This is a genomic window from Anoxybacillus sp. CHMUD, assembly GCF_013096965.1.
GTDB lineage: Bacteria > Bacillota > Bacilli > Bacillales > Anoxybacillaceae > Anoxybacillus > Anoxybacillus kestanbolensis_A.
In genome coordinates this window covers 1-115,343 of the sequence record NZ_SDLG01000005.1, presented here as the reverse complement: position 1 = coordinate 115,343, position 115,343 = coordinate 1, and the positions used below count along the sequence as shown (strand labels likewise).

Below are 115,343 nucleotides of genomic sequence, written 5' to 3'. Positions count from 1 at the left end.
AAAAGAAATAAACCTAGCACTAATCGAGGCGCTAGGCATTGTTACTCAAATTAATTGTTCATACACTTCATTTAAATGATAAACACGAATATTGTCTTGTTCTTCCTTTGCATACTTCATTTCTTGACGTAGCATGCGATCTAAAAAGGCGACTTCTTTTGGTGATAAGTCGCGGACGAATTGTTCTTCACTTTTGTATGGTTTACTTATTAGTTTTTTATATAAATGCATGGCTACCGTGTGATGACGGTCAGCGTAGTTTGCTAACGCTTCGCGTAAATAAGCTAACGTTTGATTCAACTCGCCCACCTCCTTAACAGTAGGGTGGGCGATTTTGTCATGAAATATGTGTCGCTATGCGAAAATCTCTTGTAAAATAGGGTCTTCATCAAGCAGTTGAACGGCTCGTTTTCGATATGTTTCGTCGTGAATGTACGTATAGCGGTTTGGTTTTATGGTTGGTGCCATGTGGATTGCTTGACGATATTCCTCTTTGTTCAACTGTAATGTTTTGACGTAATCGAAAAATCCAGTACGTGTAAACACTTTTGTGATACGTTCAGCCCGATGTTGTTGAACATGTGCCATGATATATGTGGCGATTCCTACTTGAATGCCATGCATATGTGGCGACGGGCTGATTTTGTCAAGTGCATGGGAGATTAGGTGTTCAGATCCGCTAATCGGTGCACTATTTCCGCTAATCACAGTAGAAATGCCGCCCATTGTTAACGAACTAATTAATTCTTTTAGAAAAATAGGATGTTTAATATTTTGCATTGGTGTACGGATAAAGCTGTTGACTGTTTTTTTGCTAATCATCGCTGCAAAAGCGTTTACCCGACTGACGCCGTGATTTTGTTCAAATTCCCAGTCATATAACGCTGTAATGTTCGACATTAAATCGCCTACTCCTGCTAAAATAAAACGATCAGGAGCTTGCTGAATGATATGTAAATCAGCCAAAATGCCGAACGGTACTTTAGCGGGAACGGTTGTTTTTTACCATTGACAAGTAACGAGCAGTTTGTGCTTGCAAAACCGTCATTTGACGCAGATGTTGGTATGCTAAGAAACGGCACTTGTCGTAAAAATGCCATATATTTGCCGCAGTCAATGACTGCCCCGCCGCCCATTGCTATCATCACATCGCAGTGGGGGAGTTCAAACGCCCTTTTCATAATGTCTACGATATCAAGCTGTGGTGGTAAGCAAACGGTATGAACAACAGCAGATGAAATGGCTCGTTTCATCTCTTGCTCGTACGTTTGATAAGTGAAATCATCAAATAAGATAACAGCTTTGGAAAAACGATACGTTTTTATCAGTTCGTCTATGCGCCAAATGACACCTTCGCCAATTTCAAGAATAGATGGAATTGGGATGTTCATGTCAATACCCCTTTTTCTTGTAAATAACGTTCAACATCCGCAAATGTGTCCACAGGAACAAATGGAATTTGTTTTTCACGCAACAATGATTGTAAAGCTCCTTTGGCAAATGTCACGTCGGCTACTTTCGCTGCATGAACGTCTGGTTCACTATCGCCAATAAAGTAAACGGTTTTATACGTTTGTTTCAATGTACGAATGACGCTAGATTTATCGATGCCATACCGTTCGGAATAATGAATATGATTTGGATTAATGCGCATATGAATATTTTTATCATGATAATATCCTTCGTTAGAAAAAATATCGACGCCACGTATATCATATTTTTTGAAAATGTGTCGGATATAGTAATCAGTTCCGGCGCTTAATACATAAAAATCGCCTTCGCTCTGTTGAACGTGTTTAATAAAAGGTAAAACTGTTTCATCAATCGGGATGTGATGAATATCTTCAATGATTTTTTCTTCATCTTGATGAATGGATGTAAAAATAGTGTTTAAAAAGTCGATATCTTTTATTTTTCCAGCACGCCATTGTTCGAATAATCGTTTCCCTTCAGGAAAATATTTTTCAATAACAATCCAGTAAAAGTCTTTATGCGAAATCGTTCCGTCAAAATCAGAAACAAAAGCCCATTTGTTCATGAGATAACCTTCGTTTTTTTTTTGTATATGCATTCATCAAAGAAATTGAATCGCTTGGGCAACATCGTAGTCGCTTTGTTGTAATGAAGTAGGCTGCCCAAGAATCATTTTCGCAAGCTCTGCTCCAACATACGGTCCTGCAGTCAGGCCGGATGCGCCAAGCCCATTCGCCACGTAAAGGCCTTCGATTTGTGGGACGGCACCAAATATAGGTAAAAAGTTCGGTGCGTGGGGACGGAAGCCAACACGTGTTTCCACATGGGTCCAATCCGCTAAGTGAGGGGCAATAGTTAATGCTTTATGTAACACTTCGTATAATCCACCAGCAGTCACACGGCAGTCAATGCCAACACCGTCTTCATGCGTCGCGCCAACAACTATTTTCCCGTTTGGAAAGGCAAGTAAATATTGATTGTTTGGAGGCATGACGACAGGCCAATGATCCGTATGTTGTTCAAGATGTTGTAGATGCACGATCTGTGCTCGCTGTGGCGTGATGAGAAATTCAATACCTAGTGGCAAAAGTAACGATTTTGCCCAAACACCTGCTGTGACAACGACCGCATCCGCCTCGTAACGTTCATTCGCTACTGAGGCACCAATGACTCGGCCATTTTCATGCAAAAGTGTTGCATCACCTTTTATATATGTTGCCCCTAAGTGAGTGGCAGCATGAATGAGAGCGCGTCTCAAGGCACGTCCGTCTACACGGGCAGCTCCACTGACATATAGCGCTTCGTATTCATCACGTAACACAGGAAATCGAGTTTTTACTTCTTTTGAAGACAGCCGAGTGACTTCTCCTATTTCAGGAGCTTCCTCACGCCGCTTGAGTACGCGTTCTTCCATACTTCTCAATTTATCGAGATCATGATGTAAACAAATCGCTCCGACACGTTCATATCCCGTTTCGTAACCGTATGTTTGCAATTGTTCAATGAGGCAAGGGTAAAATGCGGCACCACCTTTCGCAAGTGCGTACCATTTTTTATTTCGCCGTTGTGACGTCCACGGGCAAATGATTCCTGCTGCTGCATTGGTTGCTTGTCCGTGATCTTCACGGTCGATAATCACAACCTCTACCTTTTCTTTTGCGAGATGAAAAGCAACAGAAGCGCCAACAATTCCAGCGCCAATGACGATATAACGATTCATTGTTCACACCTTTTCTTTTGTTGTTTTGTACCATTACAATAACATAAGACGATAAAAAAGCAAGGGAGCCCCTTGCTTTTTTAATAGAACCACTTCGCCATTTCATAATATAGCGGCATGCCGATTGTTAAGTTGAACGGAAATGTAAGCCCGAGCGCCATGCCAAGATAGATAGCCGGATTCGCTTCTGGCACCGATGCGCGCATCGCAGCTGGAGCTGCAATATATGAGGCGCTTGCGGCGAGTACGCTAAGTAAAATCGTTCCCCCGAAAGATAATCCTGAATAATAACCGATTACCACTCCTAAAAAGCCGTATACAGGAGGTAAAAGAATCCCTAATGCGAGCAGTTTGACCCCATATTTGCGTACAGCTGCAAGTTGTTTTCCTGCTGTTAGGCCCATGCCGAGTAGAAAGAGGACAAGAACGCTTGGATATAAATCAATGAACAACGGTTTCACAACCGTAAGCGCACGATCTCCACCGATTAGCCCAACAAGAAGGCTACCGACCATTAAAAAGACGCTTTTTCCGAATAGCCCTTCTTTAATGATCGGTCCGTATACCGATGTAGCTGAGAAGCGATATACCATTTCTTGTTTATATGAGCGACTTTCTAACAATTTCAATATGACAAGCGATACGATAATTGCCGGGCTCTCTAACAGAACGACAAATGCACTCATGTAACTTTCGTACGCAATATTTGCTTGTTCGACAAAAGCGAGTGCAGCACCGAATGTAACGATGCTAACTGAACCATATGTTGCGGCAATACCTGTTGCGTTTTTACGATCAATGCCAAGACGACGACAAACAGCAAACGTAATAATTGGGATGATGATACCAAGTGATAATGTTCCAACTAACGGGCGAACGAGTTCATGAAAAGAATGTTCCGCAAGTTCAATGCCACCTTTCATTCCGATTGCGATTAACAAATAGATGCTTAACGATTCATTTAATCCTGTTGGCAATTTTAAATCTGATTTGACGAGAGCAGCAATAATGCCGAGAATAAAAAATAAAATGGCGGGCGATGTTAAATTGTTGATAACCATTTCTTGCATCGTAATCCTCTCCTTTATGTTTCTTTTTTATATTCAACAAAAAAGCCGGAAACATTTTTCGATCGGATCGAAAAATATTTCCGGCTTATCTTTTACTGACCATAAGGGCCTTTAAAAGATCAACCTTGTATGTCAATTGGTTCTTGTAGTAAAAAGACAATCATTCGTTCTCCTGTTTTTGTGCTAATGTCTGTATGCATGCTTGTTACTTGCTTACCTGTTAGTGTATAGATCATTTCTTTTAGTTGCTCGCTACCTGATTCAATTAAATCTGCGCGAATGCGTTTAATCGACAACATCCCTTCTTTTGTTTCGCACAATACTTTTTCGGCAGGAGTTAAAATGCCTCTTAATTGCACGATCACCATATTTCGTAAAATATCTGTTTTCACAGAGAGTGGACCGCGGCCTAAATATTCTTTTTCCCATTGGGTGAGCGCGCGACTAATTTGATCTTCTAGTTCTCCTTTTGTTTTCACGTTGATCCCCCTTTAGAAACAAAAAACGGCATGCCTCACGTATAGATGAAGTGAAACATACCGATGTATTTTTAGCTTAACTCGCCTCAATGTTAACCCTTTCGTTTTCGCCATGTGGCCATGTCGAAAACGCTAAGGCAAAACAATAAAACGAGCTTGCTATCAATCGTTCGGTGCAACAATTTGTTTTTTATTTTATAAAGGTTTGAAAGTTATGTCAAGGGAAAAGATAGAAGTACATACGTTTCGAGGGAAATATATTCATATTTGCAGCAACACGTCTCTTCCTCTCCATGCAGACGGCGAGCAAATTGGGGAAGGTGAGATTACGATTTCAGCAAACAAACAAATACGTGTACTGAAGTAGCCCGCATAAGAAAAAAATAGTGAAAGGCTCTTGTTGTCGCTAAGAGCCTTTAATACTTGTTTTGTATATGCCGCAATATTTCATAGGCGTGATCGCCAAACAGTGCAAGTAGTTGCTCGAATATTGCATCTCGCTGCAGATCAAGCTCAATAATTTGTTTTGCTAAATCTATAGCTTTCTTTTCCATCGGCAATCTCCTTTCGAAGTTGTTCATATTTTTTTCGCAGTTCTGTTAGTGTCCAATGATGTATTTCTCCTTCTTCATGCAGTTTGTCGATATAAAATTGTTTTTGTTTCATCGTTATTTGCAGAAGGGTTCCCATTTCCTTTCCTCCTTCCGTCATTTATTTGATAATCATTATATCGCTTCTCTATGTTGTAAACAGCACTTTTGTTACTTTTCATAACATAAATAATAAGTTTTGTTACTTTTTATAACAAAATTCATTTCAATATTCATAAAATACAGTATATTAATGTTATAAAATATAACGTGCATGAGGGGGATGAGGATGGAGTCGTATAAACATAAAAAAGTTATTTCAATTGGTATTGTTAGTGAGTTAACAGGTTTGTCACCGAGACAAATTCGGTATTATGAGGAGCGCCAACTTATTTTTCCTGATCGGTCAAAAGGGACGAGAAAGTATTCTTTCGCAGATGTTGAATGGCTCGTTGAGATTGCAAACAAACGAGAGGAAGGAGTGCAAACACGGGAAATTCGCTATGAAATGATGAAAGAAATTCGTGAAACGATGAGAAAAGGACAAATCAACGCTCATTTTCGTTCTCGCATGTAATTTTCTCTTTTCCATGTTATAATTGATGGTGGAAGGGGAATGGTCATGTTTATGGAGTTTTCATTCGATGTATTTACGTATGTATCGCTCTTCAGTATGTTCGTTGTGGCGATGACGTGCTATGTGAAGCGACAAGCGAATTACCCCGTCACTATTCAACGCTTCGTCACATACGATATGAACGGTTGCAAAAAGATGAGCGATGCATACACATATACGCCATTACACATACTTAACGACATTTATTTCAATGCGTTTATCTCCATCTGCCACAACAACAGAAGTAGCGACACAAATGAAAATCATGTCATATATTATGCCTGTGATGATTTTTATGGGGGCAAGTTCTGTCCCTTCCGCTTTATCGCTATATTGGGTCGTTGGTGGATGTTTTTCGATTATTCAGTCGCTTGTGATGCGTGCGCAATGGAAGAAGCATCAAGTAGAAACTGCCAAATAACCTGCTCGCTAGCTGAGCAGGTTTCTTTTCGTCAAGGGGTGAAAAAATGAAAGTTATTATTGCTGAAAAACCTGATCAAGGGAAGACGCTTGCATCGATTTTTCAAACAAAAAAACGAGAAGGATATATTGAAATTTTACCGAATGAGATGTTTCCGAAAGGTGCTTATATGACATGGGCAGTTGGACATTTATTTGAATTAGCTCCTCCGGAAACGTATGAAGCAAGTTGGAAGCGGTGGACACTTGATACGTTACCAATCATTCCAGATCGTTTTCAGTACGAGATTGATCGAAAAAAGGCGAAACAGTTTGCGATCATTAAACAATTGCTTCGTAAGCCAGAAGTGATTGAGATTATTCATGCTGGTGATGCAGGGAGAGAAGGAGAATTAATCATTCGAAACATTATTTACATGAGTGGTGTAAAAAAACCGATCAAACGGCTTTGGATCTCATCTTTAACACCGAAAGCTATTGAACAAGGATTTCGTCAGTTGTTGGATGAAAAACAGACACGTCCTTTATACGAGGAAGCGTATGCGCGAACATGTGCAGATTGGCTTGTCGGTATAAACGCCTCGAGGGTGTATACGATTTTATTGAAACAAAAGGGAATGAACGATGTCTTTTCCGTTGGACGTGTACAAACGCCAACGCTTGCTCTAATTGTGAGAAGAGAAAAAGAAATTGAACAGTTTCGCTCGGAGCCGTTTTGGGAAGTTGTTGCTACATTTGATGTGGACGGAAAACGATACGAAGGAAAGTGGTGGCACGAAAATGAGACGCGCACATACGATCGAGAGCTTGCTGAGAAAGTGAGCGCGTTTTGCAGACAAAAACAAGTAGAGGTAGCAGAAGTTACATGTGAGCGAAAAACATTTTTACCACCGCTTTTGTTTAATTTATCAACATTGCAGGCAGCGGCAAACAAGCGGTTTAAATATTCGCCGCAAAAAACATTAGATATACTACAAAAACTATATCAAAAGGGGTATGTATCGTATCCACGCTCCGATTCACAATATGTAACTAAAGGAGAAGCGGAAACATTTCCACATATCTTAAAACAACTTTCACAAAAGGAAGAGTATGCTCCTTATTTTCCACTCGTTCACGAATCGATTTTACATAATAAACGTTATGTAAACGAAAAGAAGGTAACAGATCATTATGCCATTATTCCAACTGAACAAGTGCCGAATTTGACAAAGTTAAGTCAGGATGAGCGAAATATTTACGACCTTGTCGTTCGGAGATTAATTGCTGCTCATAGTGAAGAAGCTATATTTGATTATACAACGATTGTAACCGTTGTCGATGGACGTGCTCGCTTTATTTCAAAAGGAAAGAAACAAATACAAGCAGGATGGCGGGACGTCCTTATGTCACAAGATGATGATGTACAACTTTTACCGAATGTACAAAGTGGAGAAAAAGGAATGGTATATGATGTGTATGTGAAAGAAGGAAAAACACAGCCGCCAAAGCGATATACAGAAGGCGAACTGATCACGTTAATGAAGACAGCAGGGAAGTTTTTAGATGACGAACAACTGGAGAAAGTATTAGCGAAAACAGAAGGACTTGGGACGGAAGCTACCCGCGCCTCCATTATTACAACGCTAAAACAGAGAAATTATATTGAGATAAAAAATAATCAAGTATATGTAACTGATAAAGGAAAAGTATTGATTGACGCAATCGGCCCGCACCTTTTGGCGTCTCCTGAAATGACAGCAAAATGGGAACAACGATTAAGTGAAATTGGCGAAGAAAAAGCATCGGCCACAGCATTTATGGAACAAGTGAAAAAATTGGCAGCGAAAATTGTGGCCGATGCGGTACAAGTGGCAAATCATTGGTCATTTGAAGGACTAGATACCACTTCGATTCAGCAGAAGAAAAAAACAACGATCGGAAAACATGTCGGGGTTTGCAAGCTTTGTGGGGGCTCGGTCATTGATAATGGTTCGTTTTACGGTTGTGTCAACTATGCAAAAACAAAGTGCTCATTTACTATTTCAAAAACGATATTGGGCAAATCGATCTCACAAGCAAACGTCAAAAAATTATTAGCAGAAGGAAAAACGAGTGTTATCAAAGGGTTTAAAAAGGGAGAAAACACATTTAATGCTGCGGTTATATGGGATGAAAAAGAAAAACGTATATCGTTTTCGTTTGAAAAATAGGAGGCTTCCCTCCTATTTTTCAACTTCGCCTTTCCACTCATTCATACCGCCGGTCATATTATATATACTTGAGAAGCCTTCTTTTACTAGCAATTCGCTTGCTTGCGCTGAGCGATTACCGGAACGACAAACGACAATATACGTCTTGTTTTTGTTCAGTTCATCTACACGATCTGGAAGATGTTGTAAAGGTAATAAAATAGCTCCAGGAATATGACCGGAAGCATATTCCTCTTCTGTACGGACATCGAGCACAACAACGTCCTCTTTTTGCATCATTTGTGCAGCTTCATCGACAGAAATGTTTGTATAACGGTTTTGTGCACATCCGCTTATGATGAAAAGAAATGTAAATAAAAAAGAAAACCATTTTTGCATGAAATTATCGCCTCCGCATATAATCAAATACCCATATGTGTATTCTAGCTTATTTTTTCGATTTCTTCAAACGTTTCGACACCATTGTTATGTCTATATGTAGTACAATAGGAAGAAAGGTTTACATGGAAAGAAGGAGAGAGCATGTGCGGATCTATCATCGACTTGATTGGAAATACGCCCGTTGTTAAGCTCAATCGGGTTGTTTTTCGGGAGGGAGCAAGTGTATATATAAAGCTTGAGTCGTTCAATCCAGGTGGAAGTGTAAAAGATCGTGCAGCTAAACGAATGATTGAGCAGGCCGAGCGAGAGGGAAAAATTGTCCCTTTTCGAAGCACGATTATTGAACCAACATCAGGGAATACAGGAATTGGGTTAGCGATGGTATGCGCAGCGAAAGGTTATCGTTGCATCATCACGATGCCAGATAATGCGACAAAGGAACGGGTGAATTTATTAAAAGCATATGGTGCGGAAGTTCACTTAACCCCTGCAGCTTTGCGCATGCAAGGGGCGATTGATGAAGCATATCGGCTTGCGGAGAGTATTCCAAACAGCTTTATACCCATGCAGTTTGAAAATAAAGCAAATCCAGATGCTCACCGAATAAGTACAGCAGTTGAAATTGTAGAGGCATTTCCAGAAGGAATTGACGCGTTCGTGCTTACAGCAGGAACAGGGGGGACGGTAACAGGAACAGGGGAGGAGTTGAAGAAAACATTCCCTCATTTACGCATTTATGTTGTGGAACCATATGGGTCTCCCGTCCTTTCGGGTGGGCAACCGGGGCCGCATAAAATTCCAGGTACTGGACCAGGTTTTATTCCGCCTATTTTAAATCGCAAGGTGTATGATGATATTTTGCTTGTCAAAGATGAAGAAGCACAGATGATGGCGCGGCGATTAGCTGCAGAAGAGGGGATTTTAGTGGGGGCTTCAGCTGGGGCAGCTGCCTTTTGTGCGGTTCAAGTGGCGCGAACTCTCCCGAAAGACGCACGTGTGCTTTGTATGGCACCAGATACAGGAGAGCGATATTTGTCCTCCGATTTATTTAACGGATAAGAGAGAGAAAAATTGTCGAGGCTATGAAATAAAAAGGAGTGATTGTATGTTTCGAGAAGAAGTAAAAACAATAGGAGGCCTTCGTCTTCATGTCATTCCGACGAAAAAATATAAGACGAATACGCTCGTATTAAAGATGAAAGCACCGTTATGTGAACGAGATGTAACGATGCGAGCTCTTATTCCGTATGTGTTACAAAACGCTACCGAGCGACATCCGTCGATGAAAGCGTTACGTACATATTTAGACGAACTATATGGTGCTACGTTACAAGTCGATTTAGCGAAAAAAGGAGAAAATCATATTATTACGATTCGAATGGATGTGGCAAACGAAAAATTTTTAGGCACCACATCTCCACTATTACGGGAAGCGTTGACCCTCTTTAGCGACATACTATTTCGCCCACTTACTGAACAAGGTGGATTTTCTGTTGCGATTGTTGAGCAAGAAAAACGGGCATTGAAACAAAAAATACAATCGTTGTTTGATGATAAAATGCGATATGCTCAACATCGACTCATCGAAGAGATGTATAAAGGTTCGCCTTATGCACTCGATGTTCACGGTAAACTGAGCGATATTGATACAATTGATGCTAAACGTTTATATAAACATTACGAACACATGCTGAAACACGATGAAATAGACTTATACATTGTCGGAGATGTGGCGTTAACGGACGTAGAACATGATGTTGTGGAACGTTTTCCGTTAGAAGCTCGTTCTTTACGTTCAACTGAAACGACAACGTTACCAAAACGAACAAGCGTGCAAGAAGTTATAGAAAAACAACATGTGAAACAAGGAAAGCTACATCTTGGTTATCGAACAAATACGACATACAACGATGCAGATTACGATGCGTTACAAGTATGGAATGGGATCTTCGGTGGGTTTGCACATTCAAAATTGTTTATGAATGTGCGCGAAAAGGCAAGTTTAGCTTATTATGCAGCTTCGCGTATCGAAAGTCACCAAGGAATGATGATGGTCATGGCAGGAATTGAACCGAGCAATTATGAGCGTGCACTTGAAATTATTCATGCTCAGGCAGAGGCGATGCGTAACGGGCAATTTAGCGATGAGGAAATTATTCAAACAAAAGCAGTCATTCGTAATCAATTATTAGAAACGGTTGATACAGCGCGTGGAATGATTGAAATTTCTTATCATAACGTCATCGCGACGCGGCAACGTCCATTAGATGAGTGGTTAGAAGCGATTGAAAAAGTGACGTATGAGGATATTGTTCGTATAGGTGAAAAAATTGAATTAGATACAATTTATTTTTTAACAGAGAAGGAAGGTGAGAAAAAATGAAGATTATTCGCTACGATCAGTTGCAAGAACAATTATTTTATGAGCGATTAAACAACGGATTAGATGTTTACATTTTACCGAAAAAAGAATTCAATAAAACATATGCAACGTTTACGACAAAATACGGTTCGGTGGATAACTATTTTACTCCATATGGAAAAACGAGTATGAAAAAAGTGCCGGATGGCATCGCTCATTTTTTAGAGCATAAATTGTTCGAAAAAGAAGATGGCGATGTATTTCAAATATTTAGTAAGCAAGGGGCATCAGCGAACGCTTTTACATCTTTCACACGCACCGCCTATTTATTTTCGAGTACGACAAATGTAGAAAAAAACTTAGAAACTTTACTTGATTTTGTTCAAGAACCATACTTTACAGAGCAAACAGTCGAAAAGGAAAAAGGGATTATCGCTCAAGAAATTCGTATGTATGACGATAACCCGGATTGGCGTCTATATTTCGGAACAATTGAAAGCATGTATCACAATCATCCTGTAAAAATTGATATTGCAGGAACAGTGGAGTCGATTTCACATATTACGAAAGACTTATTGTATGAATGCTATGCAACGTTTTATCACCCGAGTAATATGTTGTTGTTTGTTACCGGTCCAGTTGATCCATTGACTATACTCGAACAAATTCGCACAAATCAAGCAAAAAAAACGTTCCGTTCGCCAACAGACATTGAGCGATTTCACTATGAAGAACCATCCCATGTCGCCCGTGAAAAACATGTCATTGAAATGAATGTACAGACATCTAAATGTCTCGTTGGTATAAAGGCGAAAAATGTATATACAAAAGGAAAAGAAAAATTAAAGCATGAATGCGCGATGGGATTATTGCTTGATCATTTGTTTGGAAAAAGTTCATCGCACTATGAGCGGCTATATCAACAAGGATTAATTGATGAAACATTTATGGTTGATTATACAGAAGAAAGTGATTTTGGGTTTGGTTTAATTGGTGGCGACACATTATACCCTGATCAATTAGCAGAAGAAATTCAACGCATTCTTGTGCAGTTTTCCGATATTGGTGATGAACAAGTGGAGCGGATGAAAAGAAAAAAAATCGGCTCGTTTTTACGATCGTTGAATTCGCTTGAGTATATTGCGAATCAATTTACTCGTTACGCATTCGACCAAATGAGTTTATTCGATGTTGTAGAGGCGTTACAATCATTGACATCGGATGATATAAAAGCGGTAGCCCGTGAATGTTTTGTACCCGAACAGTTTACGGTATGCCAAGTTGTTCCGAAAAGGTGAAATGTGATGAAATATGCTTTAGTTACAGGAGCGAGTGGAGGAATTGGACAGGAAATTGCCAGACAGCTCGCAAAAGATGGGTATGGATTGTATTTACATTACTACAAAAATGAACAATCTGTTCAATCTTTAATGAAGCAATTATCAACAGACATATATGCCATTCAGGCCGATTTATCTCATCCTTCTGGGGTCGATACGTTAGTGTCGTCTCTTTTTCATCCAATTGACGTGCTCGTTCATAATAGTGGAATGAGTACATATGGGCTGGTGACGGACATGACTGACGAACAAGTCGAGCGCATGGTACAGTTGCATGTGACAAGTCCGTTTTTATTGACGAAACGGTTGTTGCCCTCTATGATTCAGCGACGTCGCGGACAAATTGTTGTCATTTCATCGATCTGGGGACTCACAGGGGCGTCATGCGAAGTATTGTATTCGATGGTGAAGGGCGCGCAAAATACGTTCGTCAAAGCGTTAGCGAAAGAAGTTGCGCCAAGCCACATACGAGTAAATGCCATTGCTCCAGGAGCCATTGATACACCGATGCTTCAGGAGTTTACTGCAGAGGAGTTAGAAGCGTTAGCGAACGAGATTCCACTCGGGAGAATCGGGAAACCAGAAGATGTAGCTAAAGCGGTATCGTTTTTAATTTCTGACGATGCATCGTATATTACAGGACAAATTTTATCCGTCAATGGCGGTTGGTATTGTTAAGCAAGCATAATTTTTTGTTTCATAAGGCAAACTGTTCTTGAAACGAATTTCAAGGAGGTTTGCATATGTCTGTTCTTGATAATTTTGAGCAATGGAAAAGCTTTTTAGCTGATCGTCTTCATCAAGCGGAAGCGCAAGGGATGAACCAACAAGTCATTTCGGATATCGCTTATCAGATTGGCGACTACTTGGCAAAACAAGTCGATCCGAAAAACCCGGAAGAGCGTGTACTTGCTGATTTGTGGCACGTAGCAAATGAGCAAGAGCAACATGCAATAGCCAACATGATGATTAAACTTGTACAAAATAAGTAAGTAATATGGGCAAGCTGGTGACATTCGCCAGCTTGTTTTACTATGTTTATCTGTTCACAAAAAACGGTTGTCTGTCCTTTTCATTCTCGCATTCAGATGGTAAAATAAACATACATGCGTGTTTCGACAAAGCGTTCCTTTAGGATCGTATCGTGTAACGTAAAGGGGAGAAGGGGTATATGGAAAAAAAAGAATGGTATTTAGAATATGAAATACATATCAATCGTCCGGGATTGTTAGGGGATATTGCATCGCTACTTGGTATGTTGTCCATTAACATCGTCACAATTAACGGGGTGGACGATTCACGTCGAGGGATGCTTTTGTTGTGCAAAAGCCATGAGCAAATTGAACGGCTACAATCCATTTTGGCAACGATGGAAGATATCACGGTGACGAAGTTGCGCGAACCGAAGCTACGCGACCGTCTCGCCGTTCGGCATGGACGTTATATTCAGCGTGATGCCGACGATAAAAAAACGTTTCGGTTCGTTCGTGACGAATTAGGATTGCTTGTCGATTTTATGGCTGAGTTATTTAAGCAAGAAGGCCACAAGTTAATTGGCATTCGTGGTATGCCGCGTGTTGGAAAAACGGAATCCATCGTAGCTGCGAGCGTATGTGCGAATAAACGTTGGCTATTTGTCTCATCTACGTTAATTAAGCAAACAGTCCGTAGCCAATTAATTGAAGATGAGTATAACGAAAATAATGTATTTATTGTTGATGGGATTGTATCAACACGTCGCTCAAATGAGCGGCATTGGCAACTGATTCGTGAGTTGATGCGATTACCAGCAACAAAAGTGATTGAACATCCCGATATTTTTGTAAGGCATACGGAATATAAACTTGATGATTTTGATTATATTATTGAATTGCGTCATGATGCAGATGAGGAAATTACGTACGATCTTGTTGCCCAATCTTCTTTCTTCGGCAACGACGGTTTTTCGAATATCGACTTTTAAAGATGGAAGGTGTTTCCGTTGACAGAGTTAGGGAAGCGTTTAAAAGAAGCGAGAGAACAGCGCAATATGAGTTTAGATGATTTACAAGAAATCACTAAAATTCAAAAGCGATATTTGATCGCAATTGAACAAGGAAATTATGTGATTATGCCTGGGAAGTTTTATGTTCGCGCATTTATTCGTCAGTATGCTGAAGCGGTCGGCCTTGATCCCGAAGAGCTGTTTGAACAATACGCAAACGAAATTCCAAATGCCCAGCAAGAAGAACTTCCTGGCGAATTATCGCGTGTTAAATCGCGACAATTATCAGAACAAGGTGAAAAAGTACTGAATATCCTCCCCAAAATTTTAATCGGTATGTTAGCTGTTGGAGTAGCAGTTGTTCTATGGTTTTTCTTTCAAAACCGAACGATGGATGAACAACCGCAAGAGCAAGTGATAAATGAGGAGACAGAATTTGAGCAATCTGAGCAGGTGAACGAACAACAGCCTGAAAAACAAAATGAACAACAATCTGAAAAACAAAATGAACAACAATCTGAAAAACAGAACGAACAACAACTAGAAAAAGAGCAAGAGCAACCATCGACAGCAATGATTAAAGTAGTAGACACGAATGGTCGAAAATCGACACTTGAAGTCACAGGGGAACAGTTGATCATTGACATTGCAACAAAGGGTGATGCGTGGATTGAAGTGAAAAACGGGAAGGGAAAAGCATTCACGCGCAAAATGATGTATGCTAATCAAGCTGAAACGTTCGATTTGACGAACGAAACAGAAGTTTTATTAGTCATCGGTCAAACATTAAATACAGAAGTGAAAATAAATGGACAAACACTTCAATACCCTGTTAATCCAAGTGATCACGTGCGTCAAGATATTACGATTGTTTATAAAAAACAATGATGTTGTATGACGTGTTGGAGGTTAGTACTGTGAATATACCGAATCAAATTACAATTGCCCGAATGCTACTTATTCCTTTTTTCCTAATTTTCCTCTTGGCACCGATTGACTTAGGTATGATTCAAATCGGAACAGAGCAATTGCCGATGACACACGCTGTTGCTGCGCTTATTTTTATTATTGCATCAACAACAGACTGGATTGATGGATACTATGCACGAAAATATGGGTTAGTAACGAATTTAGGAAAATTTCTTGACCCGCTTGCAGATAAATTGCTTGTATCGGCTGCGCTCATTGCGCTCGTTCAATTGGATTTGGCGCCAGCGTGGATGGTCATTGTTATTATTAGTCGTGAATTTGCGGTAACCGGATTGAGGCTTGTGTTAGCAGGGGAAGGGGAAGTGGTGGCAGCGAACATGCTTGGAAAAATTAAAACGTGGACGCAAATTGTAGCGATCGCCGCCCTTCTTTTGCACAATCTTCCTTTCTCCCTGCTGTCGTTTCCGTTTGCGGACATTTCTTTATGGATTGCACTCATTTTCACAATCTGGTCAGGATGGGATTACTTTGTTAAAAATAAACACGCATTTCGTCATTCGAAGTAAATAAAAAGGGGATGGGAGAAGGATGAAAGCAGAAATTATCGCCGTTGGCTCGGAGCTTTTACTTGGCCAAATTGCAAATACAAATGCTCAATTTTTATCTCGACAATTAGCTGAAATAGGGATAGATGTATATTACCATACGGTTGTTGGAGATAATCCTCAAAGGCTTACACATGCGATTGAAGTAGCAAAGCAACGCTCGAATTTGATTATTTTTACGGGGGGACTTGGACCGACGAAAGATGATTTAACAAAAGAAACGATTGCAAAGATGTTAAATAAATCGCTCGTTTTAGACGAAGAAGCATGGCAATCCATTTGTGATTATTTTTCAAAAACAAATCGTCCGATGTCCCCAAACAATCGAAAACAGGCGCTTGTATTAGAAGGAAGTCACGTGTTAAAAAATGAACATGGGATGGCTCCTGGAATGGCACTTGTTGTTGATCATGTGACGTATATGCTTCTTCCGGGGCCGCCAAAAGAAATGCAACCGATGTTCATGAAATATGGACGTCCTTTTTTATTGCAAAAGCGTCACGTTCGCGAAAAAATTGTTTCACGTGTTCTTCGCTTCTTTCATATCGGGGAATCACAGCTAGAAACAGAAATTGAAGATTTGATCGATGCGCAAACGAATCCGACGATTGCTCCACTTGCGTCTGACGGTGAAGTGACTCTCCGCTTGACAGCAAAGCATGAACGTGAAGAAGAAGCGAAGCGGCTGATTGACGAGGTAGAGGAAAATATTTTAGCGCGTGTTCGCCCTTATTTTTACGGTTACAATGATGAAACGTTGTTTAGCAAACTGTTAGCTACGTTAAAAGAAAAGGATAAGACACTTGCTGTTGCTGAAAGCTTAACGGGGGGGTTGTTTTTAAAGGAAATGACTGCTCTTCCGACAGCTTCTTCTGTCATAGCAGGAGGGGTTGTATGTTATACAAATGAAATAAAGGAAAATGTGCTTCATGTGCCGAAAGAAATATTACAAACAGAGGGGGCAGTGAGCGGGCGATGTGCACAATCGTTGGCGGAAAATGTTCGAAAACTTTGTCGAAGTGATATCGGTATAAGCTTTACAGGCGTCGCAGGACCGGACGATTTGGAAGGGAAGCCAGTAGGAACAGTATGGATAGGGATTGCCACAGAACGAGGGACAAAAACGTTTGCACTTACATTATCCGGTGATCGTCAAGCCGTTCGGATGCGTACTGCAAAATATGGTTGTTATTATTTACTACAATTGTTGCATTGATTTACGAACATCTATTCGTTTTTTTCTTGGCAAATAAACAGAAAACATGTATAGTAATAAGTAGCAGTCACTGCTTTATTTTTTGTAAGTATAAAGGAGGAGTTTCTTTGAACGATCGTCAAGCAGCATTAGAACAGGCGTTAAAGCAAATTGAGAAACAGTTTGGAAAAGGTTCTATTATGAAGCTAGGAGAGCAAACAGATCGTCAAATTTCGACTGTATCAAGCGGCTCTCTTGCACTTGATATTGCGCTTGGAGTAGGAGGATATCCGCGCGGGCGTATTATTGAAATTTATGGTCCAGAATCTTCGGGTAAAACGACAGTTGCCCTTCATGCGATTGCTGAAGTACAAAAGCAAGGTGGTCAAGCGGCGTTCATTGATGCAGAACACGCTTTAGATCCTGTTTACGCTGAAAAGTTAGGTGTTAATATTGATGAATTGTTGCTTTCACAGCCTGATACAGGAGAGCAAGCGTTAGAAATTGCTGAAGCGCTTGTGCGCAGTGGAGCGGTTGACATTATTGTTATTGACTCCGTTGCAGCCCTTGTTCCGAAAGCAGAAATTGAAGGGGAAATGGGCGATGCTCACGTTGGACTACAAGCACGGCTCATGTCCCAAGCGCTACGTAAATTATCAGGCGCTATCAACAAATCGAAAACGATCGCTATCTTTATTAACCAAATAAGGGAAAAAGTGGGGGTTATGTTCGGGAACCCCGAGACAACTCCTGGTGGTCGCGCATTGAAGTTTTATGCGTCTGTTCGTTTAGAAGTGCGTCGTGCTGAGCAAATTAAACAAGGCAATGATATGGTTGGAAATAAAACGAAAATTAAAGTCGTTAAAAATAAAGTGGCGCCACCATTTAAAACTGCAGATGTAGATATTATGTATGGGGAAGGGATTTCAAAAGAAGGCGAAATTATTGATATGGGTGCTGAACTCGATATCATCCAAAAAAGCGGTGCTTGGTATTCATACAAAGATGAGAGACTGGGACAAGGACGAGAAAACGCGAAACAATTTTTAAAAGAAAATCCACATATCATGGAAGAAATTGCACGTGAAATTCGCCAACATTATGGCATTACGACAGGTGCATCAGCGACACCTGTACGTGAAGATGATTTAGACTTCTTAGAGTAAAAAGAGGCACGTTGTGTCTCTTTTTTCTTTATTTTAGAAGATTCAACCATATGAAGCGCTTTCCCGCAATGACAAGCCTTGACAATATGGAAGGTCACCTTTAAAATGTACATGTATATTTGACAATTTTGAAGTGTATGTTGAATGGGTGCAATGTACATGCCGACATTGATGAAGTAACGAATTTATAGCAAGAGGAGGTGAGGATAATGGGTGAAACGATCATCTCCGCTTTGCTTGCCCTAGTCGTCGGTGCAGTTGTTGGCTTTTTTGTTCGTAAATCCATTGCCGAGGCAAAAATTGGCGGTGCACAAGCAGCTGCCAAGCAAATGATTGAAGAAGCGAAAAGAGAAGCAGACGCATTGAAAAAAGAGGCGCTCCTTGAAGCAAAGGATGAGATTCACAAACTTCGCGTGGAAGCAGAACGAGAAATTCGCGAACGAAGAAGTGAATTACAAAAACAGGAAAACCGCTTGTTACAAAAGGAGGAGAATCTCGATCGAAAGGACGAATCTTTAAACAAACGGGAAGCGTTGCTTGAGAAAAAAGAGAATTCTCTCAATGAAAGACAACAGCATATTGAAGAGATGGAAAGCAAAGTGGAAGAACTCGTTCGAAAGGAACAAGCAGAGCTTGAGCGTATTTCTAGCTTGACTCGTGAAGAAGCACGACAAATCATTTTAGATCGTGTAGAAAAAGAGCTTTCTCATGAAATCGCGCTCATGGTTAAAGAAGCAGAAACGAAAGTGAAGGAAGAAGCCGATAAAAAAGCAAAAGAAATTTTATCGCTTGCCATTCAACGCTGTGCTGCTGATCATGTTGCCGAAACGACCGTATCTGTTGTAAACTTGCCGAATGACGAAATGAAAGGTCGGATTATTGGACGCGAAGGACGTAACATTCGCACGTTGGAAACGTTAACAGGTATTGATCTCATCATTGACGACACGCCGGAAGCAGTCATTTTATCAGGCTTTGATCCGATCCGTCGTGAAACGGCACGAATTGCGTTAGATAAACTTGTTCAAGACGGGCGTATTCATCCGGCGCGAATTGAAGAGATGGTTGAAAAAGCGCGAAGAGAAGTGGATGAACACATTCGTGAAGTGGGAGAACAAACAACGTTCGAAGTGGGTGTTCACGGGTTGCACCCGGATTTAATTAAAATTTTAGGCCGATTGAAATTCCGTACAAGCTATGGACAAAATGTTCTTAAACATTCGATGGAAGTTGCGTACTTAGCTGGTTTGATGGCAGCTGAGTTAGGGGAAGATGAAATGCTTGCAAGACGAGCAGGTCTTCTTCACGACATCGGAAAAGCTGTTGACCATGAAGTAGAAGGAAGCCATGTTGAAATTGGTGTAGAGCTCGCAACGAAATATAAAGAACACCCGGTCGTTATCAATAGCATTGCTTCCCATCATGGTGATACGGAGCCGACGTCTATTATCGCTGTGCTTGTTGCTGCTGCAGACGCATTATCTGCTGCTCGGCCAGGTGCCCGTAGCGAAACGTTAGAAAACTATATTCGTCGACTTGAAAAACTTGAAGAAATCGCTGAATCATATGAAGGTGTTGAAAAGTCGTATGCGATTCAGGCTGGACGCGAAATTCGCATTATGGTAAAGCCAGATATGATCGATGACTTGGAAGCGCATCGTTTGGCGCGTGACATTCGCAAGCGCATTGAAGAAGAGCTTGATTATCCAGGTCATATTAAAGTTACAGTAATCCGCGAAACGCGAGCTGTTGAATATGCAAAATAAAGCTACTCCTCGTTTGGAGTAGCTTTTCGTATTGATAAACGCTTCGTTTTGTGCGAAACTGAAAAATAGAAATCATGGGTATAGAAAGGGTAATATGATGAAACTATTATTTATCGGTGATGTCGTAGGACAACCGGGAAGAAAAATGGTTGATGAATACGTACCGAAGCTAAAAGCAAAATATAAGCCGCATGTGATTGTTGTCAACGGTGAAAATGCTGCTGGTGGGAAAGGGATAACAGAAAAAATATATCGGCGCTTTTTAGAGATAGGGGTGCATGCAGTAACCCTTGGGAATCATGCATGGGATAATCGTGAAATATTTGAGTTTATTGATCAAGCGAAAGTACTTGTTCGTCCAGGGAATTTTCCAGCAGGTACACCTGGAAAAGGAATTGTATTTATTCAAGTAGAGGGATATGAGGTTGCGGTCATCAGTTTGCAAGGAAGAACGTTTTTGCCAGCGATTGATTGCCCGTTTAAAAAAGCAGATGAATTAGTAGAGATGGCGGTCTCACGAACCCCTGTCATTCTTGTAGATTTTCATGCGGAAGCAACGAGTGAAAAACAAGCGATGGGATGGTATTTAGATGGGCGAGTAAGCGCTGTCGTTGGTACGCATACACACGTTCAAACAGCGGACTCTCGTATTTTGCCAAACGGCACCGGTTATATTACTGATGTCGGTATGACAGGTCCTTACGATGGCATTTTGGGTGTGGATCGTGAGGCAGTATTACGTAAATTTTTAACGGGCTTGCCGGTTCGTTTCGAAGTGACGACGGGGCGCGCGCAGTTGAATGCTGTGCTTATCGATATAGATGAAAAAAGCGGGAGAACGAAATCAATTCAACGAATTATGATTAATGATGACCACCCATATTTCGACTAGTCTCTCTTTTTAGATTTTTCTAAAAAATACATATAAATAGCAGGAATACGAGTGAACAGAGGTGAATATATAGTAAACAGTACGAATTTTTTACAAGCAATTGTTAGAAACAAGGAGGAGCTAGAAATGGAAATATTAAAAGTTTCAGCAAAGTCTAATCCTAATTCTGTAGCTGGTGCACTTGCTGGCGTGCTAAGAGAACGCGGTGCAGCTGAAATTCAGGCGATCGGTGCAGGTGCATTAAATCAAGCCGTGAAGGCAGTAGCGATCGCGCGAGGATTCGTAGCACCGAGCGGAGTCGATCTCATTTGTATTCCTGCGTTTACAGACATTCAAATTGATGGAGAAGAGCGGACAGCAATCAAACTTATTGTTGAACCGCGTTAATGCACATAAACCTGTTTGCTTGTATAGCAAACAGGTTATTTTTATCATATGCTACAGAGCGAATTTTCGTATGGAGGGGTCGTTGTGCGTATATTTGACGCTCATTGTGACGTTTTATATCAACTATTTTGTGACCAAGATGTATCGTTTGAGCGAAGCTCATCGCTACATGTCACGTACGATGGATTGCAGCAGGCGGGTGTAACAGTACAAGGATTTGCTATTTACATCCCAAAACACGTAAGGCCAGAATCGCGCTTTTTTGTAGCTTTAGAGATGATTGATTATTTTTATGAGAAAGTTGTGTCACAGCCAAATATGAAAGTGGTTCGTTCAAAAAAAGAAATCGATCAACTACAACCGAGTGAAATTGGAGCGATGCTTACGTTAGAAGGGTGTGAAGCCATTGGCGAAAGTTTAACGCAACTGCGCACACTTCTTCGCCTTGGTGTTCGTTCTGTTGGTTTAACATGGAATGACGCCAATATGGTAGCGGATGGAGCACTAGAGCAACGAGGAGGAGGTTTAACGAAATTCGGGAAAGAAGTTGTCCACTTATTGAACGAACAACAATGTTGGACAGACGTGTCACATTTAAGTGAACGAGCGTTTTGGGATGTCATTGAATTGGCTCATTATCCGATTGCTTCACATTCAAATGCGTATACGCTTTGCCCGCACCCACGCAATTTGCGCGATGACCAGATTCAAGCTTTGATTAAGAAAAATGGGGTGATCGGTGTGACATTCGTTCCGCAGTTTTTACGTCATGATACGCAAACGACAACAGTGACAGATGTGTTGCGTCATGTCGACTATATTTGCTCGTTAGGCGGGGAAAACCATATCGGGTTTGGATCTGACTTCGATGGCATTTTTGAAACGGTTGACCAATTAGCTAATGTTTCGCATTATACCCATTTCATTAATGAATTGCTGAAGCATTTTAAAGAGGAACAAGTGAGAAAATTTTTGTTTTGTAATTTTTATGAGCGAATCCCGCAATAAAAAATTCGGAAGAAAAATTCACATTTTTGTAACAAATATGTTGCAATTTTTTTTCAATAGGGCTAGAATGAAAGCGTTTAGTAAATGAAATTTTTCAAAAAATTTATTAAGCGAAATGGTAGAGCTTTTTCTGGAAAAGTGCTACACTTATAATCGTACAATGTTACGTTACAATTGATGGAACTTTAAAGGGGTGTAAGACATGATTAGTCAACTTTCATGGAAAGTTGGAGGACAACAAGGGGAAGGTATTGAAAGTACGGGAGAAATATTCTCCATTGCGCTCAACCGACTAGGCTACTACTTATACGGTTATCGCCACTTTTCATCTCGTATTAAAGGTGGTCATACGAACAATAAAATTCGTGTTAGCACAACGCAAGTTCGTTCGATTGCCGATGATCTTGATATATTAGTAGCTTTTGACCAAGAAACAATTGATTTTAACTTTCACGAGTTACGTCAAGGTGGGATCGTCATTGCCGATGCAAAGTTTAATCCGACGATTCCGGATGAGTCAAGAGCTACGCTGTATGCGGTTCCATTTACAGATATTGCAACAGAATTAGGAACAGCATTAATGAAAAACATGGTGGCAGTCGGAGCTTCTAGCGCTGTACTCGGTCTCGATATTAGCGTATATGAAGGGGTCGTTCAGGAGATTTTCGGTCGCAAAGGCGAGCAGGTTGTTGCCAAAAACATGGAAGCGATCAGAGCGGGCGCTCAGTTTATGCGTGAACAACTTGGTGACAACATTCAACTCATGCAACTTGAGAAGGCGGACGGCAAAAAGAGAATGTTTATGATTGGAAACGATGCGATTGCGCTTGGTGCACTTGCGGGTGGCGCTCGTTTTATGGCAGCGTATCCAATTACCCCAGCGTCAGAGATCATGGAATACTTAATTAAGAAGCTTCCGCAATTTGGTGGTACAGTCATTCAAACAGAAGACGAAATTGCAGCTTGTACAATGGCTATTGGTGCGAACTATGCGGGTGTTCGCACGTTGACAGCTTCGGCCGGACCAGGTCTTTCGCTTATGATGGAAGCGATCGGATTAGCTGGAATTACAGAAACGCCAATTGTCATTGTTGATACGCAACGTGGTGGTCCGAGTACAGGTCTTCCGACGAAACAAGAACAGTCCGATTTGATGGCAATGATTTATGGAACACATGGAGAAATTCCGAAAGTAGTCATGGCGCCAAGTACTGTACAAGAAGCGTTTTACGATATGGTTGAAGCGTTTAACATTGCAGAAGAGTATCAATGTCCAGTCATCGTTTTAACAGACTTGCAACTTTCGTTAGGTAAACAAACAGTTGAGCCGCTAGAATACGATAAAATTGAAATTCGTCGTGGCAAACTTGTTACGGGAGAACTCCCTGAAATTCCAGACAAAGGTTGTTTTAAACGATATGAAGTGACGGAAGATGGCGTGTCACCGCGTGTATTACCAGGAATGAAAAACGGTATTCACCATGTGACGGGCGTTGAGCACGATGAAACAGGCCGTCCTTCTGAAGTAGCAGCGAACCGTATTGCACAAATGGATAAGCGTCTGCGCAAGTTGAAACATATTCAATTCCCGACACCAGTTCATAAACATGTGAAGCATGAAGAAGCCGATGTGTTAATCGTTGGGTTTAACTCAACGCGTGGAGCGATTGAGGAAGCGATGGAACGTCTAGAGCGAGATGGCATCAAGGTGAATCATGCTCACGTTCGTCTCATTCATCCGTTCCCAACGGAAGAAATGTTGCCACTTGTGCAATCAGCAAAAAAAGTTGTTGTTGTTGAAAATAATGCAACAGGACAACTTGCCAACATTTTAAAAATGAACGTTGGACATGCTGAGAAAGTATTTAACGTGTTGAAATATGATGGCAACCCGTTCTTACCGCACGAAGTTTATACAAAATGCAAGGAGTTGTTTTAAACATGGCGACATTTAAAGATTTCCGAAATAACATTAAACCGAACTGGTGTCCAGGTTGTGGTGACTTTTCTGTGCAAGCAGCTATTCAACGTGCGGCTGCCAACGTTGGACTTGAACCACATGAGCTTGTTGTTGTCTCTGGAATTGGTTGTTCTGGACGTATTTCTGGTTACATTAATTCGTATGGTTTTCATGGTGTTCACGGTCGGGCACTTCCAATTGCTCAAGGGGTAAAAATGGCCAATCGTGACTTGACTGTCATTGCTGCTGGTGGTGACGGAGATGGATTCGCGATCGGAATGGGGCACACGATCCATGCGATTCGTCGTAACATCGACATTACGTACATCGTTATGGATAACCAAATTTACGGTTTAACAAAAGGGCAAACATCGCCACGTAGTGAAGTCGGATTTAAGACGAAAAGTACACCACAAGGATCGGTTGAGCCAGCGTTGTCGATTATGGAGATGGCGTTAACAGCAGGGGCTACATTCGTCGCCCAAAGCTTTTCTAGTGATTTAAAAGAGTTGACGCAATTAATCGAAGAAGGCATAAAACATAAAGGATTCTCGCTCATTAACGTATTCAGCCCGTGCGTCACGTACAATAAAGTAAACACATATGATTGGTTTAAAGACAATTTAACGAGCTTGAGCTCCATTGAAGGATATGATCCATCTAACCGCGAAATGGCGATGCAAACGTTGATGAAACATAAAGGGCTTGTTACAGGGCTCATTTATCAAAATAAAGAGCGCAAATCATATCAAGATCTTGTGCCTGGTTATAGCGAAAAACCATTGGCAGAAGCAGATTTAGCAATGAGCAAGGAAAAATTTGATCAGCTTGTGGCTGAGTTTATGTAAGAAAAAAGAGGGTGGTGAAAGCCATCCTCTTTTTCATGGAAAAAACATTGTTTAAAAGTCCAGAAAATAATATACTATGTTAGTGTGCGTCTATGAACAAAAGAAAGGAGAATTATGATGAACGAAAAACAACGTTTACAGTACACAGCACAAATTGAAACAGATCATCCAACGGACAAAAAATCCGCTTTGGATGAAAATTTGCAACGTCTCAAGCAAAAAACGAGTCAAGACTATGAAAAATATTTTTCAACTGTATTTGTTCCTCCATCTTTAAAAGAAGCGAAAAAACGTGGAAAAGAGGAAGTGAAATATCATAAAGATTTCTCCATTCCAGAAGAGTTTCGTGGCATGGGGAACGGTCGTAAATTTTACATTCGTACGTACGGCTGTCAAATGAATGAACATGACACAGAAGTGATGGCTGGAATTTTTATGGCGCTCGGCTATGAACCAACGGATCGCCCAGAGGATGCCAACGTCATTTTGTTAAATACGTGTGCCATTCGTGAAAATGCAGAGAATAAAGTATTCGGAGAAATTGGACATTTAAAGCCACTCAAACAAAATAACCCGGATTTATTGCTTGGGGTATGCGGCTGTATGTCGCAAGAAGAATCAGTCGTCAATAAAATTTTGAAGCAATTCCAATACGTTGATATGATCTTTGGCACGCACAATATTCATCGTCTTCCGTATATTTTGAAAGAAGCCTATATGTCAAAAGAAATGGTTGTTGAAGTATGGTCAAAAGAAGGCGATGTCATCGAAAACTTGCCGAAAGTGCGCAAAGGAAATATTAAAGCGTGGGTTAATATTATGTACGGTTGCGATAAGTTTTGTACGTACTGTATCGTTCCGTATACACGCGGTAAAGAGCGTAGCCGTCGTCCAGAAGATATTATTCAAGAGGTACGTCACTTAGCTGCACAAGGGTATAAAGAAATTACGCTTTTAGGACAAAACGTGAATGCGTATGGAAAAGATTTTACTGATATGAAATATGGTCTTGGGGATTTAATGGACGAACTGCGCAAAATTGATATTCCGCGCATTCGCTTTACAACAAGCCATCCACGTGATTTTGATGATCGTTTAATCGAAGTGTTAGCAAAAGGTGGAAATTTAGTTGAGCACATTCACTTGCCTGTACAGTCGGGAAGTAGTGAAGTGTTAAAAATGATGGCGCGTAAATATACACGTGAACAATATTTAGAGCTTGTTCGTAAAATTAAAGAAGCCATTCCAGGTGTGGCGCTTACAACAGACATTATTGTCGGATTCCCGAATGAAACAGATGAGCAATTTGAAGAAACGTTGTCGCTCTATCGCGAAGTCGAATTTGATTCTGCATTTACGTTTATTTACTCGCCACGTGAGGGAACACCGGCAGCAAAAATGGTTGATAACGTGCCAATGGAAGTGAAAAAAGAACGTTTACAACGCTTAAACGCATTAGTAAACGAAATTTCTGCGAAAAAAATGAAGGAATATGAGGGACAAGTTGTCGAAGTATTAGTAGAAGGGGAAAGTAAAAATAACCCAGACGTTCTCGCTGGATACACACGTAAAAACAAGCTTGTGAACTTCGTTGGACCTAAGTCTGCGATCGGTCAACTTGTAAACGTGCGCATTACAGAAGCAAAAACATGGACATTAAATGGAGAAATGGTAGAAGAAACGATCGAGGTGAAATAACGTGGCGAAATATACAAAGGATGACATCGTCCAAAAAGCAAAAGAATTAGCTAAAATGATTGCTGAAACGGAAGAAGTAGAGATTTTTAAACAAGCAGAAGCCAAAATTCATGAAAATGAAAAAGTACGCACGATGATTGCTAAAATTAAATCGTTACAAAAACAAGCCGTAAACTTGCAACATTACGGAAAAGTTGAAGCGTTAAAAAAAGTAGAAGCAGAAATTGATGAGATTTACGAACAGCTATCAGACATTCCGATTGTAGAACAATTTAAACAATCGCAAGTAGAAATTAATGATTTGTTGCAGCTTGTTGCGTCCACGATTTCAAAGACGGTGACAGATGAAATTATTACATCGACAGGTGGCGATGTGTTACGAGGAGAAACGGGTGCCCAAGTGAAACATAGCCATTGCGGCCATTGCCATTAAAGAGTCCATTTCACATGGGCTCTTTTTTTATTTTTGTCACATATTTCGAACAAGTTGCATACAATGAACTATACGGAATGATTGTTTTTTTATGTACACTTTTAGTTTTTTCGTGCATAGGATAAAATGAACAATGCATTTTTGAGGAGGGTTTGTTTCATGTCCCAATACAGAGAAATTATTACAAAGGCAGTTGTTGGAAAAGGGAGAAAGTTTACGCAATCGACGCATACCGTTTCCGCGCAACATCGTCCAACGAGCGTGCTCGGTTGTTGGATTATTAATCATCGGTACGAAGCGAAAAAAGTGGATCGTAGTGTTGAAATTCATGGAAAGTATGATGTGAATGTTTGGTATTCGTACAACGATAATACAAAAACGGAAGTGCTCACAGAAACGGTATCTTATACCGATGTCATTCCGTTGAAGTATCGTAACGAAGAACTCATTAGCGAAGAACAAGAAGTGATTGCACGTGTTGTTCAGCAACCAAATTGTTTAGAATGTACGATTGCTTCAACTGGAAATAAGGTAACTGTGGAAGTAGAGCGAGAGTTCATCGCTGAGGTCATCGGGGAAACAAAAGTACGGATTGCGGTCGTTGATACATCATCTGAAGAAGTCGATGAGGATATTGAAGCTGAATTAGAACAGTTAGATGAAGAGCTTCTTCAAGAAGGAAGCAATAAAAACTAGGAAGTTTGTTCTTCCTAGTTTTTATTTTTTGTTATAATAATTGAAGTCAAGATTTCGGACGTTGGAGGAAAGGTCATGGCTTATACACCAATGATTCAGCAATATTTAGCAATTAAATCACAATATAAAGATGCCTTTTTATTTTTTCGTCTCGGTGATTTTTATGAGATGTTTTTTGAAGATGCGATTAAAGCATCACAAGAGCTAGAAATTACGCTTACTAGTCGTGACGGGGGCGGAGAAGAACGCGTGCCAATGTGCGGTGTACCTTATCATTCAGCCGCGATGTATATTGAACGTTTGATTGAGAAAGGATATAAAGTTGCGATTTGTGAACAAGTTGAAGACCCGAAAACTGCCAAAGGGGTTGTGCGACGCGAAGTCGTTCAACTCATTACCCCTGGAACAGTTATGGAAGGGAAGCAACTGGAAGACAAAGCAAATAACTATTTAGCTTCATTGACATCATTTGAGGATGGTACGTATGGATTTGCATATGCAGATTTAACGACTGGAGAAAGTCGTATGACGATGCTCCATGCATTTGAAGATGTGCTCAATGAAATTTATTCTATTGGCGCGAAAGAAATAGTCGTTCCAACAGCGTATCAAGAAAAATGGGAATTATTGCGAGAAAGATATGCTCTTACCATTTCGTATGAAGATGAAACAACCATTCCGCTTGATTGTACATCTATTGTTTCACATTTGAAACAAGAAAAATTACTCGTGACGTTTGGGAGATTATTAAATTATTTAGTAAAAACACAGAAGCGACATTTAGATCATTTACAGCCGGTCGAGCTGTACGAAGTCGATGCACATATGAAAATCGACATGTACTCTAAACGTAATTTAGAGTTGACGGAAACGATTCGGAGTAAAGGAAAAACAGGTTCTCTTTTTTGGCTTCTGGACGAAACGATGACTGCGATGGGTGGACGTCTACTTAAGCAATGGATTGATCGTCCGTTATTAGATCGTGAAAAAATTGAACAGCGATGGCATTTTGTTGAACAACTGTTGATCCATTATTTCGAGCGTCAAGAATTACGCGAATATCTTCGCAGTGTATATGATTTGGAGCGATTAGCTGGGCGTGTGGCGTTTGGAAATGTGAACGCGCGTGATTTAATTCAATTGAAAAAGTCGTTAAAACAAGTACCTTTCATTTCCTCACTTCTTATGCAAATTCAAGATGATCACGTTCAATCATTTGCAAAACATTTAGATGCATGTGAAGAACTTGTTCAATTGTTGGAAGAAGCAATTGAGGAAAACCCACCGCTTTCCGTGAGAGAGGGTGGCATCATTAAAGATGGTTATAACGAAACGTTAGATCGCTTCCGGGATGCTAGTCGTAATGGAAAGACATGGATTGCGCAATTGGAAGCAAAAGAGAGAGAAGTAACAGGAATTAAATCATTAAAGATTGGTTACAATCGCGTATTTGGATACTATATCGAAGTAACAAAAGCGAATCTACATTTATTGCCAGAGGGTCGATATGAACGTAAACAAACGTTAGCGAATGCTGAACGTTTTGTGACGAAAGAACTAAAAGAAAAAGAGGCACTAATTTTGGAAGCAGAAGAAAAAAGCATGGAACTTGAATACGAACTGTTTGTTTCTATACGTGAACAAGTGAAACAATATATTGTTCGTTTACAAAAATTAGCGAAATACATGAGCCAATTAGATGTTTTACAATGTTTTGCTACGGTTAGTGAAAAATATAATTATTGTAAACCGCAGTTTTCTTATGATCGCCGTCTTGTCGTTCGACAAGGACGACACCCCGTTGTAGAGAAAGTGTTAGGAGCAAATGTTTATGTTCCAAACGATTGTTATATGGATGCTGAACGAGAAATGTTGCTTATTACAGGTCCGAATATGTCTGGAAAAAGCACATATATGCGTCAAATCGCATTAACGGCGATCATGGCACAAATTGGTTGTTTTGTCCCGGCGGAGGAAGCGGTATTACCGATCTTTGATCAAGTATTTACGCGCATTGGAGCGGCTGACGATTTAGTTGCCGGGCAAAGTACGTTTATGGTAGAAATGCTTGAGGCGCGTCATGCAATCGTTCACGCAACACAAAACAGCCTCATCTTGTTTGATGAAATTGGTCGCGGAACATCCACATACGATGGGATGGCGCTTGCACAAGCGATGATTGAATATATTCATGATCGTATCGGCGCTAAAACGCTATTTAGTACCCACTATCATGAATTAACAGCACTTGAACAACAATTGCCGCGTTTAAAAAATGTGCATGTGAGTGCAGTTGAAGAAAATGGTAACGTTATCTTTTTGCATCAAATTAAAGAAGGTCCGGCGGATAAAAGTTACGGCATTCATGTCGCGCAATTAGCGAAGCTGCCGTTAGACTTAATTCAGCGGGCGGAGCAAATTTTGCGGGAATTTGAGACAAATGCAACACCGATCGTTAAAGAAAATAGAAAGCAGTTTGAGCAGTTAAGCATGTTTGAAGAACAACACGACGAAGGGCGCTCAAGTGCATCGAAAAAAGAAAAAGAAGTGATCAAGCGTATCCAATCTCTTAATTTGCTTGATATGACACCGTTAGAAGCAATGAATAAATTATACGAAATTCAAAAATTATTAAAGTGAAAGGAGGGAAAACGTGGGGAAAATTCGTAAGCTTGATGATGCGTTAGCGAATAAAATTGCGGCAGGGGAAGTTGTGGAGCGCCCGGCTTCTGTCGTGAAAGAACTTATTGAAAATGCGATTGATGCTCATAGCACGATTATTGAAGTGGAATTAGAAGAAGCGGGATTAGCGAAAATTCGTGTTGTTGACAATGGAGATGGTTTTGAGGAGGAAGATTGTTTTTTAGCGTTTGAACGACATGCAACAAGCAAAATTAAAGATGAGGCAGATTTGTTTCGCATTCGTACGCTCGGCTTTCGAGGAGAGGCGTTGCCTAGCATTGCTTCCGTTTCACATTTAGAATTGAAGACGAGTACCGGTGAAGGACCAGGGACGTGGCTCGTTTTAAAAGGCGGAGAACTTGTGCAGCATGGTCGGACAAGCAGTCGAAAAGGAACAGATATTACCGTTTCTCATTTATTTTTCAATACGCCAGCGCGTCTAAAATATATGAAAACCATTCATACGGAACTTGGTCATGTTGTTGATGTGATAAATCGTCTAGCGCTTGCACATCCGCATATTTCATTTCGGTTAACACATAACGGAAAACAACTGTTTTATACGAACGGAAATGGGGATGTAAGGCAAGTATTGGCAGCGATTTACGGATTGGATGTCGCCAAAAAAATGATTGCGATTCATGCGGAGACGCTCGATTTTACAATTGACGGTTACGTTGCTTTACCTGAGGTGACGCGTGCGTCTCGGAATTATATGACGACGATCGTAAATGGACGGTATATTAAAAACTATTCGTTATATAAAGCGATTGAAGAAGGATATCATACGCTTCTCCCAATTGGACGGCATCCGATTACCTTTTTAAATATTATGATGGATCCGCTTCTTATAGATGTGAATGTTCATCCAGCAAAATTGGAAGTGCGTTTTAGTAAAGAAGCCGAGTTAAACGAGCTTGTTCAACAAACGATTCGCCAATCATTTCAAAAAAAGACGTTAATTCCTGAGGTAACGGCACCGCGAGTAGAAAAAACGAAAGCAGAACAACAAACGTTTTCGTTTGAACATATCGTGAAAGAATCAAATACGATGTCACCACGTGTAACGGAGATATATCGTGATCAAGAAAAGAAAACAGAAGAGCGAATCGTGTTGGAGAAAAGTGACGAACGTGTTCGTGATCAAGATGTCAAGCCGCTTGATGTAGAATCCGTTGTTCCAAGCGAACATGTAACAGGAGAGATGGATCAAGAACGCATTCCGCCATTATATCCGATTGGCCAAATGCACGGGACGTATATCTTAGCTCAAAATGAAAACGGGCTATATATTATTGATCAACATGCTGCCCAAGAACGAATTAAATACGAATACTTTCGTGAAAAACTAGCAACCGTTACAAATGAATTACAGCCGTTGCTTATCCCATTGACGCTTACTTATTCATCAAGTGAGTATGTACTTATTGAAAGTTACCGTGATCAATTAGCTGCTTGTGGTGTGTTTTTAGAGCCGTTTGGTCATAACAGTTTTATTGTTCGTTCTCATCCCCAATGGTTTCCGAAAGGGGAAGAAGTAGCAATTATCGAGGAAATGATCAAGCAAGTATTAGAGATGAAAAAAGTGGATATGAAGCAACTAAGGGAAAAAGCTGCCATCATGATGAGTTGCAAACAGTCGATTAAAGCGAATCAATTTTTGCGTAACGATGAAATATTTGCGTTGCTCGAATCGTTGCGAAAAACGAGCGATCCGTTTACATGTCCGCACGGTCGCCCAATTATTATTCATTTTTCTACGTATGAATTAGAAAAAATGTTTAAACGCGTCATGTGAAAATGGATGTTTTTTCACATTTTTTCAAAATGAAATGATAAAATGCATATTGTTTGTCTATAATAGATGAATGTGAATTAGAATGGAAAGTAGTGGTATTTTATGGGAGAGAAAGTCGTTGTGTTAATCGGTCCAACGGCTGTAGGGAAAACGAAAATGAGTATACAATTGGCGAAACGCTTAAACGGGGAAATTATTAATGGCGATTCGATGCAAGTATATAAAGGATTGGATATTGGAACAGCTAAAATTCGTCAAGAAGAAACGGAAGGTATTCCACATCATTTATTAGATATAAAGGAGCCGCATGAATCTTTTTCTGTGGCAGAGTTTCAGACGCTTGCCCGTTCACTTATTAAAGATATAACGAAACGAGGAAAACTTCCGATCATCGTTGGTGGTACAGGGCTATATATCCAATCTGTTATTTACGATTATCAATTTTCAGACGCCCCTTCTAACGACTTGTATCGCCAGTCACTTGAACGTTGTTCACCTGATGAGTTGTATGAACAACTGAAACAAATTGATCCCTTAAGTGCAGAACGCATTCATCCGAATAACGTTCGTCGTGTCATTCGTGCGTTAGAAATTTATCATTGTACAGGAAAAACAATGACAGAATGGCTGAAAGAGCAAAAACGTCAGCTGGTATATAACGTAGCACTTATTGGATTGACAATGGAACGAGAGAAGCTATATGCACGTATTAATCAACGAGTAGATCAAATGATTGATCAAGGGTTGATTGAAGAAGTGAAACGATTATATAAACAAGGTTTACGTGACTGTCAAGCAATTCAGGCAATCGGCTATAAAGAGTTATATGCGTATTTTGACGGGATGCTTACGCTGAAAGAGGCAATCGAACAATTGAAACAAAACTCTCGTCGCTACGCAAAGCGTCAGTTCACATGGTTCCGAAATCAAATGCCTGTTCAATGGTTTGACATGACCGATGATACAATATTTGAAAGACGAGTGAGTGAAATTTTGCATTACATAGAAGGAAAGTTTCACTTTCAGTCGAATATGTAAACGTAATGTAGAGAGAAAAAGAGGAGGACGAAGCAATGAAAAACACGATAAACATTCAAGATCAGTTTTTAAACCAATTGCGGAAGGAAGAAACAACGGTTACTGTATTTTTGCTAAATGGATTTCAATTGCGTGGGTTAGTGAAAGGATTTGACAATTTCACAGTATTGTTAGAAGTGGATGGAAAACAACAATTAATTTATAAACATGCCATTTCCACATTTGCACCACAAAAAAACGTAAAAATTGAGATTGAGTAAGATATATCGCTCACCTATATCGGTGGGCGATTTTTTCGTTAGGCATTTGTCACGAAATGGGCGATGGTAGCGTATATTGATAAAAGAAGCAACGATGAAGGAGAGGTGACGTTGCCTTGTCAGAGTTGACGATGAAGCAAACAAAAAGTCAAATTAATATCGTGCTTAATGCGAAAAACGTTAATTATTTACCGAAAGAAGAAACACCGAATCGCATTGATTATCATCAACATGCAGTATTGAAAGAGATTCAGAAGGAACTAGATGAGTTAGTTGGACTAAGTGAAGTGAAAAAATTAATTAAAGAAATTTACGCATGGTTATACATTAATAAAGCACGTCAAGCAAATGGATTAAAGGGAAATAAACAGTCTCTTCACATGATTTTTAAAGGGAATCCCGGGACTGGGAAAACGACAGTTGCTCGTATTCTTGGTAAGTTATTTTTAGAAATGAATGTGTTATCTAAAGGACATTTTATTGAAGCAGAACGTGCGGATTTAGTTGGCGAATATATCGGTCATACCGCCAATAAAACACGTGACTTAATTAAGAAAGCACGTGGAGGTATTTTATTTATTGACGAAGCATACTCCCTTGCGCGTGGAGGGGAGAAAGATTTTGGAAAAGAAGCGATTGATACGTTAGTAAAAGGAATTGAAGATTTTTCTGATGACTTAGTCGTTATTTTAGCAGGATATCCAGCCGAAATGGACTATTTTTTATCTTTAAATCCAGGATTGCCGTCACGCTTTCCGTTAATACTTGAATTTCCTGACTATACAGCAGAGGAACTTGTACAAATTGCAAAACAAATGCTTCATACAAGAGAATACGAGCTTACTAATGAAGCAGAACGAAAGCTACGTGAACATATTGAGCAACTATTAGCCGACGGATATCAAAGAAAATTTAGCAACGGCCGTTACATTCGAAATTTGATTGAAAAAGCAATTCGAAAACAAGCGGTACGTCTGTTGCACGAAGGGCGTTACGATAAAAAAGAATTAATGATTATACGTGAACGTGACCTAGTTGTTGAATGAATAGGAAAGGGAGCCTTTCCTATTTTTTTATGTGAGTAAAGAAGGGTTTCTTTTTTATTTGTAGAATATAATCTGAAAATAAAAAATATTATTTATATCGATATAAAAATATAAGGGAGGGATTGTTTTGTATTTAACGATTGGTGAAGTGTTCACACAGACGGTAAGAAAGTTCCCGAAAAAAGAAGCGCTCGTTGATGTTCGTACAGACCTTCGCTACACGTACGAACAATGGGCAAAAGAAGTGGACAAACTTGCAAACGCTTTCTTAAAAGCGGGTGTGCGAAAAGGAGACCGTGTATCGACTGTGCTATTTAATACGGCAGAACTGGCGACTGCTTTTTTTGCGTGCGCCAAAATCGGCGCTGTCTTCAATCCGATTAATTTTCGTTTGCGACCAAAAGAAATCGCTTACATTTTAGCGGATGCTACCCCAAAAATCGTGCTATTTGAACAAGCAGTCGAACCACAAATCACAGCCATTCATCACGAATTTCCACACATTTCTTTTTGGATCATTGACGGACAGGTGCCAGCGTACGCTGCTTCTTATCACGAACAAATCCAATGCGCAAGCAACGAACTTCCAGCCATCGACGTTTCCGAAAATGATTTGTATGCGATTATGTATACAAGCGGAACGACAGGGCGGCCAAAAGGAGTGATGCATCGCCACCGCGATATGATCGAACAAAGTTTAATTTGCAATTCGGTCATGCGCATTCGCGAAACAGAGCGAGGGCTTGTCACCGCACCAATGTTCCATTGCGCAGAATTGCATTGTTGCTTCCTTCCACGCGTCCATGCTGGCGCAACAAACGTAATTGTTCATCATTTCGACCCGAAACAAGTATTAACGGTCATCGAACAAGAACAAATTACCGTCTTATTTGCCGCACCGACGATGTGGAATATGCTCTTGCAAGAAAAATTATCCGATTATGATTTATCGTCGCTTCGCATCGGTCTATACGGAGCCGCTCCGATGGCGCCAGTGCTTGTGAAAGAATGCAAAGAGCGGTTAGGCATTGATTTAATCCAAGCGTACGGCATGACGGAAATGGGACCAGCTGTGACGTTCTTGTACGAAGATGAGCAGTTAACGAAAGCTGGATCTGCTGGGCGTGCGTGCTTAAACCATGAAATTCGCATCGTCAAACCGCGCGAAGACGGTCCATCCGACCCAGACGACATCTTGCCACCGGGACAAGTTGGCGAAATTATCGTTAAAGGTCCATGCATGATGGTTGGCTACTACAACCGTGAAGATGCGACCGAAAAAGCGATGTATAAAGGCTGGTATCATTCTGGCGATTTAGGCTATATGGATGAAGACGGTTATTTATACGTGGCCGACCGCGTCGATGACATGATTATTAGCGGCGGCGAAAATGTCTATCCGCGCGAAGTAGAAGACGTGCTTTACGAACATGAGGGCGTGCTTGATGTCGCAGTGCTTGGCGAGCCAGATGCGCTATGGGGAGAAAAAGTCGTTGCTTTCGTCGTCAAAAAAGATCTACAGCTTACCGCCGAACAATTAGAGGAGTTTTGTAAACAAAGCGACAAGCTCGCTCCGTACAAACGACCGCGCGCGTACTATTTTGTCGAGGCACTGCCACGCAATGCGAGCGGAAAAATTCAAAAGTTTTTATTGCGTGAACAAATGAAAAAAATGGCGCAATCATAAGGTGGGGACAACATGGCAACATATTTGCATGAAGAACATCACATTTTTCGGGAGGCGTTCCGAAAGTTTTTGCAAAAAGAAGCGTACCCGTTTTATGCGGAATGGGAAAAACAAGGAATCATTCCACGGGAGTTTTGGCGGAAAATGGGGGAGAACGGATTTCTTTGTCCGTGGGTAGATGAAGCGTACGGTGGATTTGGTGCCGATTTCGGCTATTCAGTCGTTATCAATGAAGAGTTAGAAAAAGTAGGGTCTAGCCTTGTCGGCATCGGCTTGCATAACGATATCGTCGTTCCGTATATCGCCTCGTACGGCACAGAAGAACAAAAGAAGAAATGGCTACCGAGGTGTGTATCTGGAGAACTCATCACCGCCATTGCGATGACCGAACCAGGCGCAGGTTCTGATTTAGCAGGTATCCAAACAACGGCGGTGAAACAAGGTGACCATTATATCGTCAACGGGCAAAAAACGTTCATTACAAATGGCATTCATGCGGATTTAGTCCTCGTCGTTTGCAAAACGAACCCGAGTGCGAACCCGCCGCATAAAGGAATTAGTTTGCTTGTGGTAGAGCGAGAAACACCGGGGTTTACACGCGGTCGGAAGCTCGAAAAAGTCGGATTGCATGCCCAAGATACAGCGGAGTTATTTTTTAGCGACGCGAAAGTTCCGGTGGAAAACTTACTTGGAGAAGAAGGAAAAGGATTTTACTATTTAATGGAAAAATTGCAACAAGAGCGGCTCATTGTTGCGATTGCTGCACAAACAGCAGCAGAAGTGATGTTTGACTTAACGAAGCGGTATGTGAAAGAACGTACGGCGTTTGGGAAAACGATTAGCCAATTTCAAACCGTCCAATTTCGGCTTGCGGAAATGGCGACGGAAATTGCGTTAGGGCGCGCGTTTCTTGATGATGTCATCGAACAGCATATCGCAGGCAAAGACGTCGTAGCAAACGTATCGATGGCGAAATGGTGGATGACAGAAATGGCAAAGCGTGTTGCTTCGGAAGGGATGCAGCTTCATGGCGGCTATGGCTATATGGAAGAATACGAGATTGCCAGACGTTACCGCGATATTCCGGTGAGCGCCATTTATGCCGGAACGAATGAAGTGATGAAAATGATCATTGCGAAACATCTTGGGCTTTAGGGGGGATTTTGTTGCTTGCTGGAATAAAAGTGATTGATTTTTCCCATTATCTCCCCGGTCCGTTTGCGAGTCTTCGCTTAGCGGATTTAGGGGCGGAAGTAATCAAAATCGAGCCGAAAACAGGCGATCGAATGCGGGAGTTAGCCGATGATTACCTTTTTGACGCGAACAATAAAAATAAAAAAAGCATCGCGCTCGATTTGAAGGACGAGCAAGATGTTCAAATCGCGCAACAGCTTATCCGCGAAGCAGACGTCGTTATCGAAAGTTTCCGCCCCGGTGTCATGAAAAAGTTTGGGCTTGGCTATGAAGATGTATCCGCCCTCAACCGATCGATCGTATATTGTTCGATTAGTGGCTACGGTCAACATAGCCGGTATGCGTCGTTTGGGAGTCATGACTTAAATTATATGGCGCTGACCGGTGTCTTAGCACAACTCAAAGACGACAACGGCCGTCCGATTCACCCGACGATCACGCTTGCCGATCTCATTACGAGCATGCATGTCGTCGAACAAGTTGCCGCTGCTTTGTATGCCCGGGAGCGGACGGGAGAAGGGCGTTATATAGACGTTGCCCTTGTCGACGGCTTACTTTCAATGATGACAAACCATTTTGTAGTAGAACACTATACGGGGCAAAAAAACGGGATTCCTGTATTAGCTGGAACGGTTGTGTCGTATCATTTGTACGAAACGAAAGACGGGCGCTATATGGCGCTTGCCGCGCTGGAAGCACACTTTTGGCGCAATTTTTGTGGCGCAGTCGAAAAGCCAGAATGGTATGAAGGACATTTATCGGCAGCTTGTGACGACAATCCTCTCTTTCTAGAAATAAAGCAGTTGTTTCGCACAAAAACGTTCCAACAATGGATTGCGTTTGCCGAGCAAGTCGATTGTTGCTTAACGCCGGTATTCGAAACGAATGAAGCGAAAACGTGGTTTGCAAATAACGCGTACCGAAAAATGATTCATATCGACAATGACCAAATTGAAGTGGCGACTCGTTATGACGAACATTTTTTTACAAAACGTACAAAAGCACCAAAGCTAAACGAACATGGAGGAGTGCATGCATATGATGAACGTTCCATTAAATATTGCGACAATGCTTGAACGGGCAGAAATGTTTTTTCCGAAAAAACAAGTCATTTCGCGGATGAAGAACGGGCTTGTCCGCCACACGTATCAAGAAATTGGCGAACGGACGAGAAAGCTTGCGAGCGCATTACGAACACTTGGCGTCCATACAGGAGACCGCGTCGGTACGTTTGCATGGAACCATCATCGCCATTTAGAAGCGTATTTTGCCATTCCAGGCATCGGGGCGGTGTTGCATACGATTAACATTCGCCTGTCGCCGCAACATATCGCCTATATTATTAATCACGCCAACGACCGTGTGCTATTGATTGACGACGATTTACTGCCGCTCATTGAACGGGTGAAAGACGAAATAAATGTCGAAGCGTTTATCATTATGACCGATGACCCCACGCTTCCCGAGACGACGCTGTCGCCTGTTTATCATTATGAGGAATTGTTACAACAAGCCGAGCCGATTTCGTTTGTCAAAGATATCGATGAGCATCATCCTGCTGGGATGTGCTATACGTCCGCGACAACTGGAAATCCAAAGGGCGTGTTATACTCCCATCGCGGCATCGTTCTCCATAGCATGGCGTTAGGTCTTGCTGATAGTGCGGCGCTGTCGGAATCGGATGTGGCGCTGCCAGTCGTGCCGATGTTTCATGCGAATGCGTGGGGCTTGCCGTTTGCATCGGTTTGGTTTGGGACGACGCTCGTTATGCCGGGGGCGGCATTTACACCGAAAATATTGGCAGAACTAATGGAACAAGAAAAAGTGACGCTTGCCGCTGGTGTGCCGACCGTTTGGCTTGGCTTATTGAATGAGTTGGAAAAAGGCACGTACGATTTACGCAGTGTGACGCGCATTTTATGCGGTGGTTCAGCAGCTCCAAAAGGAATGATTCGAGCCTTTGAAGAAAAATACGGCATCCCGTTCGTGCACGCCTACGGCATGACGGAAACGAGTCCGCTTGTCGTTTTATCGCGTCTAAAAAGCTACCAGCAGCACGTATCGAACGAAGAAAAATTGGATATTCGCGCAAAGCAAGGATTTCTTGTCCCTGGGGTAGAAATGAAAGTGATTGGCAAAGACGGCGAAGTAGCGTGGAACGGAACAGAAATGGGCGAACTATGCTTGCGCGGTCCGTGGATTGCCGACGAATACTACAACGATGAGCGAAGCAAAGACGCATTTCGCGATGGTTGGCTATATACAGGTGATGTCGTCACTGTCGATGAGGAAGGGTTTATTAAAATCGTCGATCGGACGAAAGATGTCATTAAAAGCGGTGGGGAGTGGATTTCGTCTGTCGATTTAGAAAATGCCTTGATGGCGCACGAAGCGGTGTTTGAAGCTGCCGTTGTGGCGGTGCCACACCCGCAATGGCAAGAGCGACCGATCGCTTGCGTGGTAGTGAAAGAAGGAAAACATGTGACAAAAGAGGAACTATACGACTTTTTACGTCCGCAATTTGCGAAATGGTGGCTGCCGGATGAGATTATTTTTATGAACGAAATTCCGAAAACAAGTGTCGGAAAATTTTTAAAAATGAAATTACGCGAACAATTGCACGATTATTTCACGAATGTTCAATAGGGGGAGTAGCGATGCAAACAATTGCAGTCATCGGTGCTGGCTTAATGGGAAGCGGCATTGCCCAGTCGCTAGCGATGGGCGGAAAAACGGTTTATTTATACGATATTTCCGAAGCAGCGCTTGAAAAAGGAATGCAGTCGATTCAAAAAAGCCTTGCTCGCTTTGTAAAGGCTGGTAAACTACAAGAACAAGAAGCAACGGCTATTCTTGCCCGCATCCAAACCGAAACGAATTTGCAAGAAGCAGTAAAAGAAGCGGACGTTGTCATCGAAGCGGTGCCAGAACATTTGTCGCTCAAAAAACAAGTATTTGAACAGCTTGACCGCTATGCGAAACAAGAAGCAATTTTGGCGACAAATACGTCAGAATTAAGCGTCACGGCGATTGCTGCAGCGACTAAACGTCCGAGCCAAATCGTCGGCATGCATTGGTTTAACCCAGCGCCAGTCATGAAGCTCATTGAGACCGTCAAAGGCGTGGCAACATCCGAACAAACGATCGAAGTGATTCAACAACTGTCCGAAGAAATCGGCAAAGAAACAGTCGTTGTCAAAGATATGCAAGGATTTGTGACAACAAGAGCGCTTGCGGCGCATATGATTGAATGCATTCGCATGTACGAAGAAGGAGTTGCTTCCGCCGAGCATATCGACAAAGCGATTCGCCTCGGGCTGAATTACCCGATGGGACCATTAGAACTTGCCGATTTAGTCGGATTAGATACGATGTTGTTTGTGAGTGAAAATATGACAGAAGCGTATGGCGACCGATTCCGTCCACCACAAACGCTTCGCAAACTTGTCGAAGCGGGGCATCTCGGTCGAAAAACAGGCAAAGGATTTTACACATACGAATGAAAGAAGGGAAAGATATGCGCGAAGTCGTGATTGTCGAAGCGGTACGCACTCCTGTTGGCAAGCGAAACGGGGTGTTCCGTGACAAACATCCTGTTCACTTAGCAGCTGTGGTGCTCGATGAAGTCGTGAGACGAGCGGGGATTGAAAAACAGCTGATCGAAGATATCGTGATGGGATGCGTAACGCCGATTGGCGAACAAGGCTACAATATCGGGAGGCTAGCAGCATTAGAGGCAGGCTTTCCGGTGGAAGTACCGGCGGTGCAAATCAACCGGATGTGCGGGTCGGGACAGCAAGCGATTCATTTCGCTGCGCAAGAAATTAAATCAGGTGATATGAATATTACGATTGCGGCTGGCGTCGAAAGCATGACGAAAGTGCCGATTTTAAGCGACGGAAACGAGCGAACGATTCCAGCATCGCTTCATGAAAAATACGAGTTTGTGCACCAAGGCGTTTCTGCGGAACTAATTGCCGAAAAATACGGATTGACAAGAGAACAGTTGGACGAATATGCATATGAAAGTCACCAACGGGCGCTTCGGGCACAAGCGGAAGGTCGTTTCACCGAAGAAATCATACCCATCCACGGGCTTGATAAAGATGGAAACGACATCATCGTAACAGCCGACGAAGGACCGCGCCAAGATACATCGCTTGAAGCGTTGGCGACATTGAAGCCGGTCTTTAAACCAAACGGAAAAATTACGGCTGGAAACGCAAGTCAAATGAGCGACGGTGCTGCGGCGACGCTACTGATGGAGCGCGAAACAGCGCTTCGCCTCGGCTTGAAGCCGAAAGCAAAAATCGTCGCGCAAACGGTCGTTGGCTCCGACCCGACATATATGCTTGACGGTGTCATTCCAGCGACGAAAAAAGTGTTGCAAAAAGCAAACCTCACCATTGATGATATTGACCTTGTCGAAATTAACGAAGCGTTTGCGCCTGTCGTCCTCGCTTGGCAAAAAGAAATCGGTGCTCCCCTTTCGAAAGTGAACGTTAACGGTGGTGCTATCGCTTTAGGCCATCCGCTCGGCGCAACGGGCGTGAAACTGATGACATCGCTCGTTCACGAACTCGAACGACGAAAGGGGCGCTACGGCTTATTAACGATTTGCATCGGGCACGGCATGTCCACTGCGACCATCATCGAACGGTGGGAAGAATAAAAAGAAACCGGATGTTTCCATCGAGACATCCGATTTCAGTTTCCTGCCTTCAACGATTTATTTGGCAATTTCCAGTTATATGTATACGATAAAATGCGCAATGTTGCAACAATAACAAACAATACATACAAACTAATTGAAGAATGTGCGATTCCGGTTCCGACTGCAATGCCAGCGACAATGGCCCACACAGCATAAATTTCATCCCGTAATACGAGCGGTTTTCTTCCGGCCAATACATCGCGGATCATTCCCCCACCGCTCCCGGTCAATACAGCAGCGACGATGACTGCACTCAACGGACGATTCATTTGAACAGCATATAGCGCTCCTTGAATAGCGAACGCTGAAAGACCGAGGGCATCAAAAAAATTCCCCCACCGCTGCCAATGTGGTAGCATTTTTTGCGGAAACAAATAGACAATCGTCATCGCAATAAACGCAATCAAAAAAAGAGTTTGTTGCTGCCAAAGGATCGATACAGGTACACCAATTAATACGTTGCGTACAGCACCGCCGCCGAATGCGGTTACAATTCCGAGAATATACACTCCTAAAACATCGTATTCTTCTTCCATAGCAACAATGGCTCCGCTAATCGCAAAGGCAATGGTGCCAATCATACTTAATACTTCCCAAGTCATCGTCGCATTCCTTTCTGTCGTGTAACATCACGTTAAAATTTTATGTGTAAAATATAAAAAAATCAATGCTCATTTTTCAGTCATAGCACTTTTACATAAGATTTGTTATGATGAGAACAGACGTTCAACAGGAAAGAGGGAAAATATGCAAAAAGAAAGAGTGATTATTGTTGGGTGTCAGTTGCCACATGTTGATGATGAACGGTTTTCGTATTCGATGGAAGAGCTTTCCTCGCTCGTTCATACGGCAAATGGTGAGGTAGTCATAAGTCTCACACAAAGACGGGACACGATCCATCCGGCTACATATATTGGTAAAGGAAAAGTGGAAGAGCTTGTTCGACTTATTGAACAGTTTGAACCAGATGTTGTTATTTTTAATGATGAATTGTCACCAAGCCAAAACCGCAACTTAACGAAGGTATTAAACGTGCGTGTCATTGATCGGACGCAGCTTATTTTAGACATTTTCGCAAGCCGAGCCCGTTCAAAAGAAGGGAAATTGCAAGTTGAGCTTGCTCAGTTACAATACATCTTGCCTCGGTTAAGCGGGCAAGGTGTAGAACTCTCTCGTTTAGGTGGTGGAATTGGAACGAGGGGACCGGGGGAAACGAAACTAGAAACGGATCGTCGTCATATTCGCCGTCGCATCGATGAAATTAAAGCGCAGCTAAAAGCGGTCGTCGAACATCGTGAACGGTATCGTGAGCGACGGAAAAAAAATGCTGTGTTTCAAATTGCGCTCGTCGGCTATACAAACGCTGGAAAATCCACGCTTTTTAACCGCCTAACGAACGCAGATGCGTTGGAAGAAAATTTATTGTTCGCTACGTTGGATCCGCTCACTAGAAAACTTGTGCTGCCAAGCGGCTACACCGCGCTGTTGACGGACACGGTCGGCTTTATTCAAGACTTGCCGACAACGCTTGTTGCAGCGTTTCGTTCGACGTTAGAAGAAGTGAAAGAAGCTGATTTGATTTTACATATTGTCGATTCGTCCAATCCGAACTATATTCAACATGAACAAACTGTTTACCGCTTGCTTGAGGAGTTGGAGGCGACATCTATTCCAATTGCTACCGTGTATAATAAACGCGACATCGTCCTTCCGAGCTTCGTGCCAAGCCCGAAAACGGACTATTTGTTAGTGAGTGCCTTTCATGAACAAGACGTCCAAACCTTGCGCCATTTTATTGAACAAAAAATGATAGAGGCGATGGAACATTATAATGTAGCGATTCCGTCGTTTGCAGGAAAATTGCTTGCACAACTAAAAGCAGAAACGATTGTGCAACACATGTATTTCAATGAACAAAGTGGTATGTACGAGTGTAGCGGCTATTTATTGCCAGAACATCCACTTTTAGCACAACTAAGAACATATCAAAAATAGAAAGGGTTGTTTTATGTTTCAACATTTAACTCATGGAGAAAAAATTGAAGCGCTCGTCAAAGAAATTGAAGCACAAATTGCGCCAGTTCATCGGGCAATTGACGAGCGGATCGACTATAACCAATATCGTGTTTTGCAGAGTTTTCGTCACCATCAAGTGAGCGATGCTCATTTTATTCCATCAACGGGATATGGTTATGATGACATCGGACGTGATACGCTTGAAAAAGTGTATGCGGACGTATTCGGTGGGGAAGCGGCGCTCGTTCGTCCGCAAATCATTTCCGGTACGCACGCCATTACGATTGCCTTATTTGGCATTTTGCGCCCCGGCGATGAGCTTTTATACATCACTGGCAAACCGTACGATACACTCGAAGAAATTGTCGGCATTCGTGGCAAAGGTATCGGCTCGTTAAAAGAGTTTCATATCGGCTATCAAAGTGTACCGCTCACTCCAGAAGGAAAAGTTGACTTCGTAGCGGTCAAACAGGCGATCAACGAACGGACAAAGATGATTGGTATTCAACGCTCGAAAGGGTACGATCCTCGACCATCGTTCACTATCGCCGAAATAAAAGAGATGATTGATTTTGTCAAAGCAATCAAACAAGACGTTATTGTGTTTGTTGATAACTGTTACGGAGAATTTGTGGAAAACCAAGAGCCGTGCCATGTTGGTGCCGATTTAATGGCGGGTTCACTTATTAAAAATCCAGGTGGCGGATTAGCAAAAACGGGAGGATATCTCGTTGGTAAACGCGAATGTATCGAGATGTGTGCGTACCGCATGACATCTCCGGGAATCGGGGGAGAGGCAGGCGCCTCTTTATATAGTTTGCAAGAAATGTATCAAGGTTTTTTCTTAGCTCCGCATGTTGTTGGACAAGCGTTAAAAGGGGCGGTTTTCACATCAGCGATGCTCGAACGGATTGGAATGAATACGTATCCAACGTGGGATGCAGTACGTACAGATTTAATTCAATCGGTGCAATTTGATGATGCAGAACAAATGATTGCATTTTGTCAGGCGATTCAATTTGCATCACCAGTCAATGCCCATTTCACCCCATACCCGAACTATATGCCAGGCTATGAGGATGACGTCATTATGGCGGCAGGGACATTTGTACAAGGTGCAAGCATTGAGCTATCCGCCGATGGCCCGATTCGGCCTCCATATGTTGCATACGTCCAAGGGGGACTAACGTACTCACATGTCAAAATCGCTGTTTGCATGGCAATTGATCAGTTGCTTGAGAAACAGTTAATTCGATTATAAAATTTTCAGAAAAAAATATGTGATAAAATGTAACGTGTCATTGACATATAAACTAACATATAATAAAATAAAAATACGTATTACGTAAGGAGGGGTCGACATGAATAGTCACATTCGTCGCTCCATGCCGTTATTTCCTATCGGTATCGTTATGCAGTTAACAGACTTATCAGCGCGACAAATTCGCTATTATGAAGAACACGGTCTTATTTCACCTGCACGGACAGAAGGTAATCGGCGGTTGTTCTCGTTTAATGACGTGGATCGGTTGCTTGAAATTAAAGATCTAATCGAGCAAGGGGTTAATTTGGCGGGAATTAAACAAATTTTTGCTTCACGTCAGCAACAACACGCTGAAGCAACGCCACCTGTTGCGCCGAAAGTCATGAAGCAAGATTTGTCGGAAGCGGAGTTGCGCAAACTTTTGCGTGCCGAGCTGATGCAAGCAGGTCGCTTTAATCGCGCTTCACTTCGTCAAGGCGATATCGCTCGTTTTTTTCATTAAAGAATTTATGTTTTTAACATAAATGATCTTTTCATTTTTGGGGGAGGAATATGTATGACTAAGTACACAAAAGAAGACATTTTTCGTATTGTAAAGGAAGAGAATGTAAAGTATATTCGCTTGCAATTTACTGACATTCTCGGCACGATTAAAAACGTAGAAATTCCAGTGAGCCAGCTACAAAAAGCGCTCGATAATAAGATGATGTTTGATGGATCATCGATCGAGGGATTTGTTCGCATCGAAGAATCAGATATGTACTTGTACCCAGATTTAGATACATTCGTTATTTTCCCATGGACAGCTGAAAAAGGGAAAGTGGCACGTTTTATTTGTGATATTTATAATCCGGATGGTACACCGTTTGAGGGGTGTCCGCGTTACAACTTAAAACGTGTACTAAAAGAAATGGAGGAGCTCGGATTTACAGAGTTCAACCTAGGGCCAGAGCCAGAGTTCTTCTTGTTTAAGTTAGATGAAAAAGGAGAGCCTACATTAGAGTTAAACGATAATGGCGGTTACTTTGACTTAGCACCAACCGATTTAGGAGAAAACTGCCGACGGGATATTGTATTAGAATTAGAAGAGATGGGATTCGAAATTGAAGCGTCTCACCATGAAGTTGCGCCAGGGCAACATGAAATTGACTTCAAGTATGCAAATGCGGTAAAAGCGTGTGATGACATTCAAACATTTAAGCTTGTGGTCAAGACTGTTGCACGTAAACACGGTTTGCACGCGACATTTATGCCAAAACCACTTTTTGGTGTAAACGGATCTGGTATGCATTGTAACTTATCGCTCTTTAAAAATGGTGAAAATGCTTTCTTTGATCCAAATGGTCAATTACAACTGAGCGAAACAGCATTACAGTTCATCGCAGGTGTGTTAAAACACGCGCCAAACTTTACAGCGGTAACGAACCCAACAGTAAACTCATATAAACGTCTCGTTCCAGGATATGAGGCACCTTGTTACGTTGCATGGTCGGCACGTAATCGTAGCCCACTTATTCGTATCCCAGCGTCACGTGGCATGAGCACACGAATTGAAGTGCGTAGTGTAGATCCTGCAGCTAATCCATATTTGGCCATGGCTGTATTGTTGGCAGCCGGACTAGATGGAATTAAAAACAAATTGACGCCACCTGCGCCAGTCGATCGCAACATTTATGTGATGACAAAAGAGGAGCGTTTAGAGGAAGGTATTGTTGACTTACCTGCAACATTAGCAGAAGCGCTCCAAAACTTAAAATCGGATGAAGTAATTGTTAATGCGCTCGGTAAACATTTATTCGAACACTTTGTCGAAGCGAAAGAAATTGAATGGGATATGTTCCGCACGGCTGTGCATCCGTGGGAACGTGAACAATATATGAGCCTTTACTAAAAAAGCTAACGGTTTTTCCGTTAGCTTTTTTCCGTTTCTTTTTCTTAATGAATAGTTCGATATACACCGATGACTTTCCCTAAAATTGTAGCGTTTTGGACAATGATCGGCTCCATTGAAGAGTTCTCAGGCTGCAAACGGATATGATCTTTTTCTTTAAAAAACCGTTTTACTGTCGCTTCATGATCTTCCGTCATCGCTACAACGATATCCCCGTTATTTGCTGTTTGTTGTTGACGGACGATTACGTAGTCTCCGTCTAAAATACCGGCTTCAATCATGCTTTCTCCGACAATTTGCAACATAAATACTTGATCATCTGGTGAGACGAACCGTTCTGGGAGGGGGAAGTATTCTTCAATATTTTCAATTGCAGTAATTGGTTGTCCGGCTGTGACTTTTCCAACGATTGGGACATTGATGACATTTGTTCTCGGGATGGATTCATGTTCGTCCAAAATCTCAATGGCGCGAGGTTTTGTTGGATCACGTCTAATGAACCCTTTGCTTTCTAAACGAGCTAAATGTCCGTGAACGGTAGAACTTGAAGCTAAACCAACTGCCTCGCCAATTTCCCTTACTGATGGTGGATACCCTTTCGTGCGCACTTCTTGTTTAATAAAGTCCAAAATTTGTTGTTGTCGTTTTGATAATTTCGCCATCTTTATACACCTCTTCCTTTTCAATCTTTGCCCACATTATAACATATATTCGTACATGGATACAAACATAAGTTCGAAAAAAAGGTTGACACGAACAAAAGTTCTCGTTATGATAAATACAAACAAACGTTCTGTATTAAGGGGGTAGATGATATGGGAAAAATACATTACGTGATGATGATCTTATTTAGTGCATTGTTCGTGTGGGCGTTTTTACATGTAACACAATCTGTTGATAAAGAAAAGTATGTTGAAATTACTGTGTCAGCTGGTGATACATTATGGGAACTAGCGGATAAGTATAAACATGAACATCGATTGTCCCGTCAACAATTTATTGAATGGGTGATGGAAGTCAATCGACGTTCAGACGACCGATTAATTGTTGGTGAAAAAATCGTGATCCCTGTGTTAAAATCAAATGGCGAGAACCAGCTTGTCGCTAACAAACAATAGTCAGTAGAAAGGGATGGCGAATGAACGCAATTATTTATTGTCGTGTAAGTACGACGAAGCAAGCGCAAGAAACATCTTTACAAAGACAAAGAGAGGAACTTAAACAACTTGCAACGGAATATGGCATGAATGTTGTCAAAATCATTGAAGAGCAAGCAAGCGGTTATGATATCGAGCGCGCAGGAATTATGGAGCTGCTCGATGCAATCAAACAACATCATATTGACGTCGTTCTTGTTCAAGATGAAACAAGACTTGGACGAGGAAATGCAAAAATTGCGCTTCTTCGTTGTTTACAAAAAGAAGGTATTCGCGTCTATACAGTAAGCCATCGCGGGGAGCTTCAGTTATCGGAGGCTGACTCAATGGTTTTAGAAATCATTAGCATTGTAGAGGAGTATCAAAGAAAAATACATAACTTAAAAATTAAACGTGGGATGCAAAGAGCTGTCCAAAACGGATATCGTCCAGAAAACAATTTGCGCAACATTGGTGAACACGCTGGACGCGATCGGAAAGATGTGCCGATTGAAGATATTGTTCGTTTACGCCAAAATGGCTTAACGTTTACAGAAATTGCGGCTACGCTTCGTTCATTTGGTTATGATGTATCTAAAGCGACTGTTCATCGGCGATACAAAGAACACGAACAACTTGTCAACAAAGAAAAGTTTTTGTATGATGATACGAGCAAAAAAATCAATACAAAGGAATGAGGTTGAATGTTATCTTCTGAAAAAATTGCACGAATTAATGCATTAGCTAAAAAAGCAAAAATGGAAGGTCTTACGGACGAAGAAAAACAAGAGCAACTCCAACTTCGTACAGAGTATATTGCGGCGTTTCGTGCGTCAATGATCGAAACGTTGCATGCCGTGAAAGTCATTGATCCGAACGGAAACGATGTCACTCCCCAAAAATTAAAGGATAGTAAGAAAAAACGCCTGCATTAATACGCCTATCATGGAGAACATACGAGTATAGATGTTCTCTTTTTTCGTCAGTTTGTCAAAAAAAATGTTGTGAAGCATTGTACATTTTACGCACTTTTCTATATCATAAAAGATGAACATGTTTGCAAATGAAAGGATGAAGACGATGACACACTCTATTGAACAATTATCGATTGCGGCGATTCGTACGTTGTCCATTGATGCTATCGAAAAAGCTAATTCCGGTCATCCGGGTATGCCGATGGGCGCAGCACCGATGGCGTACACACTATGGACGAAGTTTATGAATCATAACCCACGCAATCCAAAGTGGTTTAATCGCGATCGCTTTGTGCTGTCAGCAGGGCACGGTTCAATGCTATTGTATAGCTTGCTCCATTTAAGTGGTTACGACGTCACGATGGAAGATATTAAGCAGTTTCGTCAATGGGGAAGTAAAACACCGGGACATCCGGAGTACGGTCATACACCAGGGGTAGAAGCGACGACTGGACCGCTTGGTCAAGGGATTGCGATGGCTGTCGGAATGGCAATGGCAGAGCGTCATTTAGCAGCTACATACAACAAGGACAAATTCGAAATCATTAATCATTTTACATACGCCATTTGTGGCGACGGTGACTTAATGGAAGGTGTTTCTGCAGAAGCTGCTTCACTAGCAGGGCATTTAAAGCTTGGCCGTCTCATTGTGCTTTATGATTCAAATGATATTTCATTAGATGGGGAATTAAATCTTTCGTTTTCGGAAAGCGTAGAGCAACGCTTTAAAGCGTATGGATGGCAGTACATTCGCGTAGAAGACGGCAACAATATTGAAGAAGTTGCTCAAGCCATCGCTGAAGCTCAAAAAGATTTAGAACGTCCAACGTTAATTGAGGTAAAGACAACGATTGGCTACGGTTCACCAAACAAAGCCGGAACAGCGGATGTACACGGTGCGCCGCTCGGTAAAGATGAAATTAAACTAACGAAAGAAGCGTATAACTGGACGTTTGAAGAAGATTTTTACGTTCCAAATGAAGTGTATGCCCATTTTGAAAAAGTCGTAAAAGAGGCTGGCGAGAAAAAAGAAGCAGAGTGGAATGCGCTGTTTGCTGAATATGAGAAGGAGTATCCGGATTTAGCAAAACAATTGCGCATGGCGATTGAAGGTAAACTTCCTGAAGGTTGGGAAAAAGCGTTGCCTGTATATGCTGAAGGGAAGAGTCTAGCAACACGTGCTTCTTCTGGAGAAGTATTGAATGCTATCGCAAAAGTTGTGCCACAATTTTTAGGTGGATCCGCAGACTTAGCAGGTTCAAATAAAACGTTGATTAAAGGAGCAGGAGACTTCTTACCTGGAAGTTATGAAGGACGTAACATTTGGTTTGGTGTACGTGAATTTGCGATGGGCGCAGCGTTAAATGGTATGGCGCTCCATGGCGGTGTAAAAGTGTACGGTGGTACGTTCTTCGTCTTTTCAGATTATTTACGTCCAGCGATTCGACTTGCTGCTTTGATGGGCTTGCCTGTCACATACGTACTTACGCACGATAGCATTGCTGTTGGGGAAGATGGTCCAACGCATGAGCCGATTGAGCAGCTTGCTTCGTTAAGAGCGATGCCGAATTTATGCGTCATTCGTCCGGCAGATGCGAATGAGACAGCGGCAGCATGGCGTTTGGCAGTAGAGTCTACGGATCGTCCGACAGCACTTGTATTGACACGTCAAAACCTTCCTACGCTAGCGACAACAGCAGAGCGTGCGTATGAAGGAGTGAAAAGAGGAGCGTATGTTGTTTCTGAAGCTCAAGGAGAAGTACAAGCCCTGTTGCTAGCATCTGGTTCAGAAGTTAGCCTAGCAGTAGAGGCACAAAAAGCGTTAGCGAATGAAGGAATTCATGTTTCTGTTGTGAGCATGCCTTCGTGGGACCGTTTTGAAGCGCAATCAGCGCAATATAAAGAAAGCGTCATTCCAAAGCATGTGAAAAAACGTCTTGCGATTGAAATGGGCGCGTCGCTTGGTTGGGAACGCTATACAGGTGACGAAGGAGATATTTTAGCTATCGATCGCTTTGGGGCCTCAGCACCTGGTGAAAAAATTATGCAAGAATATGGATTTACAGTAGAAAACGTTGTAGCGCGAGTCAAAGCATTATTAAGTAAATAATAAAACGGGGAGATGTGCTCCCCGTTTTATTATCGAATAAAGATTTTTTGTTGAACATATTGTACAAACCGTTATTGTTTAGTATAGTGTAGTGTAGACAACATGAAGGAGGAAAAAATATGTGGGAAATGATTTTAGTAGGCATTGTAGCGCTTGCTGCTGGCGTTGCGCTCGGATTTTTTATCGCGCGTAAAACAATGATGAACTACTTAAAGAAAAATCCACCGATTAATGAACAAATGATTCGAATGATGATGATGCAAATGGGTATGACGCCATCGCAAAAAAAGATCAACCAAATGATGAAAGCGATGAACAATCAGTTGAAATAAAGGTAAGGCACTCACAACGAGTGTCTTTTTTAGCATGGAAAGAAGCTGTTGCCCGTATTTGTATTTTTTTGATAAAATATAGCTAAATGAAGAAAGAATGGAGTGCCAATCATATGGACATTCAACTGTTTGTTGCGTTTGGGGCAGGTGTGCTTTCGTTTATTTCTCCGTGTTGTTTGCCGCTTTATCCAGCTTTCTTGTCATATATTACGGGAATTTCAGTTAGTGATTTGAAATCAGACTATGCATTGCTACAAAAAAGAAGTTTGTTACATACGTTATTTTTTTTGCTCGGATTTTCATTTATTTTTATTGCAATTGGTTTTGGTACGTCCATTCTAGGTCGTTTTTTTTATACATACCAAGATCTCATTCGTCAAATTGGTGCAATATTGATGGTATTTTTCGGGTTTGTTATTATCGGCGTCTTTAAGCCGAAGTTTTTAATGACCGATCGTCGTTTATCTTTTCAACATCGACCGTCTGGCTACATTGGTTCTTTTCTTATCGGAATAGCGTTTGCTGCCGGTTGGACGCCATGTACAGGGCCGATTTTAGTATCAGTCATCGCTTTGGCGGCGACAAACCCAAGTTTAGGTGTAGTTTATATGACGGCGTATTCACTAGGCTTTGCTTTGCCATTTTTACTTTTATCGTTTTTTATTGGAAAAATGGGCTGGATTCGGAAACATCATGTTAAGCTAATGAAAGTCGGCGGATATGTCATGATAGGCATGGGGGTTGTACTGTTTTTTGATTGGATGACGAAAATTACGATTTATATGACAAACATATTTGGTGGCTTTACAGGTTTCTAGTTTCTTATGGTGTGGAGGGAAAGGAAATGGCAAGAATTTTAATTGTCGATGACGCGAAATTTATGCGTATGACGTTAGCAAATATTTTGAAAAAAGCGAATCATGAAGTAGTTGGGGAAGCAGAAAACGGAAGGGAAGCTGTTGAATTATATATAGAGTTAAAGCCAGACGTGGTGACACTCGATATTACAATGCCAGTGATGAGTGGTCTTGAAGCTGTGAGGGAAATTAAACGTCATGATCCTCATGCGAAGATTATTATGTGTTCCGCGATGGGGCAACAAAAAATGGTTGTTGAAGCTATTGAAGCAGGGGCGCTAGATTTTATCGTAAAACCATTTGATGAAAGTCGCGTCATGGAGGCTATTCAACGTGTGTTACAGTAAGATGTGAAAGGAAGATTGATTTTGGCTATTTTTAGTTCGGTATTTGCGGTGTTTATGGCTGGACTTGTTTTCTTTATTCGCATGAAAGCAGCAGAAAAACCGACAAACGCCAAAAAAATTATATTACCCCCTATTTTTATGAGCACAGGCGCTCTTATGTTTCTTCATCCAATGTTTCGAGTAACGATGTTAGAATGTGTAGAAGCAGTTTTTGTTGGAGCGCTTTTTTCTATTTTGTTAATTAAAACATCTTCGTTTGAAGTTCGAGGCAACAAAATTTATTTACAACGTTCAAAAGCGTTCGCTTTTATTTTTGTTGGCTTAATTGTATTGCGTCTCGCTTTAAAAACATATTTAAGCCGCACCATTGAGTACGGAGAACTCGCGGGAATGTTTTGGATTTTAGCCTTCTCGATGATTGTTCCGTGGCGCGTGGCGATGTATGCATCATATCGTCGCCTCCAACGTGAAGTAAAAGAAAAAAGCTAATCAGCAACAGGCGATTAGCTTTTTTTTGTTAGTAAATGTTCGTATTTTGTAAAATCAATTTGTTTTTCTCTTAGCGCTTTAATTAAAAATTTATGATCACGCTTTGGTGTGGCGAGAATATAGCCACGAACAACTAAATCTTCTGTAATTTGATTCGCATTTTCTTGCAACGCCAACTCTCCAATTTTCCCAGCAATTTTTTGGCGTGCCACATCGCGAAACAACTCAGGAACTGGGCGAACTAAATCTTCAAGTAGCGCTTTTTCTTTTTCAGACCATAAATGACGCGTTTGCTCAATATAATATTGTTGCCAATCCAATTCTGACTTCCCATCCTCTTTTGGTAGCCGTTTTAAAAATTTCCTAAACATGAAGAAGCCACCGATTGACATCGTAACAAGAAGAAAAACGACCCAAAATAAAATAAACCATAAAAACCAACCTGTTAGCATACATTCCACCTCAACGTTTATTATGTAAAAAAACAATGGCAGAATCAAGTAAAAGAGCTGACAGTTGCGTCAGCTCTTTTACATATCGTGACTTGAGTTATGCTTTTGGCGGGTATGATTTTGATTTTTTACTTTTTTCGAACCACTAAGCGGTTCTGGTTGTCCTGGGTTATCTCCTTTTGGGGCATTTTTACGCATGTCTTTGCTTGTATTTTTGTTCATGCGACACACTCCTTTCTTTCATATGATGGCATGATAAACCGTATTTATGCATATTTCATCCGTCAATAGGCACGATAATAACAAAAAGAGAGGAGTGAAAGCGATGCCTTATCATAAAAATAAGCAACAGGCGTTTGAAGCTGCGCAACAAGGAACAATGGAGGCAAAAGAATGGTATGATCATCTGGTGAAAAGTGACGCAGACTATGGAAGTCAGTTGCATCATCTAAAGCAGGAAGTAAACGAGGCGTTTGAACAAATTAATAACGCGCTTGAAGTAGCCTCGGAAAAACAACGCAAACAGCTTGAACAATTTCGTCATGATTTGCAAGCGATTGTCGACGAAGTTAACATGTATGAATAATCCCGCTTCAAGCGGGATTATTGATTTTTCTTTCGTTTTTTATTATTTTGTTTTTGAGCTTCGGTGAGTGGCTCGTTGGAGAGCTCCTCATTGTAGCCAGCACCTTTTCCTTGTGCGCTCGCATCGTTCATGCCAGGAATGACATGATTTGCTTTTCTTTTTACCATCTTTTTTCACCTCCTACAACTATTGTTGGAAATAGAGCAAAAAAATATGCATTTATCTGAAACTTATAAACAATTATTATTTACTTATGGAGAGCATTGTATTAAGATAAAAGCGTAGGAATTTTGTGGGTGTGGGAGAAGATGATCTGTTAGAAGGGGGTAATACATAATGGTAAAAAATGATGTATTTCAAGCGCGTGATACGTTTGAGGTGAACGGGAAAAAATATCATTATTATCGTTTACAAGCGCTTGAAGAAGCAGGAATCGGAAATGTATCGCGTCTTCCGTATTCTATTAAAGTGCTTCTTGAATCAGTACTTCGTCAAGTTGATGGACGTGTCATTACGAAAGAGCATGTTGAAAATTTAGCGAAATGGGGAACGAGCGAACTAAAAGATGTAGACGTTCCGTTTAAACCATCTCGCGTCATCTTGCAAGACTTTACAGGTGTCCCTGCTGTTGTTGACTTAGCTTCCATGCGGAAAGCAATGGCCGACATCGGCGGAGATCCGTATGAAATCAACCCCGAAATTCCTGTTGATCTTGTGATCGACCATTCTGTCCAAGTTGATAAAGCAGGGACAGAAGATGCGCTCGAGTATAACATGAATTTAGAATTTGAACGCAATGCAGAGCGTTATAAGTTTTTAAAGTGGGCACAAAAAGCGTTTAGCAATTATCGTGCTGTTCCTCCAGCAACAGGTATTGTGCACCAAGTTAACTTAGAGTATTTAGCGAATGTGGTGCATGTTGTTGAAGGGGAAAATGGTGAGTATGAGGCGTTCCCAGATACGCTTGTTGGCACAGACTCCCACACAACAATGATTAACGGTATTGGCGTACTCGGTTGGGGTGTTGGTGGTATCGAGGCGGAAGCAGGCATGCTTGGACAACCATCTTACTTCCCAGTACCAGAAGTAATTGGTGTACGTTTAACAGGAAAATTACCGAATGGTACGACAGCAACAGACCTTGCGTTAAAAGTGACACAAGTGCTTCGGAAAAAAGGGGTTGTCGGCAAGTTTGTTGAATTTTTCGGTCCAGGTGTGGCGACATTGCCGTTGGCCGACCGTGCAACTGTGGCCAACATGGCACCTGAATATGGTGCAACGTGTGGCTTCTTCCCGGTTGATGCTGAGGCGCTTGATTATTTACGTTTAACAGGTCGTGACGAACAACATGTTCAAGTCGTTGAAGCATATTGCAAAGCGAATGGTTTGTTCTATACACCAGATGCACAAGAGCCTGTGTTTACAGATGTTGTTGAAATTAACTTATCAGAAATTGAACCAAATCTTTCTGGGCCAAAACGTCCACAAGATTTAATTCCGCTTTCAAAAATGAAAGAATCGTTCCGCCAAGCTGTCGTTTCTCCGCAAGGAAACCAAGGTTTTGGCTTGACTGAGGCAGACCTTGATAAAGAAATGACGGTTACGTTAAACGGCGAAGAAGTAAAAATGAAAACAGGTGCGATCGCAATTGCGGCGATTACAAGCTGTACGAACACATCTAACCCATATGTGTTGATCGGAGCAGGCTTGGTGGCGAAAAAAGCGGTAGAAAAAGGATTGAAAGTACCGAAATATGTAAAAACTTCGCTTGCGCCAGGTTCGAAAGTTGTCACAGGTTACTTAAAAGATTCAGGTCTTCTCCCTTACTTAGAGCAAATTGGCTTTAATATTGTCGGTTACGGTTGTACGACATGTATCGGTAACTCTGGTCCGCTTGCTCCAGAGCTTGAAAAAGCGATTGCCGAAAACGATTTGCTTGTCACGAGCGTATTGTCTGGTAACCGAAACTTTGAAGGGCGTATTCATCCGCTCGTCAAAGGCAACTATTTAGCATCACCGCCGCTTGTCGTAGCATATGCGCTTGCCGGAACAGTCGACATCGATTTGTTAAATGATCCGATCGGTAAAGATCAAAACGGCAATGATGTGTACTTTAACGACATTTGGCCATCTACAGAAGAAGTGAAAGAAGTTGTGAAAAAGACGGTGACACCAGAATTGTTCCGTAAAGAATACGAGCGAGTATTCGACGATAACGCGCGATGGAACGCGATTGAAACGACGGACGAGCCGCTTTATCAATGGGATGAAAATTCAACGTACATTCAAAATCCACCATTCTTCGAGGGATTATCGCCAGAAGTGGAAGAAGTAAAACCACTTACTGGATTACGGGTAGTTGGTAAATTTGGCGACTCTGTTACAACAGATCATATTTCGCCAGCTGGATCGATCGGTGTAAATACACCAGCAGGACAATATTTAATTTCTAAAGGTGTTGATCCGAAAGACTTTAACTCGTACGGTTCTCGTCGTGGTAACCATGAAGTGATGATGCGTGGTACGTTTGCAAATATTCGTATTCGTAACCAAATTGCTCCGGGTACAGAAGGTGGATATACAACATACTGGCCAACAGGCGAAGTCATGTCGATTTACGACGCATGCATGAAGTATAAACAAGATGGTACAGGGCTTGTTGTTATTGCTGGAAAAGATTACGGTATGGGAAGTTCGCGCGACTGGGCGGCAAAAGGAACATACTTGCTCGGTATCAAAACGGTTATTGCGGAAAGCTTTGAACGTATCCATCGTTCAAACCTTGTGCTTATGGGTGTGTTACCACTCCAATTTAAAGAAGGGGAAAATGCTGAGACGCTTGGATTGACAGGTAAAGAAGTATTTGAAGTGCATATTGATGAAAACGTCAAACCGCGCGACTACGTCAAAGTAACAGCGACAGACGAGCAAGGAAACAAAAAAGAATTTGAAGTGCTTGTTCGTTTCGATAGCGAAGTAGAAATCGACTACTACCGTCATGGTGGAATTTTGCCGATGGTATTGCGCGAGAAGTTAAAACGATAAGAAGAGAGCGATCTGCTCTCTTCTTTATTTTGTGTTTGTCTTTTTCGCTGCGTTTTCTAATGCACTTTTTGGATCAGGGGTAAATGTGGCATCATATCCTTGTGGATTGACGCTCGGAGCGTTTTGCCCACGATTTCTTCCGTTATTTTTACTCATCATGTCCACCTCCTGCGCATATTGTATCCGTCTTTTTCAAAAAATATATATAAGAGGAGGCAGTGACATGAATCGAGCCATTCAAACAGCATTGTGTACCATTGCTTTAGCCCAATTTTTAAAAATTCCATTGACGAAAAGAAAAACGAAAAAGTGGGATTGGTCGCTTTTTTTTGAAACGGGAGGCATGCCAAGTTCACATTCTGCGGGTGTTGCCTCCCTTGCCACATATGTTGCTTTAAAAAGAGGAGTGCATAGTATAGATTTTGCCCTTGCAGCCATTTTTGGTTTAATTGTTATGTATGACGCCCAAGGAGTGCGTCATCAAGCAGGAGAGTTAGCTATTCGTGTGAACGAATTAACTGAGGAAATCGAACGGTTAAAAGGTGCTCAAGACGACGGAAAGTTGGACCGAAAAGAGGAGTTGTTGCGCGAGCGGCTCGGTCATCAACCGATTGAAGTGGTTGGTGGGGCACTTCTCGGCATCGTTACAGGTGGATTATCATATGTAATCGGCAGACGAAGGCGCTCGCTATGACAGACGAGCGCTCTTTTTTCTTTGCCATATATGTTGAGGGAGTTCTGACAAAATCATCCCTAATAAAATAAGTCCAGCTCCAAATAAGGCCGCTTGTTGAAGATACTCATCATTCCATATATATGCAGTTAGAGCCGCAAAAACAGGTTCTAAAGCAAAAATTAAAGCAACACGTGTTGGAGATGTATATTGTTGAAAATGCGTTTGAATAAAGAAAGCAATCGTTGTTGCGAACAGTGCGGTAATGAGTAGAGCCAGCCACACATCAAATTCAAAAAAAGTGGATAGTGGAATAAGAGACCAGTCTTCAAACAAATATGAACATATAAAAAAAATGATGGATACTGTTTGAACTTGAATCGTTGTTAGTAGGATAGGTGAAAATTTTGTTGCATATATGCTTGTCGTTACGATATGTAGCGCAAAAGCGATAGCGCACAAAAAGACGAACACATCTCCTTTATTGATCGACATATCTCCGCTTGCGGTTAAAAGATATAGTCCGCATGTAGCGAGTATGCTTCCGACAACGGCGTTAAACGAAGGTCTTTGCTTTAAAATGATAAATGAAAGGAAAGGAACGATAACAACATTTAATCCGGTAATGAATCCCGCTTTTGATGAAGTCGTATACAATAAACCAATCGTTTGAAAGGCATATCCAAGACATAGCCATATGCCAAGAAGCGATCCAGCACATATAAGTTGTCGATCGAGAGGTTTACGTTCGAAGATAAGCACCCAAGCCCATAGCAGTACGCTAGCGATCGCAAAACGTACGCCATTAAACATTAACGGAGGTAAAAAAGCAATGGCGTTTTGAACGATGACAAACGTAGCCCCCCAAACAAATGCAACAAATAATAAACTAATATCAGCTTTGTATTTCATTTGACTCTCCTTTACAAAAAAATGTTGTATAAGACCGAAGTCTCATACAACATTTTACCATTATTCTGTATATTTTGGAGATATTTTTTTTGCAAAATATACAAAAGGTGTATCCAACATTGCAACAATCCATTTCAGTACATATGTTGTCATAAAAATTTGTATCCAATCATGCAACGGAAATACACCGAGAAATGCAATGGATGTGAAAACGAGTGTATCGATCAACTGGCTAATCATTGTGCTTCCATTATTGCGAATCCAAAGTTGCGAATCGCGCGGAAATTTCTTTTTAAACCAATGAAATAAGTGAACATCAAGCGATTGACTAATTACAAAAGCAAGTAAGCTACCAAGCGCGATACGTGGCAATAAACCAAAAATCGTTTCTAACGCTGGTTGAGCAAAATCGCTCGCATGCGGCTTAAATAATAAAGCGATTTGCATGACGATTGTGAGTGAAATAAGTGTAAAGAAGCCGAGCCATACCGCTTTTTGTGCTTCTTTTTTTCCGTATTTTTCACTTAAAATATCAGTCACTAAAAAGGCGGTTCCGTACATGACGTTTCCGAGTGTAGCTGTCATACTAAGCAATTCAACGGTTTTGACGACTTGTAAATTAGCAACGACAGTAGAAAAGCCGATCCATACGAATAAACCTGAGCGACCGAAGAAACGATAAATGAGCAATACAAGTGAAAATGTGACGATGGCAGAAAAAAGACCGAGTATTTCGTTAAACATCGTGATCCCTCCTCGTATGAAAATATAAAGACACAAGCGATATTATACAACTGACATCATTTTTTGTCTAAACTGTTATAATAAAATAAAAAGAAAAGGTGAGTGACATATGAAGGTTTTTATGGAATGGACATATGTAACACCGAAGAAAAAGGAAATGGTGTGGACATCAACAGAGATGGAAGTGACAGAGGCTCTATTTTTTGCAGAGGATATAGAAAGAACAGGGAGAGTGAAACAACTTTTATTTTATGATGCAAGTGGTGTGGCTTGGACGAAAAAGGAGTTAATGAAGCTTATGAAAGAAATTGAAACGGAGCCGCACGACGTGATTGCTTATTTTGATGGCGGTTATGATCGTCAATCAAAAAAAGCAGGAATTGGAATCGTGATTTATTATAAACAAAACGGTGCACAATTTCGTAGGCGAGCAAATGCGCAGTTAGACGAATTGCAGTCAAATAATGAAGCAGAGTATGCAGCCTTTTATTTTTTACTCGAACAAATCGAGCATCTCGGTGTTCATCATTTGCCTGTTGTATTCCGTGGGGATGCGCATGTTGTATTGCATCAATTGTCTAATGATTGGCCTGTATTTTCAGACGAGGGGAGATGGGTGGAGCGAATTGAGCAAAAAATGAAAAAGCTTCGTATTTCTCCAATTTATGAACCCATTAATAGAAAAGAAAATAGTGAAGCAGATCAGTTAGCAACACAAGCTCTTCGTGGGAAGATAATTGTAAGTACAATACAATTGGAGCGTGAATGATGAATCGAAAAGATGTGTTACTTCGAATAAATGAACTATTTGACACGTATTGTGAGGAGTGTTTTGTAAAACGTGCACTCCGTAAAGAATACGGGAAATTATATGCACAATCGTTTGGCATCCAAACATGTACAATAGGAGAAAAAATGAAGCAATACGGTCAGTTGCTTGTGAAACAAAAAACGTAACAAGGTGCCCCGAGATACGGGACACCTCATCATTACGTGTGGTGGATCGTTTCTGATAATTGATGATATGCGTCTGCTAATTCCTTTTCACATTGTAATAGCAGTGGATCCTCGATGTTTGTTTTAGCGCGTGCGATCGCTTCTTTTGCATTTTCGATCGCTTGTTTTGCGTGATCGAAAGTGTGACTGTCTAAACTCATCGTTGCCGCTGCAACCATTTTTTTTGCTGATTCAACTGCTAAATGCGCATGCTCAATTTTAGTAAATACGCTATTTGACTGAACATGCGGATGTTTTGGATTTTGTGTCATTGTTATCCCTCCTCGTTTTATAGTATTGGTGTGGGGAGGGGAGAGTATGTAATAAAAAAGACCAGCATATGCTGGTCTTTTCGTCGAGCTATATATGAATCATCTCAGACGATTATAATTTCACTACGTTTGCAGCTTGAGGGCCACGGTTTCCTTGAACGATTTCAAAAGAAACAGCTTGACCTTCTTCTAATGTTTTGTAGCCTTCACCTTGGATTGCTGTGAAGTGTACGAATACATCGTCTCCACCTTCAACTTCGATGAATCCGTAACCTTTTTCGTTGTTAAACCATTTTACTTTACCGTTTTGCATAATACTGAATCCTCCTAATACCTTTTAGCCAAAAGGCTAATGAACAAATTTTTCATATAACGGAATATACTCACAGCAACCAAGTCGGTGCAGGACATATATTCAGTTAGATGATAATTAGACTATACACGAATGATGAGGAAGAGTCAAGACAAAAAGGCGATTTTTTCAAAAAATTTTTTTGTAGGAGGATTTTTACTATAAGTGCATAACATTAACAGTAAGACGTATGGAAAGGAGTGAGCGGTATGTATCGTGGTAAAATTCATGGAAAAGAAGTAATTATTAAGTTAAGCAACCATGTACGGAGACAAAAGATCGATCAAGAAAAGCTATACCAAACGGTTTTAGCATTTAGTGAAGCTGCATTTGACCAACAGAAAGAACAATTTGGTATTGTAAGCAAGCAAGGATTTATCGTCGCGTCCGTCGAACAACATGATTTGCCTGTCATTTCAGTAGATTATATTATCCCATCCCATCATGTGTATGAGTAAAACTCAACATGGTTGGTGCTAACTTCCCTATTCGTTTATGTCGGGAAGCTCCTCGTCAAAGAAAATGAAAATATGTATAATGTATGTATATGCAGTATAAAGGTGGGAAGTTATAATGTTGAAACAATGGACTATTCATACACAAAAACGGGATGAATTTGTAGACATTACTTCTTTTGTCCAATCATTCGTCACAGAAACTAGCGTTCAAGAAGGAATGGTAGTTGTTTATTGCCCGCATACGACCGCGGGGATAACGATTAATGAAAATGCCGATCCTGATGTAATACGGGATATGATCCGTCGTTTCGATGAATTATATCCATGGTATCATTCGATGGATCGGCATAGTGAAGGAAATACAGCCGCTCATATGAAAGCAAGTACTGTCGGATCGTCTGTACACGTCATTGTGACAAAAGGTCAGTTACTTCTTGGTACGTGGCAAGGCATTTATTTTTGCGAGTTCGATGGGCCAAGGACTCGCACATTTTATACAAAGGTGATCGAAGGATGAATGGACAACGTATTTTACCAGCTGTACGTTCAATGAAAGATTTTGATAAATTAATCAAAATGAATTATGAGTATGGCGTTTTTTTAGACATTCATGTTGGCATGTTGAAAAGTGTATATGCATATGCGAATGAACACGGGAAAAAGATGTTTCTCCATGTTGATTTGATACAGGGGTTAAAAAGTGATGAGTATGCCACGGAGTTTTTATGCCAACTTGTGAGGCCGTACGGATTGATTTCTACAAAAAGCAGTGTGATTACAAAAGCAAAACAAAAGGGAGTCATCGCGATTCAACGAACATTTATTATCGATTCAAATGCCTTTGAAAGAAGCGTTCAACTCGTAGAAAAAACAAATCCTGATTATATCGAGGTATTACCTGGTGTTGTTCCGAAAGTTATTTCCAAACTTCATGAACGAACAAGTAAAAAAATAGTCGCTGGAGGGTTGATTGAAAACGAAAGCGAAGTTGAAGCAGCACTTGCTGCAGGGGCGGTGGCAGTAACGACATCAAATGTCGAACTTTGGCGATATTTCGAGCAAAAATAATACAAAAATCTATTGACAGCGTTTTCAATATTTATTACACTTGTAAACAAGTTAATCAACTTTGTGACGGAGAAAAGGAGACTCACGCATGTTCCATGTAGCAGGGATATGTGTGAGTCTTTTTGTTTCCGTCAAAAAAATAGCAAAGGGGAGGAGAGGCTATGACACCATTTATAGCCGAAGTTTTAGGAACAGCACTATTAATTATTTTTGGAGGAGGGGTTTGTGCAGCAGTTAGTTTGAAGAAGTCATTTGCTCAGAATGGCGGTTGGATTGTGATAGCAATGGGGTGGGGACTCGGAGTAGCCATTGCGGTATATGTAGTCGGACAATATAGTGGAGCTCATTTAAACCCTGCTGTTACATTAGGTTTAGCATTTAATGGAGATTTTCCATGGAATCAAGTTCCTGAGTATGTTTTAGCTCAAATGATTGGCGCAATGATTGGCGCAATATTTGTATTTTTGTACTATTTGCCACATTGGAAAGAAACAGAAGATCCAAATGTGAAACTCGGTGTATTTTCTACGGGTCCAGCAATTCCGCATCGTTTTGCGAATTTACTTAGTGAAATATTGGGGACATTTATTTTAATTCTTGGAATTTTAGCAATCGGAGCTAATAAGTTTACGGAAGGTTTGAATCCATTGATTGTTGGATTTTTTATAGTCAGTATAGGTCTTTCTCTGGGAGGAACCACTGGGTATGCAATTAACCCAGCAAGGGATTTAGGACCAAGAATTGCTCATTTTATATTACCAATACCCGGTAAGGGTAAGTCTAATTGGGGTTATGCTTGGATCCCAGTTATTGGACCTTTGTTAGGTGGTTCACTAGGTGGACTTTTTTATAAAGCGGTGTTTAAAGGTCAGATGACACAATCGTTCTGGTATGTTCTTGTCTTAACAGTAGCTATTTTAGCGATGGCTTTTTTAGTAGAACAGAGAAAAGATGACAATGCGCAAGTTAGAAGTAAAGTAACTATATAGTCATTAGTAGAAGAAAATTAAGGAGAGGAGAAAGAAGTATGGATAAGTACATTTTAGCTCTTGATCAAGGAACGACGAGTTCACGTGCCATTTTGTTTAATCGAAAAGGGGAAGTTGTGCACATTGCTCAAAAAGAATTTACACAATATTTCCCTCAACCAGGATGGGTTGAACATAATCCGAATGAAATTTGGGGATCAATTTTAGCTGTTATTGCAACAGTATTATCAGAAGCAGCTGTTGAGCCGAAACAAGTTGCTGCCATCGGTATAACAAACCAGCGTGAAACGACAGTAGTGTGGGATAAGCAAACAGGTCAGCCAATATATAATGCCATCGTGTGGCAATCGCGCCAGACAGCACAAATTTGCGAAGAGTTGAAAAAGAATGGATACGATGACCTATTTCGTCAGAAAACAGGTTTGCTAATCGATGCGTATTTCTCAGGAACAAAAGTTAAATGGATTTTAGATCATGTTGCGGGGGCGCGCGAAAAAGCAGAACGTGGGGATTTGTTGTTTGGAACGATTGATACATGGCTTACTTGGAAGCTATCTGGTGGAAAAGTGCATGTGACAGACTACTCTAACGCTTCAAGAACGTTAATGTTCAATATTTATGAACAAAGATGGGATGATGAACTACTCGGCATTTTACAAGTGCCAAAAGCAATGCTACCGGATGTTCGGCCATCTTCAGAAATTTACGCACATACAGCACCGTACCATTTCTTCGGGCAAGAAGTGCCGATCGCTGGAATTGCAGGAGATCAACAGGCAGCTTTGTTTGGGCAGGCATGCTTTGAAGAAGGTATGGCGAAAAACACATACGGTACAGGTTGCTTTATGTTAATGAATACGGGCGAAAAAGCAGTTCAGTCTAAACACGGTTTATTAACGACAATTGCATGGGGAGTCGATGGAAAAGTCGAATATGCGTTAGAAGGAAGCATTTTCGTTGCCGGATCTGCCATTCAATGGTTGCGTGACGGATTACGGATGATTAAAGAAGCAAAAGATAGTGAAGCGTATGCAACGAAAGTACAATCAACAGATGGAGTATATGTTGTGCCTGCGTTTGTAGGACTCGGAACGCCATATTGGGATAGCGATGTACGAGGTGCTGTATTTGGTTTAACGCGGGGAACAGCGAAAGAACATTTCATTCGTGCAACACTTGAGTCACTCGCATATCAAACAAAAGATGTATTAACAGCCATGGAAGCGGACGCAGGCATTACGTTGAAAACGTTACGAGTAGATGGTGGCGCCGTAAAAAACAACTTTTTAATGCAGTTCCAAAGCGATATTCTTGGCGTGCCAGTTGAGAGACCGATTGTGAATGAAACGACCGCCCTCGGTGCTGCTTATTTAGCAGGTCTTGCCGTTGGATATTGGGAAAGCAGAGAAGAAATTGCTAAACAGTGGAATGTTGATCGTGCTTTCGAACCAAAAATGAACGCTGATACTCAGCAACGATTGTATGATGGATGGAAAAAAGCCGTTCGCGCTGCACAAGCGTTTAAATAAAAATAAAACCGGCTGCTTTTTAGGCAGTCGGTTTTTCTATAAATAAAACTATGTTCTAAATAATCAATAAAAAAATAAAAACTGTCTCACCGTGAGGCAGTTTTTATTTTTTCTGAAAATTGATCGTTTGTGAATGATATATGAAATAAAATGATTATTTTTTGATTAAAATTGAATGAATTTGATTGATTTTTTGTATATATTTCAGTATGATAAAAATGTAAGCGGTTTAAAAAGGAGGCGTGAAGTTGTTAACACCAGAACGACATCGCATTATTTTACAGCTTTTACAAGAAAAAGAAGTTGTCAAGCTACATGAACTCGTTGAAGCAACGCAATGCTCCGAGTCGACAATTCGACGTGATTTAAGTCAGTTAGAAAAAGAAAAAAAATTAAAGCGCGTCCATGGTGGTGCAGCGTTGTTACAACAAAAAAGAGAAGAGCTGAGCGTTTTTGAAAAATCGACGAAAAACATTCATGAAAAACAGCTCATCGGCAAATATGCAGCAAGTCTTATTCAAGATGGAGATTGCATTTATTTAGATGCGGGAACGACAACATTACAGATGATTCCTTATATTCAAGCAAAAAATATCGTCGTTGTGACAAATGGAATGATGCATATTGATGCACTATTAGAAAAGGATATCCCGACGTATGTTGTTGGCGGATTAATTAAGAAAAAAACGAATGCATTAATCGGGCGGGGAGCTATTCACTCGTTGCAGCAATATAGTTTTGACAAATGTTTTATTGGAGTAAATGGCGTTCACATTGATTTTGGTTATACGACTCCAGATCCTGAAGAAGCATTTATGAAACAAACAGCGATTCATTTATCTCGACAAGCTTTCGTATTAGCGGATCATTCAAAACTTAACGAAAGCACGTTCGCTAAAATTGCCGAATTACAAGAGGCAACGATGATTACGGATGAAACAGATGAAGAGTTGCTAGCGATGTATGAAGCAAAAACGACAGTAGAGGTTGTGAAATGATGATTTATACATGTACGTTAAACCCTTCCGTCGACTATGTTGTTGAAGCGCAACAGATCGAACTCGGAAAATTAAATCGTGCGACAAAAACATCCTATTTTCCTGGGGGGAAAGGAATTAATGTATCACGCGTACTAAAACGACTACATGTTCATAATGTTGCGCTTGGTTTTATTGGTGGATTTACGGGGCAGTTTATTGCCGATGAATTGAAACGAGAACATATTTTAACGGATTTTATTGCTGTGCCTGGACAAACGCGATTAAACATTAAGTTAAAAGGAGAAAGAGAAACAGAAATAAATGGCGAAGGGCCTGTCATTAGCGATAAACATAAAGAAGCGCTGATCGATAAAATTAAGCAGCTAAAAAAAGGAGATATCCTTGTTTTAGCAGGAAGCCTTCCGCCGTCGATAGATGATACATTTTACGTCATGATGATGGAAGAAGCGAAAAAACGAAAAGTTGCAGTTGTTGTTGATACGAGTGGTAGTGCATTGAAACAAGCAATCGCATACGAACCATTTTTACTTAAACCGAATCAAATGGAGCTTGGGGAATTGTTCGGAGTGAGTATTCATAGTCGCCATCAAATTATAGAATACGGAAAAAAACTAATTGACAATGGTGTGCAACATGTCATTGTGTCCCTTGCTGGAGATGGAGCAATTTTGTTCCATAAAGACGTCATATTAATCGCTCAAGCCCCAAAAGGAATGGTAAAAAATTCAGTTGGGGCAGGTGATTCGATGGTAGCAGGATTTTTAGCTGCGTACGTGAACGAAGCACCACTTGAAGAAGCATTTCGATATAGCGTCGCAGCAGGGAGTGCGACGGCATTTTCGGAAGATTTATGCACAGAAGATGAGGTTTATCGCTTATTAGAACAAGTGACCATCATCAGAATGGAGGATCGTGTATGAGAATAACAGATTTGTTGACAGAAGATACGATTGTTCTTGATTTGAAAGCCCGAACAAAAAAAGAAGTGATTGAAGAATTAGCAAATGTTCTTGAGAATACGGGGAAATTGTACGATCGTCAGACGTTTATCGAAGCAATTTTTGCTCGCGAAGCGCAAAGTACGACAGGAATCGGAGAAGGAATTGCCATCCCTCACGCAAAAACGAAGGCGGTGCGCACCCCAGCCGTTGTTTTTGGACGTTCGAAAGAGGGAATTGATTACGATGCGTTGGACGGAAAAAGAAGCCATTTGTTTTTCATGATTGCTGCACCAGAAGGAGCCAACGACACTCACTTAGAAGCGCTATCCCGCTTGTCAACATTGTTAATGGATACATCGTTTCGCTCAGGAATTGAAAACGCTTCATCAAAACAACAAATTATTCAGACGATTCAAGAAAAGGAGGGAGAAATGGTGACTGAAGAAAAACAGACGGTTGGAAAGAAAAAAGTATTAGCCGTGACAGCGTGCCCAACAGGGATTGCGCATACGTATATGGCTGCTGATGCTCTGAAGGCGAAAGCAAAAGAAATGGGAGTGGACATAAAGGTAGAAACGAATGGTTCAAGCGGGGTGAAAAATGAGTTAACACAACAAGAAATTGAAGATGCTGTTGCCATTATCGTTGCAGCAGATAAGCAAGTAGAAATGGACCGATTCGATGGAAAACATGTCATCCAAGTACCTGTTGCCGATGCGATTCGTAAACCAGAGCACCTCATTGACCGAGCATTAAAACAAGATGCCCCAATTTATCGTGCAAGTGGTGGCAATCGCTCGTATGCATCGAAAGAACGAACAGGTTTTTATAAACATTTAATGAACGGCGTATCGAATATGCTTCCGTTCGTTGTTGGTGGCGGAATTTTAATTGCGATCTCATTTATTTTTGGTATTAAAGCGTTTGATCCAAATGATCCGTCATTCCATCCGATTGCAAAAGCATTAATGGACATCGGTGGTGGTAGTGCCTTTGCCCTCATGATTCCTGTTTTAGCTGGATTTATCGCGATGAGCATCGCCGATCGCCCAGGATTTGCACCGGGGATGGTCGGAGGATTTATGGCCGCGAATGGCGGTGCAGGCTTTTTAGGTGGACTAATTGCGGGATTTTTAGCCGGTTATCTCGTTGTTGGATTGAAAAAATGGTTTAGCCGTTTGCCACAATCACTTGAAGGAATTAAACCTGTTCTACTTTATCCATTATTCGGAATATTGCTCACGGGACTTATTATGATGTATGTCGTCATTGACCCAGTGAAAGCATTAAATGTAGGAATGAAAACATGGCTTGAAAATATAGGCACAGGTAACCTTGTTTTGCTTGGCCTTGTCCTTGGAGGAATGATGGCAGTCGATATGGGTGGACCGATCAATAAAGCGGCGTTTACGTTTGGAATTGCGATGATTGATGCAGGGAACTATGCACCGCATGCAGCTATTATGGCAGGTGGAATGGTTCCACCTTTAGGATTAGCGATTGCGACAACATTATTTAAAAAGAAATTTACAAAAGCAGAGCGGGAAGCAGGAAAAACATGCTATATTATGGGGGCTTCATTTATCACAGAAGGGGCCATTCCGTTTGCAGCGGCTGATCCAGGACGTGTCATTCCATCAATTATTGTTGGTTCAGCGGTTGCCGGAGCGTTGACGATGATGTTTGGTATCGGTCTCCCAGCTCCACATGGTGGAATTTTTGTAATCCCGATCGTAAAAGGAAACCCGTTGTTATATGTGCTTGCCATTTTAATTGGTTCACTTGTGACTGCATTCATGGTTGGTTTGTGGAAAAAAGAAGTAAAAGAATAATAGATAAAGAGCGCGCGATAAAAAATCGCGCGTTTTTTCTTAAAAAAAATACTTTGACAAAGATAATCATTATCATTTAATATATAGTTATTGAAAATGATTATCAATAATAAGGATAGGGGGATTACTAATGGCAAAAGTCATTATGGTATTCACAAGTATGACAGGGAATACAGAAGAGATGGCGGAAGCGATTGCTGAAGGTGTTCGAGAACAAAGTGCGGAGTTAGATGTGAAAGAAGTATTAGACGCCACAGCAACAGAGCTCGAGGAATATGACGGTATTTTGCTTGGAGCGTACACATGGGGAGATGGTGAATTACCAGATGACTTTTTAGATTTTTACGATGAATTAGATAGCGTTGATTTGACAGGTAAAAAAGCGGCTGTTTTCGGCTCATGCGATTCAAGTTATGAAAAATACGGTGCTGCCGTTGATATTTTAATTGAAAAGTTGCAAGAACGTGGGGCTGAAGTCGTTCTCGACGGGCTCAAGGTTGAATTGACACCGACAAATGAAGAGAAACAATTATGTCGTTTATTCGGTCGAGATTTTGTAAAACATTTGTAAAAGGTCGTTTTACACACGACCTTTTTTAAATAAACTATGTTCTAAATAATCAATAAAAAAGAAAGAACAAGTCAATAACTAACTTGTTCAAATCGAGAGCGCTTTGATGATGTTTCGATATCTGACTTATAATAAGATGGAAAATACATATACACATCTGTTCCTTCTCCAACTTCACTATGAATAAATAAATCTCCTTTCATCGTCTCAACGATGCGGTATACAACCATCATTCCGAGACCGGTTCCTTTTGCTCCTTTTGTTGTAAAATACGGTTCTCCTAAACGTTCAATTTGTTCTTTCGTCATGCCAACTCCTGTATCACCAATATGAATAAGTACGTAATCTTTATCGATCGATACGTTAATACGCAACGTACCTCCATTTGGCATCGCTTCAATGGCGTTCTTCATTACATTGAGTAAACATTGCTGAAACTTTTGACGTTCTCCTTTCACTGCAAACGGGACAAGAGATGTTTGAATTTCAATGCTACTCATGTTGGCAAAGGGGCGTAAAATATCAATCACTCGTTCGATTTCTGTTTTTACATTTAACTTTTCAACATGTTCTGGCGCCGGTTTTGCAAATGTTAAATAATCGGTAATAATAGCCTCAGCGCGATCAATCTCCTCAATGGCAATTTGAATATATTGTTTATCTTTATAATTCATTCGTTCGCTTTGGAGTAGCAATTGCATAAATCCTCTCGATACGGTTAATGGGTTACGCACCTCATGTGAAATAGAAGCAGCTAAATGTCCAACGACTTCCATTTTTTCAGCGCGGACAATACGCCGCCGAAGTTCGCTATGTTTTTGAATCGTTTCGGTAATGTAAGCACCTAAAAATGCTGCAAGCGGTTGCGCTGGAAAGTATGTTGAAATAATGTGTGACAATTGGTATTCATCATCAATATGTATGTGAGAGAGTATCATTGTTAAAATAGCTGTGCCAATCGATAAAAAAGTAATGAAAGTTATTCGTTGCTTGGATGATAAAGATGTTGTAAACTTTCGGTACAAAAAGAAACAAGTCACAACTTGAACGGTTGTAATGATCATTGTTACTATGATGCCCTCTGTACCGCCGATGATGATACGGTAAACTACAGTAATTATCGAAAGAAAAAGAGCTGAAAATGCGCCACCATATAAACCACCAATCCAAATGGCCACTTGCCGTAAATCAAAAACGAACTCATTTGTTGTTTGAATAGGAAACGTCATACAAAAGACAATACATATGCCGATTGAAAACGTTTTTAAAATGGCCTTTGAGCGATCGGATATGCGACGTTCTTCAAGCCAAATCGGAACGATCAATAATGCTAATATAATAAAAAATAAGTTTAGCAATATTTCTTTGATTAGTGAGGGCATGTGAAGCCACTCCTTTCGACATATATTTCGAATTATTTGAATATTTAAGTCGAATGATCTCTTTTCATTGTAGGGAAAGTTAACGATGATGTGAATACATAATAGTTCGATGTTTTATGTCATGTTTCTACAAATTTTGCGCAATTTCGCATCTTTATGTGGTATGATGGGAAGAAAAAGGGGGACGACGTATGGAAAAGGCATTAGCAAACAAAAAGATTGTGCTATGTGCTTCACGGAAAATTGAAGAAATGAGCGCGCTTATTGTCAAACAAGGGGGGATTCCGATTTTGCGACCCGCCCAAGGAACGACATTTTTGAATGAAGAGTTAGAACAACATCTTCATCATATCGTTCAAGAACAAAATGATTGGTTTATTTTTACAACAGGGATTGGTGTAGAGGCATTGATCAAAAAGGCGAAGGAATATGGGATTGAACAATTACTGCTTCAGTCCATTCGTCGTGCACATGTGGCGGTGCGTGGTTATAAAACGATGAATGTATTACGTACATATGGAATTACCCCTCGCATATGTGCAGACGACGGAACAACAAAAGGTTTGATCCGCGCATTACAAGAAGTCGACTGGAAAAGTAAAAAAGTTGTTGTCCAGCTTTATGGAGATTCCATTCCATCATTACAACAATTTTTAGTGAAGCGAGGGGCTTTATATAAGGAAATATGGCCATATCGACATACTCCGCCTACATTCGATGTAATGAAGCAGCTTACTGATGACATTATTTCCCGTGCTGTGCAAGCGGTTTGTTTTACATCAGCGATTCAAGTTCGCTTTTTCTTCTCGTTTGTTCGTGAGCACGGATATGTCGAACAGATCAAGCAGGCTTTTGCTGAAGATATCGTAGCTGTTGCTGTTGGAAAAGTAACGAAAGAGGCGTTACAAGAGGAAGGAATTAATCGTGTGATTGCACCGGCTCATGAAAGAATGGGAGCGATGGTCATCGAGTTAGCAAAGTACTATAGCATGATGTAGACGTGCACAAATATGGCACGTCTACATATGAAATGACTCAACTGTTGTGCGGAGTTGCTCGTCGAGTTTGGTAAGCGTTTGGGCACTAGAAGTGATTTGTTCGTTCATAGCTAATTGTTCTTCAACTGTTATTATGCTTTCATTGCTTCTTTGCATCACTTGCTCAGAAAGTTGCTTCAGTTGACTCATTGTTTGAGTTAGCTCGTTGGAAATGGCGGTTATTTGCTCGATAGCTGCCGATATGGTTAGCACTTTAGAAAACACTTGTTCCACAGACTCGTCAATTGCGCAAAACGAGCGTTCTGCAGTATCGTAATATGTCTCGCCATCAACGAGTTTTCTTGTACTATGTTCCATGGATTGCGATACTTTTTTGTTTCCACTTTTATTCTATCTAGCATTGTTTCTATTTCTTTTGCCGCTTCTTTTGACTGCTCGGATAGTTTGCGGACTTCATCAGCGACCACAGCGAATCCTTTTCCGTGATCACCGGCCCGCGCGGCTTCAATAGCAGCATTTAAGGGAAGCAAATTAGTTTGTTCCACAATGGAAGTGAGCATATTTTTAATTTTCTCAATTTTCTCTGAATGGAGCTCTAGGGAATCAACGAGCGCTTTTGTCGTAAACATTGCATCACGCATGTCATATGCTTGTGCTATAGCTGTTTGAATGGCCTGTTTTCCTTTATTGACTGAGTCATGTGCTCGCTCAGCTGAAGTCAGTAAGTCCCCGCTACTTTATGCGATTTGATTCATTCCTATTGCTAGTTCGCGTAATGACAAATCGCATTGTTGCAACATGTGAAGTTGTTTCTGTGCTTCTGTAAATGTGAGTTCCGCCATTTCTGCCGCTTTTTCTGCTGATTGTGTACTTCATTCTGCGCTTGCTGCAAATTGTCTGCTTGAGATGCGATTTGGAAAGATACGTCTTTCATCATTTGAATCGTTTCTTTTAATTTTGCTTTCATGTTATTAATGGATTGCACCATATGCTTCGTTTCGTCTTTTGTTTGAACGGATAAAAGTGTGGAAGATAAATCTTGTTTGGCTATATGCTGAAGTTCCACAGAAACGAGGTGAATTGGTTTAGCGATCCGACGACTGATTAAAAAAGAAGAAGTGCTACCGAACAAAGTGAGAAATACGATACATGTAAAAACGATTGTGTATGTTTGTTTCGTGTACTGTTTAACACGTTGCTGATCATCTTTCAGTAGTGCTTTTTGTCGTTGCAACATTTTTTTGCTGTTTGTAAAAAGAGTTCTTCAGTTTTTTGTAGTTCAGTGACAACATGTGCGTGTTCTTGTTCATGAGCTGTGCGTAAAAATTGTTGCACGAGTAGAAAATATTGATATTCCAGTTTCTGTAGCCCTATTTGTTCAATCATTATATGTTTGAAATAAGAAGTGGTTTGTGTGAACAAAACAAAAAAGCATCCCAAATGTTAACTTGGGACACTCTTTTTAGATTTCGATAGCGATAGGATAGAAATAGTCCGATGTTCGCGCGCTTGACCGATAAACAGCAAGCTAAGTGGTGTAGCATGTATAATATAGCAAACACCAATGGAAACGATTGTTGTGATTGTAAATAATATAACAGCTTGCAACATCGAATACATCGTTGTCGGAATGATCGGTGCAAACACGTATAAGAAAAACATATGTGCAATATATGCCCCATAAGTATATCGACTAATGAAACGTAACACCGTATACAATCGAGATTTTGTTTGCACAATGGTAATCGATAAAGCGTATAGCAAGAAAATTTCTGATGTGACATACAACACCATCGAAGGCTTTAAATACGTAATCATCGTTAAATCGATAGAAAAGATGCCTTGTGATGTAAATAGCTCATAACTAACAAAGATAAAAAGTGATAAAAACAAAAATGTGTTAAGTGGAATAACTCGAATGACGAATTTTCGCCATGTTGGGAGCGTGTACGCAACCATGCCGCCTAGGCCAAAATAAAAGAAATAAGCTAAAAACGTACGATCGATATAATGTATATATGACGTGCTTTGAACAATTGGAAAAATGAATGTAATAAAACCAATGTAAATCATGGCACTAATGATAATAAATAATTTCCAATACTTCTTTTGATCAATCCAATAAAAAAATGGAATGATGATGACAATAAGCAAATGAAATTGCATGATCATGATGACATACCATAAATGAGAGGCTGCCTCTCCAAGAAACAGTTGTTTCATCACATCGATTACGTGTAGATGACTAGAAAACAATATAACATAAATAAATGACCACGTCACATATGGAACAACAAGTTCTTTCCATTTGTGTAATACGTATTGACGATAGTCGATGACAGTATGTTGAACAATATGAAATCCTACTAAAAACACGAACACAGGAGCAGAAAATTTGACGAAATGAAACAGCATGCCAATCATAATCGCTTCCTCTGGATGAGGGGAACGATAATTCATTACGTATAGTAACGCGCTTTGAAAAACAACAGCTAAAAATGCTAAACTTTTCATAACGGTTAATTCTGCGGGTGTACTCTTTTTCATTTTCCTCACCAGCTTTATTTGTCAGTTTGTTCATACATTAGTATAATGCTAATAGTTTCACAAAGTTGGCTGGAGCGGTGAACATTTATTGAAAAAACCGTCTCGAATTCATGAATATTAATAACGAATATTATATAAAACGTTTACAAAAGGAAGGGAAAAACGATGCGTTACCATACTCATATTGTTTCATCATTAGCGGTTGGAACCGGGATTGCTGCGTACACTCCTGTTTCGTTTACAATCGCCTATGCGGCTGGGCTGACGCTCGGGAGCTTGCTTCCAGATATTGATGAGCCTAACTCATACATCGGTCGTCGCTCGTTTGGGGTTGCCAAGCAGGTGAACAAGGCGTTTGGTCATCGTGGGTTTACCCATTCATTATTAGCATGGGGGGCTATCACTATCGTTTTATTATTACAACATTTTTCTCCTTTTACGCTCGGGTTATGTCTTGGATATGCGTTTCATGTTTTAGCCGACTATTGTTCAAGTCAAGGTGTTCCATTACTATGGCCATTTTCTAAAAAAAGATATCGGTTTGTGATAACATATCGTACGTCTAGCTTTTTAGAAACACTCCTTTTTTATTGCTTTCTTGTTTTGTTCATTTATTTTTTAACAAATGGTGCGATTGAAGATAGTAACTCGATCTTCTTGTTTTAATTTATTGATTTTTTAGAATAGATTGACTATTATTATGATGAGATTGACAAAAGTGGGGGATGAGGATGAAAACGGCAGATTTGTGTGATCAATATGGAGAAAGTGTCCGTGTTTGCTCTCTTTCATTCCGAAATTACGGTGGAAAAGCAACGTTTTATGGACGAATTACAACCGTCGATGTATGTGATGATAACGTTCTTGTTCGGGAAGCGCTAGAAACGGCACCGTCAGGAAGCGTCGTCGTTGTGGATGGCAAAGGTTCAAACAAGTGCGCCCTTGTTGGAGATCGGCTTGCACAAATTGCATGTGACCGTCAATTGGCTGGCATTATTGTACATGGGTGCATTCGTGATTCAAAAGAAATAGGGAATATGCCAATTGGCGTACTTGCGCTTGGGACATGCCCACGCAAAAGTAAAAAAGAAGGAAAAGGGATGCGAGATACAATTGTACATTTTGGCGATATTGAGTGGAAGCCAGGTACATACGTATATGTTGATGAAGATGGTGTGATCGTTTCAGATGATTCATTACATGAATAGCCATTTTTTCGGTTATCCTATCGTCTAAAGGGGGAATAGACGATGGATAAAAAGCGAACGATGATAGAAGACGAGGTAGCATTTGTTGAACAAGAGATCAATCGATATTTTTACGAGCATCAACCTGAAGAAGTTGTCCCATTTTATGTCGGCAACAATACACCTGCCATTCGCGTCAGTAAACAAGAAGAGTAGTCGGGCGATTAGCCCGACTTCAGCTTGTCGACTTTGTCGACAAGCTGTTTTATTATGAAGGTAAGACGAGGGAGAAATGGAGGAAAGGAACGATGCTTCGACCACACCAAGAAGATGGGCGCTATACCGAAATCACGGTGAAACTGGATGATCTGGTCCCAGAGGATCACTTGGTAAGAAAGCTGGATGCGGCTATTGATTTTTCTTTTATCTATGATGTGGTGAAAGATCTCTATTCTCCTGATCATGGACGTCCGAGCATTGATCCAGTGATGTTGTTTAAAATGTATTTGATTCAGTATGTTTTGAAAACATAGTCTATTTATAGAACAAAATGGGTTTCAGACATTCGTCTGAAACCCATTTTGTCAACAGTCTGAGGTGACTTATATACAATTTGTTTATAAGTCACCTTTATTTTTTGTGAAATTATCTTCGCGCCAGAATCAATCATTATTCCATATTGCTAGGTGAAATAAAATGAAGTATTATTATAATACATAATTGCGCGAAAATTAATAAATGTTAATATAAAAAGTAAGATTTTGCTTATTTTCGAAAATGGTTAGGAGTTGTAAAAATGGATTATCTTTTCCATTCATTGGGTGATAACGCAGTAATAATTGAACTGGGCGAAGATATTAATTTAGAGACTCACCAGAAGGTGAACATGGTTACAACCTTGTTTGATGAACAGCCATTCGAGTGGATGATCGAATATGTTCCTGCATTTACAACAGTAACTGTGTTTTATGATCCGTTAAAGATTTCGGATTTTAGCTCTTATACACTCCCGTATGATTACGTTTGTGGGCAATTGAAACCCTTATTGGAATCGCTTAAGATCGGTGAATTTTCATCTGAAAGGATCGTGGAGATTCCGGTTTGTTACGGAGGAGAGCTAGGTCCTGATTTGGAATATGTTGCGGAATATAATGGCCTCACGCCTGAAGAAGTCATTCATATCCATTCCAGCGGTGATTATTTAGTGTATATGATCGGATTTGCCCCTGGATTTCCATACATAGGAGGCATGTCGGAGAAAATTGCCACACCGCGAAGAGAATCTCCGCGATTAAAAATTCCTGCGGGTTCTGTTGGCATTGCTGGTAAACAGACCGGTATTTATCCGATCGAAACGCCAGGGGGATGGCAGCTTATTGGCCGAACACCGTTAAAGCTGTTTCGTCCTGATGACGAATCCCCTAGCTTATTAAAGGCGGGGGATAAAATCCGATTTATACCCATCACTATAGAAGAATACGAACAATGGAAGGAGGACGACAGTGATAAAAATCATTAAGCCGGGCCTCCTTACGACCATTCAGGATTTAGGAAGATACGGTTTTCAAAAATTTGGAGTGATTGTAAGCGGGGTAATGGATTCCCTTTCACACAGAATTGCAAATCTACTAGTGGGTAACGAAGAAAATGCCCCTACTTTAGAAATAACGATGGTTGGTCCTGTTATTGAATTTGAAAGGGATACACTAATATCCATTTGCGGGGGAGATTTATCACCTTCTATTGATGGAAAATTTGTTCCGTTATGGCGACCAGTTCTTGTAAAGAAAGGTAGTCAGCTTCGTTTTGGACAATGTAAAGCAGGCTGCCGAAGCTATCTAGCTGTTGCGGGAGGATTCGATGTTCCGCGTGTGATGGGGAGTGCTTCCACCTACCTTAGAGCGGGCATCGGCGGATTTAAAGGACGTCCATTACAAGCCGGGGACGAATTAAAATTATCTCCCCCTAATAATCGATCTATCCGAATGATCCATGATTTTTCTTCAAAACTAGGAGATCGAAAGTTTGTAGGGACGAAATGGTCGGTATCTGCTGAATTTATTCCCATTTCTAATGAAATTCCTTCCATTCGGGTAATAAAGGGGAGACAATACCATTTATTTTCAAAAGAAAGTCAAAAAAGTTTTTTTCGTGAACCATTTGAAATTACAACCCAATCCGACCGGATGGGATATCGTTTGAAAGGTCCCATTTTGTCTTTAACATCTGCGGAGGAAATGATTTCGGAAGCCGTAAATTTTGGTACCATTCAAGTTCCGCCTGATGGAAATCCGATTGTGCTTCTAGCTGACCGGCAAACGACAGGCGGTTATCCGAAAATCGGACAAGTTGCCACCGTGGATTTACCATACATCGCCCAATTAAAACCAGGTGACAAAATAAAGTTTGTTGAAGTTTCTCATGAAGAAGCACAAAGACTTTATTTAGAAAGAGAAAGAGAGATCCAACAACTGAAACGAGCATTATCAATAAAATGGAAAGGAGAAATGTAACATGCATATTGTCGATTTGAACTGTGATATGGGAGAGAGCTTTGGCGCTTATAAAATGGGGAGAGACGAAGAAATTTTAGATTATGTTACATCAGCCAATATCGCTTGTGGTTTTCATGCGGGCGATCCGTCAACGATGAGGAAAACAGTCCGTTTAGCCCTTGAAAAAAACGTTGGAATTGGCGCTCATCCCGGATTTCAAGATTTAGTGGGATTTGGTAGAAGAAACATCGATATTACTCCTCAGGAAGCTTACGACATTGTTGTTTATCAAATTGGCGCCTTATATGCATTTGTAAAATCTGAAGGTGGAAAGCTTCAGCATGTAAAGCCGCATGGGGCATTATATAATATTGCCGCTAAAAACGCTGCGATTGCTCAAGCCATTGCAGAAGCGGTTTATAAAGTAGATCCGGAATTAATCCTGTTAGGACTAGCGGGTGGAGAGCTTGTCAAAGCGGGAAAAAAAATCGGCCTTAAAACCGCTAGTGAAGTGTTCTCTGACCGCACTTACCAAGAGGATGGGTCCTTAACATCAAGACGGGAAGCGAATGCTCTCATCAAAGACCATGACGTAGCTTGCCGGCAAGTTATTCGTATGGTAAAAGAAGGGAAAGTTACATCTCTTCAAGGGAAAGATGTATCGATTCAAGCTGATACGATCTGCATACACGGAGATGGGGAACATGCACTAGACTTTGCAAAATACATACGTAAAGCGTTGAAGGAAGCCAATATTACAGTTACAAAACTTGGTGATTTTCTAAAATAAAGATTCATAGGTTCTTAGGGGGATAGAAAATGCAACAAAAAAAGAATATAAGTGTACTTTTAGGTGCGGCGTTTTTGATGGCTACTTCGGCCATCGGCCCTGGATTTTTGACACAAACGACTCACTTCACACAAGCGCTTGCAGCAAGCTTCGGATTTGTTATTTTAATGTCCATCATTATTGATATTGGAGCACAAATGAACATTTGGCGCATTATGGCGGTCGCAGAAAAAAGAGCTCAAGATATTGCTAACGAAGTATTGCCGGGATTGGGATATTTTCTTGCTGCACTTATTGTCGCCGGTGGTCTAGCTTTTAACATTGGAAACATTGCCGGTGCTGGATTAGGAACCAACGTATTATTTGGGATTTCTCCAGAAATGGGGGCACTATTAAGCGGAATCGTCGCGATCGCTATTTTTATCGTACGGGAAGCTGGAAAAATTATGGATCGCTTCGCTCAATTAATGGGTTTTGTCATGATTGCTCTAACGTTATATGTGATGTTTACAGCTAAGCCACCTATCGGAGAAGCAGTGGTAAAAACCTTTGTTCCAGATACGATCGATATTCTTGCTATTGTTACACTTGTTGGCGGAACGGTTGGAGGATATATTACGTTTGCGGGCGGGCACCGCTTATTGGATGCTGGAATAAAAGGAAAGGAAGCACTTCCTGAGGTGACCCGTAGTTCGATTTCAGGAATCGGTATTGCGTCTATTATGCGAATTTTCTTATTTTTAGCAGCTTTAGGTATTGTCGCGCAAGGGTTAACCCTTGATCCTTCTAACCCTCCGGCATCCGTATTTAAATTAGCTGCAGGCAATATTGGTTACAAAATATTCGGAGTGGTTATGTGGGCAGCAGCCATTACTTCCGTTGTAGGTGCCGCGTATACATCGGTTTCATTTATTCGTACCTTTCATCCAATTTTAGAAAAGTACCACAAGTGGATTATTATCGGATTCATTGCCATTTCAACGTTAGTTTTCGTTTTAGTCGGAAGACCAGTGAAAATCTTAATTTTAGTAGGCTCATTAAACGGTCTGATCTTACCAATTTCTCTAGGCGTGATGTTAGTGGCGGCATACAGAACAAAAATTGTCGGAGATTACAAACATCCATTATGGATGACCATTTTTGGCGTTATTATAGTTATCGCTATGGCCTATATGGGTGTTTACTCTTTAATTAATGGTATACCAAAACTATTTGAATAAGAATCGAGGGGGATCATGATGTTTTCTGTTGCGACAATGAGTCCTGCGGAGGCTCGGGAAATGATACGAAATAATGAGTGGATGAAACCAACAGCGGGTGTAGCCAATGGCTACACTCAAGCTAATTTAGTAGTTTTGCCAAAAGAATTGGCGTTTGAATTTCTTTTATTTTGCCAACGCAATCCTAAACCGTGTCCTGTATTAGATGTGACTGAACCTGGATCATGGGTTCCTACTTTAGTGGCACCGGAAGCTGATTTGCGTGTGGATCTTCCAAAGTACCGAATTTACCGAAATGGTGAATTAACAGAAGAAAGAACAGATATTCTCGATCTTTGGAATGAAAGAATGGTCGGTTTTTTATTAGGATGCAGTTTTACGTTTGAGTATGCTTTGATCAATAACGGCATTCCCGTCCGCCATATTGAAGAAAATTGCAATGTTCCGATGTATAAAACTAATATTCCATGCGTAAAGGCAGGACGGTTTGAAGGACCGATGGTTGTCAGTATGCGCCCTATTCCAGAGAAAGATGTCGTAAGGGCGGTCCAAGTGACAAGCCGTTTCCCTTCTGTTCACGGAGCCCCTATTCACATAGGCAATCCGGATCGTATTGGAATTAAGGATATTCATAAGCCTGATTTCGGTGATCCTGTGACGATGCGGGAAGGAGAAATTCCTGTGTTTTGGGCTTGCGGAGTTACTCCTCAAGCGGTCGCGATGCTAGTGAAGCCGGAGATCATGATTACCCATGCTCCAGGACATATGTTTATTACCGATTTACGTGATGAACAGTTTGGGGTTTTATAACATGAAATTGACATTTTCGTCAATTCAATGGTTCATTCTCATTTTAGCAGGGAGTGTGGTCGCCCCGTTAGCCATCGGCTTTTGAGCTTTCTCTAAGGGAAAATAGCGCGTTTTGCACAAAGAACTTTTTTCGTCATTGGTCTCGTTTCGATCATTCAAAATATTTTTGGCCACCGAATGCCTATTGCAGAAGGTCCTGCTGTTTTATGGTGGGGAGTTTTCCTCGTTTTTTAGGTTTAAATGGAACAAATAATGGAACAAAATGGGTTTCAGACATTCGTCTGAAACCCATTTTGTCAACAGTCTGTAGTCGGGCTAATCGCCCGACTTTTTTAATGGTCGGTTTTATCGTTTTGACTTTTGTTTTGCTTCCGTCCTTTGCTATTGTCTCCGGTATGTCCGTGCAACTTCCCATGTTGCGTTGGGGCATTTTGATTTTCGCTTCCTTGATTCACCTTTTTTGTCATGTTTCTCGCTCCTTTCTGCTACAATAAACGTAACATGTTTATTTTTTTTTAAAAGAGGTGGAGTTATGCGCGCGTGGCATAAAGAGGCTGAAAAACAATGGGATGAGCGAGCAGAGTGGTGGCATCAAAGCAGCGAGGAGATGTGGGAGAGAGGAAGTCGAAAAACGATCATTCCGTTTGTGACGACATATATGCCGAAAGAAGGATATATTGCAGATATTGGATGTGGGGATGGATACGGGTCATATAAACTATGTCAGCAAGGATATCGTGTCATCGGATTAGATTTATCGAGTGAAATGATTGAATTAGCGAAAAAACAAAGGTATCATGAACATCTTCATTTTCAACAAGCAGACATTATGAACTTGCCTTTTCCAGATGAAACGTTTTCCGGTGCGATGATTATTAACTGCTTGGAATGGACTGAACGTCCACTTGCTGCACTTGAAGAAGTTCGTCGGGTGTTAAAAACAAATGCATATGTATGCGTCGGCATTCTTGGCCCAACGGCCGCTCCTCGAGTGAATAGTTATCGTCGTTTATATAATGAAGCGGTCATTTGTAATACGATGATGCCGTGGGAGTTCGAGCAATTAGCAAAAGAAAATGGTTTCACGCTTGTTGCACAAGAAGGGGTATATAAGCGAGGAGTTGACGCTTCTATTCCCCAACAACTACCAACAGAATTAAAACAAGCGCTTTCGTTTCTTTGGTTGTTTATGTTGCGAAAAAGGTAGGGGACGGATTATTGCCCCCTACCTTTTTGTTGTACTTCCAGTTTCTCATTTCCCATAAAGAAAATGGCGAACGCTGCGAGTGCAATCGGAACTAATGCGATAGAAAATGCATACGTGATGGATGAAGCCATGGCATCTACAATTTTTTGCAACACATTGGGTGGGATTTGAGCTCGTGTTCCAGCTTCAAACAATGCATGCGGATCCGGAGAAAATGAAGCTGTGTTCGCACCGAACGTGTTATGTAACTCGTTAATTAATTTGTTTGATTGAATTGTACCGAAAATCGTTACACCAATCGTCATACCAAGCGAGCGGAAAAACGAGTTTGTTGAGTTTGCTGTACCTCGAAAACGAGGTTCTAAGTTATGCATAGATGCCGACGGTAAAAGTGAGAAGGAGAAACCCACCCCAAATCCAGCTAATGCCATATAAACAGTTAACCATAGTCGCGATGTTTCTGGTGTCATCATACTGAGAAGAAGCATACCAAAAAAATAGGCGATAATCGAAACGAACATAATATTTCGATAGGATGTTTTCGTTTGGGAAATTCCTGCTACCGAGCTTCCCGCAACAGAACCAAGCATCATTGGCATTAAAATGAGGCCAGCATTTTTAGCAGTTCCTCCATATACAGCTTGGACAAAAATAGGAATAAACACAGTTAAAATAACGAATGTTGCTCCATATAAAAATGCTAATAGTTGTGCGATCGCAAACGTGCGCCGTTTAAACAAAACAAATGAGATGATTGGCTCTTTTGCTTTTGTTTCTACATATAAGAAAGCCACAAAGAAAACAAAGCTAATAGAAAACAATGAAATGATAGGAGTTGACTTCCAATCGTATTGTTTTCCACCTAATTCTAATGCAAACATTAAACTAACGACAGCAACAACGAGAGTCAAAGCGCCAAACCAGTCAATAGCTTGTTTTGTATGCTGTGTCGATTCTTTGTAATAACGAACAATGAAAAAAATAGACAATAAACCGATTGGGACATTCACATAAAATACCCAATGCCAACTTAAATAATCGGTAATATAAGCACCGAGCAATGGACCAAGCACGCTTGATATCCCAAAGACCGCCCCGAGCAATCCTGTCATTTTTCCCCGTTTTTCTGGTGGGAACACGTCAAATACGATCGTAAAGGCAATCGGCATTAATGCCCCGCCACCAACTCCTTGAATTGCACGAAAAATGCTGAGCTGGACGATGTTTTGAGCTAAACCACACAAAGCGGAGCCGATGAGAAAAACAATGAGTCCAAAAAGAAAAAATCGCTTTCTTCCATACATATCAGATAACTTCCCAAAAATTGGCATGCCGGCCATGACGGTCACCATGTAAGCAGATGTGACCCAAACAAATTGATCTACGCCGCCTAAATCTGCGACAATTGTACCGATTGCGGTTGCGACAATTGTATTATCCATTGCTGCCATAAAAATGGCTAATAACAGTCCCGCTACAATAAAAGAAATATGTCGGGTTTGATCAACCATGTGTACATCTCCTTTCTTTATGTATACAAAACATTATATTCTTTTTTTACATACTTACAAATAAAAAAGCTCTCGCAGAAAAGCGAAAGCCTACTCCCAAATGTAAGGCGTCTCTTGATAAACATAATAGTTGAGCCAATTGACAAACAGTAAGTTAGCGTGAGAACGCCATGTGTTATACGGTTGTTTATTTGGATCGTCATGTGGAAAATAATATTTTGGAATTTGAATGTCTAGACCTTTGGCTAAGTCGCGCTCGTATTCTTCTTTTAGCGTTGTGGCATCATACTCTGGGTGCCCTGTTAAAAACACTTGTTTGCCATCGTTTGAAATGACGAGACAGACGCCAGCTTCTTCGGATGAAGATAAAATCGTTAACTCTGAAACCGCTTCGATATGTTCGCGTTTTACATCTGTATGGCGTGAGTGTGGAATCTTATGAATATCATCAAATCCACGAATCAGTTTCACGTGCTTTTGTTCTAACACATGATCGAATACCCCGAAACATTTTTGTGACAAGTCATATTTTGGAATGCCATAGTGATAGTACATCCCTGCTTGTGCACCCCAACAAATATGTAGCGTAGATGTGACATTTGTTTTTGTCCATTCCATTATTTTGGTCAATTCATTCCAGTAATCGACTTGTTCAAACGGTAAATGTTCAACAGGTGCCCCGGTAATGATCATACCGTCATACTTTCGATGGCGTACATGTTGAAATGTTGTATAAAATTGGTCAAGATGGTGTTTTGATGTTGTTTTTGCTTCATGTGTTTCTGGACGCAAGAAGGTTACATTCACTTGTAGCGGTGAATTTCCAAGTAAACGTAGCAATTGTGTTTCCGCTTTTTCTTTTTGGGGCATTAAGTTTAAAATAATAATGTTTAGCGGTCGAATGTCTTGAGAATAGGCACGATCTTCATCCATGACGAAAATATTTTCTTGTTCTAGTACCTCTTTCGCAGGAAGATCATGTGGAATATTAATTGGCAATGTCCTCAACCTCCATTTACATTATATAAATACATTCATTATAAAAATTTTTAGAAAATTGTTCAATGTTTTTTATTTTATTGATTTTTCTATTTACATTGTTGTATTCTTGTAAAAGCAATAATGATTTGGAGGGATGTACGTATGTTTATGTCATATGAAGAATATATGCGCCAAGTTGTACAACCGATGCGTGATGAATTAGTAAACGGTGGATTTAAAGAATTGCGCACGAGTGAAGAAGTGGAACAGTTTATGGAACAGGTAGAGGGAACAACTTTTGTTGTCGTTAATTCTGTTTGTGGTTGTGCAGCAGGGCTTGCGCGTCCAGCGGCTATTCAGGCGGTACAAATGAGCGAGAAAAAACCGAATCATCTCGTTACGGTTTTTGCAGGGCAAGATCGAGAAGCGACAGCTAAAATGCGTGAGTATTTTGTCGGTATCGAACCTTCTTCTCCATCGATGGCATTATTAAAAGGTAAAGAAGTTGTTCATTTTATTCCACGTCACGATATCGAAGCAAACTCGCTCGAAAATATTATGCAAAATATTATGCAAGCTTTTGGAAAATATTGCTAAGGGTGTCCTACAGACATCCTTTTTCTTTTGAGGTGAACGTATGATTGTGACAACTGCAGGTAGAACGAATGACCAAATGATCGAGAAAGCGAAACAAATTGCGTTAGAATTACAAACTTCATACATTCCGCGTCGAAAACGTTCCATTACGACCATCCACCAATTCGTAGCTCAACCTGTTCTTGTCGTTGGAAAAGAGAGATTAGAACTCCATTTTCCGAACGGACGTGAACCGTTATTTTTTCATCCTAATTCTGCTTCTTTTCGAGCAAAGCGCATTTTAAAAGGAGAAAGTGAACCGTTTTTACAAGCTACGAAGTTACAAAAGGGGATGACGTTTTTAGATTGTACGCTTGGATTGGCGACCGATAGTATTATCGCCAGCTTAGCTGTTGGTCCGGAAGGAAAAGTGGTAGGAATTGAGGGGAGTGTATATATCGCTTACTTAACAAAACAAGGGTTACGTCATTGGGATAGCGATGTAGTTGAACTTAATGAAGCGATGCGACGTATTTGTGTGCATCATGATGATTTTCGCTCATTTTTAGCGCAATGCGATGATAAATCATATGATGTTGTTTATTTGGATCCGATGTTTGAAGTAAGTATTGAAGAGTCGGATGGGATAAAGGGATTAAAACAGGTAGCGCTATATACGAACGTAACAAAAGAAGATATCGAACAGGCGAAACGAGTAGCCCGTCAACGAGTTGTGTTGAAAGATCATTGGCAAAGCTCGCGATTTCATCAATTTGGTTTCTCTGTTTATCGAAGAAAAACAGCAAAATTTCATTTCGGTACGATTGAACTTTCGTAAATGGCACAAAATAAAGCAGTAGGGGGTGAATCAGATGGGAAAACGAAAAAAAGATGCTTCGAAAGCGGGATTAAGCTCACCGGAGATCAAAGGGCAAGGTACGACTGACTATGAAACAGGAAACATTGAGTTGGATTCAAGTCGTAAAAAAACAAAGCGCGCGTAGGCTACCACATCATTGTGGTAGTTTTTTTGTAAAAAAAGAAATTCAAATACTTTTCTAACAATTATACTCATTTTTTCTTTACAATCTTAAAAAAAACATTTAGAATTGAATGGGTCCTCTCCCTTAACCCTTTTACCATGCGAAGTTGAATACGTTTTACAGCAAAAGACGCAGAAATTGATGGAGGTGTGGATATGTCGATGACGAAGAAAATTTTACTTGGAATGCTTACAGGAATCATCGTAGGTCTCGTTTTCAACCTAGCCCTTCCGACAGAATGGTTTGACCTCGCAAAGACGTACGTACTTAATCCACTTGGCACAATATTTATTAACTTAATCAAATTGCTCGTTGTTCCGATCGTACTTGTATCTCTTATTTTAGGTGCAGCGGGTGTCGGTGATCCGAAAAAACTTGGTCGTATTGGTATGAAAACAATTGCATTCTTTTTAATTACTACGTCCCTTGCGCTCGTTATCTCTTTAACGTTAGGATCTGTGATCCGCCCAGGAGAAGGGAATTTTAATTTAGAAGGAGCAGCGTTTGAAAAAAAAGAAGCTCCACCTGTTGTAGATACGTTATTAAACATTATCCCAACAAACCCGTTCCAAGCCATGGTAGAAGGAAATATGTTGCAAGTGATTGTTTTTGCGGTGCTTGTTGGAATGGCCATTGCTCGTTTAGGTGATCGGGTAAAACAAGTACGAGGGATAATAGAGCAAGCGAATGATATTCTCATGTACTTAGTAGAATGGGTCATGAAGTTTGCCCCATACGGTGCGTTTGCATTAATTGCGATTGCGATCGGTGGACAAGGATTCGATGCAATTGCGGCGATGGGGAAATACATGTTTGCGGTATTGTTAGCCTTGTTTATTCATTTCTTTGTCGTATACGGCACAGCTGTGTGGACACTTGGAAAAATGAGCCCGATTGCGTTTATTAAAGGGTTTTCTCCAGCAATGGCTGTAGCATTTAGTACATCAAGTAGCAACGCTACATTACCAGTATCGATGGAAACCGCACAAAAAAACTTAAACGTCCCAAAAAGCATCAGTGGTTTTGTCCAGCCGCTTGGAGCGACAATTAATATGGACGGAACGGCCATTATGCAAGGTGTGGCAACAATGTTTATCGCACAAGTGTACGGTGTAGATTTGACATTAAGTGATCTTTTGACAGTCATTTTGACGGCAACACTTGCGAGCATTGGCACAGCAGGTGTTCCGGGTGTTGGCTTAATTATGCTTTCTATGGTACTGACATCCGTCGGTCTACCTGTTGAAGGAATTGCCCTTATTTTAGGAGTTGATCGCTTGCTTGATATGACGAGAACAGTTGTGAATATTACAGGTGATGCGGCATGTGCGGTGATTGTGGCGAAATCAGAAGAGAAATATGAAAAGGCGAGCTAAACGAGGGAATCCATCCCTCGTTTATTATTTATAATAGATGAGATGAGAGAAACAATGACAGTCCGATGAACCGAATTTTTTCACGAGCCATGTTCCTTTATATTGTTGTAAAAGTTGTTGGGCACGCTCACATTCACTAAGCTCAGAAGAATATGTTTGAACGTGTGTAATTTCTCCATATGGACGAATGTAATCGATATGCCAACGTTTTCGTTTTTCCAGTTGCATATGACGTCGAATACGTGATTGAATGTTTCGTTTCGCACTCCCTACATAAATATAGTTTCCGCTCGGAAATAAAAAACTACCCAATTTACCGACTTCTACAGTAACATTGCTAGTTATGGTGAAGAATATAGCATATACTGTATGTTGATTGTCAAACATTTCTCACACCTCTTAAAAATTAGTCATTGAAAAATGAAGATCTTAGCAATACAATAAAAGAAGCGTATGTATGAAAAAAGGAGATGACGTTATGCTTTCAAATATCGGAGTGCCTGGTTTAATTTTAATTCTTGTCATCGCTCTTGTCATTTTCGGACCGAAAAAACTGCCTGAAATTGGACGTGCTTTCGGTGAAACGTTGCGTGAGTTTAAAAAGTCAACAAAAGGATTGCGCGACGAAGTATTAGAAGAGCTTGATGAAAATAAAAAATGAAGAGACGAATTCAACGATAAGGCGGCAACAGTATGTTGCCGTTTTTAACATGGAAAAAGGTAGGTGTTTACGCCCGTGGAACAAAAGAGACGATATGAAGATCAAGAGATGACGTTAGTCGAACACTTAGAAGAATTACGCAAACGCGTGTTTATTGTTGTCGGGGCTCTTATTTTATTTTTTATTGTAGGATTTATTTTTGTTCAAGATTTATATCGCTGGTTGATTGCTGATTTAGATGTAAAGTTAACTATTTTAGGTCCGACAGATATTTTATGGGTATATGTTATGTTAGCAGGGGTATTTGCCATCACAATGACGATTCCTGTATTTGTTTGGCAACTATGGATGTTCGTGAAGCCTGCTCTTACTCCAAGAGAACGAAAAGTAACGTTATCGTATATTCCAGCGACATTTTTGTTATTTGTTCTCGGTTTATGTTTTGGTTACTTTGTTGTTTTGCCGATGGTGTTCCACTTTTTAATGAGTCTTGGCGAAGATTTGTTCGCGACGATGTTTACAACAGAGAAGTATTTTCGATTTATTTTAAACATGACGATTCCGTTTGCTATATTGTTTGAATTACCGATCATCGTTATGTTTTTAACAAGCGTTGGTTTAATTAATCCGTACGCATTACAAAAAGTAAGAAAATACGCGTATTTTGTATTAGTTATTATTGCGGTAACGATTACCCCGCCAGACTTTATTTCTGACTTTTTAGTAACCATCCCGTTACTCCTATTATATGAAGTGAGTATATCTATTTCAAAATTTGTGTATAAACGCAAAGAAAAGCAGCCAGAGCAAGAAGCGTCTTCAGAGTAGAAGGCGCTTTTTGTTTTTTAATTATTTGGCTAACGAAGGAAAAGTAGTCATGATCGTACCAAAAGAAGATGAACAGACCATTCTTGATGTACTTCGTTCCCAACTAGAAGGAAAAGACGCAGCTGTGATCGGAACAGTTCGAGCAACAAACAAAGGGCAGTTGTTATTACGGACACCGCTTGGTACAACACGACGGTTATATCGACTGACAGGGCTTATGTTACCTCGTATTTGTTAAACCGTAGGGCAAATCCTACGGTTTTTTTGTCTTTCCTACTTTTTTGCTTTATGTCATAATAAATGACAGTAAATAAAAAAAGGGTGAGGGCATCATGAAGCAATATTTACAATTACTTGAAGATATTTTGCAAAACGGTGTGTATAAAGATGACCGTACGGGGACGGGAACGCTTTCTGTATTTGGACGTCAGTTACGTTTTGATTTACGAGAAGGATTTCCTTTACTGACAACCAAAAAATTACATATTCGTTCCATTATTCATGAATTGCTTTGGTTTTTGAGCGGAGATACGAATATTCGCTATTTAAAAGAAAATGGTGTAACGATTTGGGATGAATGGGCAGATGAAAACGGAGATTTAGGACCGGTGTACGGAGCGCAATGGCGTTCGTGGAGAGGAGCAGACGGACGAACGATTGATCAAATAAGTGAAGTGATTGAACAAATAAAAACAAATCCAAACTCCCGCCGTCTTTTAGTGAGCGCGTGGAACGTTGCAGAATTAGATCATATGAAGTTGCCACCTTGTCATTATGCTTTTCAGTTTTATGTGGAAAATGGGACATTATCATGCATGTGGCAACAGCGATCTGTCGATACGTTTTTAGGTCTTCCGTTCAATATCGCAAGCTACGCGTTACTTACATATATGGTTGCTCAACAATGCGATCTGCAGCCAAAAGAACTTATTTTTACTGGCGGTGATGTTCATTTATACATGAATCATATTGAGCAAGCAAAATTGCAGTTAACGAGAGAACCGCGCCCGCTCCCGAAATTGATAATCAAACGAAAACCTGCTTCTATTTTTGAGTATCGTTTTGAAGATTTTGAAATTGTTGATTATGATCCGCATCCGCATATTAAGGCGGACGTGTCTGTATAAGGAAGTGATTTAGTTGATCTCTATCATTGTTGCGATGGATCGCAATCGGGTGATTGGTTATAACAATACGTTACCTTGGCATTTGCCGGCGGATTTAGCTTATTTTAAACGTGTCACTTTCGGACATCCGATTGTTATGGGGCGAAAAACGTTTGCATCGATTGGTCGTCCACTCCCTGGGAGAATCAATATCATACTGACACGAGACAAAATGTTTTCAACAGATGCGAATGTGCAAGTCATTCATTCGATAGATAACATTCGACAAATCGAGCAACAATATGGCCATGCGTTCGTTATTGGAGGAGCACAAGTATTTGAGCAAGCGATGCCGCTAGCGGATCGCCTGTATGTTACACATATTGACGCAACGTTTACAGGCGATACATTTTTCCCGCCAATCGATGAAAAACAATGGACGCTTTATATCGCCCAACCGGGTGTGCAAGATGAAAAAAATCGCTATCCACATACATTTTGCATATATGAACGAGCTCGCTAATCGGCGGGCTTTATCTTTTTAAATAATTTTTAGAAAATTTACTTTTCTTTATCCGAAAATATGATATATTTTAGAATAACATAAATGTGACAACGAATTTATAAATGGAAAGGAAACGAGAAGATGGAACAACAAGTAAAACGAAAACATGGCGTATATGTAGAAGATATTTTAATTGCTTATCAAACGTTAAAAGATGTCGTGTATCATACTCCTTTACAAAAAAATGAATTGCTTTCAGAACGTTATGATTGCCACGTATACTTTAAACGGGAAGATTTACAAGTCGTTCGATCGTTTAAAATTCGCGGGGCATATTATCGAATGAAAAGTTTATGTGAAGAAGAAAAGAAAAACGGCGTTGTCTGTGCAAGTGCAGGAAATCACGCCCAAGGCGTTGCTTATTCGTGTCGAGTACTCGGCGTACACGGTAAAATTTATATGCCGTCTACTACTCCACGACAAAAAGTATCACAAGTACAATTTTTTGGTCGGGAATTTGTTGATATCATTTTAGTTGGTGATACATTTGATGACTCTTATGAGCAGGCGCTTGTTTGTGCCAAGAAAGAGCAACGAACGTTTATCCATCCGTTTGATGATGAGGCTGTCATTGCTGGACAGGGAACGGTCGGGGTTGAAATTTTAAATGATTGTGAAGAGCCGATCGACTATGTGTTCGCAAGTATTGGCGGGGGAGGGCTTATTTCTGGTGTCGGTACGTATATAAAAAGCATTTCACCAAAGACAAAATTAATCGGTATCGAACCTGAAGGAGCTCCTTCGATGAAAAAATCGTTTGAAGCAAAAGAAGTCGTTACTTTAAATGGAATCGACCCATTTGTAGATGGAGCAGCGGTAAAGCGTGTCGGGGAAAAAACATTCACGTTAGCCAAAGAAATAGTCGATGATATTGTTGTTGTTCCTGAAGGAAAAGTGTGTACAACGATTTTACAGCTTTATAATGAAAATGCGATTGTAGTCGAGCCTGCTGGAGCGTTGCCGGTTGCTGCACTTGATTTATATAAAGAACATATTCGTGGCAAAACAGTTGTTTGCATTATCAGTGGAGGAAACAACGATATTGGACGTATGCAAGAAATTAAAGAGCGTTCTATGATTTATGAAGGACTTCAGCATTATTTTATTGTCAATTTTCCACAACGTGCAGGCGCTTTACGTGAATTTCTTGATGAAGTGCTGGGACCAACAGATGACATTACATTGTTTGAATATACGAAAAAGAATAATAAAGATAGTGGTCCAGCTCTTGTTGGTATTGAATTGAAATGTCGTGAAGATTATGGTCCGCTTGTTGAACGAATGAAGAAAAAAGGTTTTCCGTTTATGGAAGTGAATAAAGATAGTAGTTTATTCCATTTGCTCATTTGACAAAAATTTTTTATAAATCGATGACGAAATGTGACATACTTCAACACGAAAATCGTGTATAATATAAGTAAATCGGTCAAAAAAGAGGATTGATATTTTGTTATTCAAAAGCCTAGAGTTTAAAAACGTAGATGGGCAAAAAGTAAAAATTATCGAAATTCCGGTATTGGAGGACGATAACCCTTATCAATTTATGGTAAAAGTAAGGTTACAAACGTTTATTGCACAAGTGTATGCGAGCAAAAAAACAAAGAAGGTGTATTCGTTTAAAGATTATTTAAAACGTGTGTTGAAGTGGCCGGTATACGAACAAATATTTAAATCTGAAATTTTAAAAAACAATGCATAAATGACGAAGGAGCTGTTTTGCTAATGTGCAAATCAGCTCTTTTTTTACAAAAAATTTTATGAAAACGACGACATGCAGGGCGATTTTATTATATAATTTCACCGTACGAAAATTTTAGAATGAAATACAGGAAGTGAAAAAATGAGTAAAGTAAAAATTGTAACAGACTCTACGGTCGATTTACCCAAAGAAATAATTGAAGCGTGGGACATTCGTGTCGTTCCATTATCCATCTCTATTGATGGGGAAACATATTTAGATGGTATTGACTTAACTCCACAACAATTTATTGAAAAAATGAAACAAGCAAATGAACTTCCGAAAAGCTCTCAACCGTCTGCAGGACAGTTTTTACAAGTGTATGATGAACTTGGAGAAGCGGGATACGATGTTATCTCGATTCATATGACAGGAGGAATGAGCGGAACGGTGCGCTCTGCCGAAAGTGCAGCTGCGATGACAAAGACAAACGTCACCGTTGTCGACTCACGCTTTATTTCTCTTGCACTTAGCTTTCAAGTATTAGAAGCGGCCAAAATGGCCTCTGAGGAAAAGACAGTATCAGAGATTGTTTCCCATCTCGATACAGTTCGTGCGAATACACATTTATTCGTTGTTGTTGATACGCTTGAAAATCTCGTCAAAGGTGGACGCATCGGACGAGGGAAAGCGATGATAGGTTCGTTACTAAACATCAAACCGATCGCTTCATTAGAAGATGGGGTATATACGCCTGTCACAAAAGTTCGGAGCCAGTCCCAAATTGTCAAATATTTAACCAATCAATTTGTTGAACATACGAAGGGAAAAAAAGTTCGAGCAGTCGGAATTGCTCACGCAGATGCGCTTGATTTAAGTGAACGATTAAAGCAATCCATTGCGGAAACGACAGGATGGACACAGACGGACATTGTGTATACAACTCCAATCATTTCGACACATACAGGTCCAGGAGCGATAGGGTTTATGTACTATACGGAATAGGAGGACATAAAAGGTGAAGCGTATACGTTTATGGCTGTTTGCTGTGCTGTTGTTCTCGCTTGTCGCTTGCCAACAAGCGATTCCAGATGCAAAAAATTGGCCGATCGAAGATTTCACATTTACTGACCAACATGGTCAACAGTTTGGTCTAGCTGATTTAAAAGGAAAAGTGTGGGTAGCCGATTTTATTTTCACACGATGTGCTGACGTTTGTCCACCGATGACAGCAAATATGGCGAAATTACAAAAAATGGCGAAGGAAAAAGGGTTAGATGTGCACTTTGTTTCATTTAGTGTAGATCCCGAAAACGATACACCAGATGCGTTAAAAACGTATGTTGAAAAGTTTCAAGGAGATTTAAGTAATTGGCACTTACTTACAGGTTACACCCAACAAGACATTGAACGCTTTGCGCAGAAAAACTTTAAAGCCGTTGTAAAAAAGCCACAAGAAGGGGATCAAGTCATTCACGGTACAGATTTTTATCTCGTTGACCAAAATGGAACGATCGTGAAGTATTATAGTGGCTTAAACGATGTACCGTACGAAGAAATTTTAAAACATATTGACATGTTACAAGAATAACATATACAGACAAAAATGATGACCGTGTCATTTTTGTCTTTTCTTTTATAGAGAGGGGATCCCATATGAACAAACTGCTTCTTCTATTTCTTTGTGTATGTTTAGTCGGATGTTCCTCGACCTCTACAACTACTGTCCCAACGACCATACAAGAAAATGAACAAGAACAAATCAAGCCACGTGATTTACATGTTGTAGCGTTAGGCGATTCGTTAACGGAAGGGGTAGGGGATGGTAAAGGTGGCTATGTCACATTCATTAAGCAATATTTAGAGCAACGTGAAGATGTGAATAAGGTGTTTGTTCAAAATTTTGGCAAACGGGGGTTGCGTAGTGAACAACTAACTGATGTCATCATGAACAATGAATCGGTCATTCGAAAAGCAGATGTTATTTTGATTACAATTGGCGGAAACGATGTCATGAAAGTTGTCCGGTCACATTTTTTATCCTTAACGTATGAATTGTTTGTTAAAGAACAACAGATGTTTGCTTCCCGACTTGACGAGCAATTGCAACTTCTTCGCTATATAAATCCAGATGCTTATATTGTACTTATCGGGTTATACAATCCGTTTTCTTCGGCTTTTCCGAATATACAAGAAATGGGGGAGATCATACACATGTGGAACGAAGGAAGTAAGAAAGTGATCTCGCGTTATGATCGTGCGCTATTTGTACCTATTGACGATTTGTTTGAAGAACGTGATGATATATTGTATGACGATCAATTTCATCCGAACACACGTGGCTATGAACTAATCGCACAACGTATGTATGAACATCTACAAAAACATGAAGAATGGATAGGGGAATAAATAGTGAAGTGGAAAGTGTTATTTTTTAGTTTGTTAGGAATAAATAGTTTAGTGATGGCGTTATTACTTTTTTATATGTTTCAATCATCTCCTTCCCCATATATATCGAATGTTAACGTGGAAGGACCGACATTTACTGTTCAAACATCTAAACAACATCTAAATGCGTTAGTGAACGACTATATTCAGAAGCATGAAAAAAAAGGTGGTTTGTCTTACAATGTTCAATTAGCTGATCGGTTGTATATAACAAGTGCTATCCCGATATTTGGAAAGCCTGTTGATTTGACGATGGCATTTAATCCAAAGGTGGATGAGAATGGTCATGTTGTACTTGCTCATCCGACGATGACGTTTGGGCAACTCCGTTTACCTGTACCGTATGTATTAACGTATATCAATAAACATGCTTCATTGCCAAATTGGGTGAAAATCGATGCGAAACATGAACGCATTTATATTGTTGTAAGCAACATTCGTATAAAAGAAGGACTCGTGTTGAAGGCGAAAACGTTCGATTTAAATAAAAATGATATCACTTTTACAGTTACTATAACAAAATAATGAGGATGTCTCTCATTACTGAGGGACATCCTATTTGATTCGCAATCCTTTAGGATAAAAGTTTTTTACAACTCCTTTTACTTCTTTGCCCCAACCAAGCGGATATCCATCAATAGTCACTAATATCCATCCACGATCTCCGTTCGTTTGTAATGTTTCTCCTTTCATATATCGGAGGCTTTCTTCAAATGTAAGAGACAGATATGCTTGTACTTGTTGTTTTGTTAATGCCATCGCTAAAGCGTGGTTTGGTTCAAAGCGATTTTTTTTCCATTCTCCGATATGGAGACCAGGACGAACAACTTTTAAGCCATCTAAGCGAGGACAGGTATGTGGGAGGGCAAATAAGTGCGTGCCAAACGCATACATCGTTCCTTTTATTGGTGTTTGGATGGTATGATTCATAAACGTTTCATAATCACGCCACATCACTTTAGGGACGTTACATGCAACTGTTTTTCCATTCCAATGTTTTGTGCTCCCTCGTTTGCGCATTTTCGCAACGAAATGTCCTTCACCTTTTAGATGATGCGGCCAGAGCCTTGCTGTATGTGCAATGTTTCCACGATGTGTGTTTGTCCAATGTGACACACCTGGTTGAATACCATGTTCTTTTTCAATTGGTATTAATTCCATATCCTCGTAAGTTGCTAAAAACCAGTCAATGATTTGCTCGTTTTCTTCTGGAGAAAATGTGCATGTCGAGTAAACGAGTGTGCCTCCTTCACTTAGCATCTTATAAGCACATGATAAAATGTGTCGTTGTGTTTGTGCACATTTTTGAACGTGTTCTAAACTCCAAAATTGGATCGCTTCTTCGTCTTTTCGAAACATGCCTTCCCCTGAACATGGAGCGTCAACTAAAATTTTATCAAAAAACTCTTCAAACGTTTCCGATAATTTTTCAGGCGTTTCATTTGTCACAACAGTATTTGTAATTCCGAGCCGTTCAATATTTTCAGATAAAGCTTTGACGCGTTTTGGATGAATTTCGTTTGCCAGTAGAAAACCTTCGTTATTCATCATCGCTGCTAATTGTGTCGTTTTCCCCCCCGGCGCTGCGCATAAATCGAGCACTCGTTCTCCTGGAGATGGGGCAAGCACTTCAGCGACAAACATGGCGCTAGGTTCTTGAATGTAATACAATCCGGCAGCATGATACGGATGTTTTCCGGGTTGGGCGTTGTCATAATAAAATCCCGTAGGACAAAAAGGGATCGGTTCAAGTTCCCATGGGCTTATGTTTAAAAATGTTGATGGTGATACTTTCAATGAATTGATCCGTAAACCGTTGACTTTTTCTTCATTGTATGTCGCAAAAAAACGCTCCGCTTCATCTTGAAGCAAAGCACTCATTTTCGTTACAAATTCTTTTGGTAAATGACATGTAGCCACTATAACCACTTCACTTTCGGTTCTGTTTTGTTTAAAATACGTTTTATGTTCGCTCGGTGACGATAAAACACAAAAAGTGTTAATAATGTGACGACAATGCGCAAAGGAACATCATCGGTCCATATAAATGCATAAGCGGTCGCATACACGCCTGTTAACATAGATGAAAGTGAAACGTATTTTGATATATATAGAATGAGAAAAAAGACAGCTAACATCGTCATAAATAGAACGGGTGAATAAAATAACAACACTCCACCAGATGTAGCAACCGCTTTTCCACCGCGAAATTGTGCAAACACCGGATATGTATGACCAAACACAGCAAACATCCCTATAAGAAGCGGGTGAATATCTACAGAAAACAATACAGGTAAGCTGGCGGCTAACGTTCCTTTTAAAATGTCGGCAATTGTCACAATTAATCCCGCTTTTCCACCGAGCACGCGAAATGTATTTGTTCCACCTAAATTGCCGCTCCCGTGTTCACGTATGTCAATTCCGTACCCTACTTTTCCAACGATCAACGCGAACGGAATTGAACCAAGTAAGTAACCGAAAATCAAAAGCAAAACAGACATCATATGCCCCCTCTACTCCATTCATATTTCCTCTATGGAGGTTATGTTTTTATTGTAACATGCTTTTTTAAAAAATGAAGGCAGGATTATTTTTTTACATGAAGAAATACTAGTTTATTATGGGAGGTAGATGATATGGGTCCAAGTCGTGAACAAATTAAGCAAATTTTAAACAAGGCGAAGCGAATTGCTGTGGTAGGATTGTCAGATCGTCCGGAGCGTACATCTTATATGGTTGCAAAAGCGATGAAAGAGGCAGGCTACGACATTATTCCAGTTAACCCTCTTATTAAAGAGTGGGAAGGCATTCCAGCCGTTGCTGCGTTAACAGATATCGAAGGACATGTCGATATTGTGAATGTGTTCCGTCGCTCCGAACATTTACGTGAAATCGCTGAACAGTTTGTTCAAATGGATGCAGACGTGTTTTGGGCGCAATTAGGTGTATATGATGAAGACGTATATCATGATTTAACAGAAAAAGGGTATACGGTTGTGATGGATCGCTGTATCAAAGTAGAACATGCGCTCACACGGTAAAAACGACCATTCTTTTTGTAATGGTCGTTCTTTTTCTTCACGACGTTGGACGTTTTACGAATGTATGTTAAAATAGAGAAAGTCGAAAAAATAGAAACAAATGTTCTTGTTATGAAAGGGGAATGATTGTGACAGATAAGCAGCTTCTTACATATAACGAAGACACCATTCAAGTGTTAGAAGGGTTAGAGGCGGTTCGTAAACGGCCAGGCATGTATATTGGAAGTACAGATAGTCGAGGTTTGCATCATCTCGTATATGAGATTGTAGACAATGCAGTTGACGAGGCGCTTGCTGGATATGGAAAGCGTATTATTGTAACGATACATAATGACCAAAGCATTAGCGTGCAAGATGAAGGACGTGGGATGCCTACAGGCATGCATAAGTTAGGAAAGCCTACTCCAGAAGTTATTTTGACGGTATTACATGCTGGGGGAAAATTTGGTCAAGGTGGCTATAAAACGAGCGGTGGGTTGCACGGTGTTGGCGCTTCTGTTGTGAATGCTTTGTCTGAGTGGTTAGAAGTGACCATTCATCGTGATGGGTTTATATATTATCAACGGTTTGAACACGGTGGAAAACCTGTAACTACACTTGAGAAAATTGGAGTAACAAAACAAACAGGGACAAAAATTCACTTCAAACCAGATCCAACGATTTTTAGCACAACGACGTTTCATTACGAAACGATTAGTGAACGGTTGAGAGAATCTGCATTTTTATTAAAGGGGTTAAAGATTGAATTATACGATGAACGAACAGGTTTGCGCGATACATTTTATTACGAAAACGGCATTGAGGCGTTTGTGCAATATTTAAATGAGGAAAAAGACGTGCTTCACCCTGTTGTATTTTTTAATGGTGAGCAAAGTGATATTGAAGTCGAGTTTGCTTTCCAATTTCATGACGGATATGCAGAAAACATGCTTTCGTTTGTAAACCATGTCCGAACGAAAGATGGAGGGACGCATGAAATTGGGGCTAAAACAGCGATGACTCGCGTGTTTAATGAATATGCACGAAAAGTAGGTTTATTAAAAGAAAGAGATAAAAACTTAGAAGGGACAGACATCCGTGAAGGATTATCTGCCATCATTTCTGTTCGCATTCCAGAAGCACTTTTGCAATTTGAAGGGCAAACGAAAGGAAAATTAGGAACACCTGAAGCTCGTTCCGCTGTTGAAGCGGTCGTTAGTGAAAAACTGACGTATTTTTTAAATGAAAACCCAGATATTGCAACGCTGTTAATTAAAAAAGCGATTCGCGCGTTTCAAGCGCGTGAGGCTGCACGAAAAGCTCGGGAAGAAGCAAGGTCGGGAAAAAAGCGAAAAGGAAAAGAGCACGTATTAAGCGGAAAGTTAACGCCTGCTCAAACGCGAAATCCAAAAAAAAATGAGTTGTATTTAGTTGAAGGGGATTCAGCTGGTGGATCTGCGAAACAAGGCCGTGATCGTCGCTTTCAAGCTGTATTACCTCTTCGTGGGAAAGTGATTAACACGGAAAAAGCGAAATTAACCGATATTTTTAAAAACGAAGAAATTAATACAATCATTCATGCCATTGGTGGCGGTGTCGGGGCTGATTTTTCACTCGATGATATTCACTATGACAAAGTGATCATTATGACTGACGCGGATACAGACGGTGCGCATATTCAAGTATTGTTGTTAACGTTCTTTTATCGCTATATGCGACCGCTTATTGAAGCGGGCAAAGTGTTTATCGCTCTTCCACCGCTGTATAAAGTGAGTAAAAAAGTTGGCAAAAAGGAAGTGGTGGAATATGCATGGACGGATGAACAATTGCAGTCGATTTTGAAAAAGATCGGTAAAGGATATACGATTCAACGTTACAAAGGACTCGGTGAGATGAATGCCGATCAATTATGGGAGACGACAATGAACCCTGAAACACGGACGCTTATTCGTGTTCGTATTGATGATGCAGCACGTGCAGAACGTCGTGTAACAACATTAATGGGCGATAAAGTAGAACCGAGAAGGAAATGGATTGAATCGAATGTGCAATTCGGTTTAGAGGACGATATGAATATTTTAGAAAACGATCATGTGATGACAGCTGAGGGGGAATAAGGGAATGGAACGCGTATTAGATTTACCATTTGAAGATGTGCTTGGAGACCGATTCGGCCGATATAGTAAATATATTATTCAAGAACGCGCCTTGCCGGATGTGCGCGATGGATTAAAGCCGGTGCAACGCCGCATTTTATATGCAATGTACGTAGACGGAAACACATCGGATAAGCCATTTCGTAAATCGGCTAAAACGGTCGGAAATGTCATCGGTAATTTTCACCCGCACGGTGATTCTTCTGTATATGAAGCAATGGTACGCATGAGTCAGGAATGGAAAGTAAGAAATGTACTTATTGAAATGCATGGAAATAATGGGAGTATTGATGGAGATCCACCCGCAGCGATGCGTTATACAGAAGCAAGATTATCCGCTATCGCATCGGAATTGTTGCGCGATATTGAAAAAGAAACGGTAGAGTTTGTACCGAACTTCGATGATACGAGTAAAGAACCCGTTGTATTACCAGCGATGTTTCCGAATTTGCTCGTCAACGGTTCCACAGGCATTTCAGCAGGTTATGCCACAGAAATTCCACCACATCATTTAGGAGAAGTAATTGATGCCGTTATCATGCGTATTGATCATCCGACTTGTACGGTTGATGATTTAATGACGGCACTGAAAGGACCAGATTTTCCAACTGGTGGTATCATTCAAGGAAAAGAAGGCATTAAAACAGCCTACGAAACAGGAAAAGGCAAAATCGTTATTCGGGGGAAAGCCACGATTGAGCAAGGCAAAGGCGGTAAACAAGCCATTGTGATTACAGAAATTCCTTATGAAGTGAATAAAGCGAACTTAGTTAAAAAAATTGATGAATTGCGTCTAGAAAAAAAATTGGACGGAATTATTGATGTGCGCGATGAAACAGATCGTACAGGATTACGCATTGTCATTGAAGTGAGAAAAGATGGAAATGCAGAAGGTATCCTAAACTATTTATATAAAAATACAGATTTACAAATTACGTATAGCCTCAATATGGTCGCTATTCATGAGCGCCGTCCAAAATTATTAAATTTGCCGCAAATGTTGGATGCATATATTGAGCATCAAAAAGAAGTTGTCGCGAATCGTTCACGTTATGAATTACGGAAAGCAAAAGAACGTGCTCATATTGTAGAAGGATTAATGAAAGCTGTTTCTATTTTAGATGAAATCATCGCAACGATTCGCGCTTCTCAAGATAAAAAAGATGCCAAAACGAATTTAATGGATCGATATGGGTTTACAGAACCTCAGGCAGAAGCCATTGTCACATTGCAGTTATATCGTTTGACGAATACAGATATTTATGATTTACGTGAAGAAGCAAATGCGCTCCATGATAAAATTGAGCAACTAACATCGATTTTAGAAAGTGAAAAAAAACTATTATCTGTCATTAAATCGGAATTAAGAAAAATGAAAAAAACGTATGCCGATGAACGAAGAACGACCATTGAAGAAGAAATAAAAGAAATTAAAATCGAAATGAACGTTGTGATTCCGGAGGAAGATGTCATCGTCACTATTACAAAAGACGGATATATTAAACGCACGAGCCTTCGATCTTATAGCGCCTCTAACGGACAAGATATCGGAATGAAAGAGGGCGATAGGTTACTTGGGATGTTTGAAATGAATACAACACATACGTTATTGTTATTCACAAATAAAGGGAACTATTTATATTGTCCTGTTTATGAACTTCCAGACATTCGCTGGAAAGATCTTGGTCAACACATTTCCCATATAATTCCGCTTGATCGAGACGAACAACTGACTAGCGCCATTCCAATCGCAGATTTTGAAAACGGGCATTTATTATTTATTACAAAACAAGGATTTGTGAAAAAAACTCATCTCGTTCATTATAAAGCGCAACGTTATTCTAAGCCGCTTGTTGCCATGCGATTAAAAGAAGATGATGAAGTCGTGAACGTATATCCAACAAACGGAATGGGACATATATTTCTTGTCACACAATACGGATACGGATTATTGTTTTCAGAAGAAGAAATTGGAGAAGTAGGTGTTCGAGCAGCAGGAGTAAAAGGTATTCATTTGAAAGATGGAGATTATGTTGTTTCTGGTCAACAGGCAACAGACGAAAACATAATTCTTGTAACAAAACGCGGGGCAGCAAAAAAAATTGCGCGAGCAGAGATCGAACTATCTACTCGGGCGAAACGAGGACAACTTCTCGTTAAAGAAGTGAAAACGAATCCACATCGATTAGTAAGTTGTCATTTCATTTCACATGGTTGGGTTATTTTAAAAACAGAGAAAGGAATAACGGAAGAAGTTCATGTCGATGAATTACGACTAAGTGATCGATATGGCAATGTTACATATGTAATTGATTGTGACGAAACAGGTAACGTGACAGATACATGGGTGAAATGGTCATAATTTCCTTGCATTCATTTATGATTTCAATTATATTGAAGAAGGTATAGTTTGTATGTGGGGGATTTATGATGAGGTTTAAACGTCAAGAACCTTTTCGATATCAATTTGGTCAACCGCTTCCGTGTACGTTTCGTATCACACGTATTGGGGAACGGGAAGTAGAAACGGATAAAGGAGCGGCTGAAATTCACGACATTAGTCCACGCGGCATTCGAATGGAAACAGCCTTAAATTTGCCAATTGATTCCGCCAAAGGCGAATTGGAAGTGGAGTTGCAATTTACAATCGTTGATCAACCAATCAACGTGCGTGGGATTGTCATTTGGAAGAAAACATATGTAAACGAATTTCAATACGGTCTTTCCCTAGAGATTTCAAAACAAGAGGAAATACAATTAATTGGTGAAATAAAACGACACGCAGCGATGTATGCGTGGAAAAAAGGAAGTAAGTAGAAGAAGATGTCCGTGTATGAAGTGTCTCCTCTCTGACAGAGGACACTTCAATATGGGACATCTTTTTTCTTTGAAAATTATTTGAAAGCGGTTGACTAACTTGTATATACAAGTTAAAATAGAGGCAGACAAGTTGACTTGTATATACAAGTTACAAAAGGTAATGTAAACGCTTCAACTAAGGAGGAATAAAGGATGCGACAATCTGTGGAGCAAATTGTTCAAGCGGTCGGTGGGAAAGAGAATATTATCGCCGCTACACATTGTGTGACGCGCCTTCGTTTTGCACTAAAAGATGAAGGGAAAGTGGACAAAGAAGCACTAGAAAACATTGATATTGTGAAAGGTTCTTTTTCGGTGAACGGTCAGTTTCAAGTTGTTATCGGACAAGGACTAGTTGATAAAGTGTATAACGAAATGGTTGAAATGACCGGGATTGGTCGAGCAACGAAGCAAGAAATAAAAGACGCTGCAGAAAAAAAGTTAAATCCGTTACAACGTGCCATTAAAACATTAGCTGACATTTTCATTCCGATTTTACCAGCCATCGTCACAGCCGGTTTATTGATGGGGATTAACAATATTTTAACAGGTCCAGGAATTTTTTATGAAGGAAAATCGATTGTTGATGTTCATGAACAATGGCGCGATTTTGCTGATATGATCAACTTAATTGCTAACACAGCGTTCGTCTTTCTACCAGGATTAATTGGTTGGTCAGCGGTAAAAAAATTCGGAGGAAGCGAGCTGCTCGGAATTGTACTTGGTCTTATGCTCGTTCATCCAGCATTACTAAATGCATGGGCATACGCTTCCGCTGTACAAGAAGGAACAGTACCTTATTGGAATTTATTTGGATTTGACGTTCAGAAAATCGGCTACCAAGGTCAAGTGTTACCTATTTTAATTTCATCATATGTGTTAGCAAAATTAGAAGTATTTTTAAAAAGACGTATTCCAGAAGCGTTTCAATTGTTGCTTGTTGCTCCAATTGCGTTGCTTTTGACGGGATTTATTTCTTTCATTGCGATCGGACCTGTAACATTCGGAATTGCAAACGCTTTAACAGATGGTCTTGTCGCACTATTTGATCGTTTTGCTGCATTAGGTGGACTCGTATATGGGGGATTGTACGCTGTTCTTGTTGTCACAGGAATGCATCATACGTTTTTAGCGGTAGATTTACAACTGATCGGTAGTACAGGTGGGACATTTTTATGGCCGATGCTTGCTTTATCAAACATTGCACAAGGTTCAGCAGCACTCGCGATGATGTTCGCAACAAAAGATGAAAAATTGAAAGGTTTATCGTTTACATCGGCTGTATCCGCTTATTTAGGCATTACAGAACCAGCGATGTTTGGTGTAAACTTGCGATTCCGTTATCCATTCATTTCGGCTTTAATTGGTTCGGCAACGGCAGGCATTTTTATTACGATCAATAAAGTAAAGGCGTCTTCTATCGGTGTCGGTGGATTACCTGGCTTTTTATCAATCTTCCCTGATAAATGGGTACCATTTTTCATCGGCATGGCCATTGTTCTTGTCGTTCCATTTACGTTGACATACATCTTGGCAAAGACGAAAGGCGGTAAGTAATATGCATCCATGGTGGAAAACAGCGGTCGTGTATCAAATTTATCCGAAAAGTTTTAAAGATACAAACGGTGACGGAATTGGCGACTTGCAAGGCGTCATAGAAAAACTCGATTATTTAAAAATGCTCGGGGTGGATGCCATTTGGCTCACCCCGATTTACGAGTCACCGCAGCGCGATAATGGATATGACATTAGCGACTACTATCGTATTTATGAACCGTACGGAACTATGGAAGATTTTGAGAATCTTATTAAAGAAGCGCATAAGCGCAACATAAAAATTGTAATGGATATCGTTGTAAATCATACGTCAACAGATCATGAATGGTTCAAACAAGCTCGTTCATCGAAAGATAACCCATATCGTCATTTTTATATTTGGAGAGATGAGCCAAACAATTGGCAATCAAAATTTGGAGGATCTGCTTGGGAATATGATGAACAAACGGGGCAGTATTATTTACACTTGTTCGATGTTACACAAGCTGATTTGAATTGGGAAAACGAAGAAGTACGCAAACGTGTATACGATATGATGCATTTTTGGTTACAAAAAGGGGTAGATGGCTTTCGTTTGGACGTCATTAATTTAATTTCAAAAGATCAGCGATTTTTAGATGATGACGGTTCTATTCCTCCGGGTGATGGAAGAAAGTATTATACAGACGGTCCACGTATTCATGAATTTTTACAAGAAATGAATCGAGAAGTATTTTCGAAGTACGATATGATGACAGTAGGAGAAATGTCATCAACGACAATTGATCACTGTATTTTATATACAAATCCTGAACGTCATGAGCTGAATATGACGTTTAACTTTCATCATTTAAAAGTCGACTATCCAAATGGAGAAAAGTGGGCAGTTGCTGATTTTGATTTTTTACAGTTAAAAAAGATTTTATCGGAATGGCAAATTCACATGCATAAGGGTGGGGGTTGGAACGCATTATTTTGGTGCAATCATGACCAGCCACGCATCGTTTCTCGTTACGGCAATGACGGACGCTATCATAAGCAATCAGCAAAAATGCTTGCGACAACGATTCATATGATGCAAGGAACACCTTATATTTATCAAGGTGAAGAAATTGGGATGACCGATCCGAAATTTGAACGAATTGATGACTATCGTGATGTAGAGTCATTGAACATGTATCGTATACTAAAAGAACAAGGAAAAAGCGAGCAAGAAGTGTTGCATATTTTACAGCGAAAATCGCGTGATAATTCGCGAACACCGATGCAATGGAGCGATGAACCACATGCAGGCTTCACAACGGGAACACCTTGGATTTCTGTGGCGAATAACTATAAAGAAATTAATGTTCAACGAGCATTACAAGATCGAACATCTATTTTTTATCACTATCAAAAACTCATTCAGTTGCGTAAACAGTATGACATCATTACGACAGGGGACTACGAACTCATTTTAGAAGACCATCCTTCGATTTTTGCATATATTCGCAACGGAAACGATGAAAAACTTGTTGTGATTAATAATTTCTACGGACAAGAAACGTTGTTTGAATGGCCAAAACATATAGATATAAGTGAATATACTAGTCAAGTTTTATTATCAAACTACGATGATTCACCAAACGACTTTAAACGAATGACGTTACGTCCGTATGAATCCATTGTTTATTACTTGAAAAAATAATGGTAAAATATTTTTCGGTGATAAACAATGAGTGAAAATAAATATTTATCGATTTACAATGACTTGTTATCAAAAATTGAAAAGGGAATTTTTAAGCCAGGGATGAAAATTCCCTCCGAAAATCAACTCGTTGAACAATATGAAACATCGCGAGAAACGATTCGCAAAGCACTCAACTTGCTTTCTGAACACGGATATATTCAAAAAATTAAAGGAAAAGGTTCAATTGTATTAGATGTTCGTAAATTCGATTTTCCGATTTCGGGGCTCATTAGTTTTAAGGAATTGGCGCAAAAACTTGGAAAACCTTCACGAACAATTGTTGAGCAACTTGAAATAGTCAAACCTGATGAAGTGTTAAAAAAGCATCTTCATGTCACCGCACGAGAGGAAATTTGGAAAGTGGTGCGTGTACGAGAAATTGAAGGCGAGCGCATTATTTTAGACAAAGATTTCTTTAATAAAAAGTTTGTGCCGTTTTTATCTAAAGATATATGTGAACGGTCCATTTATGAATATTTGGAGAAGGAATTGCAATTAAAAATTAGCTTTGCGAAAAAGGAATTTTTCGTTGAAGAATGTAACGAAGAAGATCGCATGTATTTAAACTTAAAGCAATATACGCATGTTGTTGTGGTGCGAAATTACGTTTATTTAGATGATGCCAGTTTGTTTCAATATACTGAATCCCGGCACCGCCTTGATAAATTTCGCTTCGTTGATTTTGCACGACGTATTCATTTGCATTAAAAATAATCCGTGGCATATGCCGCGGATTATTTTGTTTCACGATGTAATGTGTGGCGTTTCAAACGTGGGCAATATTTTCTTAATTCCAGTCGTTCAGGATTGTTACGCTTATTTTTCGTTGTTATGTAGTTGCGATCTCCAGTTTCTGTACATTGTAAAACAACTTTCACACGCATATAGGCACTCTCCTTACAAAGAAAATAGGAATCATTACGTTTTGTATCATAATATAAACTTTGTCAACAATCGTAGCCGGAATCATTCCGACTACGATTGAAGATGCTCTTTCATAAATTGTGGAAGACGGAAACATTGGCTTAAAACATCAGCGTTTGCATATTTCGTTTGCTTTGTGAAGGTGTGAAGTCGGTCAAATAAAATCGGCTGTTTTGCACCAAGAGTGAAGCTCCATAGCCCGCCAGGATACGTTGGCACAGTAGCTGTATATACGTGAACATGCGGGAATAAATGACGAATATTTGCATATGTTTGTTTCAATACATCCATATGGAAAATCGGTGATTGGCTTTGACAAACCATCATTCCATCTTCTTTGAGCGCTTCATGCACACTTTTATAAAAATCGTATTCAAATAATACTTGGGCAGGACCAATAGGATCAGACGAGTCAATGATAATGACATCGTACGTATTCATATGATCTTTCACAAATTGAACCCCATCTTTATACACATACTGTACACGAGGGTCGGAAAGATTTCCAGATACTTCAGGTAAATGTTCTTTACATGCTTGAACAACAAGTTCATCGATTTCGACGAGATGGATTTCTTCTACCTCTTCATATTTCGCCACTTCACGAGCTGCACCACAATCGCCCCCACCGATAATTAAAACTTTTTTTGGCGACGGATGAAGAGAAAGAGGAACATGTGTGATCATCTCATTGTAAATATGTCCATCAATAGAAGTTGTTTGTACAATTCCATCAAGCACAAGCATTCTTCCAAAGTCATATGAGTCTAAAATCATCACATGTTGAAATGGTGAGCGTTCTGAGTAAACGATCTCCTTGATACGATAACTAATCTTTAAATTTTCACGCTCATCTTCTGTTAACCATAGCTGTCCATTTTGCTCTTTTATGTAGTTCATAGCTTCCTCCTCTAACAATGTATTTTGCGCCTTCTTTATATTAATACATTTGTGCATGAGTTTGCAAAGGATGAGAACATCAGATAAAAAAATTGCAATAGTCACTTTATTCGCAAACGTTTACAAAAATAAAGTGTTGACAGTTCTTTTAACATTTACACGAATGCATTGAAAAATAGAAAGAAGAGGAGTAGGATAAGTGTGAAAAATATCACAAAATAGAAAGAGAAGTGAGAAAACAATGGAAGCTTTACAAACATGTAAAGAGCTTGCATTAAAGAAGCGCTCCATTTTGCAAACATCGCCTCTTCAATACATGATTCGTGCTGCGTTGGCAGGTGTATACATTGGTTTTGCTCTCGTTCTTTGCGTACGTATCGGACAATACTTTTATGAGGCGCATTCACCTGTAACGTATTTAGTGAGCGGTATTTTCTTCGGAATTGCCCTTGTGTTGATTATGTATGGCGGTGCAGAACTATTTACAGGGAATACGATGTACTTTACTGTAAGTACGCTTCAAAAAGAAACGACGATTGGTGACACGCTTCGTAACTGGGTGGCGTGTTATAGCGGCAACTTGCTTGGTGCGATTTTCTTCGCCTTTTTGATTGCACAGTCAGGTATTTTTCATGACATTCCGATGGATCATTTACTTTTTGCAATTGCCTTGAAAAAAATGCACGCAACAACGGTACAATTGTTTGTCAAAGGGATTTTATGTAACTGGCTTGTTTGTTTAGCTATTTTTATTCCAATGCAAATGAAAGAAGATATGGCAAAAATGTTTGCGATGATTTTAATCGTTTTCGTCTTTTTTGCTTCCGGATATGAACACTCTATTGCAAACTTTGTTATTTTTTCACTTGCTTTAGCTGTCGAGCATCCAGATACAATTCATGTAGCGGGGATTATCCATAACATCGTACCTGTAACGCTTGGGAATATCGTTGGTGGCTCATTATTTATGGGGGCGTTATACACATATCTTTCATCTAATAAACAATCTACGCCTGCGTGGAAAGGGGCGTTTGGAGTAAGAAAAATATTGAACAAATAAAAAATAGTCGGGATATGTTCTCGACTATTTTTTTATTTGTTATAATAAAGGCTATTATTTTATTTCATTTTTCTGTCTATGGGGGGAGTTACGATGTATTTTCAACAAAAACATGTGCAAAAGTTTATGAACAAATATAAAGATCGAGCACGCTTGCTTATTTCATGCCCAGATCAACCAGGCATTGTGGCCGCTGTCACTACTTTTTTGTACGAAAAGGGGGCTAATATTGTGGAATCAAGTCAATACTCGACAGATCCTGAAGGCGGTACGTTTTTTTTACGAATCGAGTTCGATGCTCCGAATATATCAGAAAGAAGAAAGGCGATAGAGAAGGAATTTGCAACGATTGCACAACAGTTTGAGATGAATTGGCGATTGAGCTTACATACGCATGTGAAAAAAGTAGCGATATTTGTTTCAAAAGAAGAGCATTGTTTATTAGAGTTACTATGGGAGTGGCAAGCGGGTGAATTACTTGCAGATTTGGCTCTAGTTATTAGCAATCATGAGCAAATGAGAGAAACGGTAGAGTCTTTCGGAATCCCATACTATCACATACCGGTAACAAAAGAAACAAAAGAGAAAGCGGAAGAAAAACAAATCCAACTATTAAAGGAACACGATGTGGATGTCATTGTGCTTGCTCGTTATATGCAAATTTTATCACCACATTTTGTTGCAACGTTTCCAGCACAAATCATTAATATTCATCATTCGTTTTTACCGGCATTTGTTGGCGCACGACCATATGAGCAAGCTTATCGACGCGGAGTGAAACTGATCGGTGCCACTTCTCATTATGTAACAGATGATTTAGATGAAGGCCCAATTATTGAACAAGATGTCGAGCGGGTGGATCATAAGCATCATGTAGAAGACTTAAAGCGAATCGGGCGCATGATCGAAAAAACGGTTCTTGTCCGCGCCCTAAAATGGCATTTAGAAGACCGTGTCATTATTCATGAAAATAAAACAATTGTTTTTAAATGAAGGAGGGGGAACCTTCTTCTTTTTTTTTACAAAAAATTGATATCATAAAACTATGTTCTAAATAAAAACTGAATAAAAATAAAAATGTTCAATTATAATGGAAATGGAGAAGGAATTTTCTTTTAAGTAAAGAATGTGTCATATGAAAGGAGGAGAAAAAATGAGTGAAAAAAGAAAACCGAGCGGATTTTTATTAAAGCAACGCGCATTTTTAAAGTTATATTTAATTACTTTGACTGAACAGGAACGATTGTATGGATTGAAATTGTTAGATGTGCTTCGTGAAGAGTTTCAACCATTTGGGTATCGTCCGAATCATTCAGAGGTATACAAAGCGCTACATGATTTGATTGAAGATGGCATTTTAGAACAAGTAAAAAAGAAAAAAGAAGGAATGAAATACCAAGAAGTTGTTTATTATCGTTTTACTGAGGAAGGATATAAGAAAGCCCAGTTGTATAAGCGACAATTAAAAACAGAACTTGATCGTTGTGAAGCGCTTATCCGTAAAGCGATCAAAGATAATTTTAGTTGACAAAAGAATTATATTTCATTTAATATACTGATAAGGGTATAAGAAAAGGGGTTTGATGAACATGACATATGATAATCAAGTGAAGAACCGTTTAAAGCGAATTGAAGGACAAGTTCGCGGCGTACTAAAAATGATGGATGAGCAGAAAGACTGCAAAGAAGTCGTTGCTCAGTTGTCAGCTATTCGTAGTGCTGTTGATCGTGCTATTGCAGTTGTTGTAAGTGCTAATTTGGAACATTGCATTCGTAAGGATATAGAAACAGGATCATTAGAAAGTGAAAAACTTATTCAAGAAGCGGTAGAGCTACTCGTCAAAAGCCGGTAGTGCCGAGTGGCTCCCTCTTTCATTCATTTGTTAACATAATATAATTATGTTAAACTGTTCTTTTGTTTGCACAAATTCATTTGTTTTTTGTACAATACGTACGTATGAAAATATAGAGAGGAATGACATCATGATTTATACACAGTCATTTACACTACCAGAAACGATTGAAGCGATCGTTAAAGAAAGAAGAGAGATGTTTAAAAATAACATAGACGAACAGGCTGAATATACGGCATATACACCCGCTCATGAGTCCATTTTATATGACGCAATTATTGCTTTGGCTCTAGGAAAAAATGTGTTGTTAAAGGGGCCGACAGGATCAGGGAAAACAAAACTAGCCGAAACGTTATCGCTTTTCTTTGGACAGCCAATGCACAGCATTAATTGTTCAATTGATTTAGATGCTGAAGCGATGCTTGGTTTCAAGACGATTCAACAAACAAATGGGCAAGCAACAATTGAATTTATCCCCGGGCCTGTGATTGAAGCAATGACAAAAGGGCATCTGTTATATATTGATGAAATTAACATGGCTAAGCCGGAAACGTTACCGATTTTAAACGGGGTACTCGATTATCGAAAAATGATTACAAATCCATTTACTGCGGAAGTTGTTAAAGCGAAGCCGACATTTGGCGTCATTGCAGCGATTAACGAAGGATACATTGGAACAGTACCGTTAAATGAAGCATTGAAAAACCGTTTTGTTGTCATTGATGTGCCGTACGTCCAAGGTGAAGCATTAAAACGTATTTTACAACAACAAACGAAGCTAACAAATGAAGTGCTATTAGATCGTTTTGTTACACTATCCGCAGATTTAATTGTTCAAGTGAAGCAAGGATATGTATCAGAAGAAGCTGCTTCCATTCGGGCGTTGATCGATGCTTGTGATTTAGCGGTATACATTCCACCACGACGGGCAATCGAGCGAGCGATCGTCGAAAAATTGGAGGACGACCGGGAAAAAGCTGCGGTGCGCAATTTAGCCGAAACGTTGTTTGATGAATGAGGGTGGCTACATGAATCGTTTTATTATGTTTAATGATAAAAAAGTTGATTCTTTTTTGTTTATGGAGCTATCTGATTTAGTGAAAACATTAACAAAAGATGAGGAAATGGAGCTCGAGTTCGGTTATCAGTCGTATCTTGATCGGCAACATAAAAAAGTCGTTGTCAGTCACTTTTGGGATAATCGTCCAAAAGAACAGTACGTATATGGATTAAAAAGCGATGTGTTTTTGCGGACGATCGGAAATTTCCATTATACAAGTGACAAAGACATTCTTTTCTTCCTTCATCAAATAAAAGCATATTCTATTCCGAACTTTGCTAAACAGTTATTTGTGTTGCTTGAAGATATGCGGTTAGAAGATATATGCCGGCATGTACGTCCTGGTACAAAAAAAGCGTTCGTTATTCGGAAACATGTATATCGCCATTACTTCGAAACTCAATGGAATGTGAATATGATAAAAAGCGTTTATACAGATGCATTGTTTAATTATTTATATTTACTATTAACAGCGGAACAACCCGTAAACGATATTTTTCTTCCTGAACGTTTACGCTTAGCTCTTCCGTTTGTTGAGCGCGAAATAAGAAATGTATATGACGCAAAATCGACTGCTCACATTACACGTATTGTACTCACAACGATAGATGTGCTAGATGAACTGTTAGATACTGATATGCTAAACACATATTTTCATCTCCCAGAGTATATTTACGTTAATCAGCAAGAAGATAGTGGAGATATTCGCCGGAAAGATCCATTGAAAAACCATGACGTGCTTGATAAAAAATCGGAAAATGAAGATATTTTTCAAGAGACGATGCATACATGGCATCGTGAAACAAGCGATATGACGAATAGTTTTTTACAGTTTGATCTCGAACAAGGTTCACAGACTGACTTGCTCGGGGAAGGGGTTCGTCAAGGGGAAGCAGGAGACCAATCTCTTGGGATAGTGCATGGTTCATCACAAAAAACAACACATAATGATTATACGCATTTAGAACAACAAGAGCATCGCTACGAACTTTCTGGACGTTCCGAGTATGAATACGGAAAAGAAAATCGTTATGCTAAGCCGATATTTGTGGATGCTTTGCCACCGACAATTGAGCAAACTAAACAGTATGAACGTAACCGGGGAGTAATTGGGCCGTATCAAAAAAAATTGACACGATCCATTGAAAAAGTACTCGAGCATAAAAAAATACACCCTCGTACGGATTTACATGCAGGTCGTTTAAATAAAAAGCTATTACGCTTTTTTACAGAAGAACATCCGCGTTTATTCTATAAAAAACACGAAACATCCCCGTTATTAGATGCTGCTTTTGTTTTGCTTGTCGATTGTTCTGCATCGATGTATGACAAAATGGAAGAAACAAAAAAAGGAATTATTTTATTTCACGAATCTCTTAAAGCGCTTCGCGTTCCGCATAAAATTGTTGGTTTTTGGGAGGATACGAACGACGCTACATCGTCTTATCAACCTAATTATTTTCAAACTGTTATTGATTTTGATGATTCTCTAAGAAAAGATCATGGGGCAAGAATTATGCAATTGGAGCCACAAGAAGATAATCGTGATGGTTTGGCTATTCGATTAATGACAGAAGAATTACAAAAAAGAAACGAAAAACAAAAATTTTTACTCGTCTTTTCGGATGGGGAACCAGCTGCTTTCGGCTATGATCAAAATGGGATTGTAGATACACACGAAGCGGTTGTAGAAGCGAGAAAATTAGGAATTGAAGTAGTCAATGTGTTTTTAGCAAACGGAATAATTAGCGAAAGTCAACAAAAAACGATTGAAAATATATATGGACATTACAGTGTACTCGTTCCAAACGTAGAGCAATTACCAATATTTTTAGCCCCATTGCTAAAGAAATTACTGCTGCATAAATTGTAAAACACCCACCATTCTGGGTGTTTTTTATGTTAATCATCAAAAAAATTTGTTAACAAAAAAATTTTTTAAAAAAAAGATTGTGTTGGGATATTATATGAGAAAGTAAAAGAGTAGTAAACATAATCGTTTTAAAATAATATATTAAAATAATTAAATTTCAATTTTGTTCCTTTAATGCTGTAAATTGTATATGTTTTTCTAATTTTTACTATTGACGCATAATTTTAATTTTCAGATAATACTATTGCAAGATTAATAATCTTCAGACTGTTGAAAAACGATTTTGTCAAGGACAAAATCGTTTTTCTTTTGTTAATATGTTAAAGGAAAACTATGAAGAAGGAGAGGTAGAAGTATGTACCGTCCTTTCTGTTAAAGCCGATGATAAAATCCCCAATATAGCCGGAATAAAATTCCCCACTTACAATAGAACCATAGTGTCAACGAGAGGAGCTATGGTTCATGATTACGAGAGGGGAATTTTTTATGATCAAAGA

Annotated in this window: 127 protein-coding genes and 4 pseudogenes (1 of these 131 running past the window's edge); 100 read left to right on the top strand and 31 right to left on the bottom strand. The window is 40.2% G+C overall.

What is annotated here, in order from left to right; translation table 11 throughout:
• Positions 1-11, top strand: partial view of a YkgJ family cysteine cluster protein gene (locus ETB99_RS05230; RefSeq protein WP_077428307.1) — the 3' end only. 721 nt of this gene lie to the left of the window's left edge; 11 of the gene's 732 nt are visible here — the last part of the coding sequence; its start codon lies off the left edge, out of view; its stop codon occupies positions 9-11.
• A 34-nt stretch (positions 12-45) separates the two neighbouring features.
• On the opposite strand, the gene ETB99_RS05225 is transcribed toward ETB99_RS05230, so the two are convergent.
• The 7 genes and pseudogenes from ETB99_RS05225 to ETB99_RS05195 form a co-directional block, all read right to left on the bottom strand.
• Entirely contained in the window at positions 46-300 is a 255-nt protein-coding gene (locus ETB99_RS05225) for a sigma-G-dependent sporulation-specific acid-soluble spore protein CsgA (RefSeq protein ID WP_077428308.1), read from the bottom strand.
• Positions 301-354: 54 nt separating this feature from the next.
• A pseudogene (locus ETB99_RS05220) lies at positions 355-1,391 on the bottom strand (iron-containing alcohol dehydrogenase family protein).
• Positions 1,388-2,038, bottom strand: coding sequence for an MtnX-like HAD-IB family phosphatase (locus ETB99_RS05215; RefSeq protein ID WP_077428310.1), 651 nt, complete (start codon positions 2,036-2,038; stop codon positions 1,388-1,390). The pseudogene ETB99_RS05220 and the gene ETB99_RS05215 overlap by 4 nt, the downstream one beginning before the upstream one ends.
• Before the next feature lie 36 nt (positions 2,039-2,074).
• Positions 2,075-3,193 carry an NAD(P)/FAD-dependent oxidoreductase gene (locus ETB99_RS05210; protein WP_077428311.1) on the bottom strand — a complete coding sequence of 373 codons (1,119 nt, stop codon included), beginning with the start codon at positions 3,191-3,193 and terminating at the stop codon, positions 2,075-2,077.
• A gap of 80 nt (positions 3,194-3,273) precedes the next feature.
• The gene (locus ETB99_RS05205; RefSeq protein WP_006321927.1) at positions 3,274-4,263 is read right to left on the bottom strand and encodes a sodium-dependent bicarbonate transport family permease; all 990 of its coding nucleotides are present in this window, start codon (positions 4,261-4,263) and stop codon (positions 3,274-3,276) included.
• Positions 4,264-4,382: 119 nt separating this feature from the next.
• Entirely contained in the window at positions 4,383-4,742 is a 360-nt protein-coding gene (locus ETB99_RS05200; protein ID WP_006321933.1) for a Na-translocating system protein MpsC family protein, read from the bottom strand.
• 513 nt (positions 4,743-5,255) lie between these two features.
• Positions 5,256-5,432 carry a hypothetical protein gene (locus ETB99_RS05195; RefSeq protein WP_171700079.1) on the bottom strand — a complete coding sequence of 59 codons (177 nt, stop codon included), beginning with the start codon at positions 5,430-5,432 and terminating at the stop codon, positions 5,256-5,258.
• 189 nt (positions 5,433-5,621) lie between these two features.
• Between ETB99_RS05195 and ETB99_RS05190 the strand changes: the two genes are divergently transcribed.
• The 3 genes and pseudogenes from ETB99_RS05190 to ETB99_RS05180 all read left to right on the top strand — a co-directional run bounded on the left by ETB99_RS05190 (position 5,622) and on the right by ETB99_RS05180 (position 8,560).
• A complete protein-coding gene (locus tag ETB99_RS05190) occupies positions 5,622-5,909 on the top strand; it encodes a MerR family transcriptional regulator (RefSeq protein ID WP_006323413.1) in 288 nt (95 codons plus the stop codon).
• Positions 5,910-6,141: 232 nt separating this feature from the next.
• Positions 6,142-6,369 (top strand): annotated as a pseudogene (locus ETB99_RS05185) (YidC/Oxa1 family membrane protein insertase); the annotation flags it as partial.
• 46 nt (positions 6,370-6,415) lie between these two features.
• The gene (locus ETB99_RS05180; protein ID WP_171700078.1) at positions 6,416-8,560 is read left to right on the top strand and encodes a DNA topoisomerase III; all 2,145 of its coding nucleotides are present in this window, start codon (positions 6,416-6,418) and stop codon (positions 8,558-8,560) included.
• A 12-nt stretch (positions 8,561-8,572) separates the two neighbouring features.
• Here the strand turns inward: ETB99_RS05180 and ETB99_RS05175 are convergent, their stop codons facing one another.
• Entirely contained in the window at positions 8,573-8,938 is a 366-nt protein-coding gene (locus ETB99_RS05175; protein ID WP_077428316.1) for a rhodanese-like domain-containing protein, read from the bottom strand.
• 144 nt (positions 8,939-9,082) lie between these two features.
• On the opposite strand from ETB99_RS05175, the gene cysK reads away from it, so the two are divergent.
• From cysK to ETB99_RS05025, 30 genes are all read left to right on the top strand, one after another.
• Positions 9,083-10,000 (top strand): cysteine synthase A, encoded by a 918-nt coding sequence (cysK, locus tag ETB99_RS05170; RefSeq protein WP_077428317.1) that lies wholly within the window; start codon positions 9,083-9,085, stop codon positions 9,998-10,000.
• A gap of 46 nt (positions 10,001-10,046) precedes the next feature.
• Entirely contained in the window at positions 10,047-11,324 is a 1,278-nt protein-coding gene (gene yfmF, locus ETB99_RS05165; RefSeq protein ID WP_171700077.1) for an EF-P 5-aminopentanol modification-associated protein YfmF, read from the top strand.
• The gene (yfmH, locus tag ETB99_RS05160; protein WP_171700076.1) at positions 11,321-12,601 is read left to right on the top strand and encodes an EF-P 5-aminopentanol modification-associated protein YfmH; all 1,281 of its coding nucleotides are present in this window, start codon (positions 11,321-11,323) and stop codon (positions 12,599-12,601) included. The genes yfmF and yfmH overlap by 4 nt, the downstream gene beginning before the upstream one ends.
• 6 nt (positions 12,602-12,607) lie before the next feature.
• The gene (gene ymfI, locus ETB99_RS05155) at positions 12,608-13,321 is read left to right on the top strand and encodes an elongation factor P 5-aminopentanone reductase (protein ID WP_077428320.1); all 714 of its coding nucleotides are present in this window, start codon (positions 12,608-12,610) and stop codon (positions 13,319-13,321) included.
• A gap of 65 nt (positions 13,322-13,386) precedes the next feature.
• Positions 13,387-13,635 (top strand): DUF3243 domain-containing protein, encoded by a 249-nt coding sequence (locus tag ETB99_RS05150; RefSeq protein ID WP_004890680.1) that lies wholly within the window; start codon positions 13,387-13,389, stop codon positions 13,633-13,635.
• A gap of 179 nt (positions 13,636-13,814) precedes the next feature.
• The gene (locus tag ETB99_RS05145) at positions 13,815-14,606 is read left to right on the top strand and encodes a DUF3388 domain-containing protein (RefSeq protein WP_129000221.1); all 792 of its coding nucleotides are present in this window, start codon (positions 13,815-13,817) and stop codon (positions 14,604-14,606) included.
• A 9-nt stretch (positions 14,607-14,615) separates the two neighbouring features.
• The gene (locus ETB99_RS05140; RefSeq protein ID WP_171700072.1) at positions 14,616-15,515 is read left to right on the top strand and encodes a helix-turn-helix domain-containing protein; all 900 of its coding nucleotides are present in this window, start codon (positions 14,616-14,618) and stop codon (positions 15,513-15,515) included.
• Between the two features lie 29 nt (positions 15,516-15,544).
• Positions 15,545-16,123 carry a CDP-diacylglycerol--glycerol-3-phosphate 3-phosphatidyltransferase gene (pgsA, locus tag ETB99_RS05135; RefSeq protein ID WP_004890673.1) on the top strand — a complete coding sequence of 193 codons (579 nt, stop codon included), beginning with the start codon at positions 15,545-15,547 and terminating at the stop codon, positions 16,121-16,123.
• Positions 16,124-16,145: 22 nt separating this feature from the next.
• Complete coding sequence (locus ETB99_RS05130; protein WP_171700071.1) at positions 16,146-17,378, top strand: competence/damage-inducible protein A; 1,233 nt, start codon at positions 16,146-16,148, stop codon at positions 17,376-17,378.
• 107 nt (positions 17,379-17,485) lie between these two features.
• Complete coding sequence (gene recA / locus ETB99_RS05125; RefSeq protein WP_041638422.1) at positions 17,486-18,523, top strand: recombinase RecA; 1,038 nt, start codon at positions 17,486-17,488, stop codon at positions 18,521-18,523.
• A gap of 209 nt (positions 18,524-18,732) precedes the next feature.
• Entirely contained in the window at positions 18,733-20,289 is a 1,557-nt protein-coding gene (gene rny / locus ETB99_RS05120; protein WP_006323434.1) for a ribonuclease Y, read from the top strand.
• Positions 20,290-20,386: 97 nt separating this feature from the next.
• On the top strand, positions 20,387-21,181 hold the full coding sequence (locus ETB99_RS05115) for a TIGR00282 family metallophosphoesterase (RefSeq protein ID WP_077428324.1): 795 nt from the start codon (positions 20,387-20,389) through the stop codon (positions 21,179-21,181).
• Positions 21,182-21,307: 126 nt separating this feature from the next.
• Positions 21,308-21,568 carry a stage V sporulation protein SpoVS gene (spoVS, locus tag ETB99_RS05110; RefSeq protein WP_003181955.1) on the top strand — a complete coding sequence of 87 codons (261 nt, stop codon included), beginning with the start codon at positions 21,308-21,310 and terminating at the stop codon, positions 21,566-21,568.
• A gap of 48 nt (positions 21,569-21,616) precedes the next feature.
• On the top strand, positions 21,617-22,576 hold the full coding sequence (locus ETB99_RS05105) for a dipeptidase (protein WP_077428325.1): 960 nt from the start codon (positions 21,617-21,619) through the stop codon (positions 22,574-22,576).
• Between the two features lie 202 nt (positions 22,577-22,778).
• The gene (locus ETB99_RS05100; protein WP_006323457.1) at positions 22,779-24,515 is read left to right on the top strand and encodes a 2-oxoacid:acceptor oxidoreductase subunit alpha; all 1,737 of its coding nucleotides are present in this window, start codon (positions 22,779-22,781) and stop codon (positions 24,513-24,515) included.
• Positions 24,516-24,517: 2 nt separating this feature from the next.
• Positions 24,518-25,384: a 2-oxoacid:ferredoxin oxidoreductase subunit beta gene (locus ETB99_RS05095; protein WP_004890656.1), complete on the top strand. Its 867-nt coding sequence runs from the start codon at positions 24,518-24,520 to the stop codon at positions 25,382-25,384.
• 117 nt (positions 25,385-25,501) lie between these two features.
• Complete coding sequence (gene miaB, locus ETB99_RS05090) at positions 25,502-27,082, top strand: tRNA (N6-isopentenyl adenosine(37)-C2)-methylthiotransferase MiaB (protein ID WP_035021064.1); 1,581 nt, start codon at positions 25,502-25,504, stop codon at positions 27,080-27,082.
• A 1-nt stretch (position 27,083) separates the two neighbouring features.
• Complete coding sequence (locus ETB99_RS05085; protein ID WP_006323460.1) at positions 27,084-27,515, top strand: YlbF/YmcA family competence regulator; 432 nt, start codon at positions 27,084-27,086, stop codon at positions 27,513-27,515.
• Positions 27,516-27,674: 159 nt separating this feature from the next.
• Positions 27,675-28,211 carry an outer spore coat protein CotE gene (locus tag ETB99_RS05080; protein ID WP_004890648.1) on the top strand — a complete coding sequence of 179 codons (537 nt, stop codon included), beginning with the start codon at positions 27,675-27,677 and terminating at the stop codon, positions 28,209-28,211.
• A gap of 75 nt (positions 28,212-28,286) precedes the next feature.
• Complete coding sequence (gene mutS, locus ETB99_RS05075) at positions 28,287-30,851, top strand: DNA mismatch repair protein MutS (RefSeq protein ID WP_077428327.1); 2,565 nt, start codon at positions 28,287-28,289, stop codon at positions 30,849-30,851.
• 13 nt (positions 30,852-30,864) lie between these two features.
• Positions 30,865-32,691 carry a DNA mismatch repair endonuclease MutL gene (gene mutL / locus ETB99_RS05070; RefSeq protein WP_077428328.1) on the top strand — a complete coding sequence of 609 codons (1,827 nt, stop codon included), beginning with the start codon at positions 30,865-30,867 and terminating at the stop codon, positions 32,689-32,691.
• 102 nt (positions 32,692-32,793) lie between these two features.
• Complete coding sequence (gene miaA / locus ETB99_RS05065; protein ID WP_006318277.1) at positions 32,794-33,729, top strand: tRNA (adenosine(37)-N6)-dimethylallyltransferase MiaA; 936 nt, start codon at positions 32,794-32,796, stop codon at positions 33,727-33,729.
• A 35-nt stretch (positions 33,730-33,764) separates the two neighbouring features.
• Positions 33,765-33,989 carry an RNA chaperone Hfq gene (gene hfq, locus ETB99_RS05060; protein ID WP_004890637.1) on the top strand — a complete coding sequence of 75 codons (225 nt, stop codon included), beginning with the start codon at positions 33,765-33,767 and terminating at the stop codon, positions 33,987-33,989.
• Between the two features lie 116 nt (positions 33,990-34,105).
• The gene (gene spoVK, locus ETB99_RS05055) at positions 34,106-35,035 is read left to right on the top strand and encodes a stage V sporulation protein K (protein WP_129000226.1); all 930 of its coding nucleotides are present in this window, start codon (positions 34,106-34,108) and stop codon (positions 35,033-35,035) included.
• A gap of 127 nt (positions 35,036-35,162) precedes the next feature.
• Positions 35,163-36,722, top strand: coding sequence for a fatty acid--CoA ligase (locus tag ETB99_RS05050; protein ID WP_171700069.1), 1,560 nt, complete (start codon positions 35,163-35,165; stop codon positions 36,720-36,722).
• Positions 36,723-36,734: 12 nt separating this feature from the next.
• The gene (locus ETB99_RS05045; protein ID WP_077428330.1) at positions 36,735-37,877 is read left to right on the top strand and encodes an acyl-CoA dehydrogenase family protein; all 1,143 of its coding nucleotides are present in this window, start codon (positions 36,735-36,737) and stop codon (positions 37,875-37,877) included.
• Between the two features lie 11 nt (positions 37,878-37,888).
• A complete protein-coding gene (locus tag ETB99_RS05040; RefSeq protein ID WP_171700068.1) occupies positions 37,889-38,992 on the top strand; it encodes a CaiB/BaiF CoA transferase family protein in 1,104 nt (367 codons plus the stop codon).
• Entirely contained in the window at positions 38,955-40,562 is a 1,608-nt protein-coding gene (locus ETB99_RS05035; protein ID WP_171700067.1) for a long-chain fatty acid--CoA ligase, read from the top strand. The genes ETB99_RS05040 and ETB99_RS05035 overlap by 38 nt, the downstream gene beginning before the upstream one ends.
• Positions 40,563-40,573: 11 nt before the next feature.
• Positions 40,574-41,419, top strand: a complete 846-nt coding sequence (locus tag ETB99_RS05030) for a 3-hydroxyacyl-CoA dehydrogenase family protein (protein ID WP_171700066.1) — start codon at positions 40,574-40,576, stop codon at positions 41,417-41,419.
• Between the two features lie 14 nt (positions 41,420-41,433).
• On the top strand, positions 41,434-42,588 hold the full coding sequence (locus ETB99_RS05025; protein WP_077428924.1) for a thiolase family protein: 1,155 nt from the start codon (positions 41,434-41,436) through the stop codon (positions 42,586-42,588).
• Positions 42,589-42,623: 35 nt separating this feature from the next.
• Here ETB99_RS05025 and ETB99_RS05020 read toward each other — a convergent pair whose 3' ends face one another.
• The gene (locus ETB99_RS05020) at positions 42,624-43,232 is read right to left on the bottom strand and encodes a trimeric intracellular cation channel family protein (protein WP_004890631.1); all 609 of its coding nucleotides are present in this window, start codon (positions 43,230-43,232) and stop codon (positions 42,624-42,626) included.
• Between the two features lie 145 nt (positions 43,233-43,377).
• On the opposite strand from ETB99_RS05020, the gene hflX reads away from it, so the two are divergent.
• The 4 genes from hflX to glnA all read left to right on the top strand — a co-directional run bounded on the left by hflX (position 43,378) and on the right by glnA (position 47,801).
• On the top strand, positions 43,378-44,625 hold the full coding sequence (gene hflX / locus ETB99_RS05015) for a GTPase HflX (protein WP_171700065.1): 1,248 nt from the start codon (positions 43,378-43,380) through the stop codon (positions 44,623-44,625).
• A gap of 13 nt (positions 44,626-44,638) precedes the next feature.
• Complete coding sequence (locus ETB99_RS05010) at positions 44,639-45,907, top strand: methionine gamma-lyase family protein (protein WP_171700063.1); 1,269 nt, start codon at positions 44,639-44,641, stop codon at positions 45,905-45,907.
• A 100-nt stretch (positions 45,908-46,007) separates the two neighbouring features.
• Positions 46,008-46,412 carry a MerR family transcriptional regulator gene (locus ETB99_RS05005; protein WP_077428335.1) on the top strand — a complete coding sequence of 135 codons (405 nt, stop codon included), beginning with the start codon at positions 46,008-46,010 and terminating at the stop codon, positions 46,410-46,412.
• A gap of 54 nt (positions 46,413-46,466) precedes the next feature.
• Positions 46,467-47,801 carry a type I glutamate--ammonia ligase gene (gene glnA / locus ETB99_RS05000; protein WP_171700062.1) on the top strand — a complete coding sequence of 445 codons (1,335 nt, stop codon included), beginning with the start codon at positions 46,467-46,469 and terminating at the stop codon, positions 47,799-47,801.
• Between the two features lie 44 nt (positions 47,802-47,845).
• Here the strand turns inward: glnA and lexA are convergent, their stop codons facing one another.
• Complete coding sequence (gene lexA, locus ETB99_RS04995; RefSeq protein WP_171700061.1) at positions 47,846-48,463, bottom strand: transcriptional repressor LexA; 618 nt, start codon at positions 48,461-48,463, stop codon at positions 47,846-47,848.
• A 153-nt stretch (positions 48,464-48,616) separates the two neighbouring features.
• On the opposite strand from lexA, the gene yneA reads away from it, so the two are divergent.
• The 8 genes from yneA (at position 48,617) to ETB99_RS04955 (ending at position 54,046) form a co-directional block, all read left to right on the top strand.
• Positions 48,617-48,919: a cell division suppressor protein YneA gene (yneA, locus tag ETB99_RS04990; RefSeq protein WP_171700060.1), complete on the top strand. Its 303-nt coding sequence runs from the start codon at positions 48,617-48,619 to the stop codon at positions 48,917-48,919.
• A 20-nt stretch (positions 48,920-48,939) separates the two neighbouring features.
• Complete coding sequence (locus ETB99_RS04985; RefSeq protein ID WP_171700059.1) at positions 48,940-49,635, top strand: YneB family resolvase-like protein; 696 nt, start codon at positions 48,940-48,942, stop codon at positions 49,633-49,635.
• Positions 49,636-49,641: 6 nt separating this feature from the next.
• Positions 49,642-49,872 carry a DUF896 domain-containing protein gene (locus ETB99_RS04980; protein WP_006318312.1) on the top strand — a complete coding sequence of 77 codons (231 nt, stop codon included), beginning with the start codon at positions 49,642-49,644 and terminating at the stop codon, positions 49,870-49,872.
• A 145-nt stretch (positions 49,873-50,017) separates the two neighbouring features.
• Positions 50,018-52,021: a transketolase gene (gene tkt / locus ETB99_RS04975; RefSeq protein WP_171700058.1), complete on the top strand. Its 2,004-nt coding sequence runs from the start codon at positions 50,018-50,020 to the stop codon at positions 52,019-52,021.
• 119 nt (positions 52,022-52,140) lie between these two features.
• Positions 52,141-52,353, top strand: coding sequence for a YneF family protein (locus ETB99_RS04970; RefSeq protein WP_003398951.1), 213 nt, complete (start codon positions 52,141-52,143; stop codon positions 52,351-52,353).
• Between the two features lie 113 nt (positions 52,354-52,466).
• Complete coding sequence (locus ETB99_RS04965) at positions 52,467-53,171, top strand: cytochrome c biogenesis CcdA family protein (protein ID WP_171700057.1); 705 nt, start codon at positions 52,467-52,469, stop codon at positions 53,169-53,171.
• Between the two features lie 26 nt (positions 53,172-53,197).
• A complete protein-coding gene (locus tag ETB99_RS04960) occupies positions 53,198-53,557 on the top strand; it encodes a response regulator (protein ID WP_077428338.1) in 360 nt (119 codons plus the stop codon).
• Positions 53,558-53,578: 21 nt separating this feature from the next.
• The gene (locus tag ETB99_RS04955; protein WP_171700056.1) at positions 53,579-54,046 is read left to right on the top strand and encodes a CcdC family protein; all 468 of its coding nucleotides are present in this window, start codon (positions 53,579-53,581) and stop codon (positions 54,044-54,046) included.
• A gap of 14 nt (positions 54,047-54,060) precedes the next feature.
• On the opposite strand, the gene ETB99_RS04950 is transcribed toward ETB99_RS04955, so the two are convergent.
• The gene (locus tag ETB99_RS04950; RefSeq protein WP_035019583.1) at positions 54,061-54,498 is read right to left on the bottom strand and encodes a DUF2621 domain-containing protein; all 438 of its coding nucleotides are present in this window, start codon (positions 54,496-54,498) and stop codon (positions 54,061-54,063) included.
• Between the two features lie 78 nt (positions 54,499-54,576).
• Positions 54,577-54,720, bottom strand: coding sequence for a small acid-soluble spore protein P (locus ETB99_RS04945; protein WP_006318326.1), 144 nt, complete (start codon positions 54,718-54,720; stop codon positions 54,577-54,579).
• Between the two features lie 103 nt (positions 54,721-54,823).
• On the opposite strand from ETB99_RS04945, the gene ETB99_RS04940 reads away from it, so the two are divergent.
• Positions 54,824-55,084, top strand: a complete 261-nt coding sequence (locus tag ETB99_RS04940; RefSeq protein ID WP_035019584.1) for a hypothetical protein — start codon at positions 54,824-54,826, stop codon at positions 55,082-55,084.
• Between the two features lie 17 nt (positions 55,085-55,101).
• On the opposite strand, the gene sspO is transcribed toward ETB99_RS04940, so the two are convergent.
• Positions 55,102-55,251, bottom strand: coding sequence for a small acid-soluble spore protein O (gene sspO / locus ETB99_RS04935; protein WP_004890592.1), 150 nt, complete (start codon positions 55,249-55,251; stop codon positions 55,102-55,104).
• 169 nt (positions 55,252-55,420) lie between these two features.
• On the opposite strand from sspO, the gene acnA reads away from it, so the two are divergent.
• Entirely contained in the window at positions 55,421-58,129 is a 2,709-nt protein-coding gene (acnA, locus tag ETB99_RS04930) for an aconitate hydratase AcnA (RefSeq protein ID WP_171700055.1), read from the top strand.
• 24 nt (positions 58,130-58,153) lie between these two features.
• Here the strand turns inward: acnA and sspL are convergent, their stop codons facing one another.
• Complete coding sequence (sspL, locus tag ETB99_RS04925; protein WP_035018667.1) at positions 58,154-58,285, bottom strand: small, acid-soluble spore protein L; 132 nt, start codon at positions 58,283-58,285, stop codon at positions 58,154-58,156.
• A 67-nt stretch (positions 58,286-58,352) separates the two neighbouring features.
• Here sspL and ETB99_RS04920 point away from each other — a divergent pair, with 67 nt between their 5' ends.
• Positions 58,353-58,823, top strand: a complete 471-nt coding sequence (locus ETB99_RS04920) for a divergent PAP2 family protein (RefSeq protein ID WP_091701482.1) — start codon at positions 58,353-58,355, stop codon at positions 58,821-58,823.
• Here ETB99_RS04920 and ETB99_RS04915 read toward each other — a convergent pair.
• Positions 58,818-59,714 carry a DMT family transporter gene (locus ETB99_RS04915; protein ID WP_171700054.1) on the bottom strand — a complete coding sequence of 299 codons (897 nt, stop codon included), beginning with the start codon at positions 59,712-59,714 and terminating at the stop codon, positions 58,818-58,820. The genes ETB99_RS04920 and ETB99_RS04915 overlap by 6 nt on opposite strands.
• Before the next feature lie 60 nt (positions 59,715-59,774).
• A complete protein-coding gene (locus tag ETB99_RS04910) occupies positions 59,775-60,458 on the bottom strand; it encodes a queuosine precursor transporter (protein WP_077428342.1) in 684 nt (227 codons plus the stop codon).
• Between the two features lie 109 nt (positions 60,459-60,567).
• Between ETB99_RS04910 and ETB99_RS04905 the strand changes: the two genes are divergently transcribed.
• Positions 60,568-61,227: a ribonuclease H family protein gene (locus ETB99_RS04905; protein WP_035018665.1), complete on the top strand. Its 660-nt coding sequence runs from the start codon at positions 60,568-60,570 to the stop codon at positions 61,225-61,227.
• Positions 61,227-61,415: a zinc-finger domain-containing protein gene (locus ETB99_RS04900; RefSeq protein ID WP_171700053.1), complete on the top strand. Its 189-nt coding sequence runs from the start codon at positions 61,227-61,229 to the stop codon at positions 61,413-61,415. Before ETB99_RS04905 ends, ETB99_RS04900 begins: the two co-directional genes overlap by 1 nt.
• Before the next feature lie 32 nt (positions 61,416-61,447).
• On the opposite strand, the gene ETB99_RS04895 is transcribed toward ETB99_RS04900, so the two are convergent.
• A complete protein-coding gene (locus tag ETB99_RS04895) occupies positions 61,448-61,726 on the bottom strand; it encodes a DUF2564 family protein (protein WP_091701472.1) in 279 nt (92 codons plus the stop codon).
• Between the two features lie 112 nt (positions 61,727-61,838).
• On the bottom strand, positions 61,839-62,039 hold the full coding sequence (gene cspD, locus ETB99_RS04890; protein ID WP_003398931.1) for a cold-shock protein CspD: 201 nt from the start codon (positions 62,037-62,039) through the stop codon (positions 61,839-61,841).
• Positions 62,040-62,287: 248 nt separating this feature from the next.
• Between cspD and ETB99_RS04885 the strand changes: the two genes are divergently transcribed.
• From ETB99_RS04885 to ETB99_RS04845, 9 genes are all read left to right on the top strand, one after another.
• On the top strand, positions 62,288-62,536 hold the full coding sequence (locus tag ETB99_RS04885) for a hypothetical protein (protein ID WP_003398930.1): 249 nt from the start codon (positions 62,288-62,290) through the stop codon (positions 62,534-62,536).
• A gap of 115 nt (positions 62,537-62,651) precedes the next feature.
• Positions 62,652-63,053, top strand: a complete 402-nt coding sequence (locus tag ETB99_RS04880; RefSeq protein ID WP_129000237.1) for a secondary thiamine-phosphate synthase enzyme YjbQ — start codon at positions 62,652-62,654, stop codon at positions 63,051-63,053.
• A complete protein-coding gene (locus ETB99_RS04875) occupies positions 63,050-63,604 on the top strand; it encodes a glycerol-3-phosphate responsive antiterminator (RefSeq protein WP_129000238.1) in 555 nt (184 codons plus the stop codon). The genes ETB99_RS04880 and ETB99_RS04875 overlap by 4 nt, the downstream gene beginning before the upstream one ends.
• A gap of 161 nt (positions 63,605-63,765) precedes the next feature.
• Complete coding sequence (locus ETB99_RS04870) at positions 63,766-64,593, top strand: MIP/aquaporin family protein (protein ID WP_129000239.1); 828 nt, start codon at positions 63,766-63,768, stop codon at positions 64,591-64,593.
• Between the two features lie 38 nt (positions 64,594-64,631).
• Positions 64,632-66,122 (top strand): glycerol kinase GlpK, encoded by a 1,491-nt coding sequence (gene glpK, locus ETB99_RS04865; RefSeq protein ID WP_171700052.1) that lies wholly within the window; start codon positions 64,632-64,634, stop codon positions 66,120-66,122.
• A 248-nt stretch (positions 66,123-66,370) separates the two neighbouring features.
• Complete coding sequence (locus ETB99_RS04860; RefSeq protein WP_171700051.1) at positions 66,371-67,120, top strand: DeoR/GlpR family DNA-binding transcription regulator; 750 nt, start codon at positions 66,371-66,373, stop codon at positions 67,118-67,120.
• Positions 67,120-68,043, top strand: a complete 924-nt coding sequence (pfkB, locus tag ETB99_RS04855) for a 1-phosphofructokinase (protein WP_171700127.1) — start codon at positions 67,120-67,122, stop codon at positions 68,041-68,043. The genes ETB99_RS04860 and pfkB overlap by 1 nt, the downstream gene beginning before the upstream one ends.
• Entirely contained in the window at positions 68,040-69,896 is a 1,857-nt protein-coding gene (locus tag ETB99_RS04850) for a PTS fructose transporter subunit IIABC (protein ID WP_171700050.1), read from the top strand. Before pfkB ends, ETB99_RS04850 begins: the two co-directional genes overlap by 4 nt.
• 130 nt (positions 69,897-70,026) lie before the next feature.
• A complete protein-coding gene (locus tag ETB99_RS04845; RefSeq protein ID WP_006318364.1) occupies positions 70,027-70,467 on the top strand; it encodes a flavodoxin in 441 nt (146 codons plus the stop codon).
• Positions 70,468-70,538: 71 nt separating this feature from the next.
• Here ETB99_RS04845 and ETB99_RS04840 read toward each other — a convergent pair whose 3' ends face one another.
• Positions 70,539-71,849 (bottom strand): ATP-binding protein, encoded by a 1,311-nt coding sequence (locus tag ETB99_RS04840; RefSeq protein ID WP_171700049.1) that lies wholly within the window; start codon positions 71,847-71,849, stop codon positions 70,539-70,541.
• Between the two features lie 191 nt (positions 71,850-72,040).
• On the opposite strand from ETB99_RS04840, the gene ETB99_RS04835 reads away from it, so the two are divergent.
• Positions 72,041-72,847, top strand: coding sequence for a uroporphyrinogen-III synthase (locus ETB99_RS04835; RefSeq protein WP_171700048.1), 807 nt, complete (start codon positions 72,041-72,043; stop codon positions 72,845-72,847).
• Between the two features lie 21 nt (positions 72,848-72,868).
• Here the strand turns inward: ETB99_RS04835 and ETB99_RS14975 are convergent, their stop codons facing one another.
• From ETB99_RS14975 to ETB99_RS04825, 4 genes are all read right to left on the bottom strand, one after another.
• A complete protein-coding gene (locus ETB99_RS14975; protein ID WP_253263548.1) occupies positions 72,869-73,099 on the bottom strand; it encodes a hypothetical protein in 231 nt (76 codons plus the stop codon).
• Complete coding sequence (locus ETB99_RS14970; protein ID WP_309138135.1) at positions 73,093-73,506, bottom strand: methyl-accepting chemotaxis protein; 414 nt, start codon at positions 73,504-73,506, stop codon at positions 73,093-73,095. The genes ETB99_RS14975 and ETB99_RS14970 overlap by 7 nt, the downstream gene beginning before the upstream one ends.
• 104 nt (positions 73,507-73,610) lie before the next feature.
• Positions 73,611-74,084: a HAMP domain-containing protein gene (locus tag ETB99_RS14965; RefSeq protein WP_253263547.1), complete on the bottom strand. Its 474-nt coding sequence runs from the start codon at positions 74,082-74,084 to the stop codon at positions 73,611-73,613.
• Between the two features lie 206 nt (positions 74,085-74,290).
• The gene (locus tag ETB99_RS04825) at positions 74,291-75,394 is read right to left on the bottom strand and encodes an acyltransferase (RefSeq protein ID WP_171700047.1); all 1,104 of its coding nucleotides are present in this window, start codon (positions 75,392-75,394) and stop codon (positions 74,291-74,293) included.
• A gap of 165 nt (positions 75,395-75,559) precedes the next feature.
• Here ETB99_RS04825 and ETB99_RS04820 point away from each other — a divergent pair, with 165 nt between their 5' ends.
• The 10 genes and pseudogenes from ETB99_RS04820 to ETB99_RS15280 all read left to right on the top strand — a co-directional run bounded on the left by ETB99_RS04820 (position 75,560) and on the right by ETB99_RS15280 (position 82,130).
• Positions 75,560-76,060, top strand: coding sequence for a metal-dependent hydrolase (locus ETB99_RS04820; protein ID WP_032099515.1), 501 nt, complete (start codon positions 75,560-75,562; stop codon positions 76,058-76,060).
• Positions 76,061-76,125: 65 nt separating this feature from the next.
• A complete protein-coding gene (gene rraA, locus ETB99_RS04815; protein WP_171700046.1) occupies positions 76,126-76,602 on the top strand; it encodes a ribonuclease E activity regulator RraA in 477 nt (158 codons plus the stop codon).
• 42 nt (positions 76,603-76,644) lie between these two features.
• A complete protein-coding gene (locus ETB99_RS04810; protein WP_167357370.1) occupies positions 76,645-76,797 on the top strand; it encodes a hypothetical protein in 153 nt (50 codons plus the stop codon).
• A 92-nt stretch (positions 76,798-76,889) separates the two neighbouring features.
• Positions 76,890-77,102: pseudogene (locus tag ETB99_RS04805) on the top strand (transposase); the annotation flags it as partial.
• 275 nt (positions 77,103-77,377) lie between these two features.
• The gene (gene pxpB, locus ETB99_RS04800; protein ID WP_171700045.1) at positions 77,378-78,100 is read left to right on the top strand and encodes a 5-oxoprolinase subunit PxpB; all 723 of its coding nucleotides are present in this window, start codon (positions 77,378-77,380) and stop codon (positions 78,098-78,100) included.
• On the top strand, positions 78,084-79,094 hold the full coding sequence (locus tag ETB99_RS04795) for a 5-oxoprolinase subunit C family protein (protein WP_171700044.1): 1,011 nt from the start codon (positions 78,084-78,086) through the stop codon (positions 79,092-79,094). The genes pxpB and ETB99_RS04795 overlap by 17 nt, the downstream gene beginning before the upstream one ends.
• Position 79,095: 1 nt before the next feature.
• Positions 79,096-79,866, top strand: coding sequence for a 5-oxoprolinase subunit PxpA (gene pxpA / locus ETB99_RS04790; RefSeq protein ID WP_171700043.1), 771 nt, complete (start codon positions 79,096-79,098; stop codon positions 79,864-79,866).
• 29 nt (positions 79,867-79,895) lie between these two features.
• The gene (locus ETB99_RS04785; protein WP_129000251.1) at positions 79,896-81,086 is read left to right on the top strand and encodes an NRAMP family divalent metal transporter; all 1,191 of its coding nucleotides are present in this window, start codon (positions 79,896-79,898) and stop codon (positions 81,084-81,086) included.
• 18 nt (positions 81,087-81,104) lie between these two features.
• Positions 81,105-81,896 (top strand): putative hydro-lyase, encoded by a 792-nt coding sequence (locus ETB99_RS04780; protein ID WP_171700042.1) that lies wholly within the window; start codon positions 81,105-81,107, stop codon positions 81,894-81,896.
• Between the two features lie 102 nt (positions 81,897-81,998).
• A complete protein-coding gene (locus tag ETB99_RS15280) occupies positions 81,999-82,130 on the top strand; it encodes a purine/pyrimidine permease (protein WP_171700126.1) in 132 nt (43 codons plus the stop codon).
• A gap of 98 nt (positions 82,131-82,228) precedes the next feature.
• On the opposite strand, the gene ETB99_RS15175 is transcribed toward ETB99_RS15280, so the two are convergent.
• Complete coding sequence (locus ETB99_RS15175; protein ID WP_003397258.1) at positions 82,229-82,363, bottom strand: hypothetical protein; 135 nt, start codon at positions 82,361-82,363, stop codon at positions 82,229-82,231.
• Positions 82,364-82,428: 65 nt separating this feature from the next.
• Between ETB99_RS15175 and ETB99_RS04770 the strand changes: the two genes are divergently transcribed.
• Positions 82,429-83,103 carry a class I SAM-dependent methyltransferase gene (locus tag ETB99_RS04770; RefSeq protein ID WP_171700041.1) on the top strand — a complete coding sequence of 225 codons (675 nt, stop codon included), beginning with the start codon at positions 82,429-82,431 and terminating at the stop codon, positions 83,101-83,103.
• 8 nt (positions 83,104-83,111) lie between these two features.
• Here ETB99_RS04770 and ETB99_RS04765 read toward each other — a convergent pair whose 3' ends face one another.
• The gene (locus ETB99_RS04765) at positions 83,112-84,614 is read right to left on the bottom strand and encodes an MDR family MFS transporter (RefSeq protein WP_129000253.1); all 1,503 of its coding nucleotides are present in this window, start codon (positions 84,612-84,614) and stop codon (positions 83,112-83,114) included.
• 90 nt (positions 84,615-84,704) lie between these two features.
• A complete protein-coding gene (gene metA / locus ETB99_RS04760; RefSeq protein ID WP_171700040.1) occupies positions 84,705-85,613 on the bottom strand; it encodes a homoserine O-acetyltransferase MetA in 909 nt (302 codons plus the stop codon).
• 144 nt (positions 85,614-85,757) lie between these two features.
• Between metA and ETB99_RS04755 the strand changes: the two genes are divergently transcribed.
• The 4 genes from ETB99_RS04755 to ETB99_RS04740 all read left to right on the top strand — a co-directional run bounded on the left by ETB99_RS04755 (position 85,758) and on the right by ETB99_RS04740 (position 88,590).
• A complete protein-coding gene (locus ETB99_RS04755; RefSeq protein ID WP_129000255.1) occupies positions 85,758-86,192 on the top strand; it encodes a BrxA/BrxB family bacilliredoxin in 435 nt (144 codons plus the stop codon).
• A 40-nt stretch (positions 86,193-86,232) separates the two neighbouring features.
• The gene (locus tag ETB99_RS04750; protein WP_077428358.1) at positions 86,233-87,009 is read left to right on the top strand and encodes a class I SAM-dependent methyltransferase; all 777 of its coding nucleotides are present in this window, start codon (positions 86,233-86,235) and stop codon (positions 87,007-87,009) included.
• A 34-nt stretch (positions 87,010-87,043) separates the two neighbouring features.
• On the top strand, positions 87,044-87,175 hold the full coding sequence (locus tag ETB99_RS04745) for a YuzL family protein (RefSeq protein ID WP_077428359.1): 132 nt from the start codon (positions 87,044-87,046) through the stop codon (positions 87,173-87,175).
• A 194-nt stretch (positions 87,176-87,369) separates the two neighbouring features.
• Entirely contained in the window at positions 87,370-88,590 is a 1,221-nt protein-coding gene (locus ETB99_RS04740; RefSeq protein WP_171700039.1) for a dicarboxylate/amino acid:cation symporter, read from the top strand.
• Between the two features lie 24 nt (positions 88,591-88,614).
• Here the strand turns inward: ETB99_RS04740 and ETB99_RS04735 are convergent, their stop codons facing one another.
• Positions 88,615-88,977 carry a GIY-YIG nuclease family protein gene (locus tag ETB99_RS04735; RefSeq protein ID WP_035019599.1) on the bottom strand — a complete coding sequence of 121 codons (363 nt, stop codon included), beginning with the start codon at positions 88,975-88,977 and terminating at the stop codon, positions 88,615-88,617.
• Between the two features lie 91 nt (positions 88,978-89,068).
• On the opposite strand from ETB99_RS04735, the gene ETB99_RS04730 reads away from it, so the two are divergent.
• The 11 genes and pseudogenes from ETB99_RS04730 to ETB99_RS04685 all read left to right on the top strand — a co-directional run bounded on the left by ETB99_RS04730 (position 89,069) and on the right by ETB99_RS04685 (position 96,401).
• Positions 89,069-89,251 carry a twin-arginine translocase TatA/TatE family subunit gene (locus ETB99_RS04730; protein ID WP_012575061.1) on the top strand — a complete coding sequence of 61 codons (183 nt, stop codon included), beginning with the start codon at positions 89,069-89,071 and terminating at the stop codon, positions 89,249-89,251.
• 108 nt (positions 89,252-89,359) lie between these two features.
• On the top strand, positions 89,360-90,079 hold the full coding sequence (gene tatC, locus ETB99_RS04725) for a twin-arginine translocase subunit TatC (protein WP_052023519.1): 720 nt from the start codon (positions 89,360-89,362) through the stop codon (positions 90,077-90,079).
• Between the two features lie 16 nt (positions 90,080-90,095).
• Positions 90,096-90,317 (top strand): annotated as a pseudogene (locus ETB99_RS04720) (AIR synthase-related protein); the annotation flags it as partial.
• Positions 90,318-90,411: 94 nt separating this feature from the next.
• Positions 90,412-91,206 (top strand): thymidylate synthase, encoded by a 795-nt coding sequence (thyA, locus tag ETB99_RS04715; RefSeq protein ID WP_064221177.1) that lies wholly within the window; start codon positions 90,412-90,414, stop codon positions 91,204-91,206.
• A gap of 13 nt (positions 91,207-91,219) precedes the next feature.
• Positions 91,220-91,708 carry a dihydrofolate reductase gene (locus ETB99_RS14875; RefSeq protein WP_216366069.1) on the top strand — a complete coding sequence of 163 codons (489 nt, stop codon included), beginning with the start codon at positions 91,220-91,222 and terminating at the stop codon, positions 91,706-91,708.
• Positions 91,709-91,831: 123 nt separating this feature from the next.
• Positions 91,832-93,100, top strand: coding sequence for a threonine ammonia-lyase IlvA (ilvA, locus tag ETB99_RS04710; RefSeq protein ID WP_216366068.1), 1,269 nt, complete (start codon positions 91,832-91,834; stop codon positions 93,098-93,100).
• Positions 93,101-93,197: 97 nt separating this feature from the next.
• Positions 93,198-93,449, top strand: coding sequence for a YpmP family protein (locus tag ETB99_RS04705; RefSeq protein ID WP_077428363.1), 252 nt, complete (start codon positions 93,198-93,200; stop codon positions 93,447-93,449).
• Positions 93,450-93,590: 141 nt separating this feature from the next.
• Entirely contained in the window at positions 93,591-94,433 is an 843-nt protein-coding gene (locus ETB99_RS04700) for a DegV family protein (RefSeq protein ID WP_077428364.1), read from the top strand.
• A gap of 13 nt (positions 94,434-94,446) precedes the next feature.
• Entirely contained in the window at positions 94,447-95,019 is a 573-nt protein-coding gene (locus ETB99_RS04695) for an SCO family protein (RefSeq protein WP_006318425.1), read from the top strand.
• Between the two features lie 65 nt (positions 95,020-95,084).
• Positions 95,085-95,837 carry an SGNH/GDSL hydrolase family protein gene (locus ETB99_RS04690; RefSeq protein WP_077428365.1) on the top strand — a complete coding sequence of 251 codons (753 nt, stop codon included), beginning with the start codon at positions 95,085-95,087 and terminating at the stop codon, positions 95,835-95,837.
• Positions 95,838-95,840: 3 nt separating this feature from the next.
• Positions 95,841-96,401, top strand: a complete 561-nt coding sequence (locus tag ETB99_RS04685; RefSeq protein ID WP_077428366.1) for a YpmS family protein — start codon at positions 95,841-95,843, stop codon at positions 96,399-96,401.
• A 30-nt stretch (positions 96,402-96,431) separates the two neighbouring features.
• On the opposite strand, the gene ETB99_RS04680 is transcribed toward ETB99_RS04685, so the two are convergent.
• Both ETB99_RS04680 and plsY read right to left on the bottom strand, forming a co-directional pair.
• Positions 96,432-97,796 carry an RsmF rRNA methyltransferase first C-terminal domain-containing protein gene (locus tag ETB99_RS04680; protein WP_171700038.1) on the bottom strand — a complete coding sequence of 455 codons (1,365 nt, stop codon included), beginning with the start codon at positions 97,794-97,796 and terminating at the stop codon, positions 96,432-96,434.
• Positions 97,796-98,377 (bottom strand): glycerol-3-phosphate 1-O-acyltransferase PlsY, encoded by a 582-nt coding sequence (gene plsY, locus ETB99_RS04675; protein ID WP_171700037.1) that lies wholly within the window; start codon positions 98,375-98,377, stop codon positions 97,796-97,798. Before plsY ends, ETB99_RS04680 begins: the two co-directional genes overlap by 1 nt.
• A 135-nt stretch (positions 98,378-98,512) precedes the next feature.
• Here plsY and ETB99_RS04670 point away from each other — a divergent pair, with 135 nt between their 5' ends.
• From ETB99_RS04670 to treR, 7 genes are all read left to right on the top strand, one after another.
• Entirely contained in the window at positions 98,513-98,917 is a 405-nt protein-coding gene (locus tag ETB99_RS04670; RefSeq protein ID WP_077428369.1) for a CoA-binding protein, read from the top strand.
• Between the two features lie 122 nt (positions 98,918-99,039).
• Complete coding sequence (gene parE / locus ETB99_RS04665) at positions 99,040-101,013, top strand: DNA topoisomerase IV subunit B (protein ID WP_171700036.1); 1,974 nt, start codon at positions 99,040-99,042, stop codon at positions 101,011-101,013.
• A gap of 4 nt (positions 101,014-101,017) precedes the next feature.
• Entirely contained in the window at positions 101,018-103,414 is a 2,397-nt protein-coding gene (gene parC / locus ETB99_RS04660) for a DNA topoisomerase IV subunit A (protein WP_171700035.1), read from the top strand.
• Positions 103,415-103,482: 68 nt separating this feature from the next.
• Positions 103,483-103,869 carry a PilZ domain-containing protein gene (locus tag ETB99_RS04655; RefSeq protein ID WP_226373751.1) on the top strand — a complete coding sequence of 129 codons (387 nt, stop codon included), beginning with the start codon at positions 103,483-103,485 and terminating at the stop codon, positions 103,867-103,869.
• Positions 103,870-104,064: 195 nt separating this feature from the next.
• The gene (gene treP, locus ETB99_RS04650; protein WP_129000262.1) at positions 104,065-105,468 is read left to right on the top strand and encodes a PTS system trehalose-specific EIIBC component; all 1,404 of its coding nucleotides are present in this window, start codon (positions 104,065-104,067) and stop codon (positions 105,466-105,468) included.
• 1 nt (position 105,469) lies between these two features.
• Positions 105,470-107,134, top strand: a complete 1,665-nt coding sequence (gene treC, locus ETB99_RS04645) for an alpha,alpha-phosphotrehalase (RefSeq protein ID WP_129000263.1) — start codon at positions 105,470-105,472, stop codon at positions 107,132-107,134.
• A 27-nt stretch (positions 107,135-107,161) separates the two neighbouring features.
• Entirely contained in the window at positions 107,162-107,884 is a 723-nt protein-coding gene (gene treR / locus ETB99_RS04640; protein ID WP_171700034.1) for a trehalose operon repressor, read from the top strand.
• Between the two features lie 26 nt (positions 107,885-107,910).
• Here the strand turns inward: treR and rpmG are convergent, their stop codons facing one another.
• Positions 107,911-108,060 (bottom strand): 50S ribosomal protein L33, encoded by a 150-nt coding sequence (gene rpmG, locus ETB99_RS04635; RefSeq protein ID WP_035019608.1) that lies wholly within the window; start codon positions 108,058-108,060, stop codon positions 107,911-107,913.
• Positions 108,061-108,151: 91 nt separating this feature from the next.
• On the bottom strand, positions 108,152-109,000 hold the full coding sequence (speE, locus tag ETB99_RS04630; RefSeq protein WP_077428376.1) for a polyamine aminopropyltransferase: 849 nt from the start codon (positions 108,998-109,000) through the stop codon (positions 108,152-108,154).
• Between the two features lie 241 nt (positions 109,001-109,241).
• On the opposite strand from speE, the gene ETB99_RS04625 reads away from it, so the two are divergent.
• The 6 genes from ETB99_RS04625 (at position 109,242) to ETB99_RS04600 (ending at position 114,846) form a co-directional block, all read left to right on the top strand.
• The gene (locus ETB99_RS04625; protein ID WP_171700033.1) at positions 109,242-110,060 is read left to right on the top strand and encodes a formate/nitrite transporter family protein; all 819 of its coding nucleotides are present in this window, start codon (positions 109,242-109,244) and stop codon (positions 110,058-110,060) included.
• Positions 110,061-110,153: 93 nt separating this feature from the next.
• Positions 110,154-111,053, top strand: coding sequence for a formyltetrahydrofolate deformylase (gene purU / locus ETB99_RS04620; protein WP_129000265.1), 900 nt, complete (start codon positions 110,154-110,156; stop codon positions 111,051-111,053).
• A gap of 160 nt (positions 111,054-111,213) precedes the next feature.
• A complete protein-coding gene (locus ETB99_RS04615; protein ID WP_003397201.1) occupies positions 111,214-111,588 on the top strand; it encodes a replication termination protein in 375 nt (124 codons plus the stop codon).
• A 61-nt stretch (positions 111,589-111,649) separates the two neighbouring features.
• Positions 111,650-111,913 carry a metal-sensitive transcriptional regulator gene (locus ETB99_RS04610; RefSeq protein WP_041638381.1) on the top strand — a complete coding sequence of 88 codons (264 nt, stop codon included), beginning with the start codon at positions 111,650-111,652 and terminating at the stop codon, positions 111,911-111,913.
• Positions 111,914-112,109: 196 nt separating this feature from the next.
• A complete protein-coding gene (locus ETB99_RS04605) occupies positions 112,110-112,931 on the top strand; it encodes an AAA family ATPase (RefSeq protein ID WP_237811478.1) in 822 nt (273 codons plus the stop codon).
• Positions 112,932-112,941: 10 nt separating this feature from the next.
• Complete coding sequence (locus ETB99_RS04600; protein ID WP_171700031.1) at positions 112,942-114,846, top strand: vWA domain-containing protein; 1,905 nt, start codon at positions 112,942-112,944, stop codon at positions 114,844-114,846.
• Positions 114,847-115,343 lie beyond the last annotated feature (497 nt).

What these genes read in the sequence shown, in the direction of transcription:
- cysK (WP_077428317.1), top strand. Translation starts at nt 9,083, where the DNA reads ATGTGCGGATCTATCATCGACTTGATTGGAAATACGCCCGTTGTTAAG.
- ETB99_RS04615 (WP_003397201.1), top strand. Translation starts at nt 111,214, where the DNA reads ATGAGTGAAAAAAGAAAACCGAGCGGATTTTTATTAAAGCAACGCGCA.
- sspO (WP_004890592.1), bottom strand. Translation starts at nt 55,251, where the DNA reads ATGGTAAAAAGAAAAGCAAATCATGTCATTCCTGGCATGAACGATGCG.
- ETB99_RS05095 (WP_004890656.1), top strand. Translation starts at nt 24,518, where the DNA reads ATGGCGACATTTAAAGATTTCCGAAATAACATTAAACCGAACTGGTGT.
- ETB99_RS04850 (WP_171700050.1), top strand. Translation starts at nt 68,040, where the DNA reads ATGAGAATAACAGATTTGTTGACAGAAGATACGATTGTTCTTGATTTG.
- ETB99_RS04845 (WP_006318364.1), top strand. Translation starts at nt 70,027, where the DNA reads ATGGCAAAAGTCATTATGGTATTCACAAGTATGACAGGGAATACAGAA.
- rpmG (WP_035019608.1), bottom strand. Translation starts at nt 108,060, where the DNA reads ATGCGTGTGAAAGTTGTTTTACAATGTACAGAAACTGGAGATCGCAAC.
- plsY (WP_171700037.1), bottom strand. Translation starts at nt 98,377, where the DNA reads ATGTCTGTTTTGCTTTTGATTTTCGGTTACTTACTTGGTTCAATTCCG.
- ETB99_RS04950 (WP_035019583.1), bottom strand. Translation starts at nt 54,498, where the DNA reads ATGCTAACAGGTTGGTTTTTATGGTTTATTTTATTTTGGGTCGTTTTT.
- ilvA (WP_216366068.1), top strand. Translation starts at nt 91,832, where the DNA reads ATGGAACAACAAGTAAAACGAAAACATGGCGTATATGTAGAAGATATT.
- ETB99_RS15175 (WP_003397258.1), bottom strand. Translation starts at nt 82,363, where the DNA reads ATGACAAAAAAGGTGAATCAAGGAAGCGAAAATCAAAATGCCCCAACG.
- cspD (WP_003398931.1), bottom strand. Translation starts at nt 62,039, where the DNA reads ATGCAAAACGGTAAAGTAAAATGGTTTAACAACGAAAAAGGTTACGGA.
- mutS (WP_077428327.1), top strand. Translation starts at nt 28,287, where the DNA reads ATGGCTTATACACCAATGATTCAGCAATATTTAGCAATTAAATCACAA.
- ETB99_RS04920 (WP_091701482.1), top strand. Translation starts at nt 58,353, where the DNA reads ATGAATCGAGCCATTCAAACAGCATTGTGTACCATTGCTTTAGCCCAA.
- ETB99_RS04885 (WP_003398930.1), top strand. Translation starts at nt 62,288, where the DNA reads ATGTATCGTGGTAAAATTCATGGAAAAGAAGTAATTATTAAGTTAAGC.
- ETB99_RS04755 (WP_129000255.1), top strand. Translation starts at nt 85,758, where the DNA reads ATGTTTATGTCATATGAAGAATATATGCGCCAAGTTGTACAACCGATG.
- tkt (WP_171700058.1), top strand. Translation starts at nt 50,018, where the DNA reads ATGACACACTCTATTGAACAATTATCGATTGCGGCGATTCGTACGTTG.
- ETB99_RS04735 (WP_035019599.1), bottom strand. Translation starts at nt 88,977, where the DNA reads ATGTTTGACAATCAACATACAGTATATGCTATATTCTTCACCATAACT.
- ETB99_RS05180 (WP_171700078.1), top strand. Translation starts at nt 6,416, where the DNA reads ATGAAAGTTATTATTGCTGAAAAACCTGATCAAGGGAAGACGCTTGCA.
- sspL (WP_035018667.1), bottom strand. Translation starts at nt 58,285, where the DNA reads ATGAGTAAAAATAACGGAAGAAATCGTGGGCAAAACGCTCCGAGCGTC.
- yneA (WP_171700060.1), top strand. Translation starts at nt 48,617, where the DNA reads ATGGGAAAAATACATTACGTGATGATGATCTTATTTAGTGCATTGTTC.
- yfmF (WP_171700077.1), top strand. Translation starts at nt 10,047, where the DNA reads ATGTTTCGAGAAGAAGTAAAAACAATAGGAGGCCTTCGTCTTCATGTC.
- ETB99_RS04945 (WP_006318326.1), bottom strand. Translation starts at nt 54,720, where the DNA reads ATGAACAAAAATACAAGCAAAGACATGCGTAAAAATGCCCCAAAAGGA.
- ETB99_RS05175 (WP_077428316.1), bottom strand. Translation starts at nt 8,938, where the DNA reads ATGCAAAAATGGTTTTCTTTTTTATTTACATTTCTTTTCATCATAAGC.
- ETB99_RS04605 (WP_237811478.1), top strand. Translation starts at nt 112,110, where the DNA reads ATGTTTAAAAATAACATAGACGAACAGGCTGAATATACGGCATATACA.
- ETB99_RS05025 (WP_077428924.1), top strand. Translation starts at nt 41,434, where the DNA reads ATGCGCGAAGTCGTGATTGTCGAAGCGGTACGCACTCCTGTTGGCAAG.
- ETB99_RS04910 (WP_077428342.1), bottom strand. Translation starts at nt 60,458, where the DNA reads ATGTTTAACGAAATACTCGGTCTTTTTTCTGCCATCGTCACATTTTCA.
- ETB99_RS04730 (WP_012575061.1), top strand. Translation starts at nt 89,069, where the DNA reads ATGCTTTCAAATATCGGAGTGCCTGGTTTAATTTTAATTCTTGTCATC.
- ETB99_RS04980 (WP_006318312.1), top strand. Translation starts at nt 49,642, where the DNA reads ATGTTATCTTCTGAAAAAATTGCACGAATTAATGCATTAGCTAAAAAA.
- treR (WP_171700034.1), top strand. Translation starts at nt 107,162, where the DNA reads ATGAGTGAAAATAAATATTTATCGATTTACAATGACTTGTTATCAAAA.
- ETB99_RS05035 (WP_171700067.1), top strand. Translation starts at nt 38,955, where the DNA reads ATGATGAACGTTCCATTAAATATTGCGACAATGCTTGAACGGGCAGAA.
- ETB99_RS04610 (WP_041638381.1), top strand. Translation starts at nt 111,650, where the DNA reads ATGACATATGATAATCAAGTGAAGAACCGTTTAAAGCGAATTGAAGGA.
- ETB99_RS04785 (WP_129000251.1), top strand. Translation starts at nt 79,896, where the DNA reads ATGCAACAAAAAAAGAATATAAGTGTACTTTTAGGTGCGGCGTTTTTG.
- ETB99_RS04700 (WP_077428364.1), top strand. Translation starts at nt 93,591, where the DNA reads ATGAGTAAAGTAAAAATTGTAACAGACTCTACGGTCGATTTACCCAAA.
- spoVS (WP_003181955.1), top strand. Translation starts at nt 21,308, where the DNA reads ATGGAAATATTAAAAGTTTCAGCAAAGTCTAATCCTAATTCTGTAGCT.
- glpK (WP_171700052.1), top strand. Translation starts at nt 64,632, where the DNA reads ATGGATAAGTACATTTTAGCTCTTGATCAAGGAACGACGAGTTCACGT.
- ETB99_RS04840 (WP_171700049.1), bottom strand. Translation starts at nt 71,849, where the DNA reads ATGCCCTCACTAATCAAAGAAATATTGCTAAACTTATTTTTTATTATA.
- ETB99_RS04970 (WP_003398951.1), top strand. Translation starts at nt 52,141, where the DNA reads ATGTGGGAAATGATTTTAGTAGGCATTGTAGCGCTTGCTGCTGGCGTT.
- yfmH (WP_171700076.1), top strand. Translation starts at nt 11,321, where the DNA reads ATGAAGATTATTCGCTACGATCAGTTGCAAGAACAATTATTTTATGAG.
- ETB99_RS04915 (WP_171700054.1), bottom strand. Translation starts at nt 59,714, where the DNA reads ATGAAATACAAAGCTGATATTAGTTTATTATTTGTTGCATTTGTTTGG.
- ETB99_RS05105 (WP_077428325.1), top strand. Translation starts at nt 21,617, where the DNA reads ATGCTACAGAGCGAATTTTCGTATGGAGGGGTCGTTGTGCGTATATTT.
- ETB99_RS04770 (WP_171700041.1), top strand. Translation starts at nt 82,429, where the DNA reads ATGCGCGCGTGGCATAAAGAGGCTGAAAAACAATGGGATGAGCGAGCA.
- hfq (WP_004890637.1), top strand. Translation starts at nt 33,765, where the DNA reads ATGAAAAACACGATAAACATTCAAGATCAGTTTTTAAACCAATTGCGG.
- acnA (WP_171700055.1), top strand. Translation starts at nt 55,421, where the DNA reads ATGGTAAAAAATGATGTATTTCAAGCGCGTGATACGTTTGAGGTGAAC.
- speE (WP_077428376.1), bottom strand. Translation starts at nt 109,000, where the DNA reads ATGAACTACATAAAAGAGCAAAATGGACAGCTATGGTTAACAGAAGAT.
- ETB99_RS04960 (WP_077428338.1), top strand. Translation starts at nt 53,198, where the DNA reads ATGGCAAGAATTTTAATTGTCGATGACGCGAAATTTATGCGTATGACG.
- ETB99_RS04780 (WP_171700042.1), top strand. Translation starts at nt 81,105, where the DNA reads ATGTTTTCTGTTGCGACAATGAGTCCTGCGGAGGCTCGGGAAATGATA.
- ETB99_RS04690 (WP_077428365.1), top strand. Translation starts at nt 95,085, where the DNA reads ATGAACAAACTGCTTCTTCTATTTCTTTGTGTATGTTTAGTCGGATGT.
- ETB99_RS04870 (WP_129000239.1), top strand. Translation starts at nt 63,766, where the DNA reads ATGACACCATTTATAGCCGAAGTTTTAGGAACAGCACTATTAATTATT.
- ETB99_RS05150 (WP_004890680.1), top strand. Translation starts at nt 13,387, where the DNA reads ATGTCTGTTCTTGATAATTTTGAGCAATGGAAAAGCTTTTTAGCTGAT.
- ETB99_RS04880 (WP_129000237.1), top strand. Translation starts at nt 62,652, where the DNA reads ATGTTGAAACAATGGACTATTCATACACAAAAACGGGATGAATTTGTA.
- ETB99_RS04765 (WP_129000253.1), bottom strand. Translation starts at nt 84,614, where the DNA reads ATGGTTGATCAAACCCGACATATTTCTTTTATTGTAGCGGGACTGTTA.
- ETB99_RS05005 (WP_077428335.1), top strand. Translation starts at nt 46,008, where the DNA reads ATGAATAGTCACATTCGTCGCTCCATGCCGTTATTTCCTATCGGTATC.
- tatC (WP_052023519.1), top strand. Translation starts at nt 89,360, where the DNA reads ATGACGTTAGTCGAACACTTAGAAGAATTACGCAAACGCGTGTTTATT.
- ETB99_RS04905 (WP_035018665.1), top strand. Translation starts at nt 60,568, where the DNA reads ATGAAGGTTTTTATGGAATGGACATATGTAACACCGAAGAAAAAGGAA.
- ETB99_RS04985 (WP_171700059.1), top strand. Translation starts at nt 48,940, where the DNA reads ATGAACGCAATTATTTATTGTCGTGTAAGTACGACGAAGCAAGCGCAA.
- ETB99_RS05010 (WP_171700063.1), top strand. Translation starts at nt 44,639, where the DNA reads ATGTTTCAACATTTAACTCATGGAGAAAAAATTGAAGCGCTCGTCAAA.
- pfkB (WP_171700127.1), top strand. Translation starts at nt 67,120, where the DNA reads ATGATTTATACATGTACGTTAAACCCTTCCGTCGACTATGTTGTTGAA.
- ETB99_RS05045 (WP_077428330.1), top strand. Translation starts at nt 36,735, where the DNA reads ATGGCAACATATTTGCATGAAGAACATCACATTTTTCGGGAGGCGTTC.
- ETB99_RS04825 (WP_171700047.1), bottom strand. Translation starts at nt 75,394, where the DNA reads ATGAAAAAGAGTACACCCGCAGAATTAACCGTTATGAAAAGTTTAGCA.
- ETB99_RS05115 (WP_077428324.1), top strand. Translation starts at nt 20,387, where the DNA reads ATGAAACTATTATTTATCGGTGATGTCGTAGGACAACCGGGAAGAAAA.
- ETB99_RS05195 (WP_171700079.1), bottom strand. Translation starts at nt 5,432, where the DNA reads ATGGGAACCCTTCTGCAAATAACGATGAAACAAAAACAATTTTATATC.
- ETB99_RS04740 (WP_171700039.1), top strand. Translation starts at nt 87,370, where the DNA reads ATGTCGATGACGAAGAAAATTTTACTTGGAATGCTTACAGGAATCATC.
- pxpA (WP_171700043.1), top strand. Translation starts at nt 79,096, where the DNA reads ATGCATATTGTCGATTTGAACTGTGATATGGGAGAGAGCTTTGGCGCT.
- rraA (WP_171700046.1), top strand. Translation starts at nt 76,126, where the DNA reads ATGAAAACGGCAGATTTGTGTGATCAATATGGAGAAAGTGTCCGTGTT.
- pxpB (WP_171700045.1), top strand. Translation starts at nt 77,378, where the DNA reads ATGGATTATCTTTTCCATTCATTGGGTGATAACGCAGTAATAATTGAA.
- ETB99_RS04900 (WP_171700053.1), top strand. Translation starts at nt 61,227, where the DNA reads ATGAATCGAAAAGATGTGTTACTTCGAATAAATGAACTATTTGACACG.
- ETB99_RS04965 (WP_171700057.1), top strand. Translation starts at nt 52,467, where the DNA reads ATGGACATTCAACTGTTTGTTGCGTTTGGGGCAGGTGTGCTTTCGTTT.
- treC (WP_129000263.1), top strand. Translation starts at nt 105,470, where the DNA reads ATGCATCCATGGTGGAAAACAGCGGTCGTGTATCAAATTTATCCGAAA.
- rny (WP_006323434.1), top strand. Translation starts at nt 18,733, where the DNA reads ATGGGTGAAACGATCATCTCCGCTTTGCTTGCCCTAGTCGTCGGTGCA.
- ETB99_RS05030 (WP_171700066.1), top strand. Translation starts at nt 40,574, where the DNA reads ATGCAAACAATTGCAGTCATCGGTGCTGGCTTAATGGGAAGCGGCATT.
- ETB99_RS04600 (WP_171700031.1), top strand. Translation starts at nt 112,942, where the DNA reads ATGAATCGTTTTATTATGTTTAATGATAAAAAAGTTGATTCTTTTTTG.
- ETB99_RS04810 (WP_167357370.1), top strand. Translation starts at nt 76,645, where the DNA reads ATGGATAAAAAGCGAACGATGATAGAAGACGAGGTAGCATTTGTTGAA.
- ETB99_RS14965 (WP_253263547.1), bottom strand. Translation starts at nt 74,084, where the DNA reads ATGTTGCAACGACAAAAAGCACTACTGAAAGATGATCAGCAACGTGTT.
- ETB99_RS05020 (WP_004890631.1), bottom strand. Translation starts at nt 43,232, where the DNA reads ATGACTTGGGAAGTATTAAGTATGATTGGCACCATTGCCTTTGCGATT.
- ETB99_RS05205 (WP_006321927.1), bottom strand. Translation starts at nt 4,263, where the DNA reads ATGCAAGAAATGGTTATCAACAATTTAACATCGCCCGCCATTTTATTT.
- ETB99_RS05210 (WP_077428311.1), bottom strand. Translation starts at nt 3,193, where the DNA reads ATGAATCGTTATATCGTCATTGGCGCTGGAATTGTTGGCGCTTCTGTT.
- ETB99_RS04655 (WP_226373751.1), top strand. Translation starts at nt 103,483, where the DNA reads ATGAGGTTTAAACGTCAAGAACCTTTTCGATATCAATTTGGTCAACCG.
- treP (WP_129000262.1), top strand. Translation starts at nt 104,065, where the DNA reads ATGCGACAATCTGTGGAGCAAATTGTTCAAGCGGTCGGTGGGAAAGAG.
- hflX (WP_171700065.1), top strand. Translation starts at nt 43,378, where the DNA reads ATGCAAAAAGAAAGAGTGATTATTGTTGGGTGTCAGTTGCCACATGTT.
- ETB99_RS04745 (WP_077428359.1), top strand. Translation starts at nt 87,044, where the DNA reads ATGGGAAAACGAAAAAAAGATGCTTCGAAAGCGGGATTAAGCTCACCG.
- ETB99_RS05080 (WP_004890648.1), top strand. Translation starts at nt 27,675, where the DNA reads ATGTCCCAATACAGAGAAATTATTACAAAGGCAGTTGTTGGAAAAGGG.
- parC (WP_171700035.1), top strand. Translation starts at nt 101,018, where the DNA reads ATGGAACGCGTATTAGATTTACCATTTGAAGATGTGCTTGGAGACCGA.
- miaA (WP_006318277.1), top strand. Translation starts at nt 32,794, where the DNA reads ATGGGAGAGAAAGTCGTTGTGTTAATCGGTCCAACGGCTGTAGGGAAA.
- ETB99_RS04875 (WP_129000238.1), top strand. Translation starts at nt 63,050, where the DNA reads ATGAATGGACAACGTATTTTACCAGCTGTACGTTCAATGAAAGATTTT.
- ETB99_RS04835 (WP_171700048.1), top strand. Translation starts at nt 72,041, where the DNA reads ATGGAAAAGGCATTAGCAAACAAAAAGATTGTGCTATGTGCTTCACGG.
- lexA (WP_171700061.1), bottom strand. Translation starts at nt 48,463, where the DNA reads ATGGCGAAATTATCAAAACGACAACAACAAATTTTGGACTTTATTAAA.
- ETB99_RS05215 (WP_077428310.1), bottom strand. Translation starts at nt 2,038, where the DNA reads ATGAACAAATGGGCTTTTGTTTCTGATTTTGACGGAACGATTTCGCAT.
- ETB99_RS05100 (WP_006323457.1), top strand. Translation starts at nt 22,779, where the DNA reads ATGATTAGTCAACTTTCATGGAAAGTTGGAGGACAACAAGGGGAAGGT.
- purU (WP_129000265.1), top strand. Translation starts at nt 110,154, where the DNA reads ATGTATTTTCAACAAAAACATGTGCAAAAGTTTATGAACAAATATAAA.
- ETB99_RS04670 (WP_077428369.1), top strand. Translation starts at nt 98,513, where the DNA reads ATGGGTCCAAGTCGTGAACAAATTAAGCAAATTTTAAACAAGGCGAAG.
- ETB99_RS04940 (WP_035019584.1), top strand. Translation starts at nt 54,824, where the DNA reads ATGCCTTATCATAAAAATAAGCAACAGGCGTTTGAAGCTGCGCAACAA.
- thyA (WP_064221177.1), top strand. Translation starts at nt 90,412, where the DNA reads ATGAAGCAATATTTACAATTACTTGAAGATATTTTGCAAAACGGTGTG.
- ETB99_RS04820 (WP_032099515.1), top strand. Translation starts at nt 75,560, where the DNA reads ATGCGTTACCATACTCATATTGTTTCATCATTAGCGGTTGGAACCGGG.
- ETB99_RS05130 (WP_171700071.1), top strand. Translation starts at nt 16,146, where the DNA reads ATGAAAGCAGAAATTATCGCCGTTGGCTCGGAGCTTTTACTTGGCCAA.
- miaB (WP_035021064.1), top strand. Translation starts at nt 25,502, where the DNA reads ATGAACGAAAAACAACGTTTACAGTACACAGCACAAATTGAAACAGAT.
- parE (WP_171700036.1), top strand. Translation starts at nt 99,040, where the DNA reads ATGATTGTGACAGATAAGCAGCTTCTTACATATAACGAAGACACCATT.
- glnA (WP_171700062.1), top strand. Translation starts at nt 46,467, where the DNA reads ATGACTAAGTACACAAAAGAAGACATTTTTCGTATTGTAAAGGAAGAG.
- ymfI (WP_077428320.1), top strand. Translation starts at nt 12,608, where the DNA reads ATGAAATATGCTTTAGTTACAGGAGCGAGTGGAGGAATTGGACAGGAA.
- ETB99_RS04625 (WP_171700033.1), top strand. Translation starts at nt 109,242, where the DNA reads ATGGAAGCTTTACAAACATGTAAAGAGCTTGCATTAAAGAAGCGCTCC.
- ETB99_RS05145 (WP_129000221.1), top strand. Translation starts at nt 13,815, where the DNA reads ATGGAAAAAAAAGAATGGTATTTAGAATATGAAATACATATCAATCGT.
- ETB99_RS05190 (WP_006323413.1), top strand. Translation starts at nt 5,622, where the DNA reads ATGGAGTCGTATAAACATAAAAAAGTTATTTCAATTGGTATTGTTAGT.
- ETB99_RS04895 (WP_091701472.1), bottom strand. Translation starts at nt 61,726, where the DNA reads ATGACACAAAATCCAAAACATCCGCATGTTCAGTCAAATAGCGTATTT.
- ETB99_RS04750 (WP_077428358.1), top strand. Translation starts at nt 86,233, where the DNA reads ATGATTGTGACAACTGCAGGTAGAACGAATGACCAAATGATCGAGAAA.